Genomic DNA, 115,343 nt, shown 5'->3' with positions numbered 1-115,343 from the left:
GGGACTTGATCGTGGTCACGGGGGGTTCTTCGGGCACAACACGAGCGTAAGTGCAACGCTTCGCGGACAACCAGCCGCCATCTGCTCGCCCGCCGCCCGGCAAGATGGCGGAGTGCGGATCATCCTGCTGCGTCACGCCGAGTCACTGGGCAACGTCGACGAACTCGCCTACACGCGTATCCCCGATCACGCCCTGCCATTGACCGATGCCGGGCGCGAGCAGGCCAGGCGCACCGGTCCGGTCATCGCCGAGCTGGCCGGCGACGAACCGCTCGCCGCCTACGTCAGCCCCTACCTCCGGACCCGCGAAACGCTGCGGCTGCTGGACCTGCCCACCGAACGGGTGGTGCACGAACCAAGGTTGCGCGAGCAGGACTGGGGCAATCTCCAGGAGGCCGACGACCAGGCCGTGCAGAAACGGCTGCGTCACGAGTTCGGGCACTTCTTCTACCGGCTGCCGTTCGGGGAATCCGGCGCGGACGTGGACGACCGGGTCGCGGCCTTCCTCAGCGAGCTGGAGTTGCGGCGACCCGACCCGCTGCACCCGAGGTCCGTGCTGGTGGTTTCACACGGGCTGACCATCCGGTTGCTCTGCCGCCGCTTGTTCGGCTGGAGCATCGAGCTGTTCGAATCGCTGTCCAACCCGGGGACGTGCGAGCACCGGGTGGTCGAGCTGGTGGACGGCCGATGGAAGCTCGACCGCCCGTTCCAGCAGTGGCGCGACTCGCCGGACGGCGCCGTTCAGCAGTAGCTCCGCTCCCGTTCGCGGCGGCCGGCGCGCAGCGCCGCCACGGTCGCCGGCGCGATCAGCGCCCCGACCAGTGCGACCACGACAAAGGACGTGGACAGCGAGGTCAGCTGCGCGATGCCGCCGATGACCGGCGGCCCGGCGAGGAAACCGGTGTAGGCGACCGAGGTGACAAAGGCGATCTCGCGTTCGCCACCGCCGCCGTCGGCGCGTTTGCCCGCCTCGCCAGCCAGCCCGAGCGCGACCGGGAAGGAAGCGGCCAGACCGGCTCCGGCCAGCGCGAATCCCGCGAAACCGAGGACCGGCGAGCTGATCAGCGCGGCGGCGAGCAGGCCGATCGCGGCGAGCAACGCGCCCCCGGCGAGCACCTGGCGCGCGCCGAGCTTGGTCTGCAGGAAACCGCCGCTCAGCCGCGCGATCGCCATGGCCAGCGAGAACCCGGCGTAGGCGAGCGCGGCCGGGCCCTCGGCGATGCCGTGCTCGGAGACCAGGAGCAGCGCGGACCAGTCGGAACTGGCGCCTTCCGCGATCGCCGAGCACAACGCGATGGCCGCCAGCAACCACAGCACCGGCCGCTTGATCGGGGGCACCGCGCTGGTCGGCTTCTCGCTGGTTTCGTGCTTCGGCTTGACCCCGGGCAATGCTTTGACCACGGCGAACAGGACCAGAATCGCGAACACCGCGGCCACGGCGAACTGGCGCATGGGCGTCCAGCCGTGCGACGCGGCCAACCCGGCGAACAGGGCGCCGCCCAGCGCCCCGAAGCTGAACCCGGCGTGGAAGACCGGCATGAGCGGCTTGCCGGCGTCGCGCTCGACGAACACCGCGGCCACGTTCATCGACACGTCGAGCACGCCGATCGCGGCACCCATCGCGAACAGGGCGATCCCGAGCCAGAGGACCGAGGTGGTCAGCCCCAGCGCGGCCAGCACCAGTGCCGCCGCGACCGTGGACAGGGCCATCACCAGCCGCGCGCCCAGCCACTCCACCAGCCGCCCGGTGACTGTGGCCGCGAGCAGCAGGCCGAGGCTCGCGCCGAGCAGCGCGAGCCCCAGCGACCCCGGCACGGCGCCGACCTGCTCGGTCAGCGCGGGCACCCGGGGCGCCCACGAGCCGAGTGCGCAGCCGTTCAGTGCGAACACGACGAACACCGCGGTACGTGCGCTGACCATCCCACTCCCTCCAGCAGAACCTGTTGCCCCAGAGTGTCTTAAGCGCTTCAGAAAGTCCAGTGGGTTTCGCCGCTAGCACACCCGCCCCACCCCCGGCAATGCCCTTCTGCCGCCTGTGGATATCCCCACCCCGACTGGGTGACGATTCCCGAGTTGTCCACAGATGCCCCTTTCCCCGCTGACAAAGCCCGCCCCACCGGCCATCGTGGAGTCATCACCAATTCCACCCGGAAAACACGGGAAAGCAGGGGGAAGAAATGACCAGGACCATCAAGTCGCTCCGTTCACGACTGCCGAAGATCCTGTTGCTGGCGTCGATCGGCGCGTTCGGCATGGGCGGTCTCGCGCACGCCTCGGCGGCGAGCCAGCCGGAACCGGAGAAACCGCAGGTCACCTGCCAGAAGGGCGAGTTCTGCATCTGGACGGAAGAGCACTACGGCGGCGACGTCGAGCGCTTGGATCTGCGCACGGTGAATCCCGAGGAATGCGTTCCGCTGTTCACCGATTTCACCGGTTATTCCTTTGTCAACCGGATGGATCGCATGGTGAGCGTGTACCAGGGCGAGGACTGTTCCACCGAGGGCGACTTCACCACGTATCCGGGTGGCGGCACCTATGTTCCGCAGGCGCCGTTCACCGTCCGCGCCATTCAGGTGTGGAACTGATCCCGGGCGGAGCTCCCGCGGTGAGACCCCTGCCCCAGGGGCCTCACCGCGGGTGATCCCCGGGCCGCCGACCCCGAACAGGCGGCCCGGTGTGGCCCGCCGGCCGCGCACCGTCTCGACTCCGTGATGCGCGCCGGCGGGACCCGGCTGGACCCCGGCGGGGAGGGAGGAGCCGTTCGTGTCCCCCGCACACGAACGACCCGCCGGGGTCCAGGCCGGGTGATCTTGCTCTCGCCCGGCCGGGGGAGGCGCACGGTGTGTCGCCGACCGATCGTCGACCGTAGCCAACGGGGGGAATATCGGCCTGACCACCCGCGTTCCCTCACCGACGTGAATTCCGTTAATGTTTGCCAATAGAGAGCGCGTGGTCGAAAATTGCGCACGCGGATCAGCCGGTAGACCCACCCGCACGGACAGGAGATCGCGATGCCCCAGCTCAGCGGCCGCGACCTCCGAAGACAGCTCCGACCAGCGAGAACCTAGTTCTCGAGCACTCCAGGAGCCGACGGGCGACCACCCGCTCGCGTAGTTCGTGCGAACACCCTGAAACGATTCGACTGCATCGAACGATCGAGAGGGTGGCGGCGACTAAGCTACTGGCGTGCACGAGGCCAGCAGTGGCATCGACGCAGGCCCTCGTAGCTCAGCCGGATAGAGCAAGAGCCTTCTAATCTCTAGGTCGCAGGTTCGAGTCCTGCCGGGGGCACCACCGGGCGGGGAGCGATGCCGGGCACGGCATCCTCCCCCAGGCCACCACCAGCCGTTCGACGGCAGCTTTCTCCACCCTTCCTCGCGGTCCGCCAGCGGCGGGCAGGCCGCCGAGCGGTAGCTCATCGCCGATCACCCCGCACGAATCCAGGCCCCACGAATGGCGGCCAGCCTCACCCTGACCTACCGCAATCCGATCACGGACCGTAACCAAAGGAGACCCACGTGGACCCCGTGAATCCACCACCCGGCCGCCGGGCGCAGAATCGCGCGGCGCGTCCGGCGTTCGACGAAGCCCGGCTCGCTGGACTCGCCCGGCGGCGCCTGCGCAAGCTCCAGTACCTCAGCCGCCATTCGCAGACCGTGGTACACCTGCCGCCTGCCGAAACGCCCGACCCGCCGGTCGAAACACCCGATCGATCACCCGCCGCCTGAGCTGCTCGCCGAACATTTCGCAAGACATATTCGCGCAATTCGGTTTTCGCGCCGTGCACGGGAAAGGAAATGCGTCCGGGTTACCCGGAGTCGCGCTCTTCGTGAGCACGCGGCAACCTGGAGGCAGCTCCGTACGACCGAAGGACCAGACATTGCCCAGCACCTCGACGCGGCGCGCGTGGCCCGCGGCGATCATGACCGCGCTCGCACTGGCCGCCTGCACACCGGCCTCGACCGAACCAGCACCACCACCGGCTCCGGCTCCGGCCGCGCCGCCGACACCCACGGCGACCAGTCCGGCCGCCACCCCGCTCGATCCGGCCGTCGAGCAGGAATTCACCCGATTGCAGACACAGCACGACGCCCGGCTGGGGCTCTACGCACTCGACACCGGCTCCGGGAAGTCCGTCGCGTTCCGCGCCGACGAGCGGTTCGCCTACGCCTCCACGTTCAAGGCCCTGGCCGCCGCGGCGGTCCTCGACAACACGACACCGCAGCAGCTCGACGAAGTGGTCCACTACACCGCCGACGACATGCTCGAGAATTCGCCTATCTCCAAACAGCACCTGGACACCGGCATGACCCTGCGCGACCTGTGCGACGCCGCGATCCGGTACAGCGACAACACGGCGGGCAATCTCCTGCTGCGCCGCCTCGGCGGACCGGCGGGGCTGGACGCGGCGCTGACCGCGATCGGCGACGACGTCACCTCCGCCGATCGTTACGAACCCGACCTGAACTCGGCCATTCCCGGTGACACCCGGGACACCAGCACACCCCGTGCGATGGCGGGCAACCTGCGCCAGTACGTGCTCGGTGACGCACTGGCCGAAGACGACCGCACCCTGCTCACCGACTGGCTGCGCCGCAACACCACCGGCGCCACCGTGATCCGTGCCGGAGTGCCCGCCGACTGGATCGTCGGCGACAAAACCGGCAGTGGCTACTACGGCGGCCGCAACGACATCGCCGTGCTCTGGCCGCCGAACCGCGCACCGATCGTCATGGCCATCATGACCAGCCGCGACGAACCACGGGCGAAACGCGCCGACGCGCTGCTCGCCGATGCCGCGCGCGTGGCCGTCAGCGCCTTGAACTGACCGAGTCCAGACCGCACACCAAGAAGGGAATGGTCCACTGTAGACATTTCACGAACGGACCGGAGGCGTTTGACAGGCGTCCGGGTTCTGCTCACCGCGCGTGAGATCTGGCACGTCGCCCGGTGCTGATCGCCGTCGCTACCATCGGTGCGGTGCCCACTCCCGGAGACAGACGGACCCTGCTCAGCACGCTGGCGGCGCTGGTGCTCGCGATCGCCGCGGTGGTCACGCTCGGTGCGACCGGCAGCGTGACCTTCGGTGAGGATCCGGTCGCCGGGCGGGCCGAAGCCATTCTCGCCGAGGTGCCGGGGCCGGAGACCGGGCCGGTCTGCCCGCTGGACAAGCGGTACGTCGACGAGCAGCCGGCCGGGCTGCGTCCCGACGTGCAGGCGGGCTTCGACCGGCTGCGGTCGGCGGCGCAGGCGCAGGGCGTCCAATTGTGCGTGCACGACAGCAAGCGCAGCCGCGCCCAGCAGCAACGGGAGTTCGACCAGGCGGTGCAGAAGTTCGGCAACGCGGAGCTGGCCGCGCGGTACGTGCTGCCGCCGGAGAAGTCGATGCACGTGCAGGGTGTCGCGGTGGACATCCAGCCGCTCGCGTCGGCGGCCTGGGTCGAGCGCAACGGCGCCGCGCTCGGCTGGTGCCGCCGGTACGAGAACGAAGAATGGCACTTCGAATACAACGCCGACTACGCGAGGACAGGCTGCCCGCCGATGCTGCCCAGCGCCACCGGCAGCTGATCCGACCAGCGTCGATTGCCATCCGTGTCCGGGAAAATGACCCCGCGTGCACACCGAAAAGGTTGCCTTCACCAGGTGTGGACCAACTCACACCGGTGAGGTTCGCGTGCGGGCGCCCCCGTCCGGTTGGATGTCCCCCTGCCCCGCCCCGCGAGCCGAGAAAGATGACCCGTTGGCGACCGAGAAGCACTTCCGCACCGACATCCAGGCGCTGCGGGCGATCGCGGTGCTCGCGGTGGTGCTCAACCACCTCTGGCCGGAGGGGCTGACCGGCGGGTACGTCGGCGTTGACGTCTTCTTTGTCATCTCCGGGTACCTGATCACCTCGCACCTGAACCGGGAAGTCGGCCGGACCGGGCGCATCCGGCTGGGCAAGTTCTACGCGCGCCGGGCGCGGCGGCTGCTGCCCGCCGCGTTGCTGGTGCTGTTGTTCAGCCTGGTGACCGCCTACTTCGTGCTCCCGTTCCCGCGCTGGGAAAGCAACGCCGAAGAGATCCTGGCCAGCGCCTTCTACGTGCAGAACTGGCTGCTGGCCGCGAACTCCGTCGACTACTCGGCGCTGTCCGCGTCGGCGAGCCTGGCCCAGCACTACTGGTCGCTCTCGGTCGAGGAGCAGTTCTACCTGTTCTGGCCGCTGCTGTTGCTTCTGCTCTTCCGGCTGCGCGGGTGGCGGGCGATGACCACCGGCGTCAGCATCGCCGGGGTCGCGTCCCTCGCCTACTGCGTCTACCTCACCGCGACCGCCAAGGAAGCGGCCTACTTCGTCACGCCGGTCCGCGTGTGGGAGTTCGCGATCGGGGCGCTGCTCGCCCTGTGCGCGCTGAAAGTCCCGTTGCTCAAACGGGAATCCGGGATCGCCTCCGGGGTGGGGTTCGCGCTGATCATCGGGTCGGCGGTGCTGTTGGACCACCAGAGCGCGTTCCCCGGCTGGCTGGCCCTGCTGCCCACGATCGGCACCGGGCTGGTCATCCTGGGCGGCACGCGCCCGGCCGCGCAGTGGCACACCAGGGTCACCGCCGCGCGGCCCGTGCAGTTCCTCGGCGGCATCAGCTACTCGCTCTACCTGTGGCACTGGCCGCTGCTCGTGCTCGCGCCCTTTGTGCTCGGTTCGGCTCGCCTGTCGCTGTGGCAGCAACTGGGCCTGCTCGCCGTCTGCGTGTTCGTGGCCTGGCTGACCAAGGTCTACGTCGAGGACCGCGGGCTGACCTGGCGGCCGCTGGCGCACAGCGCGCGGGCCACGTTCGCCGCGGTGGCGACCGGGATGGCCGTGATCGCGCTGGCGTCGACCAGCCTCACCTGGGCGTACGACGACGAGGTCGCCCGCACCGAGGTGGCCGCGAAGCGCGACACGGTGAAGGTCTGCCACGGCGCAGCGGCGCTCGCGCCGGACAGCGGGTGCGAAAACCCGTTCGGCCCGGCCAAGGTGCCGTTCCTCGGGCCGTCGAGCGAGTACCACCAGCGCCCGCCGGAATGCGGTGACTGGCTCGGCACGCACCTCGCCGGGGAGACAAAGACCGTCAGCGTCTGCGACTTCAGCGGTGGCGCCCCGCGGCCGAAGGTGGCCTGGCTGGTCGGTGACTCCCACGCCCAGCAGTGGCAGGCGCCCCTGTTCGACCTGGCGCGCGACCAGGGCTGGGTGGTCAAGCTCGGCTTCCTCGGCGCCTGCCCGATGGCGGACATCGCCTACCGCGGCTTCCGCGGTGCCTCCGGCGACGACGACGTGGCGGCCTGCACGCACTGGTCGCGTGACCTGGCCTCATCGATCGCCGCCGAGCGGCCCGCGTACGTGTTCACCTCGTTCTACGCCCGGCAGGAAACCGCCGACGACGGCAGCGGCCGGTCACAGCTGGCGCAGTACCGCGAGGGCCTCAACACCTACTGGAGCGCGTGGACCGCGGCGGGGGCCAAGGTGTACGTGCTCGCCGACCCGCCGCTCAACGGGGACGTCCGGCAGCCCGACTGCGTCAGCATCAACGCCCAGAACCCCGCCGCCTGCGGGGTGGCCCGCGAACGCGCGCAACCGCTGGACCCGCTCACCGAAGCCGCGCGCACCAGCCGTGACCCCGACGTCGGCCTGATCGAGCTGACCGACTACTTCTGCGACGCCACACAGTGCCACGGCGTGGTCGGCAACGTGGTCGTCTACTACGACGCCGACCACATGAACCGCGAGTACGCGCGCACCCTCAGCCCGATGATCGCGGCGGAACTGGGCATCACCGACCGTTGACCCCGGCGCACTGCCGCCCGGCGGAGTGGGCGCCAGCCGACGTGGTGATGATCGCGTCGAGCCGGTCCCTGGTCTGCTGGAGGCCGCGCAGCTGCTCGTCGATGCGGTCGCGTTCGGCCGTGAGCCGGTCGAGCAGTTCCGGGGTGACCTCACCGGAGACCACGCACGGCAGCAGGCCGGAGATGGTCCGGCTGGCCAGCCCGGCCGCGTAGAGCTGCTGGATCAGCTCGACCTGCCGCACTGCCTGCTCGGCGTACAGCCGTTGCCCGCCCGCGGTGCGCGTCGAGGTGAGCAGGCCCTGCTCCTCGTAGTACCGCAGCGCGCGCACGCTCACGCCGGCGCGCCTGGCCAGCTCACCGATGCGCATCGAACTGCCTCCTGTGATCGGGGTCGCAGCTACTTGCCTCTGACGTCGGCGTCAGGTTCTAGCGTAGCGAGCGAACCGGACTTCCCCAGGAGGAAAGATCATGAGCCTGCCCAGCCGCGTCCACGGCACCGCAGATGCCCGCTTCGCCGGTGTGCGCGCCGCCTTCGAGCAGAACATCGAATCCGGTGAGGAGCTGGGTGCGTCGCTGGTGCTCGACCTGGACGGTGACCGCGTCGTCGATCTCTGGGGCGGCTTCCGCGACGAGGCACGCACCACGCCGTGGGACGAGGACACCATCACGAACGTCTGGTCGTCCACCAAAACCGTGACCAGCCTGGCCGCGCTGGTGCTCGCCGAACGGGGTGCGCTCGACGTCCACGCGCCGGTCGCGGACTACTGGCCGGAGTTCGCCGCGAACGGCAAGGAAGGCGTGCTCGTCCGGCACCTGCTGTCGCACACCTCGGGCGTGTCCGGCCTGGAGCAGCCCGCCACCGTCGAGGACCTCTACGACCTCGCCGGTTCGACCGCTCGCTTCGCCGCGCAGGCGCCGTGGTGGGAGCCGGGCACCGCGTCGGGGTACCACGCCACGAACTTCGGGCACCTGATCGGCGAGGTCGTCCGGCGGGTGAGCGGGAAGTCGCTGAAGCAGTTCGTCGCCGACGAACTCGCCGGGCCGCTGGGCGCGGACTTCCAGCTGGGCGCCGCCGAGGCGGACTGGCACCGCATCGCCGACGTGGTGCCGCCGCCCGCCGCGAAACTGGACTTCGCGGCGCTCGGCCCGGACAACGTCATGGTGAAAACGCTGTCCGGCCCGGCGGTGGACCCGCGATCGGCCAACACTGCCGAGTGGCGGCGGGCCGAACTCGGCGCGGTCAACGGCCACGGCAACGCGCGTTCGCTCGCGCGCCTGCTCTCCGCCATCGCGCGCGGCGGCACCGTCGACGGGGTGCGGCTGCTCGGCCAGGACACCATCGACCTGATCTTCGACGAGCAGGCGAACGGCGTGGACCTCGGCCTCAGCATCCCGCTGCGCTGGGGCATCGGGTTCGGCCTGCCGCGCCAGGACGTGCTGCCGTGGATCCCCGACGGCCGGATCTGCTTCTGGGGCGGCTGGGGCGGCTCGATGGTGATCATGGACCTGGAGCGCCGGATGACGCTGACCTACATGATGAACCGCATGGCGCCGGGCATCATCGGCTCCGACCGCAGCGCCGCCTACACCAAGGCCGTCTACGACGCGCTGAGCTGACGCGCGCAGTGGCGGCAGGCGCGCGCCGAAGCCGCCACCACGCCGTGTGAGATCACGCTGAGCACGGCGGCGGGCAGCACGAGCGGCCAGGCGTCGTGCTCGGCGGCGGCGATCGCGAGCACCACGGTGGCCAGCGGCATCGCCACGCTCGCGGCGGTCCCGGTCCAGGCGGCCACCAGCGGCAGCAGCGGGGGCATCGGCAGCCGCCGCGCCAGCGCGCCGGTGGTGACCAGCGTGACCGCCGCCGCCAGCACGGCGACCACCGCGACCGCGGCCAGCACCTGCGCGGTCTCGGGCAGGTCGTGCCCGGTCCACACCACCAGCCAGCAGACGATCAACGCGGGCACGGTCACGGCCACCACCCGCGCGGTGGCCCTGGTCTGCCCGATGGTCAGCTCGCGCTGGCAGCTGGGCACCAGCTCGTCGACCGTGCCGAACTCGCGCAGCGCCAGCTCCACGGCACGCGGCCGCGACACCCCGTCAGCGGTGTGCTCGGCGACCGCGTCGGCCAGGCCGTCGCGGATCTCCGCGACCAGTCGTGCCTTGGCGCGGGCGGGCCCGGACAACGCCGCCGACAGGGCGGCCGCGTACTCCTCGACGGGATCACTCATGACGGGTTGAGCACCGACCCGATCGCGGTGGTGAACTCGGCCCACCCGCTGCGCTCGGCGGCCAGGCCGCGCCTGCCCGCGTCGGTCAGTTCGTAGCAACGGCGCCGACGTTCGCCGACCGACTGCCAGCCGCTGCGCAGCAGGCCCAGCCGCTCCAGCCGGTTCAGCGCCGGGTAGATGGTGCCGGTGCGCAGCTCCAGCGCACCGGCGCTGCGCTGCTGCACCGCGGCGATGATCGCGTAGCCGTGCAGCGGCCCCGGTTCGAGCACCGCGAGCAGCAAACCGTCCAGGTGCCCGCGCACCGCGTCCGCCCTCATGGGTAGACAGCCTACCCATAAGTGCAGTAGGAAGGGTACATATTGGCTGCCTACATATAGAGGGGTTACTCCGTTGACCAAGTTCCTGCTGTCCGTGCACGTGCTCGCGGCGATCCTGGTGGTCGGGCCGATCGCGGTGGCCGCTTCCCTGTTCCCCCGCTACGCGCGCGCCGAGGGCGGCGGGGGTGCGCTGCTGCACCGGATCTGCCGCGGGTACACCGTGGTCGGCATCGCGGTGCCGGTGTTCGGCGTGGCCACCGGCGCCGCGCTCGGTGTGCTCACAGACGTGTGGCTGCTCGTTTCGGTGGTGCTCACCGCCATCGCGGCGGGCATTCTGGTGCTGGCCATCCTGCCCGGGCAGCGCCGGCTGCTCGACCTGCCGGAAAAGGCGGAGCCGGGCCGCCTGGCGACCCGGCTCTCGATGCTGACCGGTGTGTTCAACCTGCTGTGGGCGGTGGTCGTGGTGCTGATGATCGTCCGCCCCGGCTCGACCACCGGCGCCTGAATCAGGGGATGTACACGCCGAAGTCGGCGTTGGCGGTGGCGAAGTCCTGGAAGCCCATGCGCGGGCCGGCCGCGCGGGTCACCGTGCCCGCCGCCTGCACACCGCCGTTGACCTTCAGGTAGACCGAACCGCCGCTGTCGCCGCCCCGCGCGCCCGGCTGGCCCTGCTGCTGCTCGACCTCCACCAGGTCCTCGGCGTCCTGCCAGAAGAACAGCACCTTCAGGTCGCACACCGGGTTGCCGGTCTGCTCGGCGCTGGTCACCCCGCTCTGGCAGAGCAACTGGCCGACGAACACGTGCGTCCAGCCGAGCACCTGCTCGGTGGTGTTGCTGTTCCCGCCGCCGACGTACATCCGGTTGCTCGCCTGGGAAGTCGGGATCAACGCGATGTCGTGGTCGTTGTGCCCCGGCCCGACGTTGCCGATGAACTCGCCGACGCCGTCGGTGATCCGGTGCCCGTGCTGACCGCAGTGCTCGGCGGTCAGCACGAACTGGTTGCCCGCGCCGTTGCGCACACCGAACCCGGCGGTGCAGATGGTGCTCGCGGTCTGGTTCCAGGTGCGCGCGCCGCCCTTCCACGGCGGGGCGTCGTCACCACGGGACACCGGCGTCAGCGGTTCCTCGTGCAGCACGCGCAGCGGCACCCCGGCCACCGAGTCGAGTGCGCTGAACGTGCTCAGCACGCCGGGTTTCGCGGCGAGCACAAGGCCGCTGCCGTCACCGGGGCTTTTCACGCCGTAGGCGCCGGAATCCGGGTTTTCCCGCAGCCAGCGGTTGACCCGCTCCGCGGCGGCGTCCAGTTCGCTTTCGCTGTGGGCCGCCGAAGCGACACGCACCGGCGCGAACGCGCTCGCCGCGCGCACCGCCTCGTCGACGGCCGGCGTGGTCGCGCCTTTCCACCACAGCACCACATCCGAGGATTCGAGCACGATGCCCGCGTAACCACCGGCGGCTTCGGCCAGCCGGGCGCGCAGCACCTCCGCCGCGCGGACGAGCGGCTGCTGGTCGAGCACTCGCTGTTCACCGGCGGTCAGCGTGCGCACGGGCTCGGCTTGGGCGGCGGGAAGCGCCGAGACCGCCGCGAGGGCGGCCGCACCGACGGCCAGCAAGCCGGTTCTGAATTTCTTGGACAGCACGGAATGCACGGTTCGCTCCTTGGGGACAGGGAGGGGAACGAGCTGCGCCGGCGCGGGAACAGATTGTCACGAATCACGCGCGAACCGTGGGAAAGCGGCGGCTTTCCGACAAAACCGGACAGACGAAAGTCGGGTGGATTCCCACCCTAATCCCAGATGAGCGCCGCGGTCTCGACGATGCGCTCCAGCTTCGCCTTCTGCTCGTCGAGGGTCAGGTCGTTGCCCTCCTCGGTCGAGGAGAACCCGCACTGCGGCGACAGGCAGAGCTGGTCGATGTCGACGTACTTCGCCGCGGCCTCCACCCTGGCGCGCAGGGAATCCACGCTCTCCAGCGCCCCGCGCTTGGTGGTGACCAGCCCGAGCACGACCTGCTTTCCCTTGGGCACGAACCGAAGCGGCTCGAAACCACCGGAGCGTTCGTCGTCGAATTCCAGGAAGTAGCCGTCCACGTCGAGTTCGTTGAACAAGGCGTCGGCGACGAAGTCGTACCCACCGGCGGCCACCCACGACGAGCGGAAGTTGCCGCGGCACAAGTGCGTGGTCACGCGCAGCCCGGCGGGCCGGTCGCGCAGCGCGGCGTTCATCGTGGCGATGTTGCGCACGTGCTGCTTGTCCGGGTCACCGCCCATCCTGGCCACCATGGCGCGCTGCTCGGGGTCGTTCAGATAGGCCAGGCTGGTGTCGTCCAGCTGGAGGTAGGTGCAGCCGAGCCCGGCCATGCCCGCGATCTGCTGGCGGTAGGCGGTGGCCAGGTCGTCGTAGAACCGCTCCAGGTCCGGGTACACCGTCTCGTCCACCGCGGCCCGCCCGCCGCGGTAGTAGACCATGCTCGGCGACGGGATCGTCTGCTTCGGCGTCACCGAGGGGTCCACAATGGACTTCAGGAAGGTGAAGTCGTCGGCGAAGACGACCTCGTCCAGCCCGATCTCACCGGTCACCCGGAACGCCGACGGGCTGAACTCCAGGTCGCCCCGGTCGTTGTGGAAGGTCACGTGCAGCTGCTCGTCGCTCTTGCCGATCCCGCGCAGGCGGTAGATGAAGTCCATGTGCCACGAGCCGCGGCGGAACTCCCCGTCGGTGGCCGAGCGCAGCCCGGCCGCGCGCTGCAGCTCGACCACCTCGCGAATCGCCTCGTCCTCCACGGTCCGCAGCTCGACCGCGCCGATCTCACCGGCGGCCGCTCTCGCGCGGGCGTCCCGCAGTGCGGGCGGGCGCAGCAGGCTGCCCACGTGGTCGGCACGGAACGGCGGTGTCTCGCGCGGCGTCATCCCCCCATCGTCGAGCAGGAACGGGCCCCGATCAAGCCCGCGCGAACTCCGCCCGGTGCTCGGCGGCCCACTGGCGGAAACCACGCGGCGGATGACCGGTGAAGCGCTCCACGGTGTTGTTCACCGGCGCGGGCATGGTGGCCGCCCGTTCCGCACCGCTGATCAGGTGGTCCAGGATGGCCGCCGGCATCCAGTGCGGGCGACGCTCGTGCACCTGTTCCCTGGTCAGCGCGTCCACCGCGATCGGGCGCCCCACTTCCTCGGCCAGCACCGCGACGATTTCCGCCTGGCTCAGCGATTCCGGCCCGGTCAGCGTCAGCGTGGTGCCCGGGTAGCGGTCGGTGGTCAGCAGTTCGGCCGCCACCTCGGCGATGTCGTCAGCGTGGATCGGGGTGAACCGGGCGTCCGGGTGGAAGAGGCCGACGCGGTCGCCGGTGCGGATCTGCTCGCCCCAGTCGCGGAGCGCGTTGGTGGCCAGCCAGCCGGGATAGATCACCGTGTGCCGCAGCCCGGAACCGCGCACCGCCTCCTCGACCGGCAAGTGGGCGAGCCGGAGCGGGTTGTCCAGCGCGCCCTCGTAAACGTCCGGAGAGGACAGCAGCACCACGTAGGACACCCCGGCTTTCTCCGCCGCCGCAAGGAAATCCACCGGAGCGACGCGTGCGGTCGGGTACAGGAAGATCGCGCCGACCCCGGCCAATGCCGCCTCCGCGTTGTCCGGGGCGAGCAGATCCAGCTGCACGGTCTCGACCCCGTCGGGCACCTTCAGCGCGGTCACGTCACGGGCCGACGCACGCACGGGATGACCACGCCTGGCCAGTTCGGCGACCAGGCTGCTGCCGATGTTCCCGCGGGCTCCGGTGACAAGAACGGTCATGCCGTCTACTCCTCTTTGCTTTGCCAGCAAATTACCTTTGCGGACAAAGCTATACCCTGGACGCGACTTCGTCCAGCACGGCCAGCGCTTCGGCCAGATCCGGCTGCCCGGCACTGCCCCGCCGCACGCAGGCGACGAGCTTGCGGACCGGCCGCGGATTTCCCGTCAACGGCACCCTGGTCACCGCGTGCTCGGCGGGAATCGGGACCAGGCGCGGCAGCAGGCAGACGCCAAAACCGTCGGCGACCAGCCGGGAGATGGCGAACCACTCCTTCACCTGATGCGCCACCGCGGGCGTGAACCCCGCCGCGGCGCACGCCGACAGCAGCAGGTCGTAGGTGTCGTTCTGGCGTGGCTTGACGATCCAGCGCTCGGCCGCCACGTCGGCGAGCACCACGCCGTCCCGTCCGGCCAGCGGGTGCGCCGACGGCACGAGCAGGTCCTGCGGGTCCTCGTGCAGGACCCGTTGCTCGAACCGCGGATCGTCGACCGGCGGGCTCGCCGGTGTCGGCAGGACCACCGCGAGATCGGCCTGTTCGGCGAGCAGGAGCCGGAAGCATTCCTCGCTTTCCTCTTCGACGAGTTCGATCCGGCGTCGCGGATCATGCTCGTGCAGGGCGGCCGCGGCGGGCGAAAGCAGCGCGGCGATGGCCGACGACACCCCGCAGAAGCGCAACGTCCGGCGTGACCCGCCGAGATCCGCGCGAGCGCGTTCCCAGTGTTCCTGCAGGGCGTCGGCGTGTTCAAGGAGCGCGTGCGCGGCGGCGGTGAGGCGCACCCGGCGGCCGTCGCGGACGAGCAGTTCGACACCGAGTTCGTCAGCCAGCGCTCGCAGTTGCTGGGACACCGCCGATGGCGTGACAAAGAGGGCTTCGGCCGCCGCGGTGACCGTGCCGCGATCGGCCAGCACGCGGAGCGCCTGCACGCGTCGAAGGTCCATCATGTAGCCGACGCTAAAGGAAAACCACCTGAAATCCTCGATGGACCTGAACGGTTCGGCGGGCTGAAGCTGGCGGCATGGTTCCCGCTCCGCTTCTTGTGCTCACCGCGGCGATCTGCACGCAGACCGGTCAGGCCTTCGGCAAGCAGCTCTCCGGTGACATCGGCGCGGGCGGAGTTGTCGCGCTGCGCCTGGGATTCGCGGCCTTGCTGCTGCTCGTGTGGTTCCGGCCGAAGCTGCCCGACCGGCGGCAGCTGCCGTGGATCTTCGCGCTCGGCACCGCTGTCGCGGGCATGAACCTGGTCTATCCGGCGATGCGGTACCTGCCGGTCGGCGTGGCGAGCACGATCCAGCTGCTCGGGCCGCTGACCGTGGGACTGCTCGGTTCACGGCGGCTGCCCGACCTCGGCGCCGCCGTGGTGGCCGGCGCCGGGGTCTGGCTGCTGAACGATCCGGCGGGCGGCCCGCTCCCCTGGCCTGGCCTGCTGCTCGCGGCGCTTTCCGCGGTGGCGATGGGCTCGTACCTGGTACTCAGCCGCAAGGTCGCCATGCTCACCGGCGGACCGTCCGGCCTGGCCTGGGGTGTCGCCTTCGCCGCCGTGCTGGGCACGCCCACCGGACTGCTCGCGCAGCCGGTGGACTGGGCGCCGGGAGTACTGCTGGCGGGCGCCGCCGTCGCGACGATCACCGCGGTACTCCCGTACACCCTCGAACAGTCCGCGCTGCGGCGCATCGGCGCCGGGCCGGTCGGTGTGCTGCTCAGCCTCGAACCGGCGGTCGCCGCGGTCGCCGGGCTGCTCGTGCTGGACGAGCAGCTTTCGGCGATCCGCTGGCTCGGCCTCGGCTGTGTCAGCGCCGTGGCCGCGTGGACGGCTACTTCGTCGCGGCGAGCGCGAGCTCCGGCTGAGCCGCCCGCGAACGCTTGACCACACCGGAAATCGCGACCAGCAGGCCGAGCACGGCGATGCCGGTGACCACGCTCAGCGCGGGGGTGAGTCCGTCGAGCACGTGGACCCCTTCACCGCCGTTCGCGGTCAGCACCGCGGTCACCACGGCGAGGCCGATCGCCCCGCCGACCTGGACCGAAGTGTTCAGCAAACCGCCCGCGAGGCCCTGCTCGTCGTCGCTGATCCCGGCGGTGGCCTGGATGTTCAGCGAGGAGAAGGCCAGCGTGAACCCGATGCCGAGCAGGATCATGCTGGGCAGCACCGCGCCGGCGTAGCTCGAATCCTTGTCGATGCCGAGGAACAACGCGTAACCGACCACGTGCGCGGCGACCCCGGCGAGGATGGTGCGCGGGGTGCCGAGGCGGTCGATCAGCGGCTCGATCTTCGGCGAGCCGAAGGCCACGATCAGCGCCGCGGGCAGGAAGCCGAGCGCGGTCTGCAGCGCGGACCAGCCCAGCACCGACTGCAGGTACAGCATCACCACGAACTGGAACCCGATGTAGGCGCCGAAGAACAACGCGCCGCCGATGTTCGCGCGGGCCAGCGGGCCGGAGCGCAGGATGCCCAGCCGCAGCAGCGGGTGCTTCGAGCGCTTCTCGATGAACACGAAGGCGACCAGGAGGGCGATGGCGAGCGCGAAGGAGATCAGCGTGCGTGGCGAGGCCCAGCCGATCTCCGGCGCTTCGACCACGGCGAAGACCAGCAGCAGCGAGCCGGCGGCCCCGGTGATCGCACCGGGGAAGTCGTACCCGCTGCCGGTTTCCGGGCGGTACTGCGGGATCAGCTTGAGCGCGGCGACCAGCGCGGCGAGCGCGATGGGCACCGGCAGCAGGAAGGTCCAGCGCCAGCCGACCTCGGTGAGCAGGCCGGAGAAGACCAGCCCGGCGGAGTACCCGCTCGCGCCGAACACGGCGAAGATGCTGATCGCCTTGTTGCGCGCGGGGCCTTCGTGGAAGGTCGTGGTGATGATCGACAGCGCGGCCGGCGCGGTGAACGCGGCCGCCAGTCCCTTGATGAACCGGCTGGCGATGAGCAGCGGGCCGCTGTCGACCAGGCCGCCGAAGAGTGAGGCGACCGCGAACACGGCGACCGCGACCAGGAAGACCCGGCGCCTGCCGAGCAGGTCGGCGGTGCGCCCGCCGAGCAGGAGCAGGCCGCCGTAGCCGAGCACGTAGGCGCTGATGACCCATTGCAGCGCGCTGGTGGAAAGGCCGAGTTCGGCCTGGATGGAGGGCAGGGCGACGCCGACCATCGACACGTCGAGCGCGTCGAGGCCGACGACGGTGGACACGGTCAGGAGCACGCCCCACAGGCGCGCGTCCCACCGGGTCGAGGAGGTGGACAAGCTCATGGACCATGACAGTACATGCACGCGCATCTAATGCCAACGCATTTAATGACTTTGCATCAGATTCGCGTGCATGTTATCTTGGCCGGGTGAGCGATGTGGCCGAGCAGACACTGGTGCGGGAGTGGCACGAGCTGTCCGCGCGGCACGCGGCGGTGTTCAACGCGCTCGAATGCCGGCTCCAGGAGGAGCACGGCATCGGCATCAACGAGTTCGAGGCGCTGGAGCGGCTGGCCACCTGCGACCGCAAGTGCCGGGGCGCGGACCTCACCGAGGCCGTGCACCTGAGCCAGAGCGCCACCTCACGGCTGGTCGCCCGGCTGGAGCGCGAGGGCCTGGTCGAACGCGCCATCTGCGACGAGGACCGGCGCGGCATCTTCATCACGCTGACCGAGGACGGCAAGCAACGCTACGCGGAGGCCAAGCCCACGCACCGCGCCGTGCTCGCCACCACCCTGCGCCGCCCCTGACTTTCGCGGGCCCAACGCTATGAATGTGGCTTTCATTGCGGATTCCGCAATGAAAGCCACATTCATAGCGCCCCGGCCAACCTGACAGCGCCGACCTGGCGGCCGCCGAGCGGGACACCATCGCGTCTGGCGCCCGGAGGATGTCACGAATGTGGCTTTCGAGACGTTCGGCGTCTCGAAAGCCACATTCGTGACACCAAGCGCCCGCGCCGGACGGTCAGAACTGGGGGACGGCGGTGACGGTGCGGCCGTTCAGCGGTTGCACCGGGCGCGCGTTACCGTCGGTGAACAGGCCCTGGAACCGCGCGATGGTCGCGGGCGTGACGGTCAGTTCCGCGGTCAGGAACCACTGCACGTCCTCGCTGAACGGCGCCGTGGTCAGCGAGCCGTCGTAGCGCAGGGTGCTCCGGTTCGCCGGCAGCAGCGAGTTCAGGTCGACGTCGTGGATAGCGACGCGCTCCCCGCATTCCGGCGCCAGTTCCGCCAGCACGGTGTCCACAGTGGACGCATGACCCGCGCGCAGCGGCACGCCGATCACCAGCAGCCGCCCCGCCGCGCTCCGGTGCACGAAGTGCATTTCCAGCGGGTCCGCGTGCCCGCCGAAGCGGTGCTCGGACGGGGTGTGGAAGTGGAACTGCTCCAGCTCGTACCGCACCCCGGCCACGGTGACGTGCCCGGCACCGGCGGCGACCCCGGCCTCCTCCGTCTCTTCGTGGTGGCGCGTGGTGCACCCGGCGGGGTCGGCGGTGTCCTTCCGGACGTACTCCAGCTCAAGATCCGAATGCCCGTACGACACATTCAGCTTCGGCTGGTTCAGGTCGATCTGGATCGCACCTGGGGTGACATTGATCGGGCTCTGCTTCGGCAACTCCGACTGGGCGGCGGTGCCGCCCGCGGTCAGCGTCGCCACCACGAGAGCGAGGGGGACAAGGGCAGCGGCAAGGCGTCTCAGTGTCACGCTCAAAACCTTTCGAGGACCCGAATGAACTGATGATCCATTCGGCAAAATCGGTTCACTCGCCTGGAGGAACTCGATTACGAGAGGTCATATCCTTCTCCGGTTCCGGGCGTTTTCACAAGTACCCGGAAAGCGGGCATTTGCCGCCAAGTGGCGCAATTCGGCCGCGGTTTCCCGTGAATGGAAGGTGATCTGTGCAACAGCGGCTCGTCCTGCGCGACAAGCAGAACAGCCGTACTGTCCGGTTTGTGGCTGTTCTTCCCGTACTCGCCTCACTGCTGCTGACCTTGCCCAGCCCGATGCCGGGCCCGGAAACCGCCGAAGGCTGCGAAGGCGTCACGGTCGCCGTCGCGCTGCCGGGTGAACTCGTGGTCCGTTGCGCACACGGCGCCGATGCCCGCCAGGCGCTCGACAGCACCGGACTCGCCGTGCACGCGGGCCGCGGCGAAGGCCCGTACGGCGACCGCGCTTACGTGTGCCGGATCAACAACTTCCCCACCGCGGCCGACGACGACTGCGCCGGGCACGAAGACGGCGCGCCCTACTGGAAGGTGTGGCGCGTCGGGCTGGCCCCGGTGGCATGGCGCACTTCACAGACCGGCGACGGCCCGGCCGGGGTGGCGGTCTGCCCGGGCAGCCTGGTCGGTTTCAGTTTCGGCGGCGAGATGCCGGTGGGCCCGGAGCAGGTGATCACCACACCGGGTTGGCTCCCGCCACGTTGCTAGCCGGGCTGCTGCACGCGCAAGCCCTGCCGGGAGCACCGACCGAACCGCCGGGTAGCGAAACGTGCGGGGCCAGCCGCGCGGCGCCGGGCGGGAGCGATACACGCGAGGCCAGCCGCGCCGCTAGCCCGGTTGGTATACGCGTAAGCCGCGCCGCAGGTAGTTCGGCAGGGCGTTCGGGTGGTCTTTGGACGACGTGTGCAGCCATACCCGCCGCGTCCCCGGCAAGGACCAAGCCTCCCGCAGGGTGAGCGTGAGCGCATAGCCGCCCAGGCCTCGGCCGACGAACTCGGGCACCAGGCCGAACGTGCTGATCTCCACCTCACCACCATCGCGCGGTACGTAGTCGCAGGCGCCCGCGGCGTCCCCGGCGAAGCGGATCACGCGGTACTGGCGCGCCTCCTTCGCCAGCCACTCCGCCCAGCCTTCCGCCGTGCGGGTGGCGCTGCTCCAGCCGTGCGGCGTGCCGATGCGCGCGTGCAACTCCCTGATCAACGGCGACGTGTGCGCGACCGGCTCCAGGACCAGCCCGTCGACCGGCGCCGCCGGGCGCAGCTCCGCCGCCGCGGTCATCTCGAGGTAGGTGATGATCTCGTCCATCCCGGCAGACTAGGCCGCGGGTCCGACAGGTTTTCCACGGTGACCCACACCGCCAGCACCAGCCCGGCCAGCATCACCATCGCCAGCACCCGGAAGTCCACAATGGCCGGAGCCGTACCACCGAAACCACCGTCCGCGGCCAGGTACGGCAGGTACGAGAACAGCGATGCGAACTGGGTCAGCACCGGCAGCGGCCACAACGCCCGCGGCAGGTAGAACGCCGCCACCACGGTCAGCACGTCGGCCAAATAGAAGTACCGCTCGTGCATGGCCGGCAGGAAGTACGGCACCAGCAGCGCCGAAACCGCCGCCAGCAACACGATCCGCGTGGTGGTCAGCTCGGTGGCCCTGGCCAGCAGCGCGACGATGCCGCCGAGCACCAGCGCCCCGGTCACCGCCACGCCCACCGCCTTGAGCACCTCGGTGCCGCCCGCCCCGGTCAGGAACTGGTACGCGTTCGGCGCATTGAGCGTGAGCTGGCCGTAGGTCTCGGTCTGCGTCGCGTAGATGGTCAGCAACGCCACCGGGTCGGCGCCGATCAGCAACGCGGGCACGTCGAGCACCAGGTAGACCGCGGGCACCAGCGGCAACGCGCGCCACGGGACGTGCTTGGCCAGCACCAGCAGCAGCAACACCGGGAACAGGAACACCGCCTGGAGCTTGAACGCCAGCGCCAAGCCGAAGAACGCACACGCCAGGTACGGCCGGTGCCGCAGCGCGAAGTAGAGACCACCGACCGCGAACGCCGAGTAGATCGAATCCGCCTGTGCCCACATCGAACTGTTCAGCACCACGGTCGGCAGGAACACCACCACCGCGCCCGCCAGCACCGGCCACCAGCGCCCCGGGTACCGGAGGTCGACCAAGCGGTAGGCGAAATAGGCCACCACGAAGTCGAACACCACCGAGATCAGCTTGATCCCGATCAGCGGCGGCACCGGCAGGTAGCTGAGCACCACCAGCAGGTACAGGTAGGGCGCGTTGTAGTTGGCGAACTCGTGCCGCAGCGCGCGCCAGCCGCCGTTCTGCTCGATGAACTCGTACCAGCGCAGCAGGAACGCGTTGTAGTCACCGGAGCGGTAGTCGAAGAACAGGGTGCGCACGGTGACCGCGGCCAGCACCAGCAGCACCAGCGCGCCGAGTTTCTTGGGCATGCGGGCGAGTCAAGCGCGCCGGGCTGTGAACCGGCTGTGCGCCAGGTGTGCGCCGGCTCAGCGGAACAGGTGCTCGATCCGGCTGGAGATCGCCGACACCAGCGGCGCGAACCGGGCGCGGCCACCGAGCAGCGACTGCACCCGCGACCACCGGCTCAGCATCAGCTCGGGGTGGACGGTGCCGGCCTGCCCGCGCTGCAGGGCACGCATGTCTTCGGCGAGCAGCGCGAGGTTGTCGTCGAGGACCTCCCGCTTCGGCACGTCCTCGCGGCCGGTCTGCGCGCGCAGCCGGTCGAGCAGCACGAGCAGTTCGGTGGCGTAGTCCGCCGTGGTCCCGGCCTCGATGCTGATCACCCCGCTCTCGCGCCGACGCCGAGCACAAACCGTACCGCGCGCGAAAAGTCGAGGGAACAGGCGACGAGAAATCACGGCCACCACGGACCGAACGGTTACTCACCGCCACCGCGACGTCCTAAGCGGACTGTCCGGTGTGGTGCACCGGCGCCCCAGTCCTCTTCGGACGCCGCGGTGGGCGGTGGGACCCAGCGGAACGGACGGGTCGGGGGTCAGTCCGTTCCACCGGGGGCTGTGCGGGCGGTGGCGAACCACGCGCCGCGATCGGTGTCGGCCTCCGGCCACGGCGGCCGGTTCTCGCCGTCACACCGGCATTCGTGGAACAGGCAGGTCCAGGCGTCGGGGTACCGCGTGCCGCACCAGCGGCAGGTCCGGAACACCCGGCTGACGAAGGCGGCGGGGCTTTCGCCGTCCGCCCGTCGTGGCTCCGGTCTTTCGCCAGGCACCAGCACCTCCCGTGATCGCGCAATCACGCTAGGCGCGCCGAAAGCCGGTTTGTGCACCAGAAGTGCACACGTGCCGTGGTTTACCCGGTTGGGGCAACGCCCATGCGCCAGGCGAGGCCCCGCAGTTCGCGGCCACCGGCTTCGCGGCGGGCGCTGCCGAGCAGGTCCGCGACGGCCTCACGAGCGAAAACGTTGTTCCGGACCTTCTGCGGGGCCAGCTCTTCCGCCTTCAGCAACGCGGAAAGGCCTTGCTCCCGGGTTTTCCGCTCAGTGAGCAGACCGCGGCCCAGATCCATCCAGAAGGCGGACTGGCGGGAGCGCGAGACCCCCACCGGTCGCACTTGGCGTGCCAGTTCGGCCACCCCGGCGCCCATGCCCAGCTCCAGCCCGATGGTCACCTGCCAGATGCCGACGTTGGTGCGGCCGAAGTTGGTGTCCATCCACGGGCTCACGTCGGCCTCGAGCGTGTCGGCCAGCGCGGCGGCCTCGGCCAGGTGCGTGTTCGCCTGGTCGGCCTGGCCGCGGGCGGCGGAGGCCAGTGCCGCGGTCAGGTGCGCCAGCCCGGCCGTCTCGGCCCGCGCCCCCGGCAGCTCGGCCACGCGGACGGCCAGCTCGTACTGCCGCGCGCGGTTCGCCCCGGACAGCAGCTGGGCGCGCTGGTAGGCGGCGTAGGTCGTCCACACCGGATCGTCGAGTTCCTCGGCGGCCTGGCGCATCCGCTCCACCGCGAGCGCGGGCAACCCGGCGAACCCGAGGTCGTGCACCAGGTAGGCGGCGGCCTTGTAGGTGCCGATCAACCCGACCAGCGCCTCGCGCCGGTGCGCGGGCTCGGCCGACGCGGTGAGCAGCTCGCGGATCAGCTGCGGGATGAGCACCACCTGCGCGGCGAAGTCGGCGTCCGGGCGCAGCACCTTGTTCAGGCGCACCACGTCGGCCCAGAGCTGCGACCAGGGCCGTTCGGGCTGCTCGGGCGCCTCGCCGACCCACCAGCCGGTCAGCGCCTCCTCCACCGCGGGCACCCCGGCGCGAATGTCGTCGTCGAGCGGATCCCTTGCCGCGTAAGGCTTTCCGGTCAGTTCGGTGGGCGAGACGCGGAGCGTGCGGGCGAGCGCTTCGAGCACGCGCCTGCTGTTCACCGGCTTCTCGCCGCGCTCGATCTGGCCGAGATAGGTGAAGGAGTACCCGGAGAGCTGCGCCACCGCCCGCAGGCTGAGCTGACGCCACCCGCGAATCTCCCGGAGCCGTCGCCCCAGTTCCGTCGCGGGTTCCATCGCCGAACGCCACCTTTCACCTCGACGCGTCAACTCGTCCAGGGTATCGACCCCTGGATCAGGTGAACACCGCGACTACGTCACTACGGGTGGTGATCTTGCTACTGCACGATCGCGTAATTTACGCGCGCACCCCTCAACCCTGCTCGAGCCGCGATTTCAGCGCGTCCAGCCGGCTGTCCCAGTCCCTGGCCAGCGCGGCCAGGAACTGCTGGGCCACCCGCATCGGCGCCGACCGCAGCCGGTACCGCACGCGGCGGCGCTCCCCCGGCTCCGCGGTCACCAGACCGGCCTCGGCCAGCAGGTTCAGGTGCTTGGCGATCGCCTGCCGGGTGATCGGCAGGCGATCGGCCAGCTCGGTCGCGGTGGCGGGCCCGCCGGCCGCCAGCGCGGCCAGCACCGCGCGGCGGCTCGGGTCGGCCAGCGCGGTGAAGACCCGCTCGGCGACGGCCTCGTGCTCAGGCTGCATCGAGGTATTCGACCAGTTCGCCGAGTTCGAGCCGCCACCCCTCGGTGTTCCCGCCGTAGGCCTTCTCGTGGGCGTCCTCGGTGAGCTGGCCGAACCCGCTCTCGACCACGGTCAGCCGGGTGCCGCCACCGGCCGGTTCGAGGGTGAATTCGACGTAGGTGCGGCGCGGGTCGTCCTCGGGCAGGCCGTAGATGTGCCAGGTGAACCCGAACACGGACGGCTCCTCGACGCGCTCGACCCGCAGGTCGGCGGTGTCGCCGGTGTCCCATTTCAGCTGGGCGGCGCCACCGGGGCGCAGGTCGATGGTGGCCTCGTTGCCGAACCAGGTGCCGAGCCCTTCGGCGGTGGTCAGCGCCGCCCAGACCTTCGCGGGCGGCTGGGCGACCTCGACGGTCCGCTCGATGCGATCGGGAAATGCCATGTCTGCCTCCTATGTAGCAACCAACTGGTTGCGACTCTATGGCAACCAGTTGGTTGCGTCAAGACTGGGCATCACCCCAGGCAGCCGTGGCTAGCCTCGGCTCATGGCGCGTGTGGTGGTCCTGGCCAGCGGCAGCGACGGCGACGTGCTGCCGTACCTCGGGCTGGGCAGGCGGCTCGCCGGAGCCGGGCACCCGGTGACGGTCGCGGCGGTGGCCCGGTTCGGCGAGGCGATCACCGCCGCCGGGCTCGGCTTCCACCCGCTGTCCTCCGTGGACCCGCGGGCGGTCACCGCGAACAGCCGGAAGTCCCCGATGCGGTTGCTGGCGGACGGTCTGCGCGAGCAAGTGCCCGAGATGATCAACGTCGCCGGGCAGGCCGACGTGCTGCTCTGCCCGATGTCCACTTTGGTCTTCGGCAACAGCCTCGCCGAGGCGTACGGCATTCCGTGCGTCGCGCTGCCGTTGCAGCCCGCGGCGCCGACCCGCGAGCTGTCGCCCGCCTTGTTCGGCGGCCGCGATCTGGGACCGTGGCTCAACCGCAAGGCGGGCGAGCTGTTTGTCCACTTGGGACCCCGGATGTTCGCGAAGCCACTGGCGGAACTGCGGTCCCGGCTCGGCCTCAAGGGCAAGCTCACACCGGATCCCGGGCAGCGCATGCTGCACGGCATCAGCCCGCTGGTGGTGCCGCGCCCGCGTGACTGGCGGCCGGAACAGGAGCTGACCGGCTTCTGGTGGCCGTACTCCACCGCGGAACCACCCGGCGAGCTGGTCGGCTTCCTGGACGACGGCCCCGCGCCGGTGTACGTCAGCTTCGGCAGCGTGGTCGCGCGTCAGGCGGGCAAGCAGCAGCAGGCGGTCGCCGAGGCGATCCGGCGCACCGGAATGCGGGCGATCGTGCACTCGGGCTGGGGTGACCTGACCGCATCGGGCGATACCGTGCTGACCGTCGGCCACGTGCCCCACGAATGGCTCCTGCCCCGCGTCGCCGCCGTGGTGCACCACGCGAGCGCGGGGACCACCGCCGCGGTTCTGCGGGCGGGCGTGCCGTCGGTCCCTGTGCCGTTTTCCCACGACCAGCCGTTCTGGGCGCGGCGCCTGGTGGACCTCGGCACCGCACCGGGGGCGATCCCGGCACGCGGGCTCACCGCGGCCGGGCTCGCGGCCAAGATCACCGAAGCCGTCGGTGTGCCCTCCTACACTGAACGAGCCGCTGCGATCGCGGCGGACCTGCGCCACGAGGACGGAGCCGCGCGCGTGATCGAGGTCGTGGAGGAGATCACCGAGAAGGCCGCCGCCGGATGACCACGCGCACGGCCCGCGGCTGGCGGCGCGCCGCACGCAACCGGTCGGCCGGTGGCGCGGGCATGTACGGCCCGCAGCGGCGCAGGCTGCTGGCGGACCTGACCGGCACGGTGCTGGAAATCGGCCCCGGCGCCGGGGCGAACACCGCGCACTTCCCGCGCGGGGTCCGCTGGCTCGGCCTCGAACCGAACCCCTACCTGCACGAACGACTGCGCGAGCAGGCGAACGGGCCGGTCATCGGCGGTGCGGCGGAGGCGATTCCACTGGCCGACCACAGCGTGGACGCGGTGGTCGGCACCATCGTGCTGTGCTCGGTCGAGGACCAGCGCCGGGTGCTCGCCGAGATCGTGCGGGTGCTGCGGCCGGGCGGGCGGTACGTCTTCCTGGAGCACGTGGCCGCACCCGAAGGCACGTGGTCGCGCTGGGCGCAGAAGACGGTGGCGCCGGTGTCGCGCTGGCTCGACGGCGGCTGCGACCCCGCGCGCGAGACCGGCCGCGCCATCGACGCGGCCGGTTTCGCGCGGGTGGAGACCGAGGAGTTCCTGCTCCACGGCCCGTTCGGGGTGAAGATCCCCCACCTGACCGGCTGGGCCAGCACGCCCGGCTGAGCCCTACATCCCGAACTTCGAGCGCACGTCCGCCACGATCAGGTCGTGGTCGATGCTCAGCGCCACCATCGCGCCCAGCGCCGCGCTGGTGACCGCGTGGATCCACGGTGACGGCCAGTTCGGCAGCCGGGCGGCCTCACCGGCGGCGTAGACCCGGTCCACCGAGGTGTGCCCGTGCTCGTCGATGCGCACCGAGCCGTCGTCCATCAGCTCGCAGCCCAGCGCCTCGGCCAGTTCACCGTGGGCGTCGAGCGGGGTCTTGATGAACATCGCGTCGCGCGCGATCGTCTCGCCCGCGACCCGCACCCCGGTGAGGTGCCCGTCGGCGCCGGTGACCTGCTCGACCGCGTCCGTGCGCACCTCTACCTCGCACACCTTCAGCGCCGCGGCCGCCTCCTCGTCGAACTCCGGCGTGCCGTTGGTGAACAGCACCACGTCGGAGCTGTACCGGGTCAGCTGCACGGCCAGGTGCGCGGCCGAGGTTTCCGCGCCCAGCACGGCCAGCTTCCGCCCGCGCACCTCGAACCCGTGGCAGTACGGGCAGCCGTAGACGCCCTGGCCCCACCACTCGGCCACGCCGCCGACCTCGGGCAGCCGGTCGCGCCTGCCGACGGTCAGCAGCACGCTGTGTGCCTGCTCGGTGGTGCCGTCGGCCAGCTCCACCGACGCGCCCGCTTCGTCGGCCGTCACCGAGGCGACCGCGACATCGCGCACGGTCACCGTCTCGTACTTGGCCAGGTCCTCCCTGGCGATCCGGCGGAATTCGGCGGGATCGACGCCGTCCCGGCTGAGGAAGCCGTGCATCGCGTGCGCGCGGGCGTTGCGCGGCTCGCCGGAATCCACCAGCAGCACGCGCCGCAGCGCGCGGCCCAGGATCAGCGCCGCGTTCAGGCCGGACGGCCCGGCGCCTACCACGATCACGTCGTACATGAGTTCTCCTTAGTCCTGGATGCGGGCACCGAGCTCACGGGCGATCCGGCCGACGCCGGGTGAGCTCAGCACGGTCTGGTGGTTGCCGGGCACGCCGATGATCTCCAGCCTGCCCTTGACGGTGTTCTCCCAGCCGTACGCGGGCTGGGTGACCGGGGTGTCGGTGGCGCGGAACAGCACCACGTCCCCGGCATAACGGGCGGCCCGGTGGGAAACCAGCGCCGCGATGTGCCGCTGGTGGACTTCACGCATGCGCAGCAGCCGCGAAGCGTCCAAACCGGACGGTAGGGCGTTCACCCGCGCCGCCTGCGCCATCGCGGCCTCGATGGCCGCGTCCGGTTCGAGCGAGCGCAGGTGGTCCAGGTCCAGTGGCACGTCCGAGAAGAACTCGGCGATCACGTCGACGTCGTCCACGTCGCCGTCGACCAGTTCCGGTGCCACCGAGTCGATCATGGCGACCAGCTCGACGCGGTCACCCGCGTCTTCCAGCCGGGCTGCCATTTCCAGCGCGACCACGCCGCCGAGTGACCAGCCCGCCAGGTGGTACGGCCCGTGCGGCCGGACCGCCCGCACCTCGGCGAGGTAGCGGTCGGCCATCACGCCGATGCTGTCGTCGGCCTCCTGCCCCTCTTCCAGGCCGAGCGGGGCCAGCCCGTAGAACGGCCGGTCCCGGCCGAGCCTCCGGGCCAGTTCGCCGTAGCAGAGCACACTTCCGCCCGCCGGGTGCACGCAGAACACCGGCGTGCCCTCCCCCGCGGTGATCTCCACCAGCGGCCGCCAGGCCGCCCCGCCACCGCGGATCAGCTCCGCTTCCTGCTCGACCGTGCGCGCGGCGAGCTGGTCGGCGAGCGTGAGTTCCACGTCGAAGGCGCGCTTGACCTCGGTCGCCAGCCGGATCGCGACCAGCGAATCGCCGCCCAGCTCGAAGAAGTCGTCCAGCACACCGACGCGTTCGACGTCGAGCACCTTCTCCCAGGTGCGTGCCAGCCGGAGTTCGACCGCGTCACGCGGGGCCACATAAGGCTTTTCGGACAGGTGTGCGCTGCGCGCGGCCCGGAGCGCCTTCCGATCGACCTTGCCGGAGGTGGTCATCGGCATAGTGTCCACAATGGTCAGTGCGGACGGCACCAGGTGCGCGGGCAGCTGCCGTTCCAGCTTCTCCAGCAACCGGCCCCGCAGTTCGGCGCCGAGTTCCTGGCGCACCGGCAGGTTCGCCGGTTCGAGCAGTTCCCCTTCGCCCGGCGGCCGGAAGTCGGCACGCGGCTGCCCCGCCTTGCGCAGGATGACGTCGAACGCGCCGTCGCGGTAACCCGAAGCCCAGCTGATCTCGACCTCGTACCCGCAGGACCGCCCGAGCGCACGCAGCTTCTCCGGATCGACGGCGTCACTTTCCGCCCCGGAAACGGCCTCCGACACGGTCGTGTCACCGGACGCCGCCTGCAGCCGCTGCCAGCGGTCGTGGTGCCGCCGCACCCGCGCGTTCGGCACGCGGGCGAGCGCGATCAGCTCCCTGGCCCCACCGCGGAGCATGGTGGCCACCGCGTCCCAGGTGAGTTCACCGCGGGCCCAGTCCAGCCAGCGCGCGTCCACCTGGACGTGGGGCTTGGCCGCCTTTTCCAGCACCACGTCGTAGCGGAACCGGCTCAGTTCGTTGTCGTAGGCGCCTTCCTTCGGGCTGACCTCGATCCGGCCCAGCTCGGGCACCTTCTCCCGCAGCGTGGTGAAGAACCCGGGATCGACCAGCAGCTCGTTCTCCACCCGCGCCAGGTGCCGGACCCGCTGCACCACGTCCGCCGCGAGCACGTCGCCCGGCGCCTGCGCGACCTGGACCGAGGCGTGCAGGGTTTCCAGCAGCGCCAGGTTGCGCACGTCACCGACGAACATCGAGCCGCCGGGCACCAGCGCGTCCATCGCCCCGCGAATGACCTCCAGCAGGTAGGCCGCGTCCGGGAAGTACTGGGTGACCGAGTTGAGCACCACCACGTCCACGCTGCCCGGCCGGATCCCGGTGAAGTCGACCGCCTCGCGCTGCTCCAGCACCACGTGCTCGTCGCCGTGTTCGGCGAGCCGGCCGCGCACGTACTCGATGGCCGTCGCCGACATGTCGGTGCCGTGGTAACTGGTCACCTTCGGCGCGATGCGGGTGAGCAGGATGCCCGTGCCACAGCCGATCTCCAGCACCCGCTTCGGTTGCAGGCCGAGGATCCGGTCCACCGTGCGGTCACGCCATTCCAGCATTTCGCCGGTCGGAATGGGCTGCCCGGTGTAGCTCGACAGCCAGCCCGCGGTGTTGAAGTCGGCATCGACCTCGATCACCGGTTCGGTGTAGATCTGCTCGTACAGCGACTGCCATTGGTCCACGTGCCGCCGCAGCCACGGCGCCGAGGACAGCGACTGGTCGGTGACCGCGCTGAAGTCGGGTTCGACGAAGGCCGCGAGCACACCCTGGTCCGCCACCACGGCCGCGTGCTTGACCAGGTTGTCGTCCCGTAGCACGGCTTCGATCTCACCCGGTTCGACGCGCTGGCCGCGGATCTTGACCTGGTCGTCGTTGCGGCCGAGGAACTCGATCTCGCCGTCGGCGCGCCAGCGCGCGAGGTCGCCGGTGCGGTAGAGCCTGCCGCCGGAGAACGGGTCGTCGATGAACTTCTCGCGGGTCAGCTCCGGGCGGCCGAGATAACCCCTGGCCAGGCCGATCCCGCCGAGGCACAGTTCACCGGGCACGCCGATCGGGGTCTGCTGCCCGGCCTGGTCGAGAATGCGGCAGGTGGTGTTGGCGATCGGCCGCCCGATCGGCACCACCGGATCACCCCGGTGCTCGGGCAGGCACTGCCAGTACGTCACGTCGATCGAGGCTTCGGTCGGCCCGAACAGGTTGTGCAGTTCGGCGTCGAGCAGTGAGAAGAACTGGTCCCGCAGATCCGCGGTCAGCGCCTCGCCGCTGGAGAACACCCGCTTGATCGACGGCAACTCCGAAACCCCTTCGGCGGCAAGGAAGTACCGCAGCATCGACGGTACGAAGTGGAGGGTCGTGACCCCCTCGTCGCGGATCAGCCCGGTGAGGTAGTCCGGATCGCGGTGGCCCTCCGGCTTCGCCAGCACCATGCGCGCCCCGGTCATCAGCGGCCAGAAGAACTCCCACACCGAAACGTCGAAGGTGTACGGCGTCTTCTGCAGCACCACATCCGTTCCGTCGATCGGGTATTCGGCCTGCATCCAGCGCAGCCGGTTCCACACTCCGCGGTGCTCGAGCATGACGCCCTTGGGCTTGCCGGTGGACCCGGAGGTGTAGATGACGTACGCCAGGTCGCCGGGCGCACCGGCGCCGGGATCGGTGTCCGGGCCGACGAGTTCGGCGGTGTCCAGCGCCAGCACCTCGCCGGGCAGCCCGTCACGCAGGCATTCCTGCGTCAGCAGGATCTTCGCGCCGGTGTCGCGAACCAGGAACTCGACGCGCTCGGCCGGGTAGTCCGGATCGATCGGCACGTACGCCCCGCCCGCCTTGAGCACCCCGAGCAGCGCGACCACCAGCTCGACCGACCGGTGCATGACCACACCGACCACCTGGTCCGCGGACACTCCCCGGTCGATCAGGTGGTGGGCCAGCTGGTTCGCCCGGCGGTCCAGCTCCGCGTAGGTGAGCTGACTCTGTCCACATCGGACGGCGACGGCCTCCGGGGTGGCGGCGGCCTGCCGCGCGATGACGTGGTGCAGGCATTCGGGCTCGCCGAAGTCGACCGCCGTGCCGGCCCACCGCTCGAACAGCTCCGCCTCCGGCGCGGTGAGCAGGCCGAGGTCACCGACCGCCCGCTCCTCGTCGCCCGCGAGTTCCTCCAGCAGGCCACGCAGGTGCCCGAGCAGCCGCTCGGCTGCCCCGCCGTCGATCCGGGTCTGGTCGAACCAGACCTTCAGCGTGGTTTCCGGGCCCGGGATGACCACCACGGTCAGCGGGTAGTTGGTCTGCTCCATGCTGTGCAGATCGGCCACGCGCAGGCGGCTGACGCGTTCGAGCACGGAGAAGTCGGCCGGGTAGTTCTCGAACACCAGGATGCTCTCGAACAGCGGCACCCCGGCGGGCACCTCGCTCCACTCCTGCACCTTGGTCAGCGGGCTGAATTCGAACTGGCGCTGGTCGATCTGCGCCTGCTGCAGTTCGCTCAGCCAGGTGCCGAGCCGCTGCCCGCCGGGGCAGGCCACGCGCGCGGGCAGGGTGTTGATGAACAACCCGGCGATGTGCTCGGCCCCGGCCAGATCGACCGGGCGGCCGGAGGAAGTCACGCCGAACACCACGTCCTCGGTGCCGGAGTACCGCGAAAGCAGCAGGGACCACGCGGCCTGGAACAGCGTGTTCACCGTCAGCCTGCGGCGGCGGGCGACTTCTTCCAGCCGGGCGCCGAGGTCGGCGGGCAGCACGATCTCGCGCCGGTCGTAGTCCTCGTCGCGGCGCTCACCGCCGGACGGCCGGTCCACCCCGAGCGCGGTCGGCTCGGTGACCCCGGCGAGCAGGCCGCGCCAGTAGCGTTCGGCGGCTTCGAGGTCCTGCTGCTGCAACCATTCGATGTAGTCGTGGTACTGCCGGACGACGGGCAGCGCCGGTTCGCGGCCGTCGCACAGCGGCACGTAGATCTCGAACAGCTCGCGCAGCACGCCCGCGGAACTCCAGCCGTCCAGGATCAGGTGGTGGAAGTTCCAGACCACCTGCCACGCCTCGTCGGCCAGCCGGAACAACCCGACGCGCACCAGCGGCGCGTGGTTCAGCTCGAAGCCGTCCTCGCGCTGCGCGGCCAGCAACGCCGGCAGCCGTTCGGCCTGCGTGGCCTCGTCCAGCTCCCGCCAGTCCTCTTCGGACCACGGCAGCTCGATCGAATCGAAGACCACCATCAACGGCCGGTCGAGGCCTTCCCATTCCACCGCCGAGCGCAGTGCCTCATGCCGATCGACCAGCCGCTGCCAGGACTCGCGGAAGGCGACCGGGTCGAGTTCCCCCTCCAGCCGGACGCTGAACTGTTCGAAGTAGACACCCGATTCCGGCGCGGACAACGTGTGGAACAACAGGCCCTGCTGCATGGTCGTGGCCGGGTAGAGGTCGCCGATCAGGCCGTGCGTGGCGGTGATCCGGGCCAGTTCCGCCGCGCCGATCCCGGCGAGCGGGAAGTCTCCGGGCAGGTAAGCCCGCGCCGCCGACCCACCGGCCGCCACGGTCAGCGCGTCGAGGTGCCCGCGGATCTCGGCCAGCAGGATGTCCACAGTGGACTGCTCGTACCGCGTGCCGGGACAGGTCACCTCCACGGTCAGCGCGCCTTCGCTGATCCCGGCGTTGATCTCGACGGCGTGGTGCCGGGTGTTGGCCTCCGCGTGCGCGCCTTCGGAACCGTCCAGCGCCAGGGTGAACTCGCCACCGCCGACGCCGTCCAGCTGCCCGAGGAAGTTGAACAACACGTCCGGGGTTCGCTCGAACTTCTCGCGCAGCAGGCCGTAGCCGATACCGCCGTTCGGTGCCTCCCGCAACGCCTGCTTGACCGCGCGAACCGCGTCCACCTCGGGAGCCGTGCCGACGGGCAGGTGCACCGGCCGCAGCGCGGTGAACCAGCCGACCGTGCGCGAGAGGTCGATGTCGTCGAACAGCGGTTCGCGGCCGTGGCCCTCGACATCAACGGTGATCCCGGCATCGCCGGTCCAGTCGGTCAGGCCCTGCGCGCAGGCGGTCAGCACCAGCTCGTCCACCCGCGCCTTCATCCGGCGGGCGGTCTCGGCCAGTCGTCCCGTCGCGTCGGCGGGCAGCGAAATCCGCCTGGTCACGGCGGTTCCCTGGGTGTCCGGGCCGTCGAAGTCGGCGGGCAGCGGGGTGATCGACTCGACCACCCCACGCCAGTAGCCCTCTTCGGCGGACACGTCGTAGGTCGCCAGCCGCTCGGTCCACTGCGCGAAGGCGGTGGTCTTCGGCGGGAACTCTCCCCGGTCGAGGTAGGCGCGTTCGAAGTCCTCCACGATGAACCGCCAGCTCACCGCGTCCACCACCAGGTGGTGGCAGGCCAGCACCAGCTTGGTGCCGTGGACGGCCGCCTTCAGCAACGGCCCGTGCTCGATGTCCAAGCCGGTGTGCGCGGCCCGGACCGGGTCGTCGCTCACCACCACCGGAACCAAGATCTCATCGACGCCGACCTGGTGCGCGCCCTCCGGCGTGAACCGCGTGCGCAGGGCGTCGTGGTGGGCGAGCACGCGTTCGAGCGCGGCACGCACGCGGTCCGGGTCGAATTCGCTGTCCGCGACCAGGGTGATGCCCTGGTTCCACTGGTCACGCACCGGCAGGTCCAGGTCGAAGAACCAGCGCTGCACCGGGCCCAGCTCGACCGGCCCGGTCACCGGTTCCTGCGGCGCGAGCACCGCGGGCCCGTGCCCGGCGACCTCGACCAGCCGCGCCACGGTCTGCTCGCGGAACACCTGCGCGGGCGTCAGGTGGATTCCGGCCTGGGCGGCCCGCGACACCATCTGGATGGACAAGATCGAGTCGCCGCCGAGCGCGAAGAAGTTGTCCAGCACGCCGACGCGTTCCACGCCGAGCACCTCGGCCCAGATCGCCGCCAGCCGCTGTTCCAGCGAGGACCGGGCCGGGACGAACTCCGCACCGCCCTGCCAGACCGGCTCCGGCAGCGCCGCGCGGTTGAGCTTCCCGTTGGAGGACAACGGAAGATGCTCGAGCACGATGACCCCGGCCGGCACCATGTACTCGGGCAGCCGCTGCCGCACCCAGTCGCGGATCTCGTCGGCGTCGACCGCGGGCACGACGTACGCGGCGAGTTGCTGCTGCCCCTCGACCTCGTGCACGGTGACCGCGGCCTCGTGCACGGCCGGGTGCGTCAGGATCACCGACTCGATCTCGCCGGGTTCGACGCGCTGGCCGCGGATCTTGACCTGGTCGTCGTTGCGGCCGAGGAACTCGATCACCCCGTCGGCACGCCAGCGCGCCAGGTCACCGGTGCGGTACAACCTGCCGTCGGCGAACGGGTCGTCGATGAACTTCTCGCGGGTCAGGTCGGCACGGCCGAGGTAGCCGCGGGCGACCGCGATCCCGCCGAGGCACAGCTCCCCCGGCACGCCCACCGGCACCTGCTGCCCGGCCTGGTCGAGAATGCGGCAGAAGACGTTCGCGATCGGGCGCCCGATCGGCACCAGCGGCTCACCCGCGTGCTCCGGAAGGCACTGCCAGTAGGTGACCTCGATCGAGGCTTCGGTGGGGCCGAACAGGTTGTGCAGCTCGGCGCCGGAGATGTCGAACACCTCGAAGAAGCGGTCCCGCAGGTCGGCCGTCAGCGCCTCCCCGCTGCAGAACACCCGCTGGACCGACGGCAGCGCCGAAACCCCGTCCGCGGCCAGGAAGTACCGCAGCATCGACGGCACGAAGTGCAGCACGGTCACGCCTTCTTCGCGGACCAGCCGCACCAGGTAGTCCGGGTCCTTGTGCCCTTCCGGCCGCGCGAGCACCAGCCGCGCGCCGACCATCAGCGGCCAGAAGAACTCCCACACCGAAACGTCGAAGGTGTACGGCGTCTTCTGCAGCACCACCGCCGAAGCGTCCAGCCGGTAGTGGTGCTGGCCCCAGCGGAGCCGGTTCCACACGCCGGCGTGCTCGACCATCACGCCCTTGGGATTGCCGGTGGACCCCGAGGTGTACATGACGTAGGCGAGATCGGTCGGTTGCACCGGCCGATCGGGCGCGGCCATCGAACCGTGCCACTCGCGGTCCATGCTCAGCACCGGCACGCCGTCCGGCAGCCCCGCCCGCAGGTGGTCCTGGGTCAGCACGAGCACCGCGTCGGTGTCGCGGAGCATGAACTCCAGCCGGTCCGCCGGGTGATCGGGGTCGAGCGGGAGGTACGCGCCGCCTGCCTTGAGCACCCCGAGCATCGCGACCACCAGCTCGGCCGAGCGGTGCAGGCACAGGCCGACCACCCGGTCCGCGGTCACGCCCCGCTCGATCAGGTGGTGCGCGAGCTGGTTGGCGCGGCCGTCGAGTTCGGCGTAGGTCAGCTCGACGCCTTCGCACCGGACCGCGATGGCGTCCGGCGTCTTCGCGGCCTGGCGCGCGACGAGTTCGTGCAGGCACTCGGGCGCGCCGAAGTCCACGCCGGTGTCGGCCCAGTCATCGAGTTGCTGCCGCTCGGGCTCGGTGAGCAGGCCGATCTCGGCAACGCGGCGGCCCGGGTCCCCGATCAGTTCCTCGATCAGCGTGCACAGGTGCCCGAGCAGGCGTTCGGCGACGTCGGCGTCGATCCGCGTGGTGTCGAACCACACCTTGAGCTTGGTCTGCGCACCGAGCTCGATGAGCAGGGTCAGCGGGTAGTTAGTCTGCTCGATGCCAAAAAGCTCGGTGACCCGCAGGTCGCGCACGTCGTCGAGCACCGAGAAGTCCGTCGGGTAGTTCTCGAAGACCAGGATGCTGTCGAACAGCGTCGCGCCCGGGGGCACCTCGCTCCACTCCTGCACCTTCGCCAGCGGGCTGAACTCGAACTGCCGCCGTTCGGTTTCCGCGCGCTGGAACTCCGGCAGCCAGCCGGCGAGCGTGCGGTCGCCGGGGATCCGGACCCTGGCGGGCAGCGTGTTGATGAACATGCCCGCGATCTGCTCGACACCGGGCAGTTCCACCGGCCGCCCGGACGAGGTCACGCCGAACACCACGTCGTCGCTGCCGGAGTACCGCGAAAGCAGCAGCGACCACGCGGCCTGGAACACCGTGTTCACCGTCAGCCGCCGCTGCCGGGCGACCTCCTCCAACCGAGTGGCCAGCTCGGCCGGAAGCACCAGCTCACGCCGGTCGTAGTCGTCGTCACCGCGGAAGCCGTCGGCCGTCCGGTCGATGCCCAGCACGGTCGGCTCGGTCACCCCGTCCAGCAGCTCACGCCAGAACCGTTCCGCCGCACCAAGATCCTGCTGCTGCAACCAGCCGATGTAGTCGCGGTACTGCCGCACGGGCGGCAGCTTCGGTTCCTCGCCCGCGCGCAGCGCCACGTAGCTCAGGAACAGCTCACGCAGCACGGCCGCCGAACTCCAGCCGTCGAGCAGCAGGTGGTGGTAGTTCCAGACCACCTGCCACGCGTTGTCGGCCAGCCGGAACAACCCGACCCGCAGCAGCGGCGCCCGGCCGAGGTCGAAGCCTTCGACCCGGTCCGCGGCCAGGGTTTCCGCCAGCTTCGCGGCCTGCTCGGCTTCGTCCAGCCCACGCCAGTCCTCTTCGGACCACGGCAGCTCGATCCGGTCGAACACCACCATCACCGGGGTGTCCAGGCCCTCCCACTGCACGGCCGCGCGCAGCACGTCGTGCCGGTGCACCAGCCGTTCCCACGCGCCGCGGAAGGCGGCCGCGTCCAGCTCGCCCTCCAGCCGGACGCTGAACTGTTCGAAGTAGACACCCGAATCCGGCGCCGACAGCGTGTGGAACAGCAGGCCCTGCTGGACCGGGGAAAGCGGGTAGATGTCCTTGATGGTCCTAGGCACCGGCGTTTCCTTCCATCTTGGCCATGAGGTGTTCGAGCGCCTGCTGGCTCAGCCCGGCGAGCGGGAAGTCGCTGGTGTGCGCGGCCGCGTCGGCGTGCCCGGCCAGCACCTCCAGCCGCCGCCGGATGCCGTCGAGCAGTTCGACGGCGGTGGTGTCGCTGTGCCGCCCGGTCGAGTAGGTCAGGTCGAGCACCAGTTCGGTGTGGTGGATGCCCGCGTTGATCTCCAGCGTGTGGTGGCGGGTGTTCTCCGGCGCCTGCGCGGCACTCGCCCAGGTGGGGTTGTCCAGCAGCAGGCGGAACGCCGAGTCGCCGGTGGCGGACTCGTCCAGCTGCCCGAGGTAGTTGAACAGCACCGGCGCGTCCGGCAGGTCCAGCCGCTCGCGCAGCAGGCCGTAGCCGATGCCGTTGTCCGGCGCCTCCCGCAGCGCCTGCTTCACCACCCGGACGGCCTCGGTCGCCTCCGCGCCACCCACCGGCAGGTGCACCGGGCGGATCACGGTGAACCAGCCCGCGGTCCGCGACAGGTCGACGTCTTCGAACAACGGCTCGCGGCCGTGGCCCTCGACGTCGATGGTGATCCCGGCGCGGTCGCTCCAGTCGGCGAGGCCCAGCGCGCAGGCGGTGAGCACGAGTTCGTCGGTGCGAGCCTTGGCGCGGCGGGCGTTCTCCACCAGTTCCGCGGTGATTTCCGCGGGCAGGACCAGGCGGCGGGTGACCGCGCTGCCGTGCACGTCCTGCCCCGCGCGATCCACCGGCAGCGGTGTGATCGTGCTCGCCACCCCGCGCCAGTACTCGGCCTGGTCGCTCACGTCGTGGTCGCGCAGCCGCGAGGTCCACTCCGCGAACGACGTGGTCTTCGGCGGCAGATCACCCTGGTCGAGGTAGGCGCGCTCGAAGTCCTCCACGAGGAACCGCCAGCTCACCGCGTCGATCACCAGGTGGTGGCAGGCGATCACCAGCATAGTGCCGTGGATGGCCGCCTTCACCAGCGGCCCGTGCTCGATGTCGAGTCCGGTGTGTGCCGCCGGGACCGGGTCGTCGCTCACCACCACGGGCACCGAGATCTCGTCGGCGCCGACCTGGTGCGCGCCCTCCGGCGTGAACCGCGACCGGAGCACGTCGTGATGGGCGAGCACGGTGCCGAGCGCCTTGGCGACCCGGTCCGGGTCCAGTTCGACGCTCGATTCCAGCACCACGCCCTGGTTCCAGTGATCCGGGTTCTCCAGCCCGAGCCCGAAGAACCAGCGCTGCACCGGTCCCAGCTCGACCGGCCCGACCACCGGTCCCTGCTCCGCGACCACCACCGGCCCCTGGCCGGCCACCTCGACCAGGCGCGCCACGGTCTGCTCGCGGAACACCTGCGCGGGCGTCAGGTGAATGCCGTGCTGGGCAGCGCGCGACACCATCTGAATGGACAGGATCGAGTCGCCGCCGAGCGCGAAGAAGTTGTCCAGCACGCCGACCTCTTCCACGCCGAGCACGTCCGCCCAGATCTCGGCGAGCACCCGTTCCTGGTCGGATCGCGCCTCGACGAACTCGTCGGCGGCCTGCCACATCGGCTCGGGCAAGGCACCCCGGTCCACCTTGCCGTTCGAGGACAACGGCAGCCGGTCGAGCACGGTGATCCCGGCCGGGACCATGTATTCCGGCAGCCGGTCGCGGACCCAGCCCCGCAGTTCGGCGGGGTCGGCTCCGGTGACCGCATAGGACGCCAGCCGCCGTCCGCTGCCTCCACTGTGGACCACGGTCACCGAATCGGTGACCTCGGGATGCGCGGTGAGCGCGGCGTCGATCTCGCCGAGTTCGACGCGGAAGCCGCGGATCTTCACCTGGTGGTCCACCCGCCCGAGGAACTCGATCACCCCATCGGCGCGCCAACGCCCCAGGTCACCGGTCCGGTAGAGCAGAGCGCGCGGGTCGTCGGAGAACGGGTCCGGCAGGAAGCTCGCGCTGGTCCGCTCCTCATCACCCCAATAACCACGGGCAACCCCGATCCCGCCAATGCACAGCTCCCCGGCCACACCGATCGGGCACAACTGCTGCGCCTCGTTCAATACGTAGAACCGCTGGTTGGACAACGGCCGCCCATACGGAATGCTCGTCCAATCCGGATCGACCTCGGTGATCGGATAACTGATCGACCAGATCGACGCCTCAGTAGCACCACCACCGCTGTACAACTTCATTTCCGGGTTGAACGCCCACACCTTCTCCGGCAACGACACCGGAATCCAGTCACCCGAAAGCAACCCGACCCGCAACGACGCCAGCGTCGCCGCGTTGGCCTCCGGTGCCTCCACCAGCAACTGCAGCAGCATCGGCACCGAATCCCAGACCGTCACCTCGTGCCGGTCAACCAACTCGACCCAATGCGACGGATCCTTCACTCCGTCCGGTGCCGGAAGCACCAGGGCCGCGCCCACGGCCAGCGGGCCGAAGATGTCGTACACCGACAGGTCGAAGCTCAGCGACGCGAGCCCCAGCACCCGGTCCTCGTGGGTGACCTCGAACCGGCGGTTGATGTCCACGACCGTGTTCAGCACACCGAGGTGGTCGATCATCACGCCCTTCGGCACACCCGTCGAACCCGACGTGAAGATCACGTACGCCAGGTCGGTCGGCGACTGCACCACCTCCGGCATCTCGGACGAGAATCCGGTCAGCTCGTCAAGATCCAGATCGAGCCGGGTGCCCACCTCCGGAAGGTCCACATCGGACGCCGTGAGCACGTGCCTGACCTCGCCCAGCTCGATCAACTCGGCCAGGCGCGCGTGCGGCAGACCCGGATCGAGCGGCAGGTAGGCCGCGCCCGAGGCAACCACACCGAGCACCGCGGCAACCTGGTTCACGCCCTTCGGCAGGCAGATCCCGACCAGCTCGTTCGGCCGGGCGCCCTGTTCCCGCAACCACCAGCCGATCCGCGACGCCCGCGCCAGCAGTTCCCGGTAGGTCAGCACGCCGTCGTGTGCGATGAGGGCGGTCGCCTCCGGATACCGCGCACCGGCCGCCCACACACCCTCGTGCACACAACCCGCGGCCGCGTCACCGAAGTCCTCGTCGGTGTCATTCCATTCGCAGACCAAGAGGTTGCGCTCGGCGTCGGTCAGCAACGGCACCTCGCCGACCACCCGTTCCGGGGCCGCGACCACACCGTCCAGCAGCACGCGGAAGTGCTCCAGGAACCGGTCGACCGTGCTCTCGTCGAACAGATCCGTGTTGTAGTCCACCGAAACCAGGAAGCCGTCGTCCGACTCGGCGACCATCCAGGTCAGGTCGAACATCGACCACCGGCGCCGCACCGTGGCGGGCTCGACCACCAGCGAGTGCAGCTCGATCGCCTCGCCTTCGCCCACCTGGAGCCGGTTCCCGGCACCGACGGCGAGCGGCGCCATGCCCTCGTTGTCGAAGGCCTGCGTCCGTTGCATCACGAACATCGTCTGGTACAGCGGCGAATACGACGAATCCCGCTCCGGCGCCAGCCGCTCGACCATCTCCGCCATCGGAAAGTCCTCGTGCTCGAACGCCCCGAGCACAACATCCTGGACCTGCCGCAAGGTGTCCTCAAAGGACATGTCAGGAGTGAAGTCGGTGACCATCGGCAGCGGGTTGATGAAGTACCCGACCACGTTGTCGATCTCCGGCTGCCCGCGTCCCGCCGTCGGCGAGCCGACCACGATCCGGTTCTGCCCGGTCTCGCGGTGCAGGAACAGCTGGTACGCCGCGAGCAGCACCACGAACGGGGTCACGCCGAGCCGGGCACCGAGTTCCTTGAGGCCGTCCGAGATCTCCGTGCCGACGTGGAACACGCGGTTGGCACCGCGGAACGACTGCACGGCCGGGCGCGGGCGGTCGGCGGGCAGCGCGAGCACCGGCAGCTCGCCGTCCAGCCGCTCGCGCCAGTAGTCCCACAACCGGTCGCCGTCGGCGCCGGCCAGCAGTTCCCGTTGCCAGTCCACGAAGTCGGCGTACTCGACGGCCGGGGGCGGCATCGAGGCCTCGCCCCGGTACTCGAGCGCCAGTTCCTCCAGCAGCACCACGCACGACCAGAGGTCGACCACGATGTGGTGTGCGCAGATCAGCAACACGGACTCGCCGTCGCGTTCGAACACCCGCAGGCGGACCGGCGCGCCGTCGCCGAGCGCGAACGGGCGGTCGGCCTCGTCCGCGACCAGGCCGTCGAGATCGGCCACCGCGCGGGCGTCCACCACCTCGAAGTCGGCCACCGCACCGGGATCGATCCGGTAGAACGGGCCCTGCTCGTCCTCTCCGAACACCGCGCCGAGCAGGCTGTGCCGGGAAACCACCGTCTGCCAGGCGGCACCCAGCTTGCCGGTGTCCAATGGGGACAGCACTCGCATCGCGGTCGCGACGTGGTAGGCGCCCGATTCGTCGGCGAATCGATAAATGGACCAGAGCGCTTCCTGGCCACGGGACAGCCGCGAGACGGCACCCCGCTCACGTCGCCGGATGCCCGCGCGCTTCTCCCCGACCATCTCGGCCAGCCGGGCCACGGTCTGCTCGCGGAACACCTGCGCGGGCGTCAGGTGAATGCCGTGCTGGGCGGCCCGCGACACCATCTGAATGGACAGGATCGAATCGCCGCCGAGCGTGAAGAAGTTGTCGTGCACGCCAACGCGTTCCACACCCAGCACCTCGGCCCACACCCCGGCCAGCACCTTCTCGGTGGCCGACCGCGCCTCGACGAACTCGCCGTCGGACTGCCACACCGGCTCCGGCAACGCACCCCGGTCCACCTTGCCGTTCGATGACAACGGCAGCCGGTCCAGCACGGTGATGCCCGCCGGGACCATGTACTCCGGCAGCCGGTCGCGCACCCACTCCTGCAACGCGGCGACGTCGGCGGTTTCGGCGACCACATAGGACGCCAGCCGCCGGTTCACGCCCTCCTGGTGCACCACCGTCACCGACTCGGCCACCTCGGGATGCGCCGACAACACCGAATCGATCTCACCCAGTTCCACCCGGAAACCGCGGATCTTCACCTGGTGATCCACCCGCCCCAGGAACTCGATCACCCCATCCGCACGCCAACGCCCCAAGTCACCGGTGCGATACAGCAACGCACGCGGGTCATCGGAGAACGGATCCGGCAGGAAGCTCGCGTTGGTCCGCTCCTCATCACCCCAATAACCGCGAGCGACCCCGATCCCGCCAATGCAGAGTTCCCCGGCGACACCGATCGGGCACAACTGCTGCGCCTCGTTCAACACATAAAACCGCTGATTCGACAACGGCCGCCCATACGGAATACTCGTCCAATCCGGATCGACCTCGGTGATCGGATAACTGATCGACCAGATCGACGCCTCAGTAGCACCACCACCGCTGTACAACTTCATCGCCGGATTGAGCGCCCACACCTTCTCCGGCAACGACACCGGAATCCAGTCACCCGACAACAACCCGACCCGCAACGACGCCAGCCTCGCCGCACTCGCCTCCGGCGCCTCCACCAGCAACTGCAACAACATCGGCACCGAATCCCAGACCGTCACCCGGTACCGCTCGATCAACTCCACCCAGTGCGACGGATCCTTGACCCCCTCCGGCGCGGGAAGCACCAACGCCGCACCCACCGCCAGCGGACCGAAAATGTCATACACCGACAGGTCGAAACTCAGCGAAGCCAAGCCGAGAACGCGGTCCTCCGGAACCACCTCGAACCGGCGGTTGATGTCCACGACCGTGTTCAGCACGCCGAGGTGGTCGATCATCACGCCCTTCGGCACACCCGTCGAACCCGACGTGAAAATCACGTACGCCAGATCAGTGGGCGACTGCACCACGTCCGGCATTTCCGCCGGATAGGCCGCCAGCTTCTCCACGTCCAGATCCAGCCGCGTCACACCCGGCGGCAACTCGACGGCCGAGCCGGTCAGCACCCGCGTGACGCCACCGAGCTCGATCAACTCCGCCAGCCGCGCCAACGGCAAGCCCGGGTCCAACGGCAGATACGCGGCCCCGGATGCCACCACACCGAGCACGGCCGCGACCTGCTCCACGCCCTTCGGCAGGCAGATCCCGACCAGCTCGTTCGGCCGCGCACCCTGCTCCCGCAACCACCAGCCGATCCGCGACGCCCGCGCCAGCAACTCGCCGTAGGTCAGCACCCCGTCGTGCGCGATGACCGCCGCCGCCTCCGGATACCGCGCACCAGCCGCCCACACACCCTCGTGCACACAACCCGCGGCCGCGTCACCGAAGTCCTCGTCGGTGTCATTCCACTCGTGCACCAGCCGATCCCGCTCGGCGTCGCTGAGCAGCGGCACCTCGCCGACCGGCCGCTCCGGCGCGGAGATCACCCCGTCCAGCAGGACCTCGAAGTGGCCCAGCAGGCGCTCTACCGTGTCGGCGGTGAGCCGGTCGGGGTCGTGCCGCGTGCGCAGGGTCAGCCGGTCCAGTGGCTCGACCACCAGCGCGAGCAGGTAGTTGGTCTGCTCGTAGGAGCGGTAGTCCGACACCCGCAGTGCCTCGTCGACCTGGAACACCGACTCGTCGAGCAGGTAGTTCTCCACCACGAAGATGTGGTCGAACAGCGGCGTGCCGCCCGCGACGTCGCTCCACTCGTGTGCCTTGGTCAGCGGTGTGTTCTCGTACCGGCGGCGTTCGGTTTCGACGCGCTGCAGGTCACGCAGCCAGTCGGCGACGCGCTGCTCGGCGGGCACTCCCACGCGTGCCGGGAGCGTGTTGATGAACAGGCCGACCATGCGCTCCACTTCGGACACTTCGGCCGGGCGGCCGGCGGAGGTCACGCCGAAGACCAGGTCCCGCTGGCCGGAGTACCGCGACAGCAGCAGCGACCACGCACCCATCAGCACCGTGTTCAGGGTGAGCCCGTGCGCACGGGCGAATTCGCGGGCGCGGTCCGACAGCTCCTCCGGCAGCTCCACAGTGGACTCGGCGGCTTCCGGGCGGCGTGCCGTCGAGGCGACGACCTGCTCGATGCCCAGCCGGGTCGGCTCGGTGAACCCGGCCAGATGGGTCCGCCAGTACTCTTCGGCCGCGCCGAGGTCCTGCGCTTCGAGCCATTCCACGTAGTCGCGGTACGGCGGCGCGCTCACCGGCGGTGGTTCCTCGCCCGCCACCAGCGCGCGGTAGACGGTGAAGAAGTCCTCCAGCACCAGCGCCGCGCTCCAGCCGTCCAGCACCACGTGGTGGTGCGACCAGACGAGATCCCAGCTCTCGGCGTCCGCACGAACCAGGTGCAGGCGCATCAGCGGGGCTTCGGACAGCGAGAATCCGGCCGTGCGGTCCTCACGCAGGAGTTCCTCGAGGTCGGCCTGTTCCTCGATGACGATCGGTGCCGCGACCTCGGAGTGCACCACCTGGTACGGCGTCGCGAGATCCTGCCAGGCGAGCGCGGTCCGCAGGGCCGGATGCCGCCGCACGGTCTGCTCCCACGCGTCGCACAAAGTGGACACTCGCAGCTCACCGGAGAGCCGCAGCCGGATCTGTTCGATGTAGACACCGGAGTCGGGCGCGGAGAGCGTGTGGAACAACAGGCCCTGCTGCATCGGGGTCGCCGGGTACAGGTCATCGATCGAGCGGGTCGCGATCCGGTCCAGCTCGGCGTCGGTGACGCGCGTGAGCGGGAAGTCCTCCGGGATGTAGGCGCCCCGGTCGGCTTCCGCCAGCGCGGCGAGCTGACGCTGGACGTCGTCCAGCAGCCGGTCCACTGTGGTCTCGGCGTGCCGTGCCGACGAGTAGGTGAAGTCGATCAGCAGCTGGTCGTGGTACAGCCCGGCATTGATCTCGAAGGTGTGGTGGCGGCGGTTTTCCGGCGCGTACCCGGCGTCGTTGCCGTCGTAGCGCAGGGTGAACACCGCGCCCGCCTGGTCGATCTGGCCCAGGTAGTTGAACAGCACCGGCGCGTCCGGGAAGCCGAGCTGCTCCCGCAGCAGGCCGTAACCGATGCCCTGGTCCGGCGCCGACCGCAGCGACCGCTTCACCTCGCGCAGCGCGCCGATCTCACCGGTGCCACCGACCGGCAGGTGCACCGCCCGGATCGCGGTGAACCAGCCCGCGGTCCGGGACAGGTCGATCTCGTCGAACAACGCCTCACGTCCGTGGGCTTCGACGTCGATCGTCACGCCGTCGCGGCCGGTCCACTCGGTGAGGGCCCGCGCCCAGGCGGTCAGCACGAGTTCGTCCGGCCGGGCCTTCGTCCGGCGGCCCGCCGCCAGCAACGGCGCGGCCGGGAGCAGGACCCGCCGGGTGACGGCCGTGGCGTGCGTGTCCTCGCCGGTGTGGTCGGCGGGCAGCGGTTCGACCGTGCTCGCCACTTCGCGCCAGTATCCGAGCTGGTCACTCGCGTCGTAGCCGGCCAGCCGCGAGGTCCATTCCGCGAACGACGTGGTCTTCGCGGGCGGCTCGCCCTCGCCGAGATAGGCGCGCTCGAAGTCCTCCAGCACAAAGCGCCAGCTCACCGCGTCGATCACCAGGTGGTGGCAGGCCAGCGTGAGCGTGTTGCCGTGGATGGCGGCCTGGAGCAGCGGCCCGCGCTCGAGGTCCAGCCCGGCGTTGGCGTCACCGGTGACCACCACCGCGGCGGCCTCGGCCAGCTGCTCCTGCCGCCACTCGCCGTGTTCGCGGGTGAAGCGGGAGCGCAGCACGTCGTGCCGGTCGAGCACCGCCTCCAGCGCCCGCGCCACGCGCTCGGCGTCCAGTTCGACGTCGGCTTCGAGCACCACGCTCTGGTTCCAGCGGTTGCGGTTGGCCAGGTCGAGGCCGAAGAACCAGCGCTGCACCGGCCCCAGCTCGACCGGTCCGACCACCGGTCCCTGCTCGGCGACCACCACCGGCCCCTCACCGGCGACCTCGGCCAGCCGCGCCACGGTCTGCTCACGGAACACCTGCGCCGGAGTCAGGTGAATGCCGTGCTGGGCCGCGCGCGACACCATCTGGATCGACAGGATCGAATCACCGCCGAGCGAGAAGAAGTTGTCCCGCACCCCGACGCGTTCGACACCCAGCACGTCGGCCCAGATGCGGGCGAGCACGCGTTCCCGCTCGGACCGCGCCTCGACGAACTCGTCGTCGGACTGCCACACCGGCTCCGGCAACGCACCCCGGTCCACCTTGCCGTTCGACGACAACGGCAGCCGGTCGAGCAGGGTGACCCCGGCCGGGACCATGTACTCGGGCAGCCGCGAACGCACCCAATCACGCAGTTCGGCCGGGTCCGCTTCGGAGACCACATAGGACGCCAGCCGCCGGTTCACGCCCTCCTGGTGCACCACCGTCACCGACTCGGCCACCTCGGGATGCGCCGACAACACCGAATCGATCTCACCCAGTTCGACCCGGAAACCGCGGATCTTCACCTGGTGGTCCACCCGCCCCAGGAACTCGATCACGCCGTCCGCACGCCAACGCCCCAGGTCACCGGTCCGGTACAGCAACGCACGCGGGTCATCGGAGAACGGATCGGGAAGGAAGCTCGCGTTGGTTCGTTCTTCGTCACGCCAGTACCCACGAGCGACCCCGATGCCGCCGATGCACAGTTCCCCGGCCACACCGACGGGACACGGTTCCTGCGCGCGGTTGAGGACGTAGAAGCGCTGGTTCGACAGCGGGCGGCCGTAGGGAATGCTCGTCCAGCCCGGGTCCACCTCGGTGATCGGATAGGTGATCGACCAGATGGACGCCTCGGTGGCGCCACCTCCGCTGTAGAGCTTCATCTCCGGATTGAGCGCCCACACCTTCTCGGGCAGCGACACCGGAATCCAGTCACCCGAAAGCAGGCCGACCCGCAGGGAAGCAAGCGTTTGCGCACTCGCTTCCGGGGCTTCGGCCAGCAGTTGCAGCAGCATCGGCACGGAATCCCAGACGGTCACCTCATGCCGGTCGATCAGCTCGACCCAGTGCGACGGGTCCTTCACGCCGTCCGGCGCCGGAAGCACCAGCCCCGCGCCCACCGCCAGCGGGCCGAAGATGTCGTACACCGACAGGTCGAAGCTCAGCGACGCCAGCCCGAGCACCCGGTCCTCCGGCACCACGTCGAACCGGCGGTTGATGTCCACCACCGTGTTCAGCACACCGAGGTGGTCGATCATCACGCCCTTCGGCACGCCGGTGGACCCCGACGTGAAGATCACGTACGCGAGGTCGGTCGGTGCCTGGACCACATCCGGCATCTCCGCCGGGTACGCACTCAGGTCGGCGGCGTCCAGATCGAGCCGCGTGACCTGCCCGGGCAGGTCGATGCCGGAGCGCGTCAGCACCTCGCTCACCTCGCCGAGTTCGATCAGCTCGGCGAGCCGCGCCCGCGGCAGGCCCGGATCGAGCGGCAGGTAGGCCGCGCCCGAGGCAACCACACCCAGCACCGCGGCGATCTGGTCGGTGCACTTCTCCAGGCACACGCCGACCAGCTGGTTCGGGCGGGCGTCCTGCTCCCGGAGCCACCAGGCAATCCGCGACGCCCGCGCCAGCAGCTCGCGGTAGGTCACCGAACCGTCGTGCGCGATGACCGCGGTGGCGTCCGGGAAGCACGCGCCGGCCGCCCACACGCCCTCGTGCACACAACCCGCGGCCGCGTCACCGAAGTCCTCGTTGGTGTCGTTCCACTCGTGGAGCAGCCGGTTCCGCTCGGCAGCGGACAGCAGCGGGACGCGCGCCACGCTCCGCTCCGGCGCGCCAGCCACGCCGTCCAGCAGTACGCGGAAGTGCTCCAGGAACCGGTCGACCGTGCTCTCGTCGAACAGGTCCGCGTTGTAGTCGACCGAAACCAGGTAACCGTCGTCCGATTCGGCGACCATCCAGGTCAGGTCGAACATGGACCAGTTGCGCGGCACCGTCACCGGCTCGACCACCAGCGAGTGCAGCTCGATCGCTTCGCTCTCGCCGACCTGGAGCCGGTTGCCGGCGCCGACCGCCAGCGGCGCGAGTCCTTCCTGGTCGAACGCCTGCGACCGCTGCATCACGAACATCGTCTGGTACAGCGGCGAATACGAGGAATCCCGCTCCGGCGCCAGCCGCTCGACCATCTCCGCCATCGGAAAGTCCTCGTGCTCGAACGCCCCGAGCACCACTTCCTGCACCTGCCGCAAGGTGTCCTGGAACGACATCTCCGGGGTGAAGTCGGCGATCAGCGGGACCGGGTTCACGAAGTAACCGACGGTCCGCTCCAGCTCGCTCCGGCCACGGCCGGAGATCGGCGAGCCGACCACCACGCGCTCCTGCCCGGTTTCCCGATGCAGCAGCAGCTGGTACGCCGACAGCAGCACCACGAACGGTGTCACTCCACAACGGACACCGAGGTCCTTCAGCCGTTCGGTCAGCTCGCGGCCGACGCCGAACACCCGGCTGGCCCCGCGGAAGGTCTGCACCGCCGGACGTGGCCGGTCACCGGGCAGCGCGAGCACCGGCAGCTCGCCGGACAGCTGCTCGCGCCAGTAGTCCCACAGCCGATCACCCTCGGCGCCGGTCAACAGTTCCCGTTGCCAGTCCACGAAGTCGGCGTACTCGACGGCCGGCGGTGGCAGCTCGGCCCCGTCGCCGTAGGCCAGTGCCAGGTCCTCCAGGAGCACCACGCAGGACCACATGTCGACCACGATGTGGTGCGCGCAGAGCAGCAGCACCGACTCACCGTCCGCACGCTGGTAGACCCGCAGCCGCACGGGCACGTTCTGTTCCAGCACAAACGGGCGGTCGGCTTCGTCGGCGAGCACCCGTTCGAAGTCGTCGGCGTCACGTGCGTCGACGCAGGCGAAGTCGATCGCCGAGCCCGGCCGGTAGAACGGGCCCTGCTCGTCCTCACCGAAGGTGGCGCCCAGCAGTCCGTGCCGGGCAACCACCTTCCGCCAGGCGTCCTCCAGCTTGCCGGTGTCCAAAGGGGACAACACTCGAAGCGCGGTCGCCACGTGGTAGGCGCCCGATTCGGCGGCGAACCGGTGAATGGACCAGAGCGCTTCCTGCCCGCGGGACGGCCGGGAAATCTCGTCCGCGTCCCGTTCCCGGCGCGGAATGCCGTTCGCGTGCCGTTCCGAGAAGCGCTGGACGACATCGTCGGTGAGCGTGTCCACGCTACGCCCGTCAAAAACCAGCGTCAGCGGAATATCGATTTCCCAGTGCCGTTGCAGGAGCGCTTTCAGCTCCATTCCCATGAACGAGTCGATGCCGTAGGACCGCAGTGCCCGGCTCGTGTCCAGTGCGTCGGTCTCGATCCGCATCACCTGGGCAAGCCAGCGGTGCAGCGCCAGCCGGATGGTGTCGCGCTGGCCCTGTGCGTCCATTTCGCGGATCTCGGCACCGGACGGCGGTTCCATTCGTGGCGGGCGCAGGTCCTCCGCACCGAACACCTTCATCCGGACGCCGGTCAACTCGGCCACCACATAACCGTCCGCGTCGAGCAGGCCGATGTGGAAGGTGGCCATGCCGGGCAGGCTTTCGCCGGTGTCCGTGCGCACCACGTGCGTCCACGCCACCCGCGCGCCCTCGCGGTGGATCTCGAACCGGTCGATTCCGCCGACGTACCAGCCCGCCCCTGTCCAAGGAGTGAGAAGCGCGAACGCCGGTTGCAGCGCCGCTTCCAGCATGACAGGGTGTAAACGGTAAAGCTCGGATTCGGCGTCGGAACAAGCGGATCGGACGGCCCCCAGCATTTCCTGGTTGCCGCGCCAGGCCGTTTCCACACAGCCGAGTGCGGGCCCGCAGGAAAGGCCGAGCGCGGCGAGATCGGCGTAGAACTCGTCACGCGAAACGGGCTGCACGCACCGGCGCCGGATGTCGGAAAGTGGAATCGGGTCGGCGGTTTTCTCGGCGCTGCTGCCGGGCGCGAACTGCGCTTCCACGTGCACGGTACGCGCCCAGTCGGTGCGGTGGATGCGCACGCCGTAGGCGCCGGCCGAGTTCTGGTACAGGTCGGCCACCAGCTCGACGGTGTGCGCTTCGGTGTGCACCAGCGGTCCGGGTAGGCGCACGTCCACCATCGCCTCACCCTGCTCGGCGATCGCCGCGGTCGCGCTGGCGATTTCCAGCACCACCGCCGACGGCACGACCGGGACCCCCGCCAGCGCCAGATCCCGCAGGTAGGGCACGGACTCCAGGTCCAGCGCGGTTTCGATCCGGTCAAGAGAGCGCATCAGGTCCCATCCCCATTCCTCTAGCCCCTCGCGTGCGGATTTCAGCGGCCGCGCAGCAGCGGGTGCGCGGCACGCGGTTTGGCCGGTGGCCGCCGGTGCAGGCTGATCGGCCACCGCTCGTGGTGCTCGAACGGTGTGGTGGGCAGGTGCGCCTGCCGTCCGCCGCCGATCGCCGTCCAGTCCACTTCGGACCCCCGGCAGTGCAGGCCGCCGAGCAGCCGCGGCAGGCCGTCACCGAGGAAGTCGGCGCAGAAGCGGATGGTGAAGTCGTGTTCGGGAACTTCCTGACCGCCCAGGTACAGCGGGGTGTCGGGTTCGCCGAACTGCCCGTCGAACTCGTAGGGATTGCTCGCGCCCGCGACGCAGGCCGCGGCCAGTTCACCGGACCCCTGGCCGACGACCAGATCCGGGTACACGCCCCATTCCGCCAGCAGCGTCGCGAGCGCGTACTGCGGCAGGAAACCGGGGGCGTCGATGGTGCCGCCCAGGTCTTCGACGATCAGCGCCAGCGCGGGAATCCGGGTGCACAACGCCTCGAACCAGTCGCCGTCGGCCTTGTCGTCGGCGAATTCGAAGGCGATCACCGGCGAACCGGCAACGAACGGCTCGGCCTTGGCCAGATCCCGCGCCAGTTCCTCATGGGTGGAGCCCACCGCGTAAAGCCGGTGCGGGTAATGCGTGCGCGCGACCCGCGCGGTGTGGGCGATGTCGGCGACGGGCACCTCGGAGTGCTCAAGGTAGCGGGTGTATCGCTCGGCCAGCTCAACCAGCGACTCCGGCGATCGAGCCGACAGCACCAGCACCTCCGGGTCGCCCGACGGCTCCGGGGTGTCCGCCGGTGCCTCACCGACCACCAGGTGCACGTTGTTGCCGCCGTAGCCGAACGAGTTGATGCCCGCCACCCGCGGCCCGTCCCAGGTAGACGGTTCGGCCGGGATCTCCACCCCGGCGCCGAGCCGGATCTGCGGGCTCAGCCGCTCGACCGCCACCGGCGGGATCCAGCCGTGCCGCAGCACCAGGATGGTCTTGATCAGCGAAACCACGCCCGAAGCCGCTTCCAGGTGGCCGATGCCCGCCTTGACCGAACCCAGGCGCAACGGCTGCTCCCGCTCACCGCCGAAAACCCGGGACAGCGCACCGACCTCCACCGCGTCACCGATCGCGGTGCCCGTGGTGTGCGTCTCCACATAACCGACCTCGGCCGGTTCGACACCCGCGTTGCGCAGCGCGAGCCGGACGACCTCCTCCTGCCCGGCCGCACTCGGCGCGCCAAGACCGTTGCCACGGCCCGAACCCGCCATCGCGGAACCCTTGAGCACCGCGTGCGCCGGTCCCGAGCCGTCACCGCGGCGCAGCACCACCAGCGCGCACCCCTCGCTGCGCACAAAGCCGTCGGCCGCTTCGTCGAAGACCTTGCTGCCGCCGGTCGGGGACAGCAGGCGGGCATGCGAATTCGCGATGTCCACCTCGGGGGAAAGGCACAGGTTCACCCCGCCCGCGATGGCCAGGTCGCATTCGCCGTCGAGCAGGCTGCGCATCGCCTGGTGCACGGCGACCAGCGAACCGGAGCACGCGGTGTCCACCACCACGCTCGGGCCACGCAGGTCCAGTGCGTACGACAGCCGGTTCGCCAGCAGGCTCAGCCCGCCGCCGACCAGCGAGTAGATGTCCACTTCGGACGGGTCCTGCAACAGCATCCGCCCGAAGTCGCTGTTCCCGGCACCGATGAACACACCGGTCCGGCTGCCCGCCAGGTCCGCCGGGAGCAGCGCGGCGTCCTCCAGCGCCTCCCAGGCGACCTCCAGCACCAACCGCTGCTGCGGGTCCAGGCGTTCCACCTCACGCGGGGTGATCCCGAACAGCTCGGCGTCGAACCGGTCCACATCGGACAGCAGGCCGCCCCAGCGCGAGCAGGTCTTGCCACGCAGGCCCGGTCGCGGGTCGTAGGTCGCAGCCACCTCCCAGCGGGTGGACGGCACCTCACCGACTTCGCTGCGGCCGTCGCGGATGAGCCGCCAGAACTCGTCCGGCCCCGAGATCCCGGGCAGGCGGCAGGCCATCCCGGTCACCACGACCGTGGCGGTCACAGCTCGTCCCCGCTCCCCTCGCCGGCCGCTCGTTGTTCGACCAGGTGCCGGGCGAGGTCGCGGATGGACGGGTACTCGTAGAGCGCGGCGGCGGGCACGGGCACACCGAGCAGCACCGAAAGATTGCCGGTGAACTCCGCACCCCGCACCGAATCCAGGCCCTGCGTGCTGAACGGCTGGGCGCGGTCGATCACCGCGACGTCGGCGCCGATCACCCGGCCGACGTTCTCCGCGAGCAGGATCTCCATCGCCTCGGCCGTGCCGGACCAGCCTTCTTCGAGTTCCCCCGGCCCGTCCGAGCGCTCGCCCGTGCTCGCGCGCCACTCGTGCAGTGCCTCCAGGCTGCCCGCGAGGTAGCGGGCCCGGCAGGCGCGCCGCTGGATCTTGCCGCTGGTGGTCTTCGGCAACGCGGTCGGCTTGGTCAGCACCACCACGTCGACGTTGATCTCCAGTTCCTCCAGCACCCGCTTGCGGATCGCCTCGACGATGGCCTCGAAGTCGCTGTCCCGCCGGGTGCGGACCTCCTGCACCACCACCAGCCGCTCGGCCGCGTTCGCCGTGCCCGTGTTCACCGAGAACGCGGCCGTGCCGCTGGCGCGGTTGCGCGGGTGGCACGGGCCCACCAGGTGCTCGATGTCCGATGGCGCGTAGTTGCGGCCGCGGATGATGATCAGGTCCTTGTACCGCCCGGCCACGTACAGCTCGCCGTCCTGCACCAGGCCCATGTCGCCGGTGCGCAGGTAGGGCGTGTCACCGCCGGGCAGGGTGGCGCGGAAGGTGCGCTCGGACTCCTCTTCCCGGTTCCAGTACCCGGCGGGCACGCTCGGCCCGGTCACCCAGATCTCCCCGAGGGTGCCGTCCGGGCAGCGTTCGAGGCGTTCCGGGTCCACGATGGCGAGTTCGTGCCCGTCGAGCGCGACCCCGCAGCCGACGAGGCGCTTGCCCTGGTCCGGCTCGTCGGTGTCCCAGGTGCGTTCGATGATCACCGGACGGCTGCCCGACAGCGGCACCGCCGCGGCGAGGGTCACCTCGGCCAGCCCGTAACAGGGCCGGAAGGTCTCGGGCCGGAACCCCCGCGGGCCGAACTTTTCGGTGAAGCGCTCGATGGTCTCCGCCCGCACCGGCTCGGCGCCGTTGCACGCCTGGCGCCAGCTCGACAGGTCCAACCGGGACAGTTCCTCGTCGGTGACCCGCTCGACGCAGAGTTCGTAGGCGAAGTCCGGCGCGGCCACCATCTCACCGCGGTAGGTGCTGATCGCCTCCAGCCAGCGCGCCGGGCGGGTGACGAAGTCGCGCGGGGTCATCAGCACCGCGTGGTAGGCCATCACCGCGGGCATCAGGATGAACGCGATCAGGCCCATGTCGTGGAACGGCGGCAGCCAGGACACCGCCGTGCTGTCCTGGCTCAGCTCGAACCGGCGGTACATGTGCCCGACGTGCCGCACGATGTCGCGGTGCCGCACCATCACGCCCTTGGGCGCGCCGGTGGAGCCCGAGGTGTACTGCAGGAAGGCGAGGTCGTCGCCGCCGATCTCCGGCGGGGTCCACGAGCCGGTCAGCGCGTCGTCCACCGTGTCCACGTCGAGCACCGGGAAGTGGCTGTCCTCCACGGTTTCGGCGAACCGCTCGGCGACGGTGGCCGCCATGCCACCGGCGGTCAGCACCGCTCCGGCGCCGGAGTCCACCGCGATCGCGGCCAGCTCACGCGACTTGCCGTGCTGCCGCGGCGGGTAGCACGGGACCGCGGTCGCCCCGGCGTAGAGGCAGCCGAAGAACGCGGCCAAGTAGTCCGGGCCCGGATTGATCGCGAGCAGCACCCGCCCGCCGGCCAGGCCGTCGGCCTGCAGGCGGGCGGCGACGCGGCGGGCGGCGGCGTCGAGACCGGCGAAGTCGTAACGCGCGCTTTCGGTTTCCCCGTTTTCGAGAAAGGTGAAAGCGAGTTTCGCCGGCGTGGCCTCCGCCGCCCGGCGAACCGCCTCGACCACGGTTTCCGTTCTGCTCCCTGCGGTGGAAATCGGCATGGCACGGCCCCTGTCCCCAGTTGTCCGGTAGCGTTCGCGGGTCTACGAGCGTGGTTCGCCCAGTGGCAGCACAACCCGGCCGTAGCTGCCGTTGATCAGGTAGGCGGCCCCCACGTAGAACCCGAGCAGCGCCGCGGCCAGCGCGAAGACCCCGCCCACCAGGTCGACCGGCGGCGCCACCGCGTACTGGCCGATGGTGATGAACAAATACATCAGCGTGGTCAGCGAAAGCATGGCGAACACCGCGCGGTTCACCCGCCGCGCGGCGACGGTGACGAACAACGCCACCAGTCCCCACGCCAGGGTGAAGCTACCGGTGGCGGTGGTAACGGAATTACCAAAGTTCGCCACCAGCTGCGGCAGGAACAGCCAGGTGTAGAGCGAATAGCTCAGCCAGAACGCGGCGAACGAGGTGAAGGTGACCGCGGCCAGGAAATCACGCTGTGAATACGCCCAGATACCGGCGATGAACTGCGCCACCCCACCGAAGAAGATCGCCGTCGGGAACACCGCGACGATGAAGTTGAACGAAACCAGGCCCGCGTGGAACACCGCCAGGATGAACAGCGTGGTCGAGAAGCAGAGGTAGCCCAGCGCCAGATACGCCGAGCTCGGCCGGCTCGACGGGGCCGCGGGAACGGGGATCTCGGCCGCGGCCGCGGTCGGCTCGGACTGCAAGGTGGTCATCGGATTCGCCTTCCGCCGGAGGACGACGCCGCCGGCGGGCCCGGACCGGATCCACCCCCAGCGCGGCGTTCCTCGATTCGATGCGGCCGATGCTATGGCGGCGAAGGACGTTACCGAGAGATGCGAAGGCGCGCCCCATTCGGCTCAACCGGTCACCTCATCGGGGCGCCCCGGACGGGGCGCGCCGTCCGGGCCGGCGCTCTCCCACAGCACGCTGAGCATCCGGTGCAGGTTCGCCCGGTCGTCCGCGTCGAGCGGGCCGAGCAGGTCCTCGGCGAGCCGGTGCTGGGCGTCGAACAGGCGGGACATCCGGGCGCGGCTGTCCGCGGTGAGCCGCAGCAGGGTGGCGCGGCGGTCCTCCGGATCGGGTTCCCTGGTGATCAGCCCGTCGCGCTCGAGCGCGTCGACCATGCTGGTCACCGAGCGCGGGCTGACGCCGAGATCGCTGGCGAGCCTGCCCATCCGCGCCGGCTCCAGCTCGCTGACGGTGACCAGCAGGCGGGCGCGGGCCTCGGACAGCCCGATGGTCGCGCCGAGCAGCCGGTCGGACTGCAGGCACAACCGGCGTGAGGTGTCGAAGAGGAGCGCGACGATGTCCCTGGCCGGGATCTCGTCACGCTCCGTGCCGGGTTGACGGCCGGAAGCGGGGGCGGACATACTCCCGATATTAGTGTACTTCTTCACTATCTACTAGTTCACAATGAACATGGCCAGGAAGGGGGTCCGCCATGTCCGACCAGACACCCGCGCTGGTGGTCGACGGCCTGTACAAGCGGTACGGCGACGTCGAGGCGGTCAACGGGCTGAGCTTCTCCGCCCGCCGCGGCACCGTGCTCGGGCTGCTCGGGCCGAACGGCGCCGGCAAGACCACCACCGTGCAGATCATTTCCACGCTGCTCCCGTTCGACCGCGGCACGGTCACCGTGCTGGGCAAGGACGTGGTGCGCGACGCCAGGGCGCTGCGGTCCGAGATCGGCCTGACCGGCCAGTACACCGCGCTCGACGAGTACCTCACCGGCTACGAGAACCTGGAGATGATCGGCCAGCTGTACCACCTCAGCGGGGCGGACGCCAAGCGCCGCGCCCACGAGCTGCTCGCCGAGTTCGACCTCGTCGAAGCCGGGAAACGCCTGGTCAAGACCTACTCCGGCGGTATGCGGCGACGGCTCGACCTGGCCGCCAGCCTGATCGTCCGCCCGGCGCTGCTGATCCTCGACGAGCCGACCACCGGCCTCGACCCGCACAGCAGGCAGACCGTGTGGCAGCTGGTCCGCGACCTGGTCGCCCGCGGCACCTCGCTGCTGCTGACCACGCAGTACCTGGAGGAGGCCGAGGAACTGGCCGACGACATCGTGGTGATCGACGGCGGCACGGTGGTCGCGCAGGGCACCCCGGATTCACTGAAGACGCAGGTCGGCGGCGCCCGGCTGGAGGTGCACCTGGCCCCGGACAGCAAGGCGACCGTCGCGCTGGAGGCGCTCGAACGGTTCAGCACCGCGTCGGCCGAGCTGAACGCGGACACCGGCGTGATCACCGTGCCCGCGATCAAGGAGCCGCGCCTGCTGGCGAAGGTGATCCGCGAACTCGACGACCTGGAGATCGGCGTCGAGGACGTGCGCCTGCGCGAACCCACGCTCGACGAGGTGTTCCTGACCCTGACCGGCAAGAACGCCGTGCCCGCCGAACGAGTCGAACCCGTCGAACCGCAGAAAGCCTGATCGAGGAGACCCCGTGACCACGGCCGAATCCCTCGCCCCCGTCCGCCCGCTCCAGCGCGGCAGGCTGCAGTGGGCGATCACCGACACCCTGGTGCTGACCAAGCGCAGCCTGCGCCACATCCCCCGCATTCCCGACCAGCTGATCTTCGCCACGGTCAACCCGATCATCTTCGTGCTGCTGTTCCGGTACGTTTTCGGCGGCGCGATCGGCACGCCCGGCATGACCTACCCGGACTTCCTGATGGCGGGCATCTTCGTGCAGACCGTCGCGTTCGGCGCGGTCAACTCCGGCGTCGGCCTGGCCGAGGACATGAGCCGCGGGCTGGTCAACCGGTTCCGCTCGCTGCCGATGGCGCCGTCGGCGGTGCTCACCGGCCGCATCCTCGCCGACGTGGTGCGCAACTCGATCATCATCGTCACCGGGGTGCTGATCGGGCTGGTGGTCGGCTTCCGGCCGACCGCCGGCGTCGGCGGCTGGGTGGCCGCGATCGCCTTGCTGCTGCTGGTCAGCCTGACCTTCTCGTGGGTGTCCTCGACCATCGGGCTGATGGTCCGCAACGCCGAGGGCGCGCAGTCGGCGAACTACATCTGGCTGCTGCCGCTGACCTTCGCCAGCAGCGCCTTCGTGCCGACCGAGTCGATGCCGGCCGGGCTGCGGGCCTTCGCCGACTACCAGCCGATCACCGTGATCGTCGACGCGGTCCGCGGTTTCCTGCTGGACGAGCCGCTCGGCTGGCGCGGCTGGGGTGCCTTCGCCTGGTGCGTGGCGCTGGTGGCGATCTGCGCGCCGATCGCGGTGCGCAAGTTCCAGCGTCGCGCGATGAGCTGACCCGTGTCACGAATGTGGCTTTCGAGACGTTTTGTGTCTCGAAAGCCACATTCGTGACAGTCGGCAGAACAATGTTCTGAGCACCCGGAGTCAGCACCTGGTCACGGCTTTAGCACAGCGCCTCTCCGAAGAACAGAGGAAATCTTTCACACCTTCGGAGGTAGGAATGAAATCGATCCTGCGTTGGGGGCAGGGCAGGCGTTGTGAATGGGTGAATCCGATGAATCAGGAGAGCTCGAAGAGCATTTCGGTCATCGCTGGGGCTGGAGTGGACATCCGCATTCTCCTCGTGGGACAGAACGAGGTGGTGCGGCGGGGGATCGAGGCGATGCTGCATTCCATCGCCAACGTCCGTGACGTGCTGAGCTGCACCGGGCACGACGAGGCGGAAGGTGTGCTCGACGCGCACCGGCCGGACGTGCTGGTGGCCAACCTCGCCGACGACCCCGGCCTGGCGCCGCTGCTGGAGCGGGCGCGCCGCGGGCACACCAAGATCCTGCTGGTGATGCGCGATCCGGGCGAGGCCGAGCTGTCGGCCGCCGCGCAGCTGCCCGGTGACGGCTACCTCGTCGAGGACGAACTGACCGTGCCGGTGCTGGAGGACACGCTGCACCGGCTGCTGGTGGACCAGGTGCCGATGCCGTCGGCGATGGCGCGCCAGCTGCTGCACCGCGCCGGGCGCGCGGAGGCCGCCGCGCCACCACCGCGCCGGGAGTACCGGTCGCGGCTGACCCGCCGCGAGCTGCAGGCGCTTTCGCTGCTGGTGGAAGGCATGAGCAACAAGCAGATCGCCCGCGGGCTGGCGATCTCCGACCACGCGGTCAAGCGCGTGATGGCCAGCATGCTGGTGAAGCTGAACTGCGCCAACCGGACGCAGGCGGTGGCACTGGCGCTCAAGGGCGGCCTGGCCGGCGCCGGGACCAGATGAGGTGGCCATGGACTTCAGCCTGCTCTACTTCGCCAACCGCGAGGTGACCGATCCGCCGAAGGAGTACGACCTGCTGCTCGATTCGGCGCGGTTCGCCGACGAGCGCGGGTTCACCGCGCTGTGGTTGCCGGAACGGCACTTCCACCCGTTCGGCGGCGCGTACCCGAACCCGGCGCTGGCCGCCACCGCGCTGGCCGTGTCGACCAGCCGGGTCCGGTTGCGCGCCGGGAGCGTGGTGCTGCCGCTGCACGACCCGCTGACCGTGGTCGAGGACTGGTCCTTCGTGGACAACCTGGCCCGCGGCCGGGTGGACCTGGCGCTGGCCACCGGCTGGAACGCCAACGACTTCGCGCTCGCCCCGGACCGGTACGCCGGGCGGCGCGAGTACGTCTTCGAGCACCTGGACACACTGCGCGACCTGTGGGCGGGCAAGCCGGTGACCAGGGTCAACGGCGACGGCGCGGAGGTGGAGATCACCACCTACCCGCGTGCGGTGCAGCCGGACCTGAACCTCTGGCTGACCTGCTCGTCGAACCCGGCCAACTTCGCCGAGGCCGGGGCGCGCGGCATCAACGTGCTCACCGCGCTGCTGTTCCAGGAGGTCGACGACCTGGTGCCGCGCATCGAGGCGTACCGCGAGGCGCGGGCCGCCGCCGGGTTCGACCCGGACGCGGGCACGGTGACGGTCATGCTGCACACCTTCGTCGGCGAGACCGACGACGCCGTGCGCGAGGTGATCCGCGAGCCGTTCCTCGGCTACCTCGAGTCCTCTGTGGACCTTTGGCGCAGCAAGTGGCCGGAGCTGAACGACGCCAAGCAGGGCAACCTGCTCGACCACGCCTTCGAACGCTACTTCCGGTCGTCGGCGTTGTTCGGCTCGGTGGCCCGCTGCGCGGACTTCGTGCGGAACCTGTACGAGGTGGGCGTGGACGAAGTGGCCTGCCTGATCGACTTCGGCGTACCGGACCGGCAGACGCTGGCCTCGCTGGAGTACCTGGACCAGGTGCGGCTGGCCGTGAACTCGCCGGGAGGGCTGCCATGCCGGTGACCACCGTCAGCGACCTGCCGCTGGAATGGACCTCGCCGGTACTGACCTCGCGTGACCCCGGCGCGGGTTCGGGGGTGGTGGTGTGGGACCTCGACCTGGTCCTGCTGCCGTCGCGGCGGCTGGACCGGGAGGCGCACCGGGTCGCGTTCGCCAGGGTGACCGGCAAGCGGCCGGTGCACGAGCCGCCGATGCTGGACCAGACGGATCCGCTGTTCGCGGTGGAACTGCTGTGCCACAACGGTTACGCCCTCATCCAGGCGCGGCGCACGCTGCCGGTGTACCTACCCGCGCTGGCGACGGCGTACCGCGCGCTGGCGAAGCGGCGGCCGTGGCTGCTGCCGCGCCCGTGCGAGGACGCGTTTGCCCGGTTGCGCCGGAGCGCACCGGTGCCGGGCGTGGTGCAGGCTTTTGTCACCGCGAAACTGCGGCCGAGCGCGGTGCTCACGCTGGCCGCGACCGGCCTGGACCGCTACCTGGACCCGGCCGCCGGCGCCTACGGCTCGGACCACGCGAACCGGGCGAAGCTCACCGGCATCGCCCTGGCCCGCGGGGACGACCTGCTCAGGCGAAGGTGGTCGTGAGGGTCTCGACGAGGATGGCCGGGTCGGCGCTGAAGGCGACATGCGCGTTCGGCTCCCCCACCGCGTTCGGCCGCGTGTCCATGACCGTCCGCCCCACCGTGAGCGAACTCGAAGTGTCGACCGTGACGTGCAGGTGCCGGGTGGTGATGATCTCCGGCCGCACCAGGTAGGCGGTGCACACCGCGTCGTGCACCGGCGCGGCGTCGGTGGCCGAGATGCCGTGGCCCGCGCTGTACGCGTCGATGCGCCGGGTGATCAGGTCCGCCGCCGCGCGCCCGGCCGGGGTGCCCAGCGCGGCCATCGCCTCGCAGTCCCGGCGCGTGACCAGCGCCTGGTGCGTGGCGTCCAGCGGGACCAGGGTCAGCCGCTCGAACCCGGCGGAGAACACCATCGCCGCGGCCTCCGGATCGGCCCACACGTTGAACTCCGCCGACGCCGTGACGTTGCCGTACGCGTGCGCGCCACCCATCACCACCAGTTCGTCGACGGCCTCCACCACCGACGGGTCGATGGCCAGCACGGTGGCGATGTTGCTCAGCGGCCCCACCGGCACCAGCGTCAGCCGCGACGTCGCCGACCGCAGCGTCTCGAGCAGGAACTCCACGGCCGTGCTGTCCCGTGCCTTCGACCGCGCCTCGGGCAGCGGCAGCGAAGTGCCGTGCATATCGCGGTCGGTGTCGCGCTCGTAGTGCTTCTGCCCCGGGAAGCCCCGCCGCGCGATCGGGTGCGCCAGGCCGGGGTGGACCCCGACGTCGGACCGCCCGATCAGGTCGAGCACCCGCAGCGTGTTGTCCGTGGTGTGCGCGAGCCCCACGTTGCCGTTCACCGTGGTGACCCCGGCCAGCTCCAGCTCCGGGTGCAGCGCCGCGTGCAGGATCGCCACGGCGTCGTCGGTACCGGTGTCGACGTCCAGAATCAGCCTACGTGCCAACAAAACCTCGTTCCAGCTTCGGCCGGACCGCGCGTTCGACCAGCACCGGGATGAAGCTCAGCACCCTGGCGCCGCTGAACCGGCCAGCCTCCTGCTCCACGCACCGGTGGACGGTGCGCGGCGGGACGTCCGAGTAGTCCCGCGCGAGCCGTTCCTCCAGGGCGCGCAGCTGTTCCGACAACTGTTCTCCGTGCAGATCATCCATGGTGGTCACCCGATGCGGTTACCCCACTCACTGAACTCAGTATGAACTACAGGTGAACGAACGGTACGAGGTTTCCCGGCCCGCCGAACGGGAACGCGGAGGGCATGCGATTCGGGTACACGCTGATGACCGAGCAGGCCGGGCCGAAGGATCTCGTGCGCTTCGCCGGGGAAGCCGAGCGCGCCGGGTTCGACTTCGAGGTGCTGAGCGACCACTATTCGCCCTGGCTGGACGAGCAGGGGCACGCGCCGTACGCGTGGAGCGTGCTGGGCGCGGTCACCCAGTCGACCGGGCGCGTCGAGCTGATGACCTACGTGACCTGCCCGATCATGCGCTACCACCCGGCCGTGGTGGCGCAGAAGGCGGCGACCACGCAGTTGCTCGCCGACGGCCGGTTCACCCTCGGCCTCGGCGCGGGCGAGAACCTCAACGAGCACGTGGTCGGCCAGGGCTGGCCGCCGGTGAACGTCCGGCACGAGATGCTCGGCGAGGCCGTGGACATCATCAACGGGCTGTTCGAGGGCGGCTACTTCAACTACGCGGGCAAGCACTACCGCGTCGACTCGGCCAAGCTGTGGGACCTGCCGGAGACCCGGCCGCGGGTCGGCGTGGCGGTCTCGGGTGAGCAGTCGATCGCCGCCTTCGCCCCGAAGTCGGACCTGATGATCTCCACCGAGCCCAAGGCCGAGCTGTGCCGGTCGTGGGACCAGCACGCCGGCCGGTCCACCCGGAAGGTCGGCCAGCTGCCGATCTGCTGGGACCCGGACCGCGGTGCCGCGGTCGAGCGCGCGCACGAGCAGTTCCGCTGGTTCGCGGGCGGCTGGAAGGTCAACGCCGAGCTGCCGGGCACCCCGGCCTTCGCCGGGGCGACGCAGTTCGTCCGGCAGGAGGACGTGGCGCAGTCGATCCCGTGCGGCCCGGACGTCGAACCGATCCTGGAGGCCTTCCGGGGCTTCGCCGACGCGGGCTACACGGACGTGGCGCTGGTGCAGATCGGCGGCGAGCACCAAGACGGGTTCTTCGGTTTCGCCGAGCGGGAACTGCTGCCCGCCCTCCGCGAAAAGCTGGGGTGAGCACCGGGGATAATGAGGGCTCAACGTCCAACCTGGTGAGCCCGAAAGGAATCCGGTGGAAACGCTCGAGTTCCAGGCCGAATCGCGCCAGTTGCTGCAGTTGATGGTCCACTCGCTCTACTCGAACAAGGACATCTTCCTGCGCGAGCTGATCTCCAACGCGTCCGACGCCCTCGACAAGCTCAAGCTCGAGGCGTACCGCAACAAGGACCTGGACGCCGACACGACCGACCTGCACATCCGGCTGGAGGCCGACCAGGAGGCCAGGACGCTGACCGTGCGGGACAACGGCATCGGCATGTCCCGCGACGAAGTGATCGAGCTGATCGGCACCATCGCCAAGTCGGGCACGGCGGAACTGCTGCGGAAGCTGAAGGAGGCCAAGGACTCCACCGCATCGGCCGAGCTGATCGGCCAGTTCGGCGTCGGCTTCTACTCCAGCTTCATGGTCGCCGACAAGGTCACCCTGGTGACCCGGCGCGCCGGCGAGAGCCAGGGCACCCGCTGGGAGTCCACCGGCGAAGGCACCTACACCATCGACGAGGTCGAGGACGCCCCCGCGGGCACCGCGGTCACCCTGCACCTCAAGCCCGAGGACGCCGACGACCACCTCTACGACTACACCGCCGACTGGAAGCTCAAGGAGATCGTCCAGCGGTACTCCGACTTCATCACCTGGCCGGTCCGCCTCGGCAAGGACGGCACCGAGGCGATCAACTCGATGAAGGCGCTCTGGGCGCGGTCGAAGGACGAAGCGACCGAGCAGGAGTACCACGAGTTCTACAAGCACATCAGCCACGACTGGACCGATCCGCTGGAGACCATCCAGCTGCGGGCCGAGGGCACCTTCGAGTACCAGGCGCTGCTGTTCATCCCGTCGCGCGCGCCGCTAGACCTGTACCTGCGCGAGCGCAAGCGCGGGGTGCAGCTCTACGTCAAGCGCGTGTTCATCATGGACGACTGCGAAGCGCTGATGCCGGAGTACCTGCGGTTCGTCAAGGGTGTGGTGGACGCGCAGGACCTCTCGCTCAACGTCTCCCGCGAGATCCTGCAGCAGGACCGGCAGATCCAGCTGATGCGCCGCCGCCTGGTGAAGAAGGTGCTCAGCACGGTCAAGGCCATGCAGAGCACCGAGCCGGAGAAGTACGCGACCTTCTGGAAGGAGTTCGGCCCGGCAGTCAAGGAGGGCCTGGTCAACGACACCGACAACCGCGAGACGCTGCTGGAGATCGCGTCGTTCGACTCCACGCACGACGCCGAGAAGCCGACCACGCTGCGCGAGTACGTGGAGCGGATGAAGGACGGCCAGGAGCACATCTACTACCTCACCGGGGCGTCGCGTGCGCTGATCGAGCACTCGCCGCACATGGAAGCCTTCCAGGCCAAGGGGTACGAGGTGCTGGTGCTGACCGACGCGGTGGACGAGATGTGGGTCGAGTCGGTGCCGGAGTTCGACGGCAAGAAGTTCCAGTCCATCGCCAAGGGCCAGGTCGATCTCGACTCCGACGAGGAGAAGAAGGACAACGACGAGCAGCGGCAGGAGTTCGCCGGGCTGCTGAGCTGGCTGGGCGAGACGCTCTCGGAGCAGGTGAAGGAGGTCCGCCTGTCGTCGCGGCTGACCACCTCGCCGGCGTGCATCGTCGGTGACGCGAACGACATCTCGCCGACGCTGGAGAAGATGTACCGGGCGATGGGGCAGGAGATGCCGCCGATCAAGCGCATCCTCGAGGTGAACCCGGAGCACGACCTGGTCACCGGGCTGCGCAAGGCCCACGAGGAACGCAAGGACGACCCGGCGCTGGCCGAAACCGCCGAGATCCTCTACGGCATGGCGCTGTTGGCCGAAGGCGGCGAACTGGCCGACCCTTCGCGCTTCATGCGCCTACTCGCCAGCCGCCTGGCCGCCTCCGTCTGACCGGGCCGCCGGATGTCACGAATGTGGCTTTCGGGACGCGAAACGTCTCGAAAGCCACATTCGTGACGCCGCCCAAGCCAAAGGCGGGAACGGTGAGCCGGGGACGAGACCGGCCGCCAGCCGGGAGCGGAACCAGGGAAGCACCCACACTCCCCCTTCCCCACCCCGATACACAGCCAGCACACGGCGAAGAACTCGTTGTCAAGGTACTCTTCCCAGCCTTGACAACGAGTTCTTCGCCGTCGTCACAATAAAAACTCGGGGTGGCTCCCCGCCCGAGCCCGGAAGCCCCTACCGCACCCGTTCCCCGTAAACGTGCTCGACCGACAGCTTCAACAGCACCCGCCGGTCCGACACCATCACCGACCGGTACTCGTCCCAGTCCGGGTGCTCGCCCGCCGCCTTGCGGTAGTAGTCCACCAGCGCCTCGACCTCCGGCCCGTGGGGATCGGCGCCGGGGCCGATCAGCGTGGCCGTGCCGTCGGCCGTCGCCCAGGACCAGCCGTCCGCGCTGGTCACTTCCAGCGAAGCCCGCGGATCCCGGCGCAGGTTCTTCGTTTTGGCCCGGCCCTCGGTCAGCGAGACGTAGATGATCTCGGCTTCACGGTCGTAATACGTGGTGACCGGCGAGAGCTGGGGACGGCCGTCGGCCTTGATCGTCGCGAGCACGCCCAGCTTGCTCTCGGCGAGCAGGTCACGCGGGTTGAACGTATCGGCGCTCAAGCGCCCACCTCCGAAGGCTTGCGGAACTGGTCGATCAAGCCAGCGTAACCATCCCCGCCGCGCCCCGCCGCGACCGCGCGCTCGCCCAGCGCCTTGATGAACGCGGGCAGTTCGGCACTCACCCCGAGCGCCTCGCTCTCGTCCACGAGGTGCGCCATCGCGCCGAGATGGGTGTCGATGGTGGAGTCGAACGCCGGGTAGGCGCCCTGGTCGATCTGCTCGGCATACGCGGGGAGCCACCCGGCGACGGTGGTCGCGCTGACCTTCGCCAGTTCGGTGAACGCCGAAGCGGGCACACCCGCGGCGCCGAGCAGCGCGGCGCCCTGGAGGAACCCGTTCAGAATGCTCCACATCAGGCCCAGCACGGCCACGTCGTACAGGGACGACAGGCCGTGGTCCTCGCCGAGGTGGGTGGTCGTGCCGAGGCTGCGCAACACCGGTTCGTGCTGGTCGAAGGCCTCCCGGGGACCGCTGTGCAGCAGCACGGCCTCCGCGGTGCCGATGGCCGCGGGCACGGCCATGATCGCGCCGTCGAGATAAGCCGCGCCGTGCCCGGCCGCCCAGGTCGCGGTCTCGCGGGCCTCCGCCGAGGTGCCCGAGGTCAGGTTCACCAGCACCCGGCCGTCGAGCAGGTCGCCGACCGGGTCGAGCAGGTCACGCAGGGCTTCGTAGTCGGAGACGCAGGCGATGATGAGCGTATTAGCGGAAACGGCGTCGCGGATCGAGGCGGCCAGGGTCGCGCCCTCGGCGACCAGGTCGTCCGCCTTGGCCGCGGTGCGGTTCCAGACGGTGGTGGCGTGGCCGTCGCGCCGGAGCGCACCGGCCAGTGCCCGGCCCATCAGGCCGAGGCCGAGCACGGTCACCGAGTTTGTCGGGTTGTTCGTGGTCATGTCGCTATGCTGAACCTTCACACCGGTATGAAGGTCAAGGAGGAGCCCGTGCTGATCGGGGAGCTGAGCAGGCGCACCGGCGTCGGCGCCCACCAGCTGCGGTACTACGAGGCGCAGGGCCTGCTCGAACCGGCTCGCGGCACCAGCAGCGGTTACCGCGAATACGGCGAGGACGCCGTGCTCACCGTGCGGCAGATCCGGAAGCTGCTCGACGCCGGACTGTCCACCCAGGCCATCGCCTACCTCCAGCCCTGCTTCAGCGGGACCGGCCCCGACCTGGTGCCCTGCCAGGAAACCCTGGACCTCCTCAACGACCGCCTGCAGGGCCTGGACGAGCAGATCGACACGCTCAACCGCACTCGCCAGGCCCTGCGCGACTACATCGCGGCCACCGAGGCCAGGATGCCCGAGTTCCCCCAGTACTACTGCCCGGACGAGGCGGGGCAGGTGGTGTCGGCCGGGAGCCGCCCGGAGAGCAGGTAACGCGTGACGGTTTCGTCGCCACACGCGTTGCCGTTGGCGCGATAGGCGCCGTGCCCGCCGGAGTCCACGGTGACCATGCGCGCCCGGTCGCCCAGCGCCCGGCGCATCTCCCGCGCGCCGGCCAGCGGGGTCGACGGATCGCGCTCGTTCTGCACCATCAGCACGTTCGACGGGCCGTGGTCGGTGATCCGCACCGGCTTCACCGGCTCGTACGGCCAGAACGAACACGGTGTGATGTTCACCGGCATGCCCGCGGTCAGCGGGAACCGCTCGCGGCTCTCCGCGACGGCACGCTCGTGCGCCCGCACCGAACCCGGCCACTCGACGTCGTTGCACACCGTGGTCACGGCCATCGCGCTGGCGTTCTGCAGCACGTCCTCCGGCGGCTGCGGCTGCACCGGGACCGCCGTGCCGTCCCTGGCCGCGATCATCAGCTGCGCGATCATCGGGAAGCCCGCGTCGGTGTACAGGTTGCGCAGCAACGCTTCCCGCAGCCCGTTCCCGGTCAGCCCGGGCATCGGCGTGCGGTCGAGCTTCGCGGCGAGGTCCAGGAACAGCGGGCGGACCGCCGCCGGATCGTCGGCCAGACGCAGCTGGTTGCCGGGATCGGCGGCCCAGCGGGCGAAGTCGGGGAACCGGTCCTCCACGCCGATCTGGTAGTTCGCCAGCCAGCCGCGGGCCACGCGGCGCGGGTCGCCGGTGCTGTCCAGCACCACCCGGTCGGTGTGCTGCGGGAACATCGTGGCGTAGACCGCACCGACGTAGGTCCCGTACGAAAGGCCCCAGTACGACAGTTTCCGCTCCCCCAGCGCCTGCCGCAGCCGGTCGAGGTCGCGCACCTCGTTCGGTGTGTTGATGTGCCGGAGCACCGGGCCGCCGTGCTCCGCGCACGCTTCGGCGATCCGCTCGCCCTGCACGACGTTGGCTTCGATCCCGCCGTCCGCATCCGGCCACGGCATCGTTTTCCCGTTGTCCTCCGGTGAAAGCGCACAGCTGATCGGCGTGCTCTTGCCGACCCCGCGCGGGTCGAAGCCCACCAGGTCGAACCGGTCACGCACCTCGGCCGGGATGTCCAATGTGGAGGGACGATTGAGCCCGGAGCTGCCGGGCCCGCCGGGGATCAGCAGCAGCACCCCGTGCCGCGCCTCCGGCTTCCTCGCCGGGATCCGTGACACCCGGACGTCGATCCGTTCGCCGTGCGGCTCGCGGTAGTCCAGCGGAACACGCAGGGTGGCGCATTCCTGCGCGCTACCGGCAACCGGGCACGGCTCCCACCGCAGGCGTTCGGGCGGCGCGGCGGCCGCCGCCGGGGTCACCAGACCCACCAGGCACAGGGCGCTGAGCAAGACCATCTTCATACCGGTCAGCCTGGCCCGTGCCACGCGCCGGTCCCACCGGGCCAGCCGCCGGGTTCACGGTAGGGCGGGCCCCACCGGCATCTGGCGCAACACCTCCAGCACCACGTCTTCGGGCACGTCACGCACCAGTTCGGCGCCGTCCGGGCCGTCCAGCGCGAACGCCAGCCCAGTGGTCGCCTTCTTGTCCATGCCCATCAACCGGACCAGCTCCGCCAGGTCGAGGCCGGGCGGCAGCTCCGACGGGCAGCCGTAGGACAGCACCACTTCGAGGTGCTCGTCCACGCGCGCCTGGTCGATCCGGCCGAGCGCACCGGCCAGCCGTCCGGCGAAAACCGTGCCGATCGCGACGGCTTCCCCGTGCCGCAGCCGGAAATCGGTGGCCCGCTCCAGCGCGTGCCCGAGGGTGTGGCCGTAGTTGAGGATGTGCCGCAGCCCGGAATCCCGTTCATCGGCCGCCACGATCTCCGCCTTGCGGCGCACGCTCGCGGCGATCTGCTCGTCGAGCGGCAGGGAGCGCAGCTCCCCCGCGCCGATGAAGTGCGCGCGGGCGATCTCGCCGTAGCCGTTGATCCACTCGCGGTGCGGCAGGGTCTCCAGGAACTCCGTGTCGCACAGCACCGCGGCGGGCTGCCAGTACGCGCCGACCAGGTTCTTGCCCTCGGGCAGGTTCACCGCGGTCTTGCCGCCGACGCTGGCGTCCACCTGCGCCAGCAGCGAGGTCGGCAGGTGCACCACCGGGATCCCGCGGTGGTACAGCGCCGCGGCCAGCCCGGCGACGTCGGTCAGGGTGCCGCCACCACACGACACCACCGCGTCCGAGCGGGTCAGCCCGAACCCGGCGAAGCGGCGGCACAGTTCCTCCACCGTCGCCAGGTTCTTGTCCTCCTCGCCCTCCCGACCGGTGAGCACGATCGACTCGACGCCGGGATCGGGCAGCCACCCGGCGGGCCGGGCCGACACCACCGCCACTCGCCGCACCCCCAGGCCGGCGAGCACCCCGCCGAGCAGGTGCCGCGTCCCGGCGCCGACGTGCACCGGGTACGACCGGTCGCCGAGATCGACGTCGATGCGCATCACGCGCTCGCCGCCACCGCGGACGGGCACCGCGCCAGCAGTTCCTCCGGGCGTTGGAGCACCACGTCCGGATTCGCCGCGAGCAGGTCGGCCGTATTGCCCTCGCAGCCCCAGACCGCGGCGATCGCGGTGACCCCGGCGGCCTGGCCGCTCTGGATGTCGGTGACCGCGTCGCCGATCATCATCGAGCGCTCCGGCGGCACCCCGAGCACGTCCATCGCGTGCCGCACGATGTCCGGCGCCGGTTTCGGGCGGGCGATCTCGTCCGAGCCGATCACCACGTCGAACAGCTCGATCAGGCCGAGGGTCTCCAGCAGCGACCGCGCCCGCGGGCCGCTCTTGCCGGTGGCCACGGCGATCCGGTGCCCGCGTTCACGCAGTTCACGGATCGTCTCCGGCACGCCGTCGTGGACCTTGACCTCACCGGCGAGGCGGTAGCTTTCGCGGACGAACGGCTCCTCCATCTCCAGCGGGAGACCCATGATCCGCATGATGTCGGGGAAGTACCGGCCGAGGTGCTTGTTGTACTCCTCGAACGGCGGGTGCCCCTCACCGACGACCTCGGCGTAGGCCAGGTCGAACGCCCGGCGCATCACCGCGAAGCTGTCCACGATGACACCGTCGAGGTCGAAGACCACGGCGAGCGGGCTGCCGGTGGCCGTCGGGCTGAGTTCGATCGTCACGCGGACCTCCTGCCCGAACGCTGCTGCACGGAGCCGTAAACCCCTTCGATCACCCGCACGGTCTTGCGGGCGTCCTCGATGGCCCTGCCCTGCGAAGCGGGATCCGCCAGCAGGCCGGGCAGTTCGTTGAGCTGCCGGTCGTACTCCGAGCCGATCGGCTCCTCCGGCACGGGCAGCACCACGGTTTCCCCGTCGCAGGTCAGGCTCAGCACGGCCTTGTCCTCGCGGTTCGGGCTGAAGCCGAAGGTGCAGCGCAGCCGGGCGGTGCCCTCGCTGCCGTGCACGGCCACCGTGGTCACGTCCCGCTGCTCGTGTGAGGCCCAGCTCGCGCGGACCAGCACCGACGTGCCGTCTTCGGTGACCAGGAAGGCGTTCGCGGTGTCCTCGACGTCACCGCCCGCGCCGGTGCCCGCGTCGTGGCGCCAGACCGCACCCCGCGAGCTATCGTTCACGAAGTCGGCGGACACGGACCCGGCGATCTGGTCGATCTCCGCGTCACCCAGCAGCGGCCCGGCCACGTCGAGCAGGTGCCAGCCGAGGTCGACCAGCGCGCCGCCACCGGCGTAGCGGCGGTCGGTGAACCAGCCGTCACCCGAGGGCACCCCGCGAGCGCGGATCCAGCTCAGTTCGAGGTGACGGATGTGACCGAGTTCCTTGCGCAGGTCGTGCAGCGCGAGGATGTCCGCGCGGAAGTTGGCCGCGCTGCCCGCGAGCAGGGTGGCGCGCCCGGCGCGTTCGGCGGCGGCCAGCGAGTCGACCTCCGCCGAGGACAGGCAGACCGGCTTCTCCAGGAACACCGAGATGCCGTCGAGCAGCAGGCCCTTGGCCACGTCGTGGTGCAGGTGGTTCGGCACCGCCACCACGGCGAGGTCCAGCGACAGTCCCTTGAGACCGTCCACACCGGACAGCAGCTGGAGGTCGCCGGCCTCACGGCCGACGGCGCTGCGGATGACCGCCTCGGGATCCACCGCGGCGACCACTTCGAAGGCGGGGTGGGCCCGCAGGCGGGGCAGCCAGATCGACCGCCCCGCCCAGCCGAGGCCAACCACCGCGACGCGGTAGGTCCTCATCGCGCGGCCAGCACTTCCGCCACGATCGCCGCGGTGTCGTGCATCTGCTGCTCGGTGCCCAGCAGGGTCCGGTGGTGCAGCCACACGCAGTCGCGGTACAGCTCTTCGGTGACCGGGCAGCGCGCGGCGATTTCCTCGACCGTCTCCGCGGGCGCGCCCTTCTCCCAGAAGCCCTCGACGCGGTAGATCGCGCGGAACGCGGCGAAGGCGGGCACGCCGCGCTCGATCAGCGCGTCGACCAGTTCGTTGCGCTGCTCCTCGGTGATGCCCGGCAGGCGGATCATCGCCATGTAGTGCGGGTTGCGGTCGCAGCGCTCGTCCCGCGACTGCGCGACCACACCGGGGATCTCGTCGAGCAGCCCGCCGAGCAGGCGCCAGCGCTCTTCGCGGGTGTCGATCTGGCTGTCCAGGCGGGCCAGCTGCGAACGCAGCACGGCGGCGCTGAACTCGTTCATCCGGAAGTTCGAGCCGGAGGTCTGGTGCAGGTAGCGGCGGTCGGTGCGCGGACGGCCGCAGCTGTGCCGGAGGAAGGCCTGCTCGTAGGACTCGGCGTCGGGGAAGGTCACCGCGCCGCCCTCGCCGGCGGTCATCAGCTTGCCGTTCTGGAAGCTGAACGCCGCGATCGAGCCCAGCTCGCCGACACGACGGCCCTGCCAGCGGGCGCCGTGCGCGTGCGCGGCGTCCTGGATGATGGCCACCCCGGCGTCGTTCGCGATCTTGGCCAGACCGTCCATGTCGGACATGTGGCCGGCCATGTGCACCGGCATGATCGCCTTGGTGCGGGTGGTGATCAGGTCGGCGGCGGCGCTGGCGTCGATGCAGTAGGTGTACGGGTCGACGTCCACCGGGATCGCGGTGCCGCCGAGGCGCTGCACCGCCTGCGAAGAGGAGATGAAGGTGAACGCGGGCACCAGCACCTCGGTGTCCGGGCCGACCCCCAGCACCTCCAGCGCCAGTTCGAGGGCGTGCGTGCCGTTGGTGACCGCGAGCGCGTGCGGGGCGCCGTGGTAGTCGGCGAACTCCTGCTCGAAGGAGTCGACCTCCTTACCGCCCATGCGCCACCAGCCGTCCTGGTTGAGCGCGCGCAGGAGGCCGTCGCGTTCGCCGTCGTCGTGCTGTGGCCATCCCGGGTAGTTCGGGGGTCCGGGGGTCGTCCCCCGAGCAGACGACACAGCGTATTCGGGGGCGGGAGTCGGACGAGAATTCATCGGGCTGCTCCGGTTCGGGTCGGCTTTTCGCGGAACCGAATTCCGCGGCTGACTTCGAGCGTAGGGGCGGGTTTTGGCACCCCCAACCCCGACGACCCCCCTAGCCGGTTCGGCCGGCAATTCGGTCCGGATATTCACCAGTGCGGCCGATTACTAGTGTTTTCCCCAGTGCTGATTGGCCGCCAGCAGCAGCGCGCCGTGCAGCGAGGAAAGCCCGCCCAGATTGGCAGGCTGGATCGGCACCGGCGGTTTCCCGGCCCTGGCCAGGGTTTTCGCCTGCGCGGCCACCTCGGCGGCGAAACCGGGCAGCGCGGCGGCGAACCCGCCGCCGATGACCACGCGGTCCGGGTGCGCCAGCTCCGCGATGCCGACCGCGGCGGTGGCCAGCGCGGCGCAGGTCTCCTGCACGGCGGCCAGTGCCCAGCCGGCGGCGTCCCGGTAGGCCTGGGTGAACTCGGCGAATTCCGGTTCCCTGCCGAGGATTCCGGCGGCACGGCGCAACGTGGCGGGGCCGGACGCGAGCGCCTGCACGCAGCCGGACCGCCCGCAGGTGCACAGCGGTCCGTTGCGGTCGACCACGAGATGCCCCAGCTCGCACGAGCCGCGCGCGAGCCCCGGCCACGGCCGCCCGCCCGAGACGATGCCTCCGCCGATCCCGGTGCCCACACCGAAGTAGACCAGGTCGGCACAGCCCGCCGCGTCGGCCTCGGCGACCGCGGCCAAGTCGCCGTCGTCGGCGAAACCCACCGGAACACTGGGGAAAATCTCGTCGAACAGGGTGTACAGGTTGGCGCCCGCCCAGCCTGGGCGGTTGGGCCAGGTGAGCACCGTGCCGGTGTGGTCGAGCGTGGCGGGCACGGCCACGCCGATCGCTTCGGGCTCCCCGAATTCCGCGACGGCGGCCGCGAGTTGCGCCAGGTCGTCGCGGATGTCGCGAAATGGCGCCCAGCGCAATTCGCCACTTCTCTCGCCGGAACGGAAGGCGACCTTGGTCCCACCGATGTCGATGCCGAGGTGATTGATGGTGTCCTCCCCGCCGGACTGAGCGATTTCGGGCGCGTTCGGTGTTAGGACTGCGAGTATGGACGAACTGCTGCTGATGAACGGCCCAAATCTGGGCATTCTCGGAAAACGTGAGGTCGAGGTCTACGGCACCAGCACGCTCGCCGACATCGAGGCGCTGGTCGCCGCCGAGGTGGCCGGGCGCGGCTGGCGGGTGACCTCGGTGCAGCACGACTGCGAGGGCGAGCTGATCCGGACGCTGCAGGACAGCTACGACACCGTGGGCGCGATCATCAACCCGGGCGCGCTGATGATCGCGGGCTGGTCCCTGCGGGACGCGCTGGCGAACTACCCGCGGCCGTGGATCGAGGTGCACCTGTCCAATGTGTGGGCCCGCGAGCAGTTCCGGCACGAGTCCGTGCTGGCCCCGCTGGCCACCGGCGTCATTGTCGGCCTGGGCGCCGACGGCTACCGCCTCGCCGCCCAGGCCCTGCTGCACCAGATCCCCGCCTGACCTCCTCGGCAGTGTCACGAATGTGGCTTTCGAGACGTCTGGCGTCTCGAAAGCCACATTCGTGACATCGGGGCGCCCCGATCAGGACATGCCCAGTTCCTCGTCCAGCAGGGCGAACACCTCGTCGTCCGAGGCGGAGTCGAGGTCCAGTTCAGCGTCCTCGGGCTTCGCCCCGGACCGCAGTGAGGCCCACCGCGTGCGCAGCACTTCGAGGCGGCCCGCCACCTGCTTGAACGTCTGGTCGTCGACCTCGGCACGGCCGATCGCCTGCTCCAGTTTCGCCAGCTCCGACAGCAGCGACGAACCGGCGTCGGGCGCCGACTCCGGCACCAGCTGACCCCGCAGCAACGCCACCAGCTCGGCCGGCGTCGGGTAGTCGAACACCAGCGTCGCGGGCAGCTTGAGGCCGGTGGCCCCGGTCAGCCGGTTCCGCAGTTCGACCGCGGTCAGCGAGTCGAAGCCCAGTTCCTTGAACTGCCGGTCCGGCTCGACCTCGCCGGCGTCGGCGTACCCGAGCACCGCCGCCACCTGCTCGCGCACCAGCGTCATCAGCGCCTCTTCGCGCTCGGTGTCGCTGAGCCCGGCGAGCCGCCGCAGCAGGGTGTCCGCGGTCTCGACCCCGGCCGCCGACCGCTTCGCCCGCGTCCGGATCAGCCCCCGCAGCAGCGGCGGGATCTCCGGCTGCGTCCGCAGCACCGACAGGTCCAGCCGCACCGGCAGCAACACCGGCTCGGCCGCGGCCAGCGCGGTGTCGAACAACGCCAGCCCCTGCTCGGCGGTCACCGCCGGCATGCCGGACCGCGCCATCCGGTCGGCGTCGGCACCGGACAGCATGCCCGTCCGCGCCCACGCGCCCCAGCCCAGCGACAACGCCGGGAGCCCGAGGTCGCGGCGGTGCGCGGCCAGCGCGTCCAGCCAGGCGTTCGCCGCCGCGTAGTTGCCCTGCCCGGCGTTGCCGAACACCCCGGCGGCCGAGGAGAACACCACGAACGCCGACAGCTCACCGGCGAGCGAGTGCAGGTTCCACACCGCGTCCACCTTGGGCCGCAGCACCGCGCTCAACCGCTCCGGCGTCAGCGACCCGATCGTGCCGTCGTCCAGCACACCCGCGGTGTGCACGATCGCCCGCACCGGATGCCGGTCGAACAACGCGCCGACCGCCTCGCGGTCCGTCACGTCACAGGCCTCGACCACCGCCGAAGCACCCAGTTCCGCGAGCTCGGCGACCAGTTCGTCCGCGCCGTCGGCGGCCGGGCCACGGCGGCTGACCAGCAGCAGGTCGGTCACACCGTGCGCGCTGACCAGGTGCCGGGCCACTTCCGCGCCCAGCCCGCCGGTGCCACCGGTGATCAGCACCTGACCGTCCCAGGCGACCGGCTCCCCGGTGCCAGCGGCCGCACGGGCGATCCGCGGTGCCAGCGCGAGCCCGTCGCGAATGGCCACCTGCGGTTCCTCCACGGTCAGCGCCTGCGGCAGCACCGCCACCGAAAGCCCGCCCGCGTCGAGATCGATCAGCCCGAACCGGCCGGGGTTCTCCGACTGCGCCGACCGCACCAGGCCCCAGACCGCCGCGGTGGCCAGGTCCGGTGAGTCGCCTTCCTCGGCGGCCACCGCACCCCGCGTGACAAAAACCAGCCGCGAATCGGCGAACCGTTCCTCGGCGATCCACTCCCGCAGCATGCCCAGCACCCGCGCACCCACCTCGTGCGCCGAGGCCACCACGTCCTCGGTCCCGGTGATCGGCGCGACCACCGTGCCGGGCACCTCACCCTCCACAATGGACGCGAGATCCGGGTAGGGTTCCCCGGCGGCCAGCGGTTCGGCCAGGCCCAGCTCGTCCGGCCCGACCACGGCGGTGGCCACCATGCCCGGCTCCATCGCCGCCGGCACCCAGTCCAGTTTGAACAGCGAATCGCGGGTCACGTCACCGAGCTGGTCCTTGGCCACCCCGCGCACCACCAGCGACGCGATCGAGGCGACCGGCTGCCCGGAGCTGTCGGCCGCGGCGACCGCCATCGTGTCACCCGCGGTCCGGATGCGAACCCGCAGCGTGCGCGCCCCGGTCGCGTGCAGTGAGACGCCTTCCCAGGAGAACGGCAGCCCGCCCTCACCGGACCCGGCCAGCAGGGAGGCGTGCAGCGTCGAGTCCAGCAGCGCCGGGTGCAGCCCGAAGCCGTCCACCGCGACGTCCTCGTCCAGCTCGACCTCGGCGAAGAGGTCGTCGCCGTCCTGCCAGACCGCCCGCAGGCCCTGGAAAACCGGCCCGTAGCCGAAACCGATCTCGGCGAACCTCTCGTAGCAGCCCGCCACCGAGACCACTTCCGCACCGGCGGGCGGCCAGGCCGTCGCGTCGAACTCGGCGCGCTCGGTCCCTTCGGCCAGCGAACCGGTGGCGTGCTCGGTCCACGGCAGGTCGACCGCGTCCTCCGGCCGCGAGTACACCGCGACCGGGCGGCCACCTGACTCGTCCGGCGCGCCCACCGACACCTGGACCTGCACGGCCCCGGACTCCGGCAGCACCAGCGGCGCGGCCAGGGTCAGCTCCTCGATGCGGTCGCAGCCGAGTTCGTCACCGGCCCGCAGCGCCAGTTCGACGAACGCGGTGCCCGGCAGCATCGGCCGTCCCATCACCGTGTGGTCGGCCAGCCACGGGTGCGAGCCGAGCGAGAGCCGGCTGGTGAACAGCACCCCCTGCCCGGCCGCGAGTTCGACGGCCGCGCCCAGCAGCGGGTGCTCCATCGAGACCAGCCCCAGCCCGGAGGCGTCCCCGCCGCGGGAAACCGAACCCGACGGCCAGAACCGCTGGTGCTGGAAGGCGTAGGTCGGCAACTCCACCTGTCGTGCCCCCGTTCCGGCGAAGACTCCTCGCCAGTCGATGTCCACTCCGGACACGTGCAGCCGGGCGAGCGCGGTCAGCGCGGCCTGCTCCTCGTCGCGGTCCTTGCGCACCATCGGCACCAGCACCGCGTCCTCGGGCGCGGATTCGGCGGCCATCGCGGACAGCACGCCGTCCGGGCCCAGTTCGAGGAACGCCGTGACCCCGTCCGCCACCAGCGTTTCCACGTTGTCGGCGAACCGGACCGCGTCACGCACGTGCCGCACCCAGTAGTCCACTGTGGTCACATCGCCGGTGGCCACCACCGGGATCTCGGGCTGAGCGAAGGAAAGCCCGGCGACCACCGTGCGGAACTCGTCCAGCATCGGGTCCATCAGCGGCGAGTGGAACGCGTGCGACACCGGCAGGCGGCTGGTCTTGCGGCCGTCGGCCTGGAACTTCGCGGCGATCTCGGTCACCGGGTCCTCGGCACCGGCGATCACCAGCGAGGTGGGCCCGTTCACCGCCGCGATCGACACCTGGTCGGTAAGCAACGGCGTGACCTCGTCCTCGGTGGCCTGGACCGCCACCATCGCGCCACCTGCTGGAAGCGCCTGCATCAGCCGGGCCCGCGCGCTGATCAGCGTGCACGCGTCCGCCAGGCTGAGCACCCCGGCCACGTGCGCGGCCGCCACCTCACCGATCGAATGCCCGGCGACGTAGGCGGGCTTGACACCCAGCGATTCCGCGAGCCGGAACAACGCCACTTCGAGCGCGAACAACGCGGGTTGCGCGTTCCCCGTCTGGTTCAGCGCCTCCTGATCGCGGCCCCACATGACCTCACGAACGTCCAGGTGTGCCAGCACCTCGTCCAGCGCGGCCTGGAACACCGGGAACCGGTCGTACAGCTCCTGACCCATGCCGATCCGCTGCGAGCCCTGGCCGGAGAACAGCACCGCCAGCGTGCGCTGGTCCGCGACCCCGCGCGCCGCCTCGGCAATTCCGTCCTCAGTGGACAGCAGCACCGCGCGGTGCTCGAACGATGCCCGCTGGGTGATCAGCGAAAGGCCCACGTCCACCGCCACCCGGCCGTCCGCGAATTCGCTGATCCGCTCGACCTGGCCGTCCAAAGCGGCCGCCGTCTTCGCCGAAACCGGCAGCGGCACGTACTCCGGCTCGATCTCCGGGACCTCCAGCGCCGCGGTGCTCCGCGGTGCCTGCTCCAGGATCACGTGCGCGTTGGTGCCGCTGATGCCGAACGAGGACACCGCGGCCCGGCGCGGCCTGGCCACCTCGGGCCATTCGGTGACGTCGGTGAGCAGCTCGACCGATCCGGCCTCCCAGTCCACATGCGACGACGGTGTGCCGACGTGCAGCGTCTTCGGCAGGGTGCCCTGCCGCATCGCCATCACCATCTTGATCACCCCGGCGACCCCGGCCGCGGCCTGCGTGTGGCCCAGGTTCGACTTGATCGAGCCCAGCAGCAGCGGTTGCTCGCGGTCCTGCCCGTAGGTCGCCAGCAACGCCTGCGCCTCGATCGGGTCACCGAGCGAGGTGCCGGTGCCGTGTGCCTCCACCGCATCGACGTCCGTTGTGGACAGCCCAGCCGAAGCCAGTGCCTGCCGGATCACCCGCTGCTGCGAGGGACCGTTGGGCGCGGTCAAACCATTCGACGCGCCATCCTGGTTCACCGCGCTGCCACGAACCACCGCAAGCACCTGGTGCCCGTTCCGCCGCGCGTCCGAAAGCCGCTCCAGCACCACCAGGCCGACCCCCTCCGACCAGCCGACCCCGTCGGCGTCGTCGGAGAACGCCTTGCACCGGCCGTCCGGTGAAAGGCCGCGCTGCCGCGAGAACTCCACCAGCGCCGACGGCGTGGACATCACCGTCACGCCACCCGCCAGGGCCAGCGAGCATTCACCCGCCCGCAGCGCCTGCATGGCCCAGTGCATCGCGACCAGCGACGACGAGCAGGCGGTGTCGATGGTGACCGCCGGGCCTTCGAACCCGAAGGTGTAGGCGACCCGGCCGGACGCCACGCTCGGTGAGGAACCGGTGCCCTGATGGCCTTCCAGGTCCCCGCCGCCCAGGCCGGCGCCGTAGTCGTTGTACATCACGCCGGTGAACACCCCGGTCGCGCTGCCGTGCAGCGAGGTCGGGTCGATCCCGGCCTGCTCGACGGCCTCCCACGCGGTTTCCAGCAGCAGGCGCTGCTGCGCGTCGGTGGCCAGCGCCTCACGCGGGCTCATGCCGAAGAACGCCGGATCGAACTCGCCCGCGTTGTGCAGGAACCCGCCCGAACGCGAGTACGACGTGCCGGGGTGGTCGGGGTCCGGGTGGTACAGCCGGTCGAGGTCCCAGCCGCGATCGGTCGGGAAACCGCTGATCGCGTCGGTGCCGTCGAGCGCGAGCTGCCACAGGTCCTCGGGCGAGGACACCCCGCCCGGGTACCGGCAGGCCATGCCGACGATGACGATCGGATCGTCGGAGACCACCTTGGTGACCTGCTCCGGGATCACCACTTCGGCGTCGAACAGCTCGTCGCGGAGGTAACCGGCCAGCGCGCTGGTGTTCGGGTAGTCGAAGATCAGCGTCGCGGGCAGCCGCAGCCCGGTCACCGCGCCGAGCCGGTTCCGCAGCTCGACGGCGGTCAGCGAGTCGAAGCCCAGCTCCTTGAACTGGCGCGTCGGCTCGATCTTGGTGCCCTCGGCGTGCCCGAGCACCGCCGCGACCTCACCGCGCACCAGCTCGAGCAAGGCTTCCGTGCGGCCGGCCGAGTTCATCGCCGACAGGCGCTGGACCAGCGAGGCAGCCGTCTGCGCCCCAGCCGCCGAGCGCCGCGAACGGGTGCGGATGAGCCCGCGCAGCAGCGGCGGGATCTCCGGTTGCGCCCGCAGCACCGGCAGGTCGAGCCGGACCGGCATGACCATCGCGGCCTCGCCGGACAGCGCCGCGTCGAACAGCGCCACCCCGGTTTCGGCGTCGATCGCGGGCATGCCCGACCGCGCCATCCGCTCGGCGTCGGAGGCGACCAGCATGCCGGTGCCCGCCCAGGCACCCCACGCCAGCGACAACCCCGGCAGCCCGGCGGCACGCCGCTGCTCGGCCAGCGCGTCCAGGAACGCGTTGGCGGCGGCGTAGTTGCTCTGCCCCGGCGTGCCGAACACCCCGGCGGCCGAGGAGAAGACCACGAACGCGTCCAGGTCGCCGGCGAGTTCGTGCAGGTGCCAGGCGGCGTCCACCTTCGGCTGGAACACCAGGTCCAGCCGCTCGGGGGTCATCGAGCCGAGCACGCCGTCGTCGAGCAGCCCGGCGGTGTGCACCACGGCGGTCACCGGGTGCGCGTCGAGCAGGGCGGCGACGGCGTCGCGGTCGGAAACGTCGCACGCCACCAGGTCCACGTGCGCGCCGCGGGCTTCGAGGTCGGCGACCAGATCGGCGGCGCCCTCGGCGTCGTGCCCGCGGCGGCTGACCAGCACCAGGTTGGTCACGCCGTGCTCGGACACCAGGTGCCGCGCGAGCACGCCGCCGAGCCCGCCGGTGCCACCGGTGATCATCACGCGGGCGTCGGGGCTCCACTCGAGCCGGTCCTCCGGTGCCACCACCCGGGCGACCCGCGGCGCGAACAGCTTCTCCCCGCGAATCGCAAGCTGCGGCTCGTCGGCCGCCAGCGCCCGCGTCAGCAGTTCGCCGTCCCCATCGACCAGCGCGAACCGGCCGGGGTTCTCGGCCTGGGCAACGCGCACCAGACCCCAGATCGCCGCGGTGACCGGGTCGGGCACCTCACCCTCGGCGGCGGCAACCGCGCCCTGGGTGACGATCGCGAGCTTGGCGTCGGCGAACCGGTCGTCCGCGAGCCAGCCCTGGAGCAGCGCGAGCACGCGCCCGGTCACCTCGCGGACCGCCTCCGGCACTTCGCCTTCACCGGGAGCGATCCGGGCGACCACCACCTCGGGAACGTCCACAATGGAGGCAAGCGAGCCGGTCAGTTCCGCTGTTGACGGCCCTTCCTCCGGAACGGCCACGGAAGTCCAGTCCACAGTGAACAACGAGTCGGCGGTGCTGTCGGTGGTCACCGCCTCGGCGGCCTTCAACGCCAGCGTTTCCACCGACACCACCGCGCCACCGGACGGGTCGGCCGCGGCGATCGAGATGCCGTCGGCCTTGCGGGTCAACCGGACGCGCAGCGCGGAAGCCCCGGTCGCGTGCAGCGACACGCCTTCCCAGGCGAACGGCAGCCCGCCCTCACCTGAACCGGCCAGCAGCAGGGCGTGCAGCGTGGCGTCCAGCAGCGCCGGGTGCAGGCCGAACGCGCCGGGCTCGACCGGCAGGTCCACCTCGGCGAACGTGTCGTCCCCGCGTTGCCACACCGCGCGCAGGCCCTGGAACACCGGGCCGTAGGCGAATCCGGTCTCGGCGAACGTGTCGTAGCAGCCTTCGACCTCGACCGGTTCGGCGTCGGCGGGCGGCCATTCCGTGGTGTCGAAGGCAACCTGCCGTTCACCCTCGGCCAGCACACCGGTGGCGTGCTGCACCCACGGCTGATCGACCGCGCCTTCCGGCCGCGAGTACACGGCCACCGGACGGCGTCCCGACTCGTCGGGCGCGCCCACCGCGACCTGCGTCTGGACGGCCCCGCGCTCCGGCAGCACCAGCGGTGCGGCCAGGGTGAGCTCGTCGATCCGGTCGCAGCCGACCTCATCACCGGCCCGCAGCGCCAGCTCGACAAACGCCGTGCCCGGGAACAGGACCTGCCCCATCACCGCGTGATCGGCGAGCCACTGGTGCGAGCCGAGCGAAAGGCGGCTGGTGAACAGCAGGCCCTCGCCCTCGGCCAGGTTGACCGTGGCCCCGAGCAGCGGGTGCTGGACCGGCTCCAGGCCGAACCCGGACGCGTCGCCGATCCGCGCGACCACCGGCGGCCAGTACGACTGCCGGTCGAAGGCGTAGGTCGGCAGGTCCACCCGCTGCGCGCCGGTGCCGGTGAACAACGCCTTCCAGTCCACCCGGACGCCGTTGACGTGCAGGCGGGCCAGCGCGGTGACCGCGCTCAGTTCCTCGTCGCGGTCCTTGCGCAGGACCGGCACGGCGATCGACTCGGGCGCGATCTCGGCGGCCATCGCGGACAGCACGCCGTCCGGGCCGACCTCGATGAAGTGCGCCTCCCCGGCGGCGGCGAGGTGGTCGGCGAACCGCACGGTGTCGCGCACGTGGTTCACCCAGTAGTCCACTGTGGTCACATCACCGCTGGTGCGCAGCGGGATGCGCGGCTCGCTGAGCGTGATGCCGTCGATGGCGGCCCGGAACTCGTCGAGCATGGGGTCCATCAGCGGCGAGTGGAACGCGTGGCTGACCTTGAGGCGCGAGGTCTTCTCGAAGCCTTCGGCGATGGCGAGCACCTCGGCCTCGTCACCGGCGATGACCACCGACGAGGGCCCGTTCACCGCCGCGATCGATACCCCCTCGGTGAGAGTGATCTCGTCTTCGGTGGCCTTGATCGCCACCATGGCACCGCCGGTCGGCAGCGCCTGCATCAGGCGAGCCCGGGCGCTGACCAGGGTGCACGCGTCCACCAGGGACAACACGCCCGCCACATGCGCGGCCGCGATCTCGCCGATGGAGTGGCCGACCAGTTGGTCCGCCCGGATGCCCCACGACTCCAGCAGCCGGAACAACGCCACCTCGATGGCGAACAACGCCGGCTGCGCGTTCCCGGTCTGGTTCAGCGCTTCCTGATCGCCACCCCACATGACCTCGCGGACGTCCAGGTGTTCCAGCACCTCGTCCAGCGCCGCCGCGAACACCGGGAACCGCTTGTACAGCCCGCGTCCCATGCCGATCCGCTGGCTGCCCTGCCCGGTGAACAACAGCACCGTCGGCCGGTTCACCACCGCACCACGCGCGATCTCGTCGATTCCGTCCTCAGTGGACAGCAACACCGCGCGGTGCTCGAAGGTGGAGCGGGTGGTCACCAGCGAGTAACCGATGTCGACCGGGGTGCGGCCGTCGGCGAACTCCTCGATCCGCTCGACCTGCCGGTCCAGCGCCTCCGCCGACTTCGCCGACACCGGCAGCGGCACCACCTCGGGCTCGACCTGCGGCGCCTCGATGGTGCGCGCGGGCCGCGGCGGCTGCTCCAGGATCACGTGCGCGTTGGTGCCGCTCACACCGAACGACGAGACACCCACCCGGCGCGGCCGCTCGTCCTGCGGCCACTCGGTGACCTCGGTGAGCAGCTCGACCGAACCGGCCTCCCAGTCCACATGCGACGAGGGCGTGTCCGCGTGCAGTGTCTTCGGCAGCAGGCCCTGACGCAGGGCCATCACCATCTTGATCACCCCGGCGGCTCCTGCGGCGGCCTGGGTGTGCCCGAAGTTGGACTTGACCGAGCCCAGCAGCAGCGGCCGTTCCCGATCCTGGCCATAGGTGGCGAGCAAGGCCTGCGCCTCGATCGGGTCACCCAGCGTGGTACCGGTCCCGTGCGCCTCCACCGCGTCGATGTCCTTAGTGGACAAGCCGGCCGAGGCCAGCGCCTGCCGGATCACCCGCTGCTGCGACGGCCCGTTGGGAGCGGTCAGCCCGTTCGAAGCACCGTCCTGGTTCACCGCGCTGCCACGCACGACGGCGAGGATCGGGTGTCCGTTGCGCTGCGCGTCGGACAGCCGCTCCAGCACCAGCAGACCGGCGCCTTCGGACCAGCCCACGCCGTCAGCCGAGTCGGAGAACGCCTTGCACCGGCCGTCCTCCGAAAGCCCGCGCTGCCGCGAGAATTCGACCAGCGCCGAGGGCGTGGACATGACCGTCACGCCACCGGCGAGCGCCAGCGAGCATTCACCCGACCGCAGTGCCTGCGCCGCCAGGTGCAGTGCGACCAGCGAAGACGAGCACGCGGTGTCCACGGTGACCGCCGGGCCTTCGAAGCCAAAGGTGTAGGACAGCCGCCCGGAAACCACGCTCGGTGAGGTGCCGGTGCCCTGGTGCCCTTCGAAGTCACCGCCGTGCAGGATCGACGAGTAGTCGTTGTACATCACCCCGGCGAACACGCCGGTCTGGCTGCCCTTGAGCGACAGCGGATCGATGCCGGCGCGCTCGATGGCCTCCCACGAGGTCTCCAGCAGCAGGCGCTGCTGCGCGTCGGTGGCCGTCGCCTCGCGGGGGCTCATCCCGAAGAAGGCCGGGTCGAACTCGCCGGCGTTGTGCAGGAAACCGCCGGAGCGGGTGTACGCGGTGCCGGGGTGGTCGGGGTCCGGGTGGTACAGCGCGTCCAGGTCCCAGCCGCGGTTGGCGGGGAAGCCGCTGATCGCGTCGGTGCCGTCGAGCACCAGCTGCCACAGCTCTTCCGGCGTGGTGACCCCGCCGGGGAAGCGGCAGGCCATGCCGACGATCACGATCGGATCGTCGGAGACCACCTTGGTGACCTGCTCGGGAACCACCACTTCGGCGTCGAACAGCTCGTCGCGGACGTGCTCGGCCAGCACCACCGGGGTCGGGTAGTCGTAGACCATGGTGGACGGCAGGCGCAGCCCGGTCGCGCCGCCGAGGCGGTTGCGCAGTTCGACCGCGGTCAGCGAGTCGAAGCCGAGCGACTGGAACGTCTGCTCCCGATCGACCGCCTCGGCCCCGGCGTGCCCGAGCACGGCCGCGACCTCGGTCCGGACCAGATCGACCAGCAGTTCGGTGCGCTCGTGCTCCGGCAGCGCGGAAAGCCGCTGCACCAGCGAGGAAGCCGTCTCGGTGCCGGAGACCGACCGCCGCGAACGCGTGCGGATGAGCCCGCGCAGCACCGACGGGATCCGGCCGAGCGACCGCAGCGTGGCCAGGTCCAGCCGCAGCGGCACCACCACCGGGTCCCCTGTGGACAGTGCGGCGTCGAACAGCGCCACCCCGTCGGAAACGGTCAGCGGCGGCATCCCGGTGCGTGCCATGCGTTCGGCGTCCGAGGCGACCAGCATGCCGGTGCCCGCCCAGGCACCCCACGGCAGCGAGACCGCGGGCAGCCCCTCGGCGCGGCGGCGCTCGGCCAGCGCGTCCAGGAAGGTGTTGGCGGCGGCGTAGTTGCCCTGCCCGGCGTTGCCGAAGATCCCGGCCACCGAGGAGAACAGCACAAAGGCGCTCAGGTCGCGGTCGCGGGTCAGCTCGTGCAGGTTGAGCGCGGCGTCCACCTTGGGGCGGAAGACAAAGTCCATGCGCTCGGCGGACAGCGAGCCGAGCACCCCGTCGTCGAGCACGCCGGCGGTGTGGATCACGGCATCGACCGGGTGCTCGTCGAACACCGCGGCGAGCGCGTCCCGATCGGCCACGTCGCAGGCGACCAGCCGGACCTCGGCTCCGCGTTCGGTGAGGTCCTCGACCAGGTCGTCGGCACCCTCGGCGTCGTGGCCGCGACGGCTGACCAGCAGCAGGTTCCGCACGCCGTGCTCGGACACCAGGTGCCGCGCGAGCACCCCGCCGAGCCCGCCGGTGCCGCCGGTGATCATCACCAGGCCGTCCGGGTTCCACTCGAACCGGTCCTCCGGCGCGGGCACGCGGGCGATGCGCGGGGCCAGCACGGCCCCGGCACGCACCGCGACCTGCGGTTCGTCGCTGCCGAGCGCCTGGGTGGCTGCCGAGTCGGCATCGAGATCGACCAGGCCGAAGCGGCCCGGGTTCTCCGACTGCGCCACGCGGACCAGGCCCCACACCGCAGCGGGCGCCAGGTCCGGCACGTCACCCTCGGCCGCGGCCACCGCACCACGGGTGACAAAAACCAGCCGGGAATCGGCGAACCGCTCGTCGGCCAGCCAGTCCTGGAGCAGGCCGAGTGCCCGGCCGGTGACCGCCCGCGCGTCGTCCCCGCCGACCGGGGCGAGAACCACCTCGGGAACTTCTTCCAGCGCACCGAGTTCGCCGGTCAGTTCCACAGTGGACGGTACTTCGCCCGAAGCGGGAACCGGGGTCCACGTCAGCTTGAACAGCGAATCCTGCTCGATGCTCCGCTCGGCCAGCTGCTCGGTGGACACGGCGCGCACGATCAGCGATTCGATCGACGCGACCGGCTGCCCGGCGGTGTCGGCCACCGCGATCGACACGGCCTCGCCGTCCCGCTTGAGCCACACCCGCAGCTTCGACGCGCCGCTGGCGTGCAGCGACACGCCTTCCCACGAGAACGGCAGGCCGGCACCGCCGTCACCGGAGGCGGCGAGCAGCGAGGCGTGCAGCGTCGCGTCCAGCAGCGCCGGGTGGAGGCCGAAGGTGCCCGGCTCCACGTCCTCGGGCAGCGCGACCTCGGCAAACAGCTCGTCGCCGCGCTGCCAGACGGCTTCGAGGCCCTGGAACACCGGGCCGTAGTCGAACCCGGCTTCGGCGAACCTGTCGTAGCACCCGGCCACTTCGAGCGCTTCGGCGTCGGCGGGCGGCCAGGCCGTGGCGTCGAACCGCGCGGTGTGCTCGCCGACGGCCAGCACACCGCTCGCGTGCTGGGTCCACGGCAGATCGACCGCGTCCTCGGGACGGCTGTGGATGCTGATGGTGCGGCGGTCGTGCTCGTCGGGCACACCGACGCGCAGCTGCACCTGCACCGCGCCGTCCTCGGGCAGCACCAGCGGCGCCGCCAGCGTCAGCTCCTCGACGCGGTCGCAGCCCAGCTCGTCCCCGGCACGCACGGCCAGCTCGACAAACGCGGTGCCCGGCAACAGGGTGCGGCCGAACACCACGTGATCGGCCAGCCACGGGTGCGACTTCAGCGACAGGCAGCTGGTGAACAACGCGCCCTCGTTGCCGGCGAGTTCGACCGACGCGCCGAGCAGCGGGTGCTCGACCGAAACCAGGCCGAGCCCGCTCGCGTCGCCCGGCCGGATGACCACCTTCGGCCAGAAGCGCCCGCGCTGGAACGCGTAGGTCGGCAGGTCGACGGTCCGGGCTCCGGTCCCGGCGAAGAACGCCTGCCAGTCCACGCGTGTGCCGTTGACGTGCAGCTTCGCCAGCGCGGTGACGATGGCGGCTTCCTCACCACGATCCTTGCGCAGGGCCGGAATCGCCACCTCAGCCACTTCGGCGGCCATCGCCGACAACGTGCCGTCCGGCCCGATCTCCAGATACGCCACATCGTCCGCGAGGTTGTCGGCAAACCGCACGGTCTCCCGCACATGCCGCACCCAATACTCCGGTGACGTCACCTCACCCGGCATCGGAATACGCGGCTCACTGAACGTCAGCCCTTCAATCGCCGCACGGAACTCGTCCAGCATCGGATCCATCAACGGCGAATGGAACGCATGGCTGACCTTCAGCCGCGACGTCTTCTCAAACCCAGCCGCAACCTCCAACACCGCGGCTTCCTCACCCGCGATCACCACCGACGACGGCCCATTCACCGCCGCAATCGAAACGCCCTCACGCAACGGAACCTCGGCTTCGGCGGCCTTGATCGCCACCATGGCGCCACCGGTCGGAAGCGCCTGCATCAACCGAGCCCGAGCGCTGATCAGCGTGCAGGCATCCTCCAGTGACAGCACGCCAGCCACATGCGCCGCCGCCACCTCACCAATCGAATGCCCCGCCAACGACTGCGGCCGCACACCCCACGACTCCACCAGCCGATACAACGCCACTTCCAGCGCGAACAACGCAGGCTGAGCATTCCCGGTCTGGTTCAACGCCTCCTGATCGTCACCCCACATGACCTCGCGAACATCGAGATACTCAAACACCTCGTCCAAAGCCTCGGCGAACACCGGGAACCGCTCATACAACTCACGACCCATCCCAATCCGCTGCGAACCCTGCCCCGCGAACACCATCCGCAACGGACGCTCGACAGCAGTCCCCCGTGCCACCTCGGCACCATCCACCAAAACTGCGCGGTGCTCGAACAACGCCCGCGAAGTCAGCGAGTAACCGACATCCAGCGGCGACTCCTCCACCGCCCGAATCCGCTCGATCTGCGCGTCCAGCGCGCCTTCCGTGCGCGCGGACAGCAGCCACGGCACCAAGGTCGGCTCGTCCCGGCGCTCCGGCACCACCACGGCGGGCGGCTGCTCCAGGATCACGTGCGCATTCGTGCCACTGAACCCGAACGACGACACCGCGGCCCGGCGCGGACGGCCCGCGTCCGGCCATTCGGCGGGCGAGGTGAGCAGGTCGATCGAACCGGCCTCCCAGTCCACATGGGACGAAGGCGTGTCCGCGTGCAGGGTCGGCGGCAGCACCCCGTGCTGCATCGACAGCACCATCTTGATCACCCCGGCGACGCCAGCCGCGGCCTGCGTGTGGCCCATGTTCGACTTGATCGAACCGACCAGCAGCGGCCGTTCGCGGTCCTGCCCATACGTCGCCAGCAGGGCCTGCGCCTCGATCGGGTCACCCAGCGTCGTCCCGGTCCCGTGTGCCTCCACCGCGTCCACATCCGAAGTGGACAGTCCGGCCGAAGCCAGCGCCTGCCGGATCACCCGCTGCTGCGAAGGACCATTCGGCGCCGTCAACCCGTTCGAAGCACCATCCTGGTTCACCGCGCTGCCGCGAACCACGGCGAGCACACGGTGCCCGTTGCGCCGAGCGTCCGACAACCGCTCCAGCACCACCAGGCCGACGCCCTCGGACCAGCCCACACCATCGGCGTGGTCCGAGAACGCCTTGCACCGGCCATCGACCGCGAGACCACGTTGCCGGGAGAAGCCGATGAACGCACTCGGCGTGGACATCACCGTCACACCACCGGCCAGCGCCAGCGAACATTCGCCACTGCGCAGCGCCTGCATCGCCCAATGCATCGCCACCAGCGACGACGAGCAGGCCGTGTCCACGGTGACCGCCGGGCCCTCGAAGCCGAAGGTGTAGGAAACGCGGCCGGACACCACGCTCGAGGACGCACCGGTCCCCTGGTAGCCCTCGTTGTCGCCGCCACCGTCCAAAATGGAGACGTAGTCGTTGTACATGACGCCGGTGAACACGCCGGTCTGGCTGCCGCGCAGCGAGTGCGGGTCGATGCCCGCCCGCTCCAGCGCTTCCCACGAGCTTTCCAGCAGCAGGCGCTGCTGCGAGTCCGTGGCCAGCGCCTCACGCGGGCTCATCCCGAAGAACGCCGGGTCGAACTCGGCGGCGTCGTGCAGGAAGCCGCCTTCGCGCGTGTACGAGGTCCCGGGGTGGTCCGGGTCCGGGTCGAACAGGTTGTCCAGGTCCCAGCCGCGATCGGCCGGGAACTCGGTGATCGCGTCGGTGCCCTCGGACACCAGCCGCCACAGGTCCTCCGGGGTGGACACGCCGCCAGGGAACCGGCAGGACATGCCGACGATCACGATCGGATCGTCGGAAACCGCCCTGGTGACCTGGGCCGGGATCAGCGCCGCGTCCGCGCCGAGCAGTTCGTCGCGGAGGTGGTCGGCCAGGACGGCGGCGGTCGGGTAGTCGAAGATCAGCGTCGCGGGCAGCTTCAGCCCGGTCACCGCGCCGAGGCGGTTGCGCAGCTCGACCGCGGTCAGCGAGTCGAAGCCCAGGTCCTTGAACGGCCGCGCCGGATCGACCGCCGCGCCATCGACGTGGCCGAGCACCGCGGCCACCTGACCACGGACCAGGTCGAGCAGCAGTTCGGTGCGCTGCTCCTCGCCGACCGCGAGCAGGCGGCTGACCAGCGAAGCCGCCGTCTCCGAGCCCGCGACCGACCGGCGCGCCCTGGACCGGATCAGGCCACGCAGCAGCGGCGGGACCTCGGCCCGCGCCCGCAGCACCGGCAGGTCCAGGCGCACCGGCAGCACCAGCGCGCGGTCGCAGGCCAGCGCCGCGTCGAACAACACCACGCCGAGTTCCGGATCCACCGGCGGCATGCCGGACCGGGCGAGCCGGTCACCGTCCGCCCCGGCCAGCATGCCGGTCTCCGCCCAGGCGCCCCAGGCCAGCGAGACGGCGGGCAGGCCCTGGGCACGGCGGTGGTCGGCGAGCGCGTCGAGGAACGCGTTGGCCGCCGCGTAGTTCGCCTGCCCGGCCGCGCCGAAGACCCCGGCCGCCGAGGAGAACACCACAAACGCGGAGAGGTCGCCGGTCAGCTCGTGCAGGTTCCACGCGGCATCGACCTTCGGCCGCAGCACGGTGTCCAGGCGATCCGCGTCCAGCGAACCGACCACACCGTCGTCGAGCACCCCGGCCGCGTGGATCACGGCCTTCACCTCATGCTGCGCCAGCAACGCCGACAGCGCCTCACGGTCCGCGACATCACAAGCCGCGACCTGCACGTTCGCGTCCAAATCGGACACGTCCGCCTCACCACGGCGGCTGACCAGCAACAGGTTCCGCACGCCGTGCGCATCCACCAGGTGACGGGCGATCGCCCGGCCGAGACCACCGGTCCCGCCGGTGATCAGCACCAGCTCGTCCGGATCCCACGTGAACGAGTCCTGTGGCGTGGTCCGGACGATCCGCGGCACGAGCACCTGTCCGTCGCGGACCGCGACGCGCGGCTCGTCCACGCCGAGCGCTTCCGGCGTCGCCTCACCTTCGACCAGCCCGAACCTGCCGGGGTGCTCGGACTGCGCCGAGCGCACCAGCCCGGCGACCGCGGCGGTCGCCGGATCGGCGGGGTCGCGGAGCACGAAGACCAGGCGCGCGTCGGCGAACCGTTCCTCCGCAAGCCATTCCTGCAGCAGGGACAGCGCACGGGCAGTCGCGGTGTGGGTCGCGCCGACCACGTCACCGGACGGCTCGACCGGCGCCAGCACCACGTCCGACACATCCACAATGGACTCGAGCGCACCGTCCATGGTGGCCGTGGTCCGCTCGCCCGCGGTGGCGGTCGCCGGGGTCCACTCCACCGCGAACAGGGCGTCGCGCTCGGCGCGGTGCTGATCGAGCTGGTCCGCCTCGACCGCCCTGACCAGCAGCGATTCGATCGACGCGACCGGCTCGCCCGCGGTGTCGGCCACCGCGATGGCCAGCGCGTCCGTCCCGGCCGGGGTCAGCCGCACCCGCACGGCCGTCGCCCCGGTGGCGTGCAGCGACACGCCTTCCCACGAGAACGGCAGCCCGCCCTGGTCCAGCGGGCCGAACCCGGCCGCGTGCAGGGTGGCGTCGAGCAGCGCCGGGTGCAGGCCGAAGCCCTCGTGCGCGGTGTCCTCGGGCAGCGCGACCTCGGCGTAGGTGTGCTCGCCGTGCCGCCAGACCGCCTTGAGGCCCTGGAACACCGGGCCGTAGTCGAACCCGTTGTGGGCGAACTGCTGGTAGCAGCCGTCGATGTCCACCGGCTCGGCGCCCTGCGGCGGCCAGACGGTGGCGTCGAACTCGGCGCGCCGTTCACCGGTGGTCAGCAGGCCGGTGGCGTGCTGCGTCCACGGCAGGTCGACGGCGTCCTCGGGCCTGCTGTGCACGGTCAGCGTGCGGCGGCCGTGCTCGTCGGCGGCACCGACGCGCAGCCTCAGTTGCAGCGCTCCCGTTTCGGGCAGCACCAGTGGCGCGGCCAGGGTCAGCTCGTCTACGCGATCGCAGCCGAACTCGTCGCCGGCGCGCAACGCCAGTTCCACGAACGCGGTGCCGGGCAGCAGCACGCGGCCGTGAATGGTGTGGTCCTCCAGCCACGGGTGCGACCAGAGGGACAGCCTGCTGGTGAACACCACGTCGCCCTCGGCGAGTTCGACCGCGGCGCCGAGCAGCGGGTGGTCCACCGAACCGAGCCCGGCACCCCGCACGTCACCCGGCCCGCCGAGCGCCCGCGACGGCCAGAAGCGCTGGTGTTCGAAGGCGTAGGTCGGCAGTTCGACGTGCCGGGCCCCGGTCCCGGCGAAGAACCGCGCCCAATCGATGGTGATGCCGTTGACGTGCAGCTTCGCCAGCGCGGTGACGATGGCGGCTTCCTCGCCACGATCCTTGCGCAGCGCCGGAACCGCGACTTCGGCCACTTCGGCGGCCATCGCCGACAACGTGCCATCCGGCCCGATCTCCAGATAGGCCGCATCCGGGCTCAGGCTATCGGCAAACCGCACGGTCTCCCGCACATGCCGCACCCAATACTCCGGCGACGTCACCTCACCCGGCAGCGGAATGCTCGGCTCGTTGAACGTCAGGCCCTCAATCGCCGCACGGAACTCGTCCAGCATCGGATCCATCAACGGCGAATGGAACGCATGGCTGACCTTGAGCCGCGACGTCTTGTCGAAACCCTCGGCAATCGCCAAGACCGCGGCTTCCTCACCCGCGATGACCACCGACGACGGCCCGTTCACCGCGGCAATGGAAACACCCTCGGTCAGGGTGATCTCGTCCTCGGCGGCCTTGACCGCCACCATCGCGCCACCAGCCGGAAGCGCCTGCATCAACCGCGCACGAGCGGAAACCAGGGCACACGCGTCCTCAAGACTCAGCACCCCGGCCACATGCGCGGCGGCGATCTCCCCAATCGAGTGTCCAGCCAAGGACTGCGGCCGCACACCCCACGACTCCACCAGCCGGAACAACGCCACTTCCAGCGCGAACAACGCAGGCTGAGCATTCCCGGTCTGGTTCAACGCCTCCTGATCATCACCCCACATGACCTCGCGAACATCCAGGTGCTGGAACACCTCGTCCAACGCGGCCCTGAACACCGGGAAGCGCTCATACAACTCCCGGCCCATCCCAATCCGCTGACTGCCCTGCCCCGCGAACACCATCCGCAACGGACGCTCAACAGCAGTCCCCCGCGCAACCTCCGCACCATCAACCAACACCGCACGGTGCTCAAACAACGCCCGCGAAGTCAGCGAGTAACCGACATCCAGCGGCGACTCCTCCACCGCCCGAATCCGCTCGATCTGCGCGTCCAGGGCGGCGGCCGTCTTCGCTGAGACCGGCAGCGGCACCACGGCGGGCGAGACCGTCGGCTGCTCCAGTTCACGCAGCACCTGCGGCGGCTGCTCGAGGATCACGTGCGCGTTGGTCCCGCTGATGCCGAACGACGACACCCCGGCCCGGCGCAACCGGCCCGCCTCGGGCCACTCCGTCGGCGAGGTCAGCAGCTCGACCGAACCGGCTTCCCAGTCCACATGGGACGAAGGCGCATCGACGTGCAGCGTCGGCGGCAACACCCCGTGCCGCATGGCCATGACCATCTTGATCACCCCGGCAACCCCCGCCGCCGCCTGGGTGTGCCCGAAGTTCGACTTGATCGAGCCCAGCAGCAACGGCCGGTCGCGGTCCTGGCCATAGGTGGCGAGCAGGGCCTGCGCCTCGATCGGGTCACCCAGCGTGGTACCGGTCCCGTGCGCCTCCACCGCATCGATGTCCGTTGTGGACAGACCAGCCGAGGCCAGTGCCTGCCGGATCACCCGCTGCTGCGAAGGACCATTAGGCGCCGTCAACCCATTCGACGCACCATCCTGGTTCACCGCCGAACCACGCATGACCGCGAGAATCGGGTGCCCGTTGCGCCGCGCGTCCGAAAGCCGCTCCAGCACCAGCACACCGACGCCCTCGGAGAACCCGGCGCCGTCCGCCGAATCCGAGAACGCCTTGCACCGCCCGTCCGCGGAAAGGCCGCGCTGCCGGGAAAGTTCGACCAGCGTGCCCGGCGTGGCCATCACGGTCACGCCACCGGCCAGCGCCAGCGAGCACTCCCCGCCACGCAGCGCCTGCGCGGCCAGGTGCATGGCCACCAGCGAAGACGAGCAGGCCGTGTCCACGGTGACCGCCGGGCCTTCGAAGCCGAAGGTGTAGGACAGCCGCCCGGACACCACGCTCGGCGACGCCCCGGTGCCCTGGTAGCCCTCGAACCCGTCACCGTCGATGATCGACGAGTAGTCGTTGTACATCACGCCCGCGAACACACCGGTCTCGCTGCCCTTGAGCGACAGCGGATCGATACCCGCGCGCTCGATGGCCTCCCACGAGGTCTCCAGGAGCAGGCGCTGCTGCGCGTCAGTGGCCAGTGCCTCACGCGGGCTCATCCCGAAGAACGCCGGATCGAACTCGGCCGCGTCGTGCAGGAAGCCGCCGGAGCGCGTGTACGAGGTGCCGGGATTGTCGGGGTCCTCGTGGAACAGCCGGTCGAGGTCCCAGCCGCGGTCGGCCGGGAAACCGGTGATCGCGTCGGTGCCGTCGAGCACCAGCCGCCACAGCTCGTCAGGGGTGCCGACCCCACCGGGGAACCGGCAGCCCATGCCGACGATCACGATCGGGTCGTCGGAAACCGCCCTGGTCACCTGGCGCGGGATCACCGCGGCCGCGTCGAACAGCTCGTCACGCAGGTAACCGGCCAGCGCGGCGGTGGTCGGGTAGTCGAAGATCAGCGTGGACGGCAGGCGCAGCCCGGTGGCCGAGGTCAGGCGGTTGCGCAGTTCGACCGCGGTCAGCGAGTCGAAGCCCATGCCCTGGAACGCCTGCTCGGCGTCGACCGACTCCGGCCCGGCGTGCCCGAGCACCATGGCGACCTGGCCGCGCACGAGGTCCAGCAGCGCTTCGACGCGCTCGGCCTCGCCCAGTGCGGACAGCCGCTGCACCAGCGTGACGGCCGTTTCCGCACCGGCGACCGAGCGGCGGGCCCTGGTCCGGATCAGGCCACGCAGCAACGGCCGGACCTCACCCTGCGCCCGCAGCACCGGCAGGTCCAGGCGCATCGGCAGCACCGCGGCCTCCCCCGAGCCGAGCGCGAAGTCGAACAACCGCAGGCCTTCTTCGTCCGACAGCGGCGGCATGCCGCCACGCCCCAGCCGTTCGACGTCGGTACCGGCGAGCATGCCGCTCTCCGCCCAGGCGCCCCAGGCCAGCGAAACGGCGGGCAGCCCCTGGGCACGGCGGTGCTCGGCGAGCGCGTCGAGGAAGGCGTTCGCGGCCGCGTAGTTGCCCTGGCCCGGCGTGCCGAACACGCCCGCGCCGGAGGAGAACAGCACAAACGCGTCCAGGTCGCCGGTCAGCTCGTGCAGGTTCCAGGCAGCATCGATCTTGGGCCGGAGCACGGTGTCCAGCCGGTCGGCGTCGAGGGAGTCGATCACTCCGTCGTCGAGCACCCCGGCCGCGTGGATCACGGCCTTCACGTCGTGCTGCGCCAGCAGTTCCGACAACGCCTCACGGTCGGCCACGTCACACGCGGCGACCTGCACTTTAGCGTCCAAATCGGACACATCCGCCTCACCACGGCGGCTGACCAGCAACAGGTTCCGCACCCCGTGCTCGGACACCAGATGACGGGCAACGGCACGGCCGAGACCACCGGTCCCGCCGGTGATCAACACCAGGCCGTCCGGGTCCCAGCTCGCCCGCTCGCGGGTTTCCACCCGGGCGAGCCGCGCGGCCTTCACCACGCCGTCCCGCACGATGAGCTGCGGTTCGTCGACGCCGAGCGCCGGCGCCGGGTCACCGTCGGTGTCCACCAGGCCGAAGCGACCGGGGTGCTCGGACTGCGCCGAGCGGACCAGGCCGTGCACGGCCCTGGCCGCCAGATCCGTGTTCCTGGTGACAAAAACGAGCCGCCCGGTGCGCTCCTCGGCAAGCCACCGCTGCATCGCGGCGAGCACTTCGGCGGTCGCCGCGTGCGCGGCCGCCACCACTTCACCGGCGGCCTCGACGTGGTGCACCTCGTACTCGCCCACAGTGGACGCGTTCACCGGCACCCAGTCCACGCGGAACAACGCGTCGCGGTCGGCGTCCGGTTCCTCCACGGAAACCGCGCGAACGACCAGCGAGCCGATCGAGGCCACCGGCGCACCGGCGGCGTCGGCCACGGCGATCGACACGGTGTCCTCGCCGGTCGCGGTGATCCGCACGCGAATCGTGGTGGCGCCGGTGGCGTGCAGCGACACGCCTTCCCACGAGAACGGCAGGCCACCCCGGCTGATCACGCCGAGGTCGGCGAACCCGACCGCGTGCAGGCCCGCGTCCAGCAACGCCGGGTGCAGGCCGAAGTTGGCGTTGTCGGCACCGTCCGGAAGGGACACTTCGGCGAAGAGCTGGTCACCGGACCGCCAGACGCCGCGCAGCCCCTGGAACGTCGGGCCGTAGTCGAAGCCGTCGGCGGCGAACCGGTCGTACGCACCGGCGATGTCGATCGGCTCGGCGCCGGCGGGTGGCCAGGCGGCGGCGAACTCCCCGAAGTCCGCCTGCTGCTGACCGGTACCGAGCACACCGGTCGCGTGCTGCGCCCACGGCGAGTCCACGTCGGCACGCGAGTGGATGGCAACGGTCCGGCGCCCCGTTCCGTCGTCCTCACCGACCCTGACCTGCAGCTGCACCGAGCCCAGCTCGGGCAGCACCAGCGGGGCGGCCAGGGTCAGGTCGTCGATGCGGTCGCAGCCGACCTCGTCGCCCGCGCGCAGCGCCAGCTCGACGTAGGCGGTGCCGGGCAGCAGCACCCGGCCCAGCACCGTGTGGTCGGCCAGCCACGGGTGCGTCCGCAGCGAAAGGCGGCTGGTGAACACGCTCTCGCCGTCCGCGAGTTCGACCGCCGCGCCGAGCAGCGGGTGTTCCACGGACACCAGGCCGAGCCCGGCCGCGTCGCCGGGGCGGACCACCACCGGCGGCCAGTACCAGCGGTTCTGGAAGGCGTAGGTGGGCAGGTCGATGCGCTGGGCGCCGGTGCCGTCGAAGAACCGCGGCCAGTCGACGGTGATGCCGTTGACGTGCAGTTGCGCCAGCGCGGTGGCAAAGGCGGTCTCTTCGTCCCGGTCCTTGCGCAGCGCCGGGACCGCGACCTCGGCCACTTCGGCGGCCATCGCGGAAAGCGTGCTGTCCGGCCCGAGTTCGAGGTAGGCGGTGGCCGGGTCGAGATTGTCGACAAATCGCACGGTCTCCCGCACGTGCCGGACCCAGTACTCCGGCGAGGTCACCTCACCGGGCAGCGGAATGCTCGGCTCGTTGAACGTCAGCCCTTCGATGGCCGCGCGGAAGTCTTCCAGCATCGGGTCCATCAGCGGCGAGTGGAACGCGTGGCTCACCTTCAGCCGCGAAGTCTTCTCAAACCCAGCCGCAATCTCCAGCACCGCGGCTTCCTCACCCGCGATCACCACCGACGACGGCCCATTCACCGCCGCAATCGACACACCCTCACGCAACGGAATCTCGGCTTCAGTGGCCTTGATCGCCACCATGGCGCCACCGGTCGGAAGCGCCTGCATCAACTGAGCCCGAGCACTGATCAGCGTGCAGGCATCCGCCAGGCTGAGCACCCCGGCCACGTGCGCGGCCGCGATCTCACCGATCGAGTGGCCCGCCAGCGACTGCGGCTTCACCCCCAGCGACTCGACCAGCCGGTACAACGCCACTTCCAGCGCGAAGAGCGCGGGCTGCGCGTTGCCGGTCTGGTTCAGCGCGTCAGCGTCCTCGCCCCACATGACGTCGCGGACGTCCAGATGCGCGAAGACCTCGTCCAAAGCGGACTTGAAAACCGGGTACCGGTCGTACAGCTCACGGCCCATGCCCAGCCGCTGGCTGCCCTGCCCGGCGAAGACGATCCGAAGTGGACGTTCGGCGGCAGTGCCACGCGCTACCTCGGTGCCGTCGATCAGCACCGCCCGGTGGTCGAAAGTGGTCCGGCCGGTCAGCGAGTAACCGACGTCCAGCGCCGGGGCGTCGAAGGCACGGATGCGCTCGACCTGGCCGTCCAACGCGGCAGCCGTCTTCGCCGAAACCGCCAGCGGCACGGCTTTCGGCACCACCAGCGGCTCGATGAGCTTGGGCGCCACCGGTTCCGCCTGCTCCAGCACCACGTGCGCGTTGGTGCCGCTGACCCCGAACGAGGACACCGCGGCCCGGCGCGGGCGGCCCGAGTCCGGCCATTCGGCGGGCGAGGTGAGCAGGTCCACCGAACCGGCTTCCCAGTCCACATGCGACGACGGCGCATCGACGTGCAAGGTCTGCGGCAACTGGCCGTGCCGCATGGCCATCACCATCTTGATCACACCGGCGACCCCCGCCGCCGCCTGCGTGTGCCCGATGTTCGACTTGATCGAGCCCAGCAGTAGCGGGGTTTCGCGGTCACGGCCGTAGGTCGCCAGCAGTGCCTGAGCCTCGATCGGGTCACCCAGCGTGGTCCCGGTCCCGTGTGCCTCCACCGCGTCCACGTCCGAAGTGGACAGGCCAGCCGAGGCCAGCGCCTGCCGGATCACGCGTTGCTGCGACGGACCATTCGGCGCGGTCAGGCCGTTGGACGCGCCGTCCTGGTTGATCGCCGAGCCACGCACGGTGGCGAGCACGGTGTGCCCGTTGCGCTTCGCGTCGGACAGCCGCTCCAGCACCAGCAGGCCGACACCTTCCGACCAGCCCACACCGTCGGCGGCGTCGGCGAACGACTTGCACCGGCCGTCCTGCGCGAGGCCGCGCTGGCGGGAGAAGGCGATGAACGACCCCGGGGTGGCCATCACGGTCACCCCGCCGGCGAGCGCGAGCGTGCACTCACCGGCCCGCAGTGATTGCGCCGCCAGGTGCAACGCGACCAAAGAGGACGAACACGCCGTGTCCACGGTGACCGCCGGGCCCTCCAGCCCGAGCGAGTAGGCGACCCGGCCGGACAGCACGCTGCCCGCGGTGCCGGTGCCCTGGTAGCCCTCGAAGGCCTCGTCGTCGATCAGCGTGCTGTAGTCGCTGGACATCACCCCGGCGAACACACCGGTCTGACTGCCCTTGAGCGTCGCCGGATCGATCCCGGCGCGCTCGATCGCCTCCCACGCGGTGGTGAGCAGGAGCCGCTGCTGCGCGTCGGTGGCCATCGCCTCGCGCGGGCTCATCTCGAAGAACTCGGGGTCGAATTCACCCGCGCCGCGCAGGAAACCGCCGTTGCGGGTGTACGAGGTGCCGAAGTGATCGGGGTCGGAGTTGTAGAGCGTGTCGAGATCCCAGCCGCGATCGGCAGGGAACTCGGAGATGGCGTCGGTGCCGCCGAGCACCAGGTTCCACAGGTCCTCCGGCGAGTCGACCCCGCCCGGGTAGTGGCACCCCATGCCGACGATCACGATCGGGTCGTCGATGCTATGAATGTGGCTTTCATTGCGGATTTCGCTAGGAAAGCCACTTTCATTGCACAACAGCTCGTCGGCCAGATAGGCGGCCAGTGCCGCGGTGTTCGGGTAGTCGAAGATCAGCGTGGACGGCAGGCGCAGCCCGGTCGCCGTGCCGAGGCGGTTGCGCAGTTCGACGGCGGTCAGCGAGTCGAAGCCCAGGTTCTGGAAGGCCTGCGCCGGGTCCACCGACTCCGCGCCCAGGTGCCCGAGCACCGCCGCCACCTGGCCGCGCACCAGATCGACCAGTGCCTCCGTGCGCTCGGCCTCACCCAGCGCGGACAGCCGCTGCACCAGCGAGGCCGCCGTCTCCGAACCAGCCGACGCCCGCCGCGCGCGAGTCCGGATCAAGCCACGCAGCAGCGGCGGGATCTCCGCCTGTCCGCGCAGGACCGGCAGGTCGAGCCGGACCGGCAGCACAGCCGCCTCCGGCCCGGCGAGCGCGGCGTCGAACAACTCGACACCCTGCTGGATCGACAACGGCGGCATGCCGGAGTCGGCGATCTTCCGCAGCTCCGCCTCGGACAGCCCGCCGGTGAGCCCGATCGACGGGTCCCAGGCGCCCCAGGCCAGCGAGACCGCGGGCAGTCCGGCCGCGCGCCGGTGGGCCGCGAGTGCGTCGAGGAAAGCGTTTGCGGCCGCGTAGTTGCCCTGGCCGGGCGTGCCGAAGGTGCCCGCGGCCGAGGAGTACAGCACGAACGCGTCCAGGTCGCCGGTCAGCTCGTGCAGGTTCCACGCGGCATCGACCTTCGGCCGCAGCACGGTGTCCAGGCGATCCGCGTCCAGCGAACCGATCACCCCGTCGTCGAGCACGCCGGCGGTGTGGATCACCGCCTTCACGTCGTGCTCGGCCAGCAGCGCCGACAACGCCTCCCGGTCCGCGACATCACACGCGGCGACCCGCACGTTCGCGTCGATGTCCGACACGTCGGCCACCCCGCGGCGGCTGACCAGCAGCAGGTTCCGCACCCCGTGCTCATCGACCAGGTGACGCGCGAGCACGCCGCCGAGCCCGCCCGTGCCGCCGGTGATCAGGACCAGGCCGTCGGGGTCCCAGCTCGCGGGCTCGCCGGCTTCCGCCCGCGCCACACGTGCCGCGAGCACCTTGCCCTCGCGCACGGTGACCTGCGGTTCCTCGGACGCAAGCGCTTGCGCCACCGACGCGCCGGGCTCCAGGTCGACCAGTCCGAAGCGGCCCGGGTTCTCCGACTGCGCCGAGCGCACCAGCCCCCAGACCGCCGACGCCACCAGGCCGAGGCCCTCGGTGACAAACACCAGCCGCGAACCGGCGAACCGCTCGTCACGCAGCCACTCCTGCAGCACGCCCAGCACCCGCGCGGTCACCTCGTGCACGGAGGCCACGATGTCGTCCGACCCGGCCTCGACGCGGTACACCACAACCGGCGGCACGTCCACAATGGACGCGAGATCGGTGTGCTCGGTGAACTCCGGCTCGGCTCCGGTCCGCACCGGCACCCAGTCGAGGCGGAACAGCGAGTTGGCCGCGTTCGAGCCGCCGACCTCGGTAGCCGACCGCGCGAGCAGCCCTTCGACCGAAGCGACCGGGCCACCGGCGGTGTCGGCGACCTCGATCGCCACCATTTCGCCCGCACCACGCGAAAGCCGGACCCGCAACGCGGTCGCGCCGGTGGCGTGCAACGACACGCCCTCCCAGGAGAACGGCAGCCCGCCCCGGCTGACCTCGCCGAGATCGGCGAACCCCGCGGCGTGCAGGCTCGCGTCGAGCAGCGCCGGGTGCAGCACAAAGCGGCCCGCGTCCTGCTCGGCCGACTCCGGCAACGCGACCTCGGCGAACACCACGTCGTCGCCCTGCTTCCACGCGGCCTTGAGGCCCTGGAAGGTCGGACCGTGGTGGAAGCCCAGCTCGGCGAACCGCTCGTAGTGGCCGGTCACGTCCACGGGCTCCGCGCCGGCGGGCGGCCAGGCGGTGAAGTCGAACGCGGGCGGCTGCGCGCCTTCGGCCAGGAAACCGGTGGCGTGCGTGGTCCACGGCAGGTCGTCGGCCCGCGAGTACACCGCGACCGACCGGCGGCCCTGCTCGTCGGGCGCCCCGAGGTGCACCTGGAGTTGCAGCGCGCTGTCTTCGGGAATGACCAGTGGCGCGGCCAAGGTCAGCTCGTCGATCCGGTCGAGGCCCAGGTCCTCACCGGCCCGCAACGCCAGCTCGACGAACGCCGTTCCGGGCAGCAGCACGCGGCCGCGCACGTTGTGGTCGGCCAGCCACGGGTGGGTGTGCAGCGACAATCGGCTGGTAAACAGCAGTCCTTCCCCGGCGGCAAGGTCAACGGTCGCGCCGAGCACGGGGTGCTCGACCGCGCCGAGCCCGGCGGCACGCACGTCACCGGCCGTGCGGGCGGCCGCGGCCCAGTACCGCTGGCGCTGGAAGGCGTAGGTGGGCAGGTCGATCTTGCGGGCGCCGGTGCGCGCGAACAGCGGCGCCCAGTCGATGGAAACCCCGCTGACGTGCAGTTTCGCCAGCGCGGCAACCGCGGCCGACTCCTCGGCGCGGTCCTTGCGCAGCAGCGGCACGGCCACCGCTTCGACGCTCTCCTGCGTCATCGCGGACAGCACGCCGTCCGGGCCCAGCTCCAGGAACGCGGTCACGTCCTGGTCGGCGAGGCGTCGTACGACGTCGGCGAACCGCACGGTGTCGCGCACGTGGTTCACCCAGTAGTCCACTGTGGTCACGTCGCCGGTGGTGACCAGCTGGAGCTGGGGCTCGTGGAAGGTCAGTCCCTGGATGGCCGCGCGGAAGTCGTCCAGCATCGGGTCCATCAGCGGCGAGTGGAACGCGTGGGAAACCTTGAGGCGCGAGGTCTTCTCGAAGCCCTCCGCGATGGCCAGCACTTCGGCTTCTTCACCCGCGATGACCACTGAAGACGGCCCGTTCACGGCCGCGATCGACACGCCTTCAGTCAGGGTGATCTCGTCCTCGGTGGCCTTGATCGCCACCATGGCACCACCGGTCGGCAGCGCCTGCATCAACCGCGCCCGAGCGCTGACCAGCGTGCAGGCATCCTCCAGGCTGAGCACCCCGGCCACGTGCGCGGCGGCGATCTCGCCGATGGAGTGCCCGGCCAGGTAGTCCGGCTTGATGCCGAACGACTCCACCAGCCGGAACAACGCCACCTCGACGGCGAACAACGCGGGCTGCGCGTTGCCGGTCTGGTTCAGCGCTTCGGCATCCTCGCCCCACATGACCTCGCGGACGTCGAGGTGCTCGAACACCTCGTCCAAAGCGGACTTGAACACCGGGAACCGGTCGTACAGCTCGCGGCCCATGCCGAGCCGCTGCGAACCCTGCCCGGAGAACAGGAACGCGGTCAGCCGGTCGGTGGCCGTGCCCCGGTCGAGTTCGGTGAAGCCGTCCACCAGCACCGCGCGGTGCTCGAACGCCGAGCGTGTCGTGGCCAGCGAAAGGCCGACATCCAGCGCGGAAGCACCGGATGAATCCACAAAGGACCGCAGCCGGTCGAGCTGCGCGTCCAGCGCTTCGGCACTGCGCCCGGAAACGAGCCACGGCACCACCGACGGCTCGACCTCAGCGGGTTCCGCCACCACCTCGGCGGCCGGCGCCTGCTCCAGGATGATGTGCGCGTTGGTCCCGCTCACCCCGAACGAGGACACCCCGGCGCGGCGCGGGTGCCCGGTCTCCGGCCACTCGCGGCGCTCGGTCAGCAACTCGACCGAACCGGCGTCCCACTCCACATTGGACGAAGGCGCGTCGATGTGCAGGCTCTTCGGCAGCACGGCGTGCTGGAGCGCCATGACCATCTTGATGATGCCCGCGACCCCGCCCGCGGCCTGCGGGTGCCCGAGGTTCGACTTGATCGAGCCGAGCAGCAGCGGCGTCTCGCGATCCTGCCCGTACGTGGCGAGCACGGCCTGCGCCTCGATCGGGTCACCCAGCACGGTCCCCGTGCCGTGCGCCTCGACAGCGTCCACATCGGACGGCTGCAGCCCGGCGTTCGCCAGCGCCGCCCGGATCACCCGCTGCTGCGACGGCCCGTTCGGCGCGGTCAGCCCGTTCGAAGCCCCGTCCTGGTTGACCGCGGAACCCAGCACCACGGCGAGGATCTTGCGCCCCTTGCGCTGTGCGTCCGAAAGCCGCTCCAGCGCCAGCACGCCGACACCCTCGGACCAGCCCGTGCCGTCGGCGGCCTCGGCGAACGACTTGCACCGGCCGTCGGCGGCGAGCCCGCCCTGCTGGGTGAAGGCGGCGAATCCGGTCGGCGTGGACATCACCATCACCCCACCGGCGAGCGCCAGGTCGCATTCACCCTGCCGCAGCGCCTGCACGGCCAGGTGCAGCGACACCAGCGACGACGAGCACGCGGTGTCCACGGTGACCGCGGGGCCTTCGAGGCCGGAGGTGTACGACACCCGGCCGGAGATCACGCTCGCCACCGAAGCGGTGGTGGTGAACGCGTCGCCCTCGCCGGACTTCGCGGTCAGGCTGCCGTAGTCCTGGCCGGTGGTGCCGAGGAACACGCCGGTCTGGCTGCCCCGCAGCGAAAGCGGGTCGATGCCCGCGCGCTCCAGCGACTCCCACGCGGTCTCCAGCACGAGCCGCTGCTGCGGGTCCATCGCCACCGCTTCACGCGGGGAGATGCCGAAGAAGCCCGCGTCGAAATCGGCCACATCGGACAGGAAGCCGCCTTCGAAGGTGGCGCTGCGCAGGGCTTCGACGTCCCAGCCGCGATCGAGCGGGAAGCCGCCGATCGCGTCGCGGCCCTCGTCGACCAGTTCCCACAGCTCTTCCGGGCTGGTGACCCCGCCCGGGTACCGGCACCCGATGCCGACGATGGCGATCGGCTCCACGGCGGACGCCACCAGCTGCTGGTTCTGCTTGCGGAGACGCTCGATCTCCTTCAAGGACGACCGCAGCGCCTCGACGTACTGGTTGGTGGAGTCGGTCATCAACCCGTCCTTATCGTTTAGTTCGGGGGTGTGCCATCGGTCGCCAGCCTCAGCAGGCTTTCGGCGTCCATGTCGTCGAGCGAGACGGCGGTGTCGCCGTCGGCGGGCGCGGCCGCCTCCGGTTCGCCTTCCTCGCCCGCCAGTTGCAGGACCATGTCGAGCAGCCCGGCCTTGCGCAGCCTGCTGACTGGGATCGAGGCCAGCGTTTCGCGGATCCGGGCGTCCGGGTCGTCGGCGGCCGCGGTGTCCTCGCCGAACAGCTCGGCCTTGAGGAACTTCGCGATCGCCGCCGGGGTCGGGTGGTCGAATACCAGCGCCGCGGCCAGCGACAGCCCGGTGGCCGCCTTGAGCCGGTTGCGCAGCTCCACCCCGGTCACCGAGTCGAAGCCGACCTCGCGGAAGGCGCGGTTCGCGGGCAGCGCGTCGGCGTTGTCGTAGCCGAGCGTGGCCGCGGCCTCGTTGCGCACCAGTTCGAGCAGGGCCCGGCCGCGTTCGGCGTCCGGCATCGCGGTCAGGCGCTGCTTGAACGCCGACTCGCCCGCGTCCGCCTGGCCGTCCGCTTCGGGCTCGGCCAGCGCCTCGATCACCTCGGGCAGTTCCGAGAGCAGCGGGCTCGGCCGGTTCGCGGTGAAGCTCGGCGCGAACCGGGCCCAGTCCGTGTTGGTCACGGTCAGCGCGGTCTGGTCGTCTTCGAGTGCCTGGCGCATCGCGGTGATCGCCAGCTCCGGCGCCATGGTGAGCAGGCCGCGGCGGGTCAGGTGCTCCCACATCGACGGGTTGTCGTGCACCATGCCCGCTTCGGCCCAGGCACCCCAGGCCAGCGCGGTCGCCACCTGGCCGCGGCCGCGCCGGTACTGGGCGAGCGCGTCCAGGAAGGCGTTGCCCGCCGCGTAACCCGGCTGCCCGCCGCTGCCCCAGTTGGCGGCACCGGAGGAGAACAGCACGAACGCGTCGAGGTCCAGGTCCTCGGTCAGTTCGTGCAGGTGCCACGCGGCGGTCATCTTGGCCTGCAGCAACGCATCGAGCTGGTCCATGGTGAGCGCTTCGACCGCGGCGTCACCGACGCCGACCCCGGCCGCGTGCACCACCGCGGTCAGGTCCGGGATATCGGCGATCAGGGCAGCCACACTGTCGCGATCGGACACATCGCAGGCCGCGATGGTGACCCGCGCACCCGAGGCTTCGAGTTCCTCGCGCAGTTCCAGTGCACCCGGCGCGTCCAGGCCACGGCGGCTGGTGAGCACCAGGTGCTCGGCACCGCTGGCGACCGCCCAGCGAGCGACATACCCGCCGAGCCCGCCGGTGCCGCCGGTGATCAGCACGGTGCCGCGGGCACGCCACTGTTCGGCAGGCCGTTCGGTGACCGGCGCCGCGTGCACCAGCCGCCTGCCGAACACCCCGGCCGACCGCACCGCGACCTGGTCTTCCCCGGTCCCGGCGAGCACGGCGGCCAGCCGGTCCGCGGTGTGCTCGTCGAACGTCTCCGGCAGGTCGACCAGCCCACCCCAGCGGCGTGGCAGTTCGAGCGCGGCGACGCGGCCCATGCCCCAGAGCGCGGCCTGTTCGGGGTTGCGCACCGGGTCGGACTGCCCGACCGAGACCGCTCCCCTGGTCACGCACCAAAGCGGCGCCTCGATGCCGGTGTCGCCGAGCGCCTGCGTGATCAGCAGCGTCATCGCCAGGCCGACCGGCACGTTGCCGACCGCCGGTGCCTCCGCGATGCCCGCCAGCGACAGCACACCGGTGAACTCGTTGTGCGCGACCTCGGCGAGTTCCTTGGCCAGCTTGGTGCGGTGGGTGTCACCCACCTCGACCAGGATCGCGTCGTCACCGAGCACCGCCAGCGCCGCGGTCACCCACGGGTCCTCGGTGTACCCGGTCGGCACCAGCGCGAGCCAGGTGCCGGTGAGCGCCGTGTCCGCGCTGACCGGGGTCCACGACTCGCGGTAACGCCAGGAGTCCACAGTGGACTGCGTGCGCTGGCGGCTGCGCCACCCGGCCAGTGCGGGCACCACCCGTGCGGCGGTGTCGCTGTCGAGCGCGAGCGCTTCGGCGAAGTCGCCTTCCTCGACCAGGTCCCAGAACGCGGCGTCCACCGGGTCGGCGATGGCGGCTGCCTTCCGCTCCGCCGGTTCCGGCCAGAACCGCTGGCGCTGGAAGGCGTAGGTCGGCAGGTCCACCCGGCGTGCCCCGGTCCCAGCGAAGAACACGGTCCAGTCCACTGGGACGCCCGCCACGTAGGCCTCGGCCAGCGAGGTCATGAACCGAGCGGGACCGCCCTCGTCGCGGCGCAGCGAGCCGACCGCGACGGCCGGGATCTCCAGGTCCTCGGCGGTGGCCTGCACGGCCATGGTGAGCACCGGGTGCGCGCTGGTCTCCACGAAGGCGCGGAAGCCGTCGCCGAGCATGGTCTTGACCGCACCCGCGAAGTTGACCGGCTGACGGGCGTTGTGGAACCAGTACTCCGGCCCCAGTTCCGCGCTGTCCACCAGGCCACCGGTCACCGTCGAATAGAACGGGATCTTCGCTTCCAGCGGCTTGATCTCGGCGAACATGTCGAGAATCGCGTCCCGCAGCGGATCCACCTGAGCGCAATGCGAAGCCACAGTGGACGGAACCACCCGCGCCCGGATGTCCTCCGCCACACAGGCGGTCACGAACTCGTCGAGCAGGTCCAGCGGCCCGGCCACGGTGAGTGCCTTGGGGCCGTTGATCCCGGCGATCGCGAGCCCTTCCGACAGGCGTTCGCGGAGCTGGTCTTCGGTCAGCGCGACCGAGGCCACCGCGCCGTTGCCCACCAGTTCGTCGGCGAACAACTGGCTGCGCAACACCACGATCTTCGCCGCGTCCTCCAGGCTCAACGCACCCGCGATGTAGGCCGCGGGAATCTCACCCTGCGAGGAACCCACCACCGCGGCGGGCTCAACCCCGACCGAACGCCACAACTGCGCCAACGACACCATCACCGCGAACAACAACGGCTGCAGGACCTCGATGCGCTCCAGCGCGTCGCTGCCCTCACGCAGCTTCTCGATCACCGACCAGTCGACCAGTTCGCCGACCGCCCGATCACACTCAGCCATCCACTCCGCGAACACCGGCGACGAGTCGAGCAACTCCAGGGCCATCCCAGCCCACTGCGCCCCCTGACCAGGGAACACAAACACCGGAGCCCCAGCACCCTCCACGACGTTGCCGCGCACCACACCCGAGTCCAGCAGCACCGCCCGCGCCTCGAACACCGCCCGCGTCGTCAGCAACGACGCACCGACGTCCACCGGGTCGCCGTCGAGCGCCTTGAGCCGGTCGAGCTGCGCGTCCACCGCGCCCTCGGTTTTGCCGGAGAGCACCCACGGCACCACCCCGTCGATCGGCGAGCGTGTGCCCTTGATCGGCAGCGGGGCCGGTTCCTCGTCGGGTGCCTGCTCGAGAATGATGTGTGCGTTCGTCCCGCTGATGCCGAACGACGACACCCCGGCGCGGCGCTCGCGGCCGACCTCCGGCCACGGGGTGGTGTCGGTCAGCACGCTCACCGCGCCGGACGTCCAGTCCACGTGCGACGAAGGCTGGTCGGCGTGCAGCGTCTTCGGCAGCACGCCGTGCCGCAGCGCCATGACCATCTTGATGATGCCGGCGACCCCGGCCGCGGCCTGGGTGTGGCCGAGGTTCGATTTCACCGAGCCCAGCCACAGCGGGTGCTCACGCTCCTGGCCGTAGGTCGCCAGCAGCGCCTGCGCCTCGATCGGGTCGCCTAGCGCGGTGCCGGTGCCGTGTGCCTCCACCGCGTCAACGTCCGTTGTGGACAGTCCAGCCGAAGCCAGCGCCTGCCGGATCACCCGCTGCTGCGAAGGACCATTCGGCGCGGTCAACCCGTTCGAAGCACCATCCTGGTTCACCGCGCTGCCCCGCACCACGGCCAGGACGTTGTGCCCCTTGCGCTTCGCGTCGGACAGCCGCTCGACCACGATCAGGCCGACACCCTCGGACCAGCCGGTGCCGTCGGCGTCGTCGGAGAAGGCCTTGCAGCGGCCGTCGGCGGCGAGCGCGCCCTGCTTGGACAGCTCGGAGAACACCAGCGGCGTGGACATCACCGTCGCGCCACCGGCCAGCGCCAGGTCGCATTCGCCCTGCCGCAGCGACTGGACCGCCAGGTGCAGCGCCACCAGCGAAGCCGAGCACGCGGTGTCCACGGTGACCGCCGGGCCCTCGAAGCCGAAGGTGTAGGACAGGCGGCCGGAGATGACGCTGGCGGCGAGGCCGGTGGCGCCATGGCCACCGGTTTCCTGGCCGGTGTTGGCGATCAGCGTCGCGTAGTCCTGGCCGTTGGTGCCGACAAAAACGCCGGTCTGGCTGCCCCGCAGCGACGCCGGGTCGAGCCCGGCGCGTTCCAGCGCCTCCCACGAACCTTCGAGCAGCAACCGCTGCTGCGGGTCCATGGCCATGGCCTCACGCGGGGAGATGCCGAAGAAGGCCGGGTCGAATTCGCCGGGGTTGGGCAGGAAGCCGCCGTGACGGGTGATGCTGGGGTTGTCGCCGCCGAACACCTCGTCGAGGTCCCAGCCGCGGTCGGTCGGGAAGCCGACGACCCCGTCGCGGCCGTTGAGCAGCAGCTCCCACAGCTCCTCCGGCGACCGCACGTCCCCGGGGAACCAGCAGGACATGCCCACGATCGCGATCGGCTCGTCGGTGCTATGAAGGTGGCTTTCATTGCGGATTCCGCTATGAATGTGGCTTTCATTGCGCCCGACCAGCTCGTCGGCCAGGTGCGCCGCCAGCACGGCCGGTGTCGGGTAGTCGAAGACCAGGCTGGCGGGCAGCGCCAGGCCGGTCGCCTCGTTCAGCTGGTTGCGCAGCTCGACGGCGGTCAGCGAGTCGAAGCCGAGGTCGCGGAAGGCGTTGTCCACGCCCACCGCACTCGCGTTCGCGTACGCCAGCACCGAAGCGACCCGCGTGCGGACCACGTCGAGCACGGCGTCCACCTGCTCGGCTTCGGGCAGCGCCAGCAGTTGCCGGTGCAGGTCGTTCGCGACGGACTCGGTGGCCCGGCGAGCGGCCTCGGCCTCGTCGAGCAGTCGGCGCGCACCCGGCAGGTCCGCCAGCGACGGGGTCGGCCGCATGCCGAGCAGCCAGCCCAGCATCCGCGGCTCCCGCAGGTCGGCGACCACGGTTGTGGCCGCGCCCTCCGCGACCACCTGCCGCAGCGCGGCGACCGCCAGTTCCGGATCCATCACCGGCGCGCCTTCGCGGTGCGCCCATTCCGAATCGACCGCCATGCCCGCGCCGCCCCACGCGCCCCAGGCGATGGACGACGCGGCGAGGCCGAGCGACCGGCGCTGCCGAGCCAGTGCGTCGAGCACCGCGTTGGCGGCGGCGTAGTTGCCCTGCCCCGGGTTGCCGACGGTTCCGGCGACCGACGAGAACAGCACAAACGCCGTCAGGTCCAGCTCCCGGGTCAGTTCGTCGAGCACCATCGCGGCGTCGGCCTTCGCGCGGTAGACCGTGGTGAACCGCTCCGGCGTGAGCCCTTCGAGCACACCGTCGTCGAGCACACCGGCGGTGTGCACCACGCCGGTCAGCGGCTGCTCGGCGGGAATCCCGGCGAGCACCTGCGCCACGCTGTCGCGGTCGGCGACGTCGCACGCGGTGATGGTGACGTCGGCGCCGAGCCCGGTCAGCTCGTCCCACAGCTCCACCGCACCCGGCGCGTCCGGACCGCGGCGGCTGAGCAGCACCAGCCGGTCCGCACCCCGCCGGGCCAGGTCCCGCGCCACCTGCGCGCCGAGCGCCCCGGTGCCGCCGGTGATCAGCACGGTGCCGGTCGGTTCCCAGGCACCGAGGTCGGCGGGCGCCGGTGCCGCGACCACACGGCGGCCGTACAGCCCGCCGGCGCGCACCGCGACCTGGTCCTCCCCGGCCCGGCCGGACAGCACGTCGGTGAGGCGCCGCGCGACCCGGTCGTCGATGACCTCGGGCAGATCGACCAGCCCACCCCACTGGCGGGGTGATTCGAGCGCGGCGACCCGGCCGAGGCCCCAGACCCCGGCCTGCCACGGCGCGGTGACCGGCTCGTCCTCGCGCACCGCGACCGCACCACGCGTGACGGCCCAGACGGGCGCCAGGATCCCGGCGTCGCCCAGCGCCTGCACCAGTGCGGTCGTCGCGGTGACGCCGCCGAGGTCGGTGTCGAGCGCGAGCAGGGAGAGCACGCCCGCGAAGTCGCCCTCGGGCAGGCACGCGGCGATCTCCTCGCGTGCGGTCCCGGCGACCTCGACGCGGTGCGTGTCGGTGCCGAGGTCCACCCACTCGTCGTCGTACCCGGCGGGCACCACCACCAGCCAGGTGCCCGAAAGCTCACCGGGGGCCGTGCCCGGCAACGCGCGCCAGGTCTCCCGGTACCGCCACGAGTCCACAGTGGACTGGACACGGCGGCGGCTGCGCCACGAGGACAACGCGGGCAGCACCGCGTCCAGCGGCTCGGCGTCCACGCCCAGCTCGGTGGCCAGGCTTTCCAGGTCCTCGCGCTCGACGGCCGCCCAGAACTCGGCGTCCACCACGTCCCGGGCCTCGGCCTCGGCCTCCACCGGCTCGGGCCAGTAACGCTCGTGCTGGAAGGGGTAAGTCGGCAGGTCCACGCGCTGGGCCCCGGTTCCGGCGAAGATCGCCCGCCAGTCCAGTTCCACGCCGCTGACGTGCAGTTTCGCCAGTGCGCCGATCGCGGCCAGCTCCTCACCGCGGTCCTTGCGCACCACGGGCACGGCCACCGACTCGGGCGCGGTCTCGGCCGCCATCGCCGACAGCACACCGTCGGGCCCCAGCTCGAGGAAGGTGTCGACCCGCTCGCCCGTCAGCGTGCGCACGCCGTCGGCGAACCGGACGGTCTCGCGGACGTGCCGCACCCAGTACTCGGGATCGGCCAGCTGCCCCGGCGTGGCGATCTCGCCGCTCAAACCGGACACCACGGGTATCGCGGGCTCGCCGAAGGACAGGCCCGTCACCACGGTCCTGAAGTCGGCGAGCATCGAGTTCATCAACGGTGAGTGGAACGCATGGCTGACCGGCAAACGCCTAGACTTCCGCCCGCGCTCGGCGAAACTCGCCGCGATCTCCGTCGCGACCTGGGCGTTTCCGGAGATCACCAGTGAGCCGGGGCCGTTGATCGCGGCGATCGACACGTCCTCGGTGAGCAGCGGGGTGACTTCCTCCTCGGTGGCCTGGATCGCGATCATGGCGCCGTCCGCCGGCAGTGCCTGCATCAGGCTCGCGCGGGCCTCGACGAGCTTGCACGCGTTCTCGAGGTCGAGCACCCCGGCGACGTGCGCCGCGGCGATCTCGCCGATGGAGTGCCCGGCCAGGAAGTCCGGCCTGATGCCCCACGACTCGATCAGCCGGTACAGCGCCACCTCGATGGCGAAGAGCGCGGGCTGCGTGGCGCCGGTCTCGTTCAGCGCGGCCTCATCGCTGCCCCACATCACCTCGCGGACGTCCAGGTGGGCCAGCACCTCGTCCAGCGCGGCGGCGAACACCGGGAACCGCAGGTACAGCTCCCGGCCCATGCCCAGCCGCTGCGCGCCCTGGCCGGAGAACAGCACCGCCAGCGACCGCTCGCCCGCGATCCCGCGCGCGATCTCCGTGGAGCCGTCCACCAGCACCGCGCGGTGCTCGAAGTCGGACCGCGAGACCACCGTCGAGTAGCCGATGTCCAGCGGGTCGCCGTCCACCGCGCGCAGCCGGTCGAGCTGGGCGTCGAGCGCGGCGGCCGAGCGGCCGGACACCAGCCACGGCACCACCGACGGCTCGACGTCGGCCTGCTCGATCACCGGCTCCACCGCCGGCGCCTGTTCCAGGATGAGGTGCGCGTTCGTGCCGCTCACCCCGAACGACGACACCCCGGCCCGGCGCGGGCGGCCGGTCTCCGGCCATTCGGTGCGCTCGGTGAGCAGTTCCACCGAGCCCGCGCCCCACTCCACATGGGACGAAGGCGCGTCGACGTGCAGCGTCTTCGGCAGCACCCCGTGCCGCAGCGCCATCACCATCTTGATCACCCCGGCGACCCCGCCGGCGGACTGCGGGTGGCCGAGGTTCGACTTGATCGAACCCAGCAGCACCGGCCTCTCGCGATCCTGCCCATATGTGGCGAGCACCGCTTGAGCCTCGATCGGGTCACCCAGCACGGTGCCGGTGCCGTGTGCCTCCACCGCGTCAACGTCCGAAGTGGACAGACCGGCGGCGGCCAGCGCGGCCCGGATCACCCGCTGCTGCGACGGTCCGTTCGGCGCGGTCAGGCCGTTCGACGCCCCGTCCTGGTTGATCGCGCTACCGCGCACCACGGCGAGAACGGTGTGCCCGTTGCGCTTCGCGTCCGACAGCCGCTCCAGCGCGACCACTCCGACGCCCTCGGACCAGCCCGTGCCGTCGGCCGCCTCGGCGAACGACTTGCACCGGCCGTCGGTGGCGAGCCCGCCCTGCGAGCTGAACGCGTTGAACGCGCTCGGCGTGGACATCACCGCGACCCCACCGGCCAGCGCCAGGTCGCACTCCCCCTGCCGCAGCGCCTGCGACGCGAGGTGGATGGAGACCAGCGAGGACGAGCACGCGGTGTCCACGGTGACCGCCGGGCCCTCCAGCCCCGCGGTGTAGGAAACGCGGCCGGAGATCACGCTGGCCACCGAGGAGGTGGTGGCGTAGACGTCCTGGTCGCCGTTGTTGCCCGGCAGGTTCGGGTAGTCCTGGCCGGTGGTGCCCATGAACACGCCGGTCTGGCTGCCGCGCAGCGACATCGGGTCGATGCCCGCGCGCTCGATGGCCTCCCAGGTGGTCTCCAGCACCAGGCGCTGCTGCGGGTCCATCGCCACGGCCTCACGCGGCGAGATGCCGAAGAAGCCCGCGTCGAACCCGGCCACGTCGGTGAGGAAACCGCCTTCGCGGGTGGCGCTGTTGATCGCGTCGAGCGCCCAGCCGCGGTCCGCCGGGAAGCCGGCGATGGCGTCGGTGCCGCTGTCGACCAGCTCCCACAGCTCCTCCGGCGTGGTCACCCCACCCGGATAGCGACACGCCATGCCCACGATCACGACGGGGTCGTCGGCGCTATGAATGTGGCTTTCATTGCGCGTGGCGCTATGAATGTGGCTTTCATTGCGGCCGAACAGCTCGGCCAGCAGGTGCTCGGTCAGCGCCTTCGGGGTCGGGTAGTCGAACACCAGCGCCGCGGGCAGCGCGAGCCCGGTCGCGGCCTTGAGCTGGTTGCGCAACTGGACCGCGGTCACCGAGTCGAAGCCGACCTCGCGGAAGGCCTTGCCGGCGGGCAGGTCCTCGGCCGCGTCGAAGCCGAGCGTGGCGGCGGCCTCGGTGCGGACCAGGTCGAGCAGCACCCGCGACCGTTCCGCCTCGCCCAGCCCGGCGAGCCGCTGCTTGAGCGCCGACTCCTCTTCCGGTGCGTCGTCGGCGAGCGCCTGGCGTGCCTCCGGGAGTTCCGAGAGCAGACGGCTCGGGCGGCGGCTGGTGAAGCTCGGCGCGAACCGTTCCCAGTCGGTGTTCGTGACGGTGATCAGCGTGCGGTCCTCTTCGATGGCCCGCTGCATCGCGCTGATCGCCAGGCCCGGCTCCATCGAGAGCAGGCCGCGGCGCACCAGGTGGTCGGCCATGTCCTCATGGGTGGCCATGCCCGCCTCGGCCCAGGCGCCCCAGGCGATCGAGGTCGCGGTGAGGCCGCGTGCCCGGCGGTACTGGGCGAGCGCGTTGAGGAAGGTGTTGCCCGCCGCGTAACCCGGCTGGCCGCCACTGCCCCACATCGCCGCGCCCGAGGAGAACAGCACAAACGCGTCGAGGTCGCCGGTGAGTTCGTGCAGGTTCCACGCGGCCGCGAGCTTCGACCGCAGCAGCGCGTCCAGCTGCTCGATCGTCAGCGACTCGGCGGGCGCGTCACCGACCCCGACCCCGGCCGTGTGCACCACGGCGGTCACCGGGTGTTCCGCCAGCAGCGCGGCCAGCGCGTCCCGGTCGGCGGCGTCGCAGGCGGCCACGGTGACGCGGGCGCCCATGCCTTCGAGTTCGTCGCGCAGCTCCGGCGCGCCCGGCGCGTCGAGGCCGCGGCGGCTGGTGAGCAGGACGTGCTCGGCGCCGGTCTCGACCGCCCAGCGCGCCACGTACCCGCCGAGGCCGCCGGTCCCGCCGGTGATCAGGACCGTGCCGCTCGGCTGCCAGTCCCGTACCGGCTCGGCCGGGGCCGCGTGCACCAGGCGGCGCCCGTACACGCCGTCGGCGCGGATCGCCACCTGGTCCTCGGCCCCGGACAGCACCGCGGGCAGCCGGTCGTCCCTGCCTTCGGGCACATCGACCAGACCACCCCAGCGCTGTGGTTCTTCGAGCGCGACGGCCCGGCCGAGGCCCCAGAGCGCGGCCTGGTCGGGTTCGGTGACCTCGGCGGCATCCGCCACCGCGACCGCACCGCGCGTGACGTTCCACAGTGGAGCGTCGATCCCGGCGTCGCCCAGCGCCTGGATGAGGAACAGCGAGCGCGCCAGCCCGGCGGGAACGGCACCCGTCCGCGGCGCGTCGGCGGTGGCCAGCAGGGACAGCACCCCGGTGAACTCGCCGTCGATCTCACGCAACGTCTCGGCCAGCTCGTCGCGGCCGACGTCACCGACCTCCAGCGTGACGGTCTCCGTGCCGAGATCGATCGGCTCGCCGCCCTCGGGCACCACCACCAGCCAGGTCCCGGACAGCGCCCCGGACGGCTTGATCGGTGACCACGACTCGGCGTACCGCCAGGAATCCACTGTGGACTTCGCGCGGCGGCGGCTGCGCCACCCGGCCAGCGCGGGAACGACGCGTGCCGCGGTGTCGGTGTCCAGGTCCAGTTCGGCCGCGAAGTCGCCTTCTTCGACCAACTCCCAGAACTCCGCGTCCACCGGGTCCACGGTGGATGCCGGGGTCAGCGGCTCCGGCCAGAACTGCTTGTGCTGGAAGGCGTACGTCGGCAGATCGACTCGCCGCGCTCGCGTACCGGCGAAGAAGATCCGCCAGTCCACGGAAACCCCGGCGACGTAGGCCTCGGCGAGCGAGGTCATGAACCGAGCGGGCCCGCCCTCGTCCCGCCGGAGCGAGCCCACCGCAACGGTCGGCACGTCCAGCGATTCGGCCGTCTGCTGCGCGGCCATGGTCAGCACCGGGTGCGCGCTCGGCTCGACGAACACGCGGAAGCCGTCGTCGAGCATGGTCTTGACCGCACCCGCGAAGTTGACCGGCTGGCGGGCGTTGTGGAACCAGTACTCCGGCCCCAGCTCACTGCCGTCCACCAGACCACCGGTCACCGTCGAATAGAACGGGATCCGCGCCTCCAACGGCTTGATCTCGGCGAACATTTCCAGGATCGCGTCCCGCAGCGGATCCACCTGAGCGCAATGCGAAGCCACAGTGGACGGAACCACCCGCGCCCGGATGTCCTCCGCCACACAAGCCGCCACAAACTCGTTCAACGGCTCCAGCGGTCCGGCCACGGTGACGGCCTGCGGCCCGTTCACCCCGGCGATGGTCAGCTCACCGTTCAGGCGTGCCCGTGCCTGTTCCTCGGACAACGCGATCGAGGCCACCGCGCCATTGCCCACCAACTCATCGGCGAACAACTGGCTGCGCAACACCACAATCTTCGCCGCGTCCTCCAGACTCAACGCACCCGCGATGTACGCCGCCGGAATCTCACCCTGCGACGAACCCACCACCGCAGCAGGCTCCACACCCACCGAACGCCACAACTGCGCCAACGACACCATCACCGCGAACAACAACGGCTGCAACACCTCAATGCGCTCCAGCGCACCGCTGCCCTCACGCAACTTCTCAAGCACCGACCAGCCGACCAACTCGCCGACCACCCGGTCGCACTCGGCCATCCACTCCGCGAACACCGGCGACGAATCCAGCAACTCCAGCGCCATCCCAGCCCACTGCGCCCCCTGACCAGGGAACACAAACACCGGAACCCCAGCACCCTCCACGACGTTGCCGCGCACCACACCCGAGTCCAGCAGCACCGCGCGTGAGTCGAACACCGCCCGCGTCGTCAGCAACGACGCACCGACGTCCACCCGATCCGCGTCCAGCGACCGGATCCGGTCCAGCTGCATGTCGAGCGCGGCAGCCGACTTCGCCGACAGCACCCACGGCGCCTGGCCTTCGATCGGGGCCGGTCCGGCGGGCAGTTCCAGCAGCGGCGCGTCCGACCTGGGTGCCTGCTCCAGGATCACGTGGGCGTTCGTGCCGCTGATGCCGAACGACGACACCCCCGCGCGGCGCACCCGGTCGACCTCCGGCCAGTCCGTCGTGCGCATCAGCACCTCGACGGAACCGGCCTCCCAGTCCACCTTGGACGACGGCACATCGACGTGCAGCGTCTTCGGCAGCACGCCGTGCCGCAGCGCCATCACCATCTTGATCACGCCGGCGACCCCAGCCGCGGCCTGCGTGTGCCCGAGATTGGACTTCACCGAGCCGACGTACAGCGGCCGCTCGCGCTCCTGCCCGTAGGTCGCCAGCAACGCCTGCGCCTCGATCGGGTCACCCAGGGTGGTGCCGGTGCCGTGCGCCTCCACCACATCGACGTCCGAAGTGGACAGGCCGGAGTTGGCCAGCGCCTGCCGGATCACCCGCTGCTGCGAAGGACCATTCGGCGCGGTCAGCCCGTTCGAAGCACCGTCCTGGTTGACCGCGCTGCCGCGCACGACCGCGAGAATGGTGTGCCCGTTGCGCTTCGCGTCGGACATCCGCTCGAGCACCAGCAGGCCGACGCCCTCGGAGAAGCCGGTGCCGTCGGCGGAGTCGGAGAACGCCTTGCACCGGCCGTCCACGGAAAGCCCGCGCTGGCGCGACAGCTCGACGAAGGTGCTCGGGGTGGCCATCACCGTGACCCCACCGGCCAGCGCCAGGTCGCATTCGCCCTGCCGCAGCGACTGCGCCGCCAGGTGCATGGTGACCAGCGA

At 70.7% G+C, this 115,343-nt stretch carries 59 protein-coding genes and 1 tRNA gene (2 of these 60 only partly in view); 23 read left to right on the top strand and 37 right to left on the bottom strand.

All coding sequences use genetic code 11. The features are described 5' to 3' along the window. Positions 1-37, bottom strand: partial view of a bifunctional copper resistance protein CopD/cytochrome c oxidase assembly protein gene (locus A4R43_RS39390; protein ID WP_418190782.1) — the 5' end (the start) only. The gene continues 1,994 nt to the left of window position 1, outside the view; the window shows 37 of its 2,031 coding nt (coding positions 1-37); the start codon lies at positions 35-37; its stop codon lies off the left edge, out of view. Between the two features lie 75 nt (positions 38-112). Here A4R43_RS39390 and A4R43_RS39385 point away from each other — a divergent pair, with 75 nt between their 5' ends. Beyond that, positions 113-751, top strand: a complete 639-nt coding sequence (locus tag A4R43_RS39385) for a histidine phosphatase family protein (protein WP_113696731.1) — start codon at positions 113-115, stop codon at positions 749-751. Here A4R43_RS39385 and A4R43_RS39380 read toward each other — a convergent pair. Further along, the gene (locus A4R43_RS39380; RefSeq protein WP_113696730.1) at positions 742-1,920 is read right to left on the bottom strand and encodes an MFS transporter; all 1,179 of its coding nucleotides are present in this window, start codon (positions 1,918-1,920) and stop codon (positions 742-744) included. The two genes, A4R43_RS39385 and A4R43_RS39380, sit on opposite strands and share 10 nt — an antisense overlap. A 257-nt stretch (positions 1,921-2,177) precedes the next feature. Between A4R43_RS39380 and A4R43_RS39375 the strand changes: the two genes are divergently transcribed. The 6 genes from A4R43_RS39375 (at position 2,178) to A4R43_RS39355 (ending at position 7,798) form a co-directional block, all read left to right on the top strand. Next, complete coding sequence (locus A4R43_RS39375; RefSeq protein WP_113696729.1) at positions 2,178-2,585, top strand: peptidase inhibitor family I36 protein; 408 nt, start codon at positions 2,178-2,180, stop codon at positions 2,583-2,585. Positions 2,586-3,217: 632 nt separating this feature from the next. Next, a tRNA-Arg gene (locus A4R43_RS39370) sits at positions 3,218-3,294 on the top strand. 224 nt (positions 3,295-3,518) lie between these two features. Next, positions 3,519-3,728, top strand: a complete 210-nt coding sequence (locus tag A4R43_RS43065; RefSeq protein ID WP_162788758.1) for a hypothetical protein — start codon at positions 3,519-3,521, stop codon at positions 3,726-3,728. Positions 3,729-3,880: 152 nt separating this feature from the next. Next, positions 3,881-4,828 (top strand): class A beta-lactamase, encoded by a 948-nt coding sequence (gene bla / locus A4R43_RS39365; protein ID WP_236808536.1) that lies wholly within the window; start codon positions 3,881-3,883, stop codon positions 4,826-4,828. A 152-nt stretch (positions 4,829-4,980) separates the two neighbouring features. Further along, positions 4,981-5,568 (top strand): D-alanyl-D-alanine carboxypeptidase family protein, encoded by a 588-nt coding sequence (locus A4R43_RS39360; RefSeq protein ID WP_236808534.1) that lies wholly within the window; start codon positions 4,981-4,983, stop codon positions 5,566-5,568. A 172-nt stretch (positions 5,569-5,740) separates the two neighbouring features. Continuing rightward, on the top strand, positions 5,741-7,798 hold the full coding sequence (locus A4R43_RS39355; protein ID WP_162788757.1) for an acyltransferase family protein: 2,058 nt from the start codon (positions 5,741-5,743) through the stop codon (positions 7,796-7,798). On the opposite strand, the gene A4R43_RS39350 is transcribed toward A4R43_RS39355, so the two are convergent. Beyond that, positions 7,785-8,165, bottom strand: coding sequence for a MerR family transcriptional regulator (locus A4R43_RS39350; protein ID WP_113696727.1), 381 nt, complete (start codon positions 8,163-8,165; stop codon positions 7,785-7,787). The genes A4R43_RS39355 and A4R43_RS39350 overlap by 14 nt on opposite strands. A gap of 100 nt (positions 8,166-8,265) precedes the next feature. On the opposite strand from A4R43_RS39350, the gene A4R43_RS39345 reads away from it, so the two are divergent. Continuing rightward, entirely contained in the window at positions 8,266-9,414 is a 1,149-nt protein-coding gene (locus A4R43_RS39345; RefSeq protein WP_113696726.1) for a serine hydrolase domain-containing protein, read from the top strand. Here A4R43_RS39345 and A4R43_RS39340 read toward each other — a convergent pair. Together A4R43_RS39340 and A4R43_RS39335 are read right to left on the bottom strand one after the other, a co-directional pair. After that, positions 9,396-10,025 carry a permease prefix domain 1-containing protein gene (locus A4R43_RS39340; RefSeq protein ID WP_113696725.1) on the bottom strand — a complete coding sequence of 210 codons (630 nt, stop codon included), beginning with the start codon at positions 10,023-10,025 and terminating at the stop codon, positions 9,396-9,398. The two genes, A4R43_RS39345 and A4R43_RS39340, sit on opposite strands and share 19 nt — an antisense overlap. After that, positions 10,022-10,342, bottom strand: coding sequence for a PadR family transcriptional regulator (locus A4R43_RS39335; protein WP_113696724.1), 321 nt, complete (start codon positions 10,340-10,342; stop codon positions 10,022-10,024). Before A4R43_RS39335 ends, A4R43_RS39340 begins: the two co-directional genes overlap by 4 nt. A gap of 73 nt (positions 10,343-10,415) precedes the next feature. Here A4R43_RS39335 and A4R43_RS39330 point away from each other — a divergent pair, with 73 nt between their 5' ends. Beyond that, positions 10,416-10,847: a hypothetical protein gene (locus A4R43_RS39330; protein WP_113696723.1), complete on the top strand. Its 432-nt coding sequence runs from the start codon at positions 10,416-10,418 to the stop codon at positions 10,845-10,847. Between the two features lies 1 nt (position 10,848). On the opposite strand, the gene A4R43_RS39325 is transcribed toward A4R43_RS39330, so the two are convergent. The 4 genes from A4R43_RS39325 to A4R43_RS39310 form a co-directional block, all read right to left on the bottom strand. Next, a complete protein-coding gene (locus A4R43_RS39325; protein ID WP_205215163.1) occupies positions 10,849-11,991 on the bottom strand; it encodes a chymotrypsin family serine protease in 1,143 nt (380 codons plus the stop codon). A 137-nt stretch (positions 11,992-12,128) separates the two neighbouring features. Then, positions 12,129-13,250, bottom strand: a complete 1,122-nt coding sequence (locus tag A4R43_RS39320) for a 5-methyltetrahydropteroyltriglutamate--homocysteine S-methyltransferase (RefSeq protein WP_113696722.1) — start codon at positions 13,248-13,250, stop codon at positions 12,129-12,131. 31 nt (positions 13,251-13,281) lie between these two features. Next, the gene (locus A4R43_RS39315) at positions 13,282-14,127 is read right to left on the bottom strand and encodes an SDR family oxidoreductase (RefSeq protein WP_113696721.1); all 846 of its coding nucleotides are present in this window, start codon (positions 14,125-14,127) and stop codon (positions 13,282-13,284) included. Between the two features lie 49 nt (positions 14,128-14,176). Beyond that, a complete protein-coding gene (locus A4R43_RS39310) occupies positions 14,177-15,070 on the bottom strand; it encodes a LysR family transcriptional regulator (RefSeq protein WP_113696720.1) in 894 nt (297 codons plus the stop codon). 74 nt (positions 15,071-15,144) lie between these two features. Between A4R43_RS39310 and A4R43_RS39305 the strand changes: the two genes are divergently transcribed. Beyond that, positions 15,145-15,993 carry an EamA family transporter gene (locus A4R43_RS39305; RefSeq protein ID WP_113696719.1) on the top strand — a complete coding sequence of 283 codons (849 nt, stop codon included), beginning with the start codon at positions 15,145-15,147 and terminating at the stop codon, positions 15,991-15,993. Here the strand turns inward: A4R43_RS39305 and A4R43_RS39300 are convergent. Continuing rightward, positions 15,941-17,365: an MFS transporter gene (locus A4R43_RS39300; protein WP_205215162.1), complete on the bottom strand. Its 1,425-nt coding sequence runs from the start codon at positions 17,363-17,365 to the stop codon at positions 15,941-15,943. The two genes, A4R43_RS39305 and A4R43_RS39300, sit on opposite strands and share 53 nt — an antisense overlap. Before the next feature lie 86 nt (positions 17,366-17,451). Between A4R43_RS39300 and A4R43_RS39295 the strand changes: the two genes are divergently transcribed. Then, positions 17,452-17,832: a MarR family winged helix-turn-helix transcriptional regulator gene (locus A4R43_RS39295; RefSeq protein WP_113696718.1), complete on the top strand. Its 381-nt coding sequence runs from the start codon at positions 17,452-17,454 to the stop codon at positions 17,830-17,832. A 217-nt stretch (positions 17,833-18,049) separates the two neighbouring features. On the opposite strand, the gene A4R43_RS39290 is transcribed toward A4R43_RS39295, so the two are convergent. Further along, positions 18,050-18,742, bottom strand: a complete 693-nt coding sequence (locus A4R43_RS39290) for a carbonic anhydrase family protein (protein ID WP_162788756.1) — start codon at positions 18,740-18,742, stop codon at positions 18,050-18,052. A 296-nt stretch (positions 18,743-19,038) separates the two neighbouring features. Here A4R43_RS39290 and A4R43_RS39285 point away from each other — a divergent pair, with 296 nt between their 5' ends. Then, the gene (locus tag A4R43_RS39285) at positions 19,039-19,515 is read left to right on the top strand and encodes a hypothetical protein (RefSeq protein ID WP_162788755.1); all 477 of its coding nucleotides are present in this window, start codon (positions 19,039-19,041) and stop codon (positions 19,513-19,515) included. A 120-nt stretch (positions 19,516-19,635) separates the two neighbouring features. Here the strand turns inward: A4R43_RS39285 and A4R43_RS39280 are convergent, their stop codons facing one another. The 7 genes from A4R43_RS39280 to A4R43_RS39250 form a co-directional block, all read right to left on the bottom strand. Further along, positions 19,636-20,112 carry a GNAT family N-acetyltransferase gene (locus A4R43_RS39280; protein WP_113696715.1) on the bottom strand — a complete coding sequence of 159 codons (477 nt, stop codon included), beginning with the start codon at positions 20,110-20,112 and terminating at the stop codon, positions 19,636-19,638. Continuing rightward, on the bottom strand, positions 20,082-21,266 hold the full coding sequence (locus A4R43_RS39275) for a hypothetical protein (protein ID WP_113696714.1): 1,185 nt from the start codon (positions 21,264-21,266) through the stop codon (positions 20,082-20,084). The genes A4R43_RS39280 and A4R43_RS39275 overlap by 31 nt, the downstream gene beginning before the upstream one ends. A 57-nt stretch (positions 21,267-21,323) precedes the next feature. Next, positions 21,324-21,620: a hypothetical protein gene (locus A4R43_RS39270; protein WP_113696713.1), complete on the bottom strand. Its 297-nt coding sequence runs from the start codon at positions 21,618-21,620 to the stop codon at positions 21,324-21,326. A 212-nt stretch (positions 21,621-21,832) separates the two neighbouring features. Continuing rightward, a complete protein-coding gene (locus tag A4R43_RS39265) occupies positions 21,833-22,066 on the bottom strand; it encodes a hypothetical protein (protein ID WP_162788754.1) in 234 nt (77 codons plus the stop codon). A gap of 80 nt (positions 22,067-22,146) precedes the next feature. Further along, entirely contained in the window at positions 22,147-23,337 is a 1,191-nt protein-coding gene (locus tag A4R43_RS39260) for a helix-turn-helix domain-containing protein (RefSeq protein WP_113696711.1), read from the bottom strand. A gap of 136 nt (positions 23,338-23,473) precedes the next feature. Further along, positions 23,474-23,806 carry a metalloregulator ArsR/SmtB family transcription factor gene (locus tag A4R43_RS39255; protein WP_113696710.1) on the bottom strand — a complete coding sequence of 111 codons (333 nt, stop codon included), beginning with the start codon at positions 23,804-23,806 and terminating at the stop codon, positions 23,474-23,476. Further along, entirely contained in the window at positions 23,796-24,227 is a 432-nt protein-coding gene (locus A4R43_RS39250; protein ID WP_113696709.1) for an SRPBCC domain-containing protein, read from the bottom strand. The genes A4R43_RS39255 and A4R43_RS39250 overlap by 11 nt, the downstream gene beginning before the upstream one ends. A 103-nt stretch (positions 24,228-24,330) precedes the next feature. On the opposite strand from A4R43_RS39250, the gene A4R43_RS39245 reads away from it, so the two are divergent. Beyond that, on the top strand, positions 24,331-25,530 hold the full coding sequence (locus tag A4R43_RS39245) for a glycosyltransferase (RefSeq protein ID WP_113696708.1): 1,200 nt from the start codon (positions 24,331-24,333) through the stop codon (positions 25,528-25,530). Beyond that, complete coding sequence (locus tag A4R43_RS39240; protein WP_113696707.1) at positions 25,527-26,138, top strand: class I SAM-dependent methyltransferase; 612 nt, start codon at positions 25,527-25,529, stop codon at positions 26,136-26,138. Before A4R43_RS39245 ends, A4R43_RS39240 begins: the two co-directional genes overlap by 4 nt. 3 nt (positions 26,139-26,141) lie before the next feature. Here the strand turns inward: A4R43_RS39240 and A4R43_RS39235 are convergent, their stop codons facing one another. The 7 genes from A4R43_RS39235 to A4R43_RS39205 all read right to left on the bottom strand — a co-directional run bounded on the left by A4R43_RS39235 (position 26,142) and on the right by A4R43_RS39205 (position 55,117). Continuing rightward, the gene (locus tag A4R43_RS39235) at positions 26,142-27,068 is read right to left on the bottom strand and encodes an NAD(P)/FAD-dependent oxidoreductase (RefSeq protein WP_113696706.1); all 927 of its coding nucleotides are present in this window, start codon (positions 27,066-27,068) and stop codon (positions 26,142-26,144) included. A 9-nt stretch (positions 27,069-27,077) separates the two neighbouring features. Beyond that, positions 27,078-36,560 (bottom strand): non-ribosomal peptide synthetase, encoded by a 9,483-nt coding sequence (locus tag A4R43_RS39230; protein WP_113696705.1) that lies wholly within the window; start codon positions 36,558-36,560, stop codon positions 27,078-27,080. Next, positions 36,553-49,665 (bottom strand): non-ribosomal peptide synthetase, encoded by a 13,113-nt coding sequence (locus A4R43_RS39225; RefSeq protein ID WP_113696704.1) that lies wholly within the window; start codon positions 49,663-49,665, stop codon positions 36,553-36,555. Before A4R43_RS39225 ends, A4R43_RS39230 begins: the two co-directional genes overlap by 8 nt. Before the next feature lie 41 nt (positions 49,666-49,706). Then, the gene (locus tag A4R43_RS39220) at positions 49,707-51,752 is read right to left on the bottom strand and encodes a type I polyketide synthase (RefSeq protein ID WP_113696703.1); all 2,046 of its coding nucleotides are present in this window, start codon (positions 51,750-51,752) and stop codon (positions 49,707-49,709) included. Then, positions 51,749-53,773, bottom strand: coding sequence for an AMP-binding protein (locus tag A4R43_RS39215; RefSeq protein ID WP_113696702.1), 2,025 nt, complete (start codon positions 53,771-53,773; stop codon positions 51,749-51,751). Before A4R43_RS39215 ends, A4R43_RS39220 begins: the two co-directional genes overlap by 4 nt. Before the next feature lie 42 nt (positions 53,774-53,815). Beyond that, complete coding sequence (locus tag A4R43_RS39210) at positions 53,816-54,460, bottom strand: acetate uptake transporter (protein ID WP_113696701.1); 645 nt, start codon at positions 54,458-54,460, stop codon at positions 53,816-53,818. Positions 54,461-54,604: 144 nt separating this feature from the next. Next, positions 54,605-55,117 carry a MarR family winged helix-turn-helix transcriptional regulator gene (locus tag A4R43_RS39205; RefSeq protein ID WP_113696700.1) on the bottom strand — a complete coding sequence of 171 codons (513 nt, stop codon included), beginning with the start codon at positions 55,115-55,117 and terminating at the stop codon, positions 54,605-54,607. Between the two features lie 71 nt (positions 55,118-55,188). Here A4R43_RS39205 and A4R43_RS39200 point away from each other — a divergent pair, with 71 nt between their 5' ends. The 5 genes from A4R43_RS39200 to A4R43_RS39180 all read left to right on the top strand — a co-directional run bounded on the left by A4R43_RS39200 (position 55,189) and on the right by A4R43_RS39180 (position 59,564). Then, entirely contained in the window at positions 55,189-56,178 is a 990-nt protein-coding gene (locus tag A4R43_RS39200) for an ATP-binding cassette domain-containing protein (protein WP_113696699.1), read from the top strand. Between the two features lie 13 nt (positions 56,179-56,191). After that, complete coding sequence (locus A4R43_RS39195; protein WP_205215161.1) at positions 56,192-57,007, top strand: ABC transporter permease; 816 nt, start codon at positions 56,192-56,194, stop codon at positions 57,005-57,007. Between the two features lie 220 nt (positions 57,008-57,227). Beyond that, positions 57,228-57,935, top strand: coding sequence for a response regulator transcription factor (locus A4R43_RS39190; RefSeq protein WP_162788753.1), 708 nt, complete (start codon positions 57,228-57,230; stop codon positions 57,933-57,935). Positions 57,936-57,942: 7 nt separating this feature from the next. Continuing rightward, positions 57,943-58,983: a MupA/Atu3671 family FMN-dependent luciferase-like monooxygenase gene (locus tag A4R43_RS39185; protein ID WP_113696697.1), complete on the top strand. Its 1,041-nt coding sequence runs from the start codon at positions 57,943-57,945 to the stop codon at positions 58,981-58,983. Further along, complete coding sequence (locus A4R43_RS39180) at positions 58,974-59,564, top strand: HAD family hydrolase (protein WP_113696696.1); 591 nt, start codon at positions 58,974-58,976, stop codon at positions 59,562-59,564. Before A4R43_RS39185 ends, A4R43_RS39180 begins: the two co-directional genes overlap by 10 nt. Here the strand turns inward: A4R43_RS39180 and A4R43_RS39175 are convergent. Both A4R43_RS39175 and A4R43_RS39170 read right to left on the bottom strand, forming a co-directional pair. Then, positions 59,545-60,495, bottom strand: coding sequence for a nucleoside hydrolase (locus tag A4R43_RS39175; RefSeq protein ID WP_113696695.1), 951 nt, complete (start codon positions 60,493-60,495; stop codon positions 59,545-59,547). The two genes, A4R43_RS39180 and A4R43_RS39175, sit on opposite strands and share 20 nt — an antisense overlap. Beyond that, complete coding sequence (locus A4R43_RS39170; protein ID WP_113698181.1) at positions 60,485-60,700, bottom strand: three-helix bundle dimerization domain-containing protein; 216 nt, start codon at positions 60,698-60,700, stop codon at positions 60,485-60,487. The genes A4R43_RS39175 and A4R43_RS39170 overlap by 11 nt, the downstream gene beginning before the upstream one ends. Positions 60,701-60,804: 104 nt before the next feature. Here A4R43_RS39170 and A4R43_RS39165 point away from each other — a divergent pair, with 104 nt between their 5' ends. Beyond that, positions 60,805-61,773 (top strand): LLM class F420-dependent oxidoreductase, encoded by a 969-nt coding sequence (locus A4R43_RS39165; RefSeq protein ID WP_113696694.1) that lies wholly within the window; start codon positions 60,805-60,807, stop codon positions 61,771-61,773. A gap of 103 nt (positions 61,774-61,876) precedes the next feature. Next, positions 61,877-63,688 carry a molecular chaperone HtpG gene (htpG, locus tag A4R43_RS39160; RefSeq protein WP_113698180.1) on the top strand — a complete coding sequence of 604 codons (1,812 nt, stop codon included), beginning with the start codon at positions 61,877-61,879 and terminating at the stop codon, positions 63,686-63,688. Positions 63,689-63,979: 291 nt separating this feature from the next. On the opposite strand, the gene A4R43_RS39155 is transcribed toward htpG, so the two are convergent. Further along, entirely contained in the window at positions 63,980-64,411 is a 432-nt protein-coding gene (locus A4R43_RS39155; RefSeq protein ID WP_113696693.1) for a PPOX class F420-dependent oxidoreductase, read from the bottom strand. After that, complete coding sequence (locus A4R43_RS39150; RefSeq protein ID WP_113696692.1) at positions 64,408-65,301, bottom strand: NAD(P)-dependent oxidoreductase; 894 nt, start codon at positions 65,299-65,301, stop codon at positions 64,408-64,410. The genes A4R43_RS39155 and A4R43_RS39150 overlap by 4 nt, the downstream gene beginning before the upstream one ends. A gap of 27 nt (positions 65,302-65,328) precedes the next feature. Here A4R43_RS39150 and A4R43_RS39145 point away from each other — a divergent pair, with 27 nt between their 5' ends. Next, positions 65,329-65,784: a MerR family transcriptional regulator gene (locus A4R43_RS39145; RefSeq protein ID WP_335645137.1), complete on the top strand. Its 456-nt coding sequence runs from the start codon at positions 65,329-65,331 to the stop codon at positions 65,782-65,784. On the opposite strand, the gene A4R43_RS39140 is transcribed toward A4R43_RS39145, so the two are convergent. The 6 genes from A4R43_RS39140 to A4R43_RS39115 all read right to left on the bottom strand — a co-directional run bounded on the left by A4R43_RS39140 (position 65,724) and on the right by A4R43_RS39115 (position 72,131). Continuing rightward, the gene (locus A4R43_RS39140; RefSeq protein WP_113696691.1) at positions 65,724-67,142 is read right to left on the bottom strand and encodes an alpha/beta hydrolase; all 1,419 of its coding nucleotides are present in this window, start codon (positions 67,140-67,142) and stop codon (positions 65,724-65,726) included. The two genes, A4R43_RS39145 and A4R43_RS39140, sit on opposite strands and share 61 nt — an antisense overlap. Positions 67,143-67,196: 54 nt before the next feature. Further along, positions 67,197-68,216, bottom strand: coding sequence for a 3-dehydroquinate synthase family protein (locus A4R43_RS39135; RefSeq protein WP_113698178.1), 1,020 nt, complete (start codon positions 68,214-68,216; stop codon positions 67,197-67,199). Continuing rightward, positions 68,216-68,899: an HAD-IA family hydrolase gene (locus A4R43_RS39130; RefSeq protein ID WP_113696690.1), complete on the bottom strand. Its 684-nt coding sequence runs from the start codon at positions 68,897-68,899 to the stop codon at positions 68,216-68,218. Before A4R43_RS39130 ends, A4R43_RS39135 begins: the two co-directional genes overlap by 1 nt. Continuing rightward, a complete protein-coding gene (locus A4R43_RS39125; RefSeq protein ID WP_113696689.1) occupies positions 68,896-69,969 on the bottom strand; it encodes a Gfo/Idh/MocA family protein in 1,074 nt (357 codons plus the stop codon). Before A4R43_RS39125 ends, A4R43_RS39130 begins: the two co-directional genes overlap by 4 nt. After that, positions 69,966-71,024, bottom strand: coding sequence for a DegT/DnrJ/EryC1/StrS family aminotransferase (locus tag A4R43_RS39120; RefSeq protein WP_418190781.1), 1,059 nt, complete (start codon positions 71,022-71,024; stop codon positions 69,966-69,968). The genes A4R43_RS39125 and A4R43_RS39120 overlap by 4 nt, the downstream gene beginning before the upstream one ends. Before the next feature lie 306 nt (positions 71,025-71,330). After that, on the bottom strand, positions 71,331-72,131 hold the full coding sequence (locus A4R43_RS39115; protein ID WP_236808530.1) for an ROK family protein: 801 nt from the start codon (positions 72,129-72,131) through the stop codon (positions 71,331-71,333). Between the two features lie 127 nt (positions 72,132-72,258). Here A4R43_RS39115 and A4R43_RS39110 point away from each other — a divergent pair, with 127 nt between their 5' ends. After that, on the top strand, positions 72,259-72,693 hold the full coding sequence (locus tag A4R43_RS39110; protein ID WP_113696687.1) for a type II 3-dehydroquinate dehydratase: 435 nt from the start codon (positions 72,259-72,261) through the stop codon (positions 72,691-72,693). An 81-nt stretch (positions 72,694-72,774) separates the two neighbouring features. Here A4R43_RS39110 and A4R43_RS39105 read toward each other — a convergent pair whose 3' ends face one another. Then, entirely contained in the window at positions 72,775-102,369 is a 29,595-nt protein-coding gene (locus A4R43_RS39105) for a type I polyketide synthase (protein ID WP_113696686.1), read from the bottom strand. Between the two features lie 17 nt (positions 102,370-102,386). Beyond that, on the bottom strand, positions 102,387-115,343 hold the 3' portion of the coding sequence (locus A4R43_RS44330) for a type I polyketide synthase (protein ID WP_236808528.1). 19,890 nt of this gene lie beyond the right edge of the window; 12,957 of the gene's 32,847 nt are visible here — the last part of the coding sequence; its start codon lies off the right edge, out of view; it ends in the stop codon at positions 102,387-102,389.

The organism is Amycolatopsis albispora, from assembly GCF_003312875.1.
GTDB lineage: Bacteria > Actinomycetota > Actinomycetes > Mycobacteriales > Pseudonocardiaceae > Amycolatopsis > Amycolatopsis albispora.
Note: the sequence above shows the minus strand (reverse complement) of the source record. Positions and strands in the feature narration are given on the sequence as shown.

Bases quoted from the DNA above. Each gene is read 5' to 3' on its own strand.
- A4R43_RS39380 (WP_113696730.1), bottom strand. From the start codon at position 1,920: ATGGTCAGCGCACGTACCGCGGTGTTCGTCGTGTTCGCACTGAACGGC.
- A4R43_RS39375 (WP_113696729.1), top strand. From the start codon at position 2,178: ATGACCAGGACCATCAAGTCGCTCCGTTCACGACTGCCGAAGATCCTG.
- A4R43_RS39350 (WP_113696727.1), bottom strand. From the start codon at position 8,165: ATGCGCATCGGTGAGCTGGCCAGGCGCGCCGGCGTGAGCGTGCGCGCG.
- A4R43_RS39345 (WP_113696726.1), top strand. From the start codon at position 8,266: ATGAGCCTGCCCAGCCGCGTCCACGGCACCGCAGATGCCCGCTTCGCC.
- A4R43_RS39340 (WP_113696725.1), bottom strand. From the start codon at position 10,025: ATGAGTGATCCCGTCGAGGAGTACGCGGCCGCCCTGTCGGCGGCGTTG.
- A4R43_RS39335 (WP_113696724.1), bottom strand. From the start codon at position 10,342: ATGAGGGCGGACGCGGTGCGCGGGCACCTGGACGGTTTGCTGCTCGCG.
- A4R43_RS39320 (WP_113696722.1), bottom strand. From the start codon at position 13,250: ATGACGCCGCGCGAGACACCGCCGTTCCGTGCCGACCACGTGGGCAGC.
- A4R43_RS39315 (WP_113696721.1), bottom strand. From the start codon at position 14,127: ATGACCGTTCTTGTCACCGGAGCCCGCGGGAACATCGGCAGCAGCCTG.
- A4R43_RS39310 (WP_113696720.1), bottom strand. From the start codon at position 15,070: ATGATGGACCTTCGACGCGTGCAGGCGCTCCGCGTGCTGGCCGATCGC.
- A4R43_RS39305 (WP_113696719.1), top strand. From the start codon at position 15,145: ATGGTTCCCGCTCCGCTTCTTGTGCTCACCGCGGCGATCTGCACGCAG.
- A4R43_RS39300 (WP_205215162.1), bottom strand. From the start codon at position 17,365: ATGAGCTTGTCCACCTCCTCGACCCGGTGGGACGCGCGCCTGTGGGGC.
- A4R43_RS39280 (WP_113696715.1), bottom strand. From the start codon at position 20,112: ATGGACGAGATCATCACCTACCTCGAGATGACCGCGGCGGCGGAGCTG.
- A4R43_RS39275 (WP_113696714.1), bottom strand. From the start codon at position 21,266: ATGCCCAAGAAACTCGGCGCGCTGGTGCTGCTGGTGCTGGCCGCGGTC.
- A4R43_RS39260 (WP_113696711.1), bottom strand. From the start codon at position 23,337: ATGGAACCCGCGACGGAACTGGGGCGACGGCTCCGGGAGATTCGCGGG.
- A4R43_RS39255 (WP_113696710.1), bottom strand. From the start codon at position 23,806: ATGCAGCCTGAGCACGAGGCCGTCGCCGAGCGGGTCTTCACCGCGCTG.
- A4R43_RS39250 (WP_113696709.1), bottom strand. From the start codon at position 24,227: ATGGCATTTCCCGATCGCATCGAGCGGACCGTCGAGGTCGCCCAGCCG.
- A4R43_RS39245 (WP_113696708.1), top strand. From the start codon at position 24,331: ATGGCGCGTGTGGTGGTCCTGGCCAGCGGCAGCGACGGCGACGTGCTG.
- A4R43_RS39240 (WP_113696707.1), top strand. From the start codon at position 25,527: ATGACCACGCGCACGGCCCGCGGCTGGCGGCGCGCCGCACGCAACCGG.
- A4R43_RS39235 (WP_113696706.1), bottom strand. From the start codon at position 27,068: ATGTACGACGTGATCGTGGTAGGCGCCGGGCCGTCCGGCCTGAACGCG.
- A4R43_RS39225 (WP_113696704.1), bottom strand. From the start codon at position 49,665: ATGCGCTCTCTTGACCGGATCGAAACCGCGCTGGACCTGGAGTCCGTG.
- A4R43_RS39215 (WP_113696702.1), bottom strand. From the start codon at position 53,773: ATGCCGATTTCCACCGCAGGGAGCAGAACGGAAACCGTGGTCGAGGCG.
- A4R43_RS39210 (WP_113696701.1), bottom strand. From the start codon at position 54,460: ATGACCACCTTGCAGTCCGAGCCGACCGCGGCCGCGGCCGAGATCCCC.
- A4R43_RS39205 (WP_113696700.1), bottom strand. From the start codon at position 55,117: ATGTCCGCCCCCGCTTCCGGCCGTCAACCCGGCACGGAGCGTGACGAG.
- A4R43_RS39200 (WP_113696699.1), top strand. From the start codon at position 55,189: ATGTCCGACCAGACACCCGCGCTGGTGGTCGACGGCCTGTACAAGCGG.
- A4R43_RS39190 (WP_162788753.1), top strand. From the start codon at position 57,228: ATGAATCAGGAGAGCTCGAAGAGCATTTCGGTCATCGCTGGGGCTGGA.
- A4R43_RS39185 (WP_113696697.1), top strand. From the start codon at position 57,943: ATGGACTTCAGCCTGCTCTACTTCGCCAACCGCGAGGTGACCGATCCG.
- A4R43_RS39180 (WP_113696696.1), top strand. From the start codon at position 58,974: ATGCCGGTGACCACCGTCAGCGACCTGCCGCTGGAATGGACCTCGCCG.
- A4R43_RS39170 (WP_113698181.1), bottom strand. From the start codon at position 60,700: ATGGATGATCTGCACGGAGAACAGTTGTCGGAACAGCTGCGCGCCCTG.
- A4R43_RS39165 (WP_113696694.1), top strand. From the start codon at position 60,805: ATGCGATTCGGGTACACGCTGATGACCGAGCAGGCCGGGCCGAAGGAT.
- htpG (WP_113698180.1), top strand. From the start codon at position 61,877: ATGGTCCACTCGCTCTACTCGAACAAGGACATCTTCCTGCGCGAGCTG.
- A4R43_RS39150 (WP_113696692.1), bottom strand. From the start codon at position 65,301: ATGACCACGAACAACCCGACAAACTCGGTGACCGTGCTCGGCCTCGGC.
- A4R43_RS39145 (WP_335645137.1), top strand. From the start codon at position 65,329: ATGAAGGTCAAGGAGGAGCCCGTGCTGATCGGGGAGCTGAGCAGGCGC.
- A4R43_RS39140 (WP_113696691.1), bottom strand. From the start codon at position 67,142: ATGAAGATGGTCTTGCTCAGCGCCCTGTGCCTGGTGGGTCTGGTGACC.
- A4R43_RS39135 (WP_113698178.1), bottom strand. From the start codon at position 68,216: ATGCGCATCGACGTCGATCTCGGCGACCGGTCGTACCCGGTGCACGTC.
- A4R43_RS39125 (WP_113696689.1), bottom strand. From the start codon at position 69,969: ATGAGGACCTACCGCGTCGCGGTGGTTGGCCTCGGCTGGGCGGGGCGG.
- A4R43_RS39120 (WP_418190781.1), bottom strand. From the start codon at position 71,024: ATGGGCGGTAAGGAGGTCGACTCCTTCGAGCAGGAGTTCGCCGACTAC.
- A4R43_RS39110 (WP_113696687.1), top strand. From the start codon at position 72,259: ATGGACGAACTGCTGCTGATGAACGGCCCAAATCTGGGCATTCTCGGA.
- A4R43_RS39105 (WP_113696686.1), bottom strand. From the start codon at position 102,369: ATGACCGACTCCACCAACCAGTACGTCGAGGCGCTGCGGTCGTCCTTG.